The organism is Solitalea longa (genome assembly GCF_002920915.1).
GTDB classification, from domain to species: Bacteria; Bacteroidota; Bacteroidia; order Sphingobacteriales; family Sphingobacteriaceae; genus Solitalea; species Solitalea longa.
Genome location: NZ_PQVF01000003.1, coordinates 230,687 through 346,029, shown reverse-complemented (window position 1 = coordinate 346,029; position 115,343 = coordinate 230,687). Strand labels below are relative to the sequence as shown.

At 38.6% G+C, this 115,343-nt stretch carries 91 protein-coding genes and 1 tRNA gene (2 of these 92 running past the window's edge); 32 read left to right on the top strand and 60 right to left on the bottom strand.

Going from position 1 to position 115,343, the window contains the following annotated elements; all coding sequences use genetic code 11:
- Positions 1-1,404, bottom strand: the 5' portion of a protein-coding gene (locus tag C3K47_RS05700) for a thioredoxin domain-containing protein (protein ID WP_103788188.1). 621 nt of this gene lie to the left of the window's left edge; 1,404 of the gene's 2,025 nt are visible here — the first part of the coding sequence; it begins with the start codon at positions 1,402-1,404; its stop codon lies beyond the left edge, outside the window.
- A 201-nt stretch (positions 1,405-1,605) separates the two neighbouring features.
- Between C3K47_RS05700 and C3K47_RS05695 the strand changes: the two genes are divergently transcribed.
- The 4 genes from C3K47_RS05695 to C3K47_RS05680 all read left to right on the top strand — a co-directional run bounded on the left by C3K47_RS05695 (position 1,606) and on the right by C3K47_RS05680 (position 4,621).
- Positions 1,606-2,355 carry a LiaF transmembrane domain-containing protein gene (locus tag C3K47_RS05695; protein WP_103788148.1) on the top strand — a complete coding sequence of 250 codons (750 nt, stop codon included), beginning with the start codon at positions 1,606-1,608 and terminating at the stop codon, positions 2,353-2,355.
- A gap of 49 nt (positions 2,356-2,404) precedes the next feature.
- Positions 2,405-2,761, top strand: a complete 357-nt coding sequence (locus C3K47_RS05690; RefSeq protein ID WP_103788147.1) for a DUF4288 domain-containing protein — start codon at positions 2,405-2,407, stop codon at positions 2,759-2,761.
- Between the two features lie 83 nt (positions 2,762-2,844).
- Complete coding sequence (locus tag C3K47_RS05685) at positions 2,845-3,885, top strand: sensor histidine kinase (RefSeq protein ID WP_103788146.1); 1,041 nt, start codon at positions 2,845-2,847, stop codon at positions 3,883-3,885.
- A complete protein-coding gene (locus C3K47_RS05680) occupies positions 3,878-4,621 on the top strand; it encodes a LytR/AlgR family response regulator transcription factor (RefSeq protein WP_103788145.1) in 744 nt (247 codons plus the stop codon). Before C3K47_RS05685 ends, C3K47_RS05680 begins: the two co-directional genes overlap by 8 nt.
- On the opposite strand, the gene C3K47_RS05675 is transcribed toward C3K47_RS05680, so the two are convergent.
- Positions 4,618-5,166: an HdeD family acid-resistance protein gene (locus C3K47_RS05675; protein ID WP_103788144.1), complete on the bottom strand. Its 549-nt coding sequence runs from the start codon at positions 5,164-5,166 to the stop codon at positions 4,618-4,620. The two genes, C3K47_RS05680 and C3K47_RS05675, sit on opposite strands and share 4 nt — an antisense overlap.
- Positions 5,167-5,410: 244 nt before the next feature.
- Positions 5,411-6,523 (bottom strand): alanine dehydrogenase, encoded by a 1,113-nt coding sequence (gene ald, locus C3K47_RS05670; RefSeq protein ID WP_103788143.1) that lies wholly within the window; start codon positions 6,521-6,523, stop codon positions 5,411-5,413.
- A 309-nt stretch (positions 6,524-6,832) separates the two neighbouring features.
- Here ald and C3K47_RS05665 point away from each other — a divergent pair, with 309 nt between their 5' ends.
- Positions 6,833-7,606 carry a DUF2490 domain-containing protein gene (locus tag C3K47_RS05665; protein ID WP_103788142.1) on the top strand — a complete coding sequence of 258 codons (774 nt, stop codon included), beginning with the start codon at positions 6,833-6,835 and terminating at the stop codon, positions 7,604-7,606.
- Complete coding sequence (locus tag C3K47_RS05660; protein WP_103788141.1) at positions 7,590-8,639, top strand: metallophosphoesterase; 1,050 nt, start codon at positions 7,590-7,592, stop codon at positions 8,637-8,639. The genes C3K47_RS05665 and C3K47_RS05660 overlap by 17 nt, the downstream gene beginning before the upstream one ends.
- Here the strand turns inward: C3K47_RS05660 and C3K47_RS05655 are convergent.
- The 6 genes from C3K47_RS05655 to C3K47_RS05630 all read right to left on the bottom strand — a co-directional run bounded on the left by C3K47_RS05655 (position 8,631) and on the right by C3K47_RS05630 (position 15,166).
- Positions 8,631-9,509, bottom strand: a complete 879-nt coding sequence (locus C3K47_RS05655) for a diacylglycerol/lipid kinase family protein (RefSeq protein ID WP_103788140.1) — start codon at positions 9,507-9,509, stop codon at positions 8,631-8,633. The genes C3K47_RS05660 and C3K47_RS05655 overlap by 9 nt on opposite strands.
- 20 nt (positions 9,510-9,529) lie before the next feature.
- Complete coding sequence (locus C3K47_RS05650; RefSeq protein ID WP_103788139.1) at positions 9,530-10,414, bottom strand: aldo/keto reductase; 885 nt, start codon at positions 10,412-10,414, stop codon at positions 9,530-9,532.
- A 107-nt stretch (positions 10,415-10,521) separates the two neighbouring features.
- The gene (locus C3K47_RS05645) at positions 10,522-11,382 is read right to left on the bottom strand and encodes a glycoside hydrolase family 25 protein (RefSeq protein ID WP_103788138.1); all 861 of its coding nucleotides are present in this window, start codon (positions 11,380-11,382) and stop codon (positions 10,522-10,524) included.
- Between the two features lie 124 nt (positions 11,383-11,506).
- Complete coding sequence (locus C3K47_RS05640) at positions 11,507-12,661, bottom strand: glycoside hydrolase family 18 protein (RefSeq protein WP_103788187.1); 1,155 nt, start codon at positions 12,659-12,661, stop codon at positions 11,507-11,509.
- A 125-nt stretch (positions 12,662-12,786) separates the two neighbouring features.
- Positions 12,787-13,593: a glycoside hydrolase family 25 protein gene (locus tag C3K47_RS05635; RefSeq protein WP_103788137.1), complete on the bottom strand. Its 807-nt coding sequence runs from the start codon at positions 13,591-13,593 to the stop codon at positions 12,787-12,789.
- Positions 13,594-13,777: 184 nt separating this feature from the next.
- Positions 13,778-15,166, bottom strand: a complete 1,389-nt coding sequence (locus C3K47_RS05630) for a dipeptidase (protein WP_103788136.1) — start codon at positions 15,164-15,166, stop codon at positions 13,778-13,780.
- Positions 15,167-15,456: 290 nt separating this feature from the next.
- Between C3K47_RS05630 and C3K47_RS05625 the strand changes: the two genes are divergently transcribed.
- The 7 genes from C3K47_RS05625 to C3K47_RS05595 all read left to right on the top strand — a co-directional run bounded on the left by C3K47_RS05625 (position 15,457) and on the right by C3K47_RS05595 (position 23,443).
- Positions 15,457-16,050 carry an OmpA family protein gene (locus C3K47_RS05625; protein WP_103788135.1) on the top strand — a complete coding sequence of 198 codons (594 nt, stop codon included), beginning with the start codon at positions 15,457-15,459 and terminating at the stop codon, positions 16,048-16,050.
- Positions 16,051-16,188: 138 nt separating this feature from the next.
- Positions 16,189-18,459, top strand: a complete 2,271-nt coding sequence (locus C3K47_RS05620; RefSeq protein WP_103788134.1) for an ATP-dependent helicase — start codon at positions 16,189-16,191, stop codon at positions 18,457-18,459.
- A gap of 52 nt (positions 18,460-18,511) precedes the next feature.
- Entirely contained in the window at positions 18,512-19,333 is an 822-nt protein-coding gene (locus C3K47_RS05615) for a DUF4290 domain-containing protein (protein WP_103788133.1), read from the top strand.
- 50 nt (positions 19,334-19,383) lie between these two features.
- Positions 19,384-20,700: a UDP-N-acetylglucosamine 1-carboxyvinyltransferase gene (gene murA, locus C3K47_RS05610; protein ID WP_103788132.1), complete on the top strand. Its 1,317-nt coding sequence runs from the start codon at positions 19,384-19,386 to the stop codon at positions 20,698-20,700.
- Between the two features lie 7 nt (positions 20,701-20,707).
- Complete coding sequence (locus C3K47_RS05605) at positions 20,708-21,355, top strand: LysE family translocator (protein WP_103788131.1); 648 nt, start codon at positions 20,708-20,710, stop codon at positions 21,353-21,355.
- Positions 21,356-21,379: 24 nt separating this feature from the next.
- The gene (locus tag C3K47_RS05600; protein ID WP_103788130.1) at positions 21,380-21,892 is read left to right on the top strand and encodes an NADPH-dependent FMN reductase; all 513 of its coding nucleotides are present in this window, start codon (positions 21,380-21,382) and stop codon (positions 21,890-21,892) included.
- Positions 21,893-22,258: 366 nt separating this feature from the next.
- Positions 22,259-23,443 (top strand): C1 family peptidase, encoded by a 1,185-nt coding sequence (locus C3K47_RS05595; RefSeq protein WP_103788129.1) that lies wholly within the window; start codon positions 22,259-22,261, stop codon positions 23,441-23,443.
- 158 nt (positions 23,444-23,601) lie between these two features.
- Here C3K47_RS05595 and C3K47_RS05590 read toward each other — a convergent pair whose 3' ends face one another.
- Both C3K47_RS05590 and C3K47_RS19400 read right to left on the bottom strand, forming a co-directional pair.
- A complete protein-coding gene (locus tag C3K47_RS05590; protein WP_133159335.1) occupies positions 23,602-24,219 on the bottom strand; it encodes a hypothetical protein in 618 nt (205 codons plus the stop codon).
- Positions 24,220-24,428: 209 nt separating this feature from the next.
- On the bottom strand, positions 24,429-24,656 hold the full coding sequence (locus C3K47_RS19400; protein WP_133159334.1) for a hypothetical protein: 228 nt from the start codon (positions 24,654-24,656) through the stop codon (positions 24,429-24,431).
- 323 nt (positions 24,657-24,979) lie between these two features.
- Here C3K47_RS19400 and pta point away from each other — a divergent pair, with 323 nt between their 5' ends.
- Together pta and C3K47_RS05580 are read left to right on the top strand one after the other, a co-directional pair.
- The gene (gene pta / locus C3K47_RS05585; protein ID WP_103788127.1) at positions 24,980-27,073 is read left to right on the top strand and encodes a phosphate acetyltransferase; all 2,094 of its coding nucleotides are present in this window, start codon (positions 24,980-24,982) and stop codon (positions 27,071-27,073) included.
- Between the two features lie 57 nt (positions 27,074-27,130).
- Positions 27,131-28,327, top strand: coding sequence for an acetate/propionate family kinase (locus C3K47_RS05580; protein WP_103788126.1), 1,197 nt, complete (start codon positions 27,131-27,133; stop codon positions 28,325-28,327).
- A gap of 43 nt (positions 28,328-28,370) precedes the next feature.
- On the opposite strand, the gene C3K47_RS05575 is transcribed toward C3K47_RS05580, so the two are convergent.
- Positions 28,371-29,726 carry a pyridoxal-phosphate dependent enzyme gene (locus C3K47_RS05575; RefSeq protein WP_103788125.1) on the bottom strand — a complete coding sequence of 452 codons (1,356 nt, stop codon included), beginning with the start codon at positions 29,724-29,726 and terminating at the stop codon, positions 28,371-28,373.
- Positions 29,727-30,049: 323 nt separating this feature from the next.
- Here C3K47_RS05575 and C3K47_RS05570 point away from each other — a divergent pair, with 323 nt between their 5' ends.
- Positions 30,050-31,864, top strand: coding sequence for a glycosyltransferase (locus C3K47_RS05570; protein ID WP_103788124.1), 1,815 nt, complete (start codon positions 30,050-30,052; stop codon positions 31,862-31,864).
- Between the two features lie 71 nt (positions 31,865-31,935).
- On the opposite strand, the gene C3K47_RS05565 is transcribed toward C3K47_RS05570, so the two are convergent.
- The 8 genes from C3K47_RS05565 to C3K47_RS05530 all read right to left on the bottom strand — a co-directional run bounded on the left by C3K47_RS05565 (position 31,936) and on the right by C3K47_RS05530 (position 43,996).
- Complete coding sequence (locus tag C3K47_RS05565; RefSeq protein WP_103788123.1) at positions 31,936-33,912, bottom strand: OmpA family protein; 1,977 nt, start codon at positions 33,910-33,912, stop codon at positions 31,936-31,938.
- A 186-nt stretch (positions 33,913-34,098) separates the two neighbouring features.
- Positions 34,099-36,117, bottom strand: coding sequence for a PorP/SprF family type IX secretion system membrane protein (locus C3K47_RS05560; protein WP_103788122.1), 2,019 nt, complete (start codon positions 36,115-36,117; stop codon positions 34,099-34,101).
- Between the two features lie 15 nt (positions 36,118-36,132).
- A complete protein-coding gene (locus tag C3K47_RS05555) occupies positions 36,133-38,709 on the bottom strand; it encodes a T9SS type B sorting domain-containing protein (RefSeq protein ID WP_165784640.1) in 2,577 nt (858 codons plus the stop codon).
- Between the two features lie 383 nt (positions 38,710-39,092).
- Positions 39,093-40,334 carry an ATP-dependent Clp protease ATP-binding subunit ClpX gene (gene clpX, locus C3K47_RS05550; RefSeq protein WP_103788120.1) on the bottom strand — a complete coding sequence of 414 codons (1,242 nt, stop codon included), beginning with the start codon at positions 40,332-40,334 and terminating at the stop codon, positions 39,093-39,095.
- A gap of 96 nt (positions 40,335-40,430) precedes the next feature.
- Positions 40,431-41,138 (bottom strand): ATP-dependent Clp endopeptidase proteolytic subunit ClpP, encoded by a 708-nt coding sequence (gene clpP, locus C3K47_RS05545; protein WP_103788119.1) that lies wholly within the window; start codon positions 41,136-41,138, stop codon positions 40,431-40,433.
- A gap of 284 nt (positions 41,139-41,422) precedes the next feature.
- Entirely contained in the window at positions 41,423-42,769 is a 1,347-nt protein-coding gene (gene tig, locus C3K47_RS05540; RefSeq protein WP_103788118.1) for a trigger factor, read from the bottom strand.
- A gap of 281 nt (positions 42,770-43,050) precedes the next feature.
- A tRNA-Leu gene (locus C3K47_RS05535) sits at positions 43,051-43,132 on the bottom strand.
- 60 nt (positions 43,133-43,192) lie between these two features.
- Positions 43,193-43,996: an ABC transporter substrate-binding protein gene (locus C3K47_RS05530; RefSeq protein WP_103788117.1), complete on the bottom strand. Its 804-nt coding sequence runs from the start codon at positions 43,994-43,996 to the stop codon at positions 43,193-43,195.
- A gap of 70 nt (positions 43,997-44,066) precedes the next feature.
- Between C3K47_RS05530 and C3K47_RS05525 the strand changes: the two genes are divergently transcribed.
- Positions 44,067-45,425, top strand: coding sequence for a DUF2029 domain-containing protein (locus C3K47_RS05525; protein WP_103788116.1), 1,359 nt, complete (start codon positions 44,067-44,069; stop codon positions 45,423-45,425).
- Positions 45,426-45,491: 66 nt separating this feature from the next.
- Here the strand turns inward: C3K47_RS05525 and C3K47_RS05520 are convergent, their stop codons facing one another.
- From C3K47_RS05520 to C3K47_RS19715, 3 genes are all read right to left on the bottom strand, one after another.
- Positions 45,492-46,613 carry a TlpA disulfide reductase family protein gene (locus tag C3K47_RS05520; RefSeq protein WP_103788115.1) on the bottom strand — a complete coding sequence of 374 codons (1,122 nt, stop codon included), beginning with the start codon at positions 46,611-46,613 and terminating at the stop codon, positions 45,492-45,494.
- Positions 46,614-46,642: 29 nt separating this feature from the next.
- Complete coding sequence (locus C3K47_RS05515) at positions 46,643-47,749, bottom strand: TlpA disulfide reductase family protein (protein ID WP_103788114.1); 1,107 nt, start codon at positions 47,747-47,749, stop codon at positions 46,643-46,645.
- A gap of 147 nt (positions 47,750-47,896) precedes the next feature.
- Positions 47,897-48,394, bottom strand: coding sequence for a hypothetical protein (locus C3K47_RS19715; RefSeq protein WP_103788113.1), 498 nt, complete (start codon positions 48,392-48,394; stop codon positions 47,897-47,899).
- 354 nt (positions 48,395-48,748) lie between these two features.
- Between C3K47_RS19715 and C3K47_RS05505 the strand changes: the two genes are divergently transcribed.
- Both C3K47_RS05505 and C3K47_RS05500 read left to right on the top strand, forming a co-directional pair.
- Complete coding sequence (locus C3K47_RS05505; protein ID WP_103788112.1) at positions 48,749-49,972, top strand: metallophosphoesterase family protein; 1,224 nt, start codon at positions 48,749-48,751, stop codon at positions 49,970-49,972.
- Positions 49,969-53,049 (top strand): AAA family ATPase, encoded by a 3,081-nt coding sequence (locus C3K47_RS05500; protein ID WP_103788111.1) that lies wholly within the window; start codon positions 49,969-49,971, stop codon positions 53,047-53,049. The genes C3K47_RS05505 and C3K47_RS05500 overlap by 4 nt, the downstream gene beginning before the upstream one ends.
- Before the next feature lie 912 nt (positions 53,050-53,961).
- Here C3K47_RS05500 and C3K47_RS05495 read toward each other — a convergent pair.
- The 7 genes from C3K47_RS05495 to C3K47_RS05465 form a co-directional block, all read right to left on the bottom strand.
- Positions 53,962-54,897, bottom strand: coding sequence for an NAD(P)H-binding protein (locus C3K47_RS05495; RefSeq protein ID WP_103788110.1), 936 nt, complete (start codon positions 54,895-54,897; stop codon positions 53,962-53,964).
- A gap of 135 nt (positions 54,898-55,032) precedes the next feature.
- Positions 55,033-55,545 carry a methyltransferase family protein gene (locus C3K47_RS05490; RefSeq protein ID WP_103788109.1) on the bottom strand — a complete coding sequence of 171 codons (513 nt, stop codon included), beginning with the start codon at positions 55,543-55,545 and terminating at the stop codon, positions 55,033-55,035.
- A gap of 96 nt (positions 55,546-55,641) precedes the next feature.
- Positions 55,642-56,841, bottom strand: a complete 1,200-nt coding sequence (locus tag C3K47_RS05485; RefSeq protein ID WP_103788108.1) for a DcaP family trimeric outer membrane transporter — start codon at positions 56,839-56,841, stop codon at positions 55,642-55,644.
- 471 nt (positions 56,842-57,312) lie between these two features.
- Positions 57,313-58,458 carry a hypothetical protein gene (locus C3K47_RS05480; RefSeq protein WP_133159333.1) on the bottom strand — a complete coding sequence of 382 codons (1,146 nt, stop codon included), beginning with the start codon at positions 58,456-58,458 and terminating at the stop codon, positions 57,313-57,315.
- Between the two features lie 173 nt (positions 58,459-58,631).
- Positions 58,632-59,018, bottom strand: coding sequence for a hypothetical protein (locus tag C3K47_RS05475; RefSeq protein WP_103788106.1), 387 nt, complete (start codon positions 59,016-59,018; stop codon positions 58,632-58,634).
- Positions 59,019-59,161: 143 nt separating this feature from the next.
- Positions 59,162-59,875, bottom strand: coding sequence for a hypothetical protein (locus C3K47_RS05470; protein ID WP_103788105.1), 714 nt, complete (start codon positions 59,873-59,875; stop codon positions 59,162-59,164).
- Between the two features lie 177 nt (positions 59,876-60,052).
- Positions 60,053-60,460, bottom strand: a complete 408-nt coding sequence (locus tag C3K47_RS05465) for a DUF6678 family protein (protein WP_103788104.1) — start codon at positions 60,458-60,460, stop codon at positions 60,053-60,055.
- A 266-nt stretch (positions 60,461-60,726) separates the two neighbouring features.
- Here C3K47_RS05465 and C3K47_RS05460 point away from each other — a divergent pair, with 266 nt between their 5' ends.
- A complete protein-coding gene (locus C3K47_RS05460) occupies positions 60,727-61,467 on the top strand; it encodes a hypothetical protein (protein ID WP_103788103.1) in 741 nt (246 codons plus the stop codon).
- A complete protein-coding gene (locus C3K47_RS05455; RefSeq protein ID WP_165784638.1) occupies positions 61,454-62,347 on the top strand; it encodes a c-type cytochrome in 894 nt (297 codons plus the stop codon). The genes C3K47_RS05460 and C3K47_RS05455 overlap by 14 nt, the downstream gene beginning before the upstream one ends.
- Positions 62,348-62,352: 5 nt before the next feature.
- Here C3K47_RS05455 and C3K47_RS05450 read toward each other — a convergent pair whose 3' ends face one another.
- The 11 genes from C3K47_RS05450 to C3K47_RS05395 all read right to left on the bottom strand — a co-directional run bounded on the left by C3K47_RS05450 (position 62,353) and on the right by C3K47_RS05395 (position 73,380).
- On the bottom strand, positions 62,353-63,375 hold the full coding sequence (locus C3K47_RS05450) for an AraC family transcriptional regulator (protein ID WP_103788101.1): 1,023 nt from the start codon (positions 63,373-63,375) through the stop codon (positions 62,353-62,355).
- 634 nt (positions 63,376-64,009) lie between these two features.
- On the bottom strand, positions 64,010-64,831 hold the full coding sequence (locus C3K47_RS05440) for a hypothetical protein (RefSeq protein WP_103788099.1): 822 nt from the start codon (positions 64,829-64,831) through the stop codon (positions 64,010-64,012).
- Positions 64,828-65,298, bottom strand: coding sequence for a hypothetical protein (locus C3K47_RS05435; protein ID WP_103788098.1), 471 nt, complete (start codon positions 65,296-65,298; stop codon positions 64,828-64,830). Before C3K47_RS05435 ends, C3K47_RS05440 begins: the two co-directional genes overlap by 4 nt.
- 355 nt (positions 65,299-65,653) lie before the next feature.
- Positions 65,654-66,232: a hypothetical protein gene (locus C3K47_RS05430; RefSeq protein WP_133159332.1), complete on the bottom strand. Its 579-nt coding sequence runs from the start codon at positions 66,230-66,232 to the stop codon at positions 65,654-65,656.
- A gap of 214 nt (positions 66,233-66,446) precedes the next feature.
- Complete coding sequence (locus C3K47_RS05425; protein ID WP_103788096.1) at positions 66,447-66,938, bottom strand: hypothetical protein; 492 nt, start codon at positions 66,936-66,938, stop codon at positions 66,447-66,449.
- Positions 66,939-67,147: 209 nt separating this feature from the next.
- Positions 67,148-69,259 (bottom strand): right-handed parallel beta-helix repeat-containing protein, encoded by a 2,112-nt coding sequence (locus C3K47_RS05420; RefSeq protein WP_103788095.1) that lies wholly within the window; start codon positions 69,257-69,259, stop codon positions 67,148-67,150.
- A gap of 417 nt (positions 69,260-69,676) precedes the next feature.
- Positions 69,677-70,201: a hypothetical protein gene (locus C3K47_RS05415; protein ID WP_103788094.1), complete on the bottom strand. Its 525-nt coding sequence runs from the start codon at positions 70,199-70,201 to the stop codon at positions 69,677-69,679.
- A 167-nt stretch (positions 70,202-70,368) separates the two neighbouring features.
- Complete coding sequence (locus tag C3K47_RS05410; RefSeq protein ID WP_103788093.1) at positions 70,369-71,094, bottom strand: hypothetical protein; 726 nt, start codon at positions 71,092-71,094, stop codon at positions 70,369-70,371.
- A gap of 130 nt (positions 71,095-71,224) precedes the next feature.
- Entirely contained in the window at positions 71,225-71,644 is a 420-nt protein-coding gene (locus C3K47_RS05405; protein WP_103788092.1) for a hypothetical protein, read from the bottom strand.
- A 273-nt stretch (positions 71,645-71,917) separates the two neighbouring features.
- Positions 71,918-72,556, bottom strand: coding sequence for a 1-acyl-sn-glycerol-3-phosphate acyltransferase (locus C3K47_RS05400; RefSeq protein ID WP_103788091.1), 639 nt, complete (start codon positions 72,554-72,556; stop codon positions 71,918-71,920).
- Complete coding sequence (locus C3K47_RS05395) at positions 72,556-73,380, bottom strand: alpha/beta fold hydrolase (protein ID WP_133159331.1); 825 nt, start codon at positions 73,378-73,380, stop codon at positions 72,556-72,558. Before C3K47_RS05395 ends, C3K47_RS05400 begins: the two co-directional genes overlap by 1 nt.
- Before the next feature lie 149 nt (positions 73,381-73,529).
- On the opposite strand from C3K47_RS05395, the gene C3K47_RS05390 reads away from it, so the two are divergent.
- Positions 73,530-73,979, top strand: coding sequence for a 3-oxoacyl-ACP synthase (locus tag C3K47_RS05390; RefSeq protein WP_103788089.1), 450 nt, complete (start codon positions 73,530-73,532; stop codon positions 73,977-73,979).
- Between the two features lie 2 nt (positions 73,980-73,981).
- Here C3K47_RS05390 and C3K47_RS05385 read toward each other — a convergent pair whose 3' ends face one another.
- Positions 73,982-74,677 (bottom strand): potassium channel family protein, encoded by a 696-nt coding sequence (locus C3K47_RS05385; RefSeq protein ID WP_103788088.1) that lies wholly within the window; start codon positions 74,675-74,677, stop codon positions 73,982-73,984.
- Positions 74,678-74,797: 120 nt separating this feature from the next.
- Here C3K47_RS05385 and C3K47_RS05380 point away from each other — a divergent pair, with 120 nt between their 5' ends.
- Positions 74,798-75,766 (top strand): endonuclease/exonuclease/phosphatase family protein, encoded by a 969-nt coding sequence (locus C3K47_RS05380; protein WP_103788087.1) that lies wholly within the window; start codon positions 74,798-74,800, stop codon positions 75,764-75,766.
- 49 nt (positions 75,767-75,815) lie between these two features.
- Here C3K47_RS05380 and C3K47_RS05375 read toward each other — a convergent pair whose 3' ends face one another.
- Complete coding sequence (locus C3K47_RS05375; protein ID WP_103788086.1) at positions 75,816-78,752, bottom strand: M16 family metallopeptidase; 2,937 nt, start codon at positions 78,750-78,752, stop codon at positions 75,816-75,818.
- A 659-nt stretch (positions 78,753-79,411) separates the two neighbouring features.
- Between C3K47_RS05375 and C3K47_RS05370 the strand changes: the two genes are divergently transcribed.
- The gene (locus C3K47_RS05370; protein WP_103788085.1) at positions 79,412-80,449 is read left to right on the top strand and encodes a LacI family DNA-binding transcriptional regulator; all 1,038 of its coding nucleotides are present in this window, start codon (positions 79,412-79,414) and stop codon (positions 80,447-80,449) included.
- A gap of 298 nt (positions 80,450-80,747) precedes the next feature.
- On the opposite strand, the gene C3K47_RS05365 is transcribed toward C3K47_RS05370, so the two are convergent.
- Together C3K47_RS05365 and dinB are read right to left on the bottom strand one after the other, a co-directional pair.
- Positions 80,748-83,687: a DNA polymerase III subunit alpha gene (locus C3K47_RS05365; RefSeq protein ID WP_103788084.1), complete on the bottom strand. Its 2,940-nt coding sequence runs from the start codon at positions 83,685-83,687 to the stop codon at positions 80,748-80,750.
- Between the two features lie 11 nt (positions 83,688-83,698).
- Positions 83,699-84,877: a DNA polymerase IV gene (dinB, locus tag C3K47_RS05360; RefSeq protein ID WP_103788083.1), complete on the bottom strand. Its 1,179-nt coding sequence runs from the start codon at positions 84,875-84,877 to the stop codon at positions 83,699-83,701.
- 76 nt (positions 84,878-84,953) lie between these two features.
- On the opposite strand from dinB, the gene C3K47_RS05355 reads away from it, so the two are divergent.
- The 6 genes from C3K47_RS05355 (at position 84,954) to C3K47_RS05330 (ending at position 91,060) form a co-directional block, all read left to right on the top strand.
- Positions 84,954-85,226: a helix-turn-helix domain-containing protein gene (locus C3K47_RS05355; protein WP_103788082.1), complete on the top strand. Its 273-nt coding sequence runs from the start codon at positions 84,954-84,956 to the stop codon at positions 85,224-85,226.
- Positions 85,223-85,522 (top strand): hypothetical protein, encoded by a 300-nt coding sequence (locus C3K47_RS05350; protein ID WP_103788081.1) that lies wholly within the window; start codon positions 85,223-85,225, stop codon positions 85,520-85,522. The genes C3K47_RS05355 and C3K47_RS05350 overlap by 4 nt, the downstream gene beginning before the upstream one ends.
- A gap of 105 nt (positions 85,523-85,627) precedes the next feature.
- Positions 85,628-86,911, top strand: coding sequence for an L-lactate MFS transporter (locus tag C3K47_RS05345; protein WP_207765239.1), 1,284 nt, complete (start codon positions 85,628-85,630; stop codon positions 86,909-86,911).
- 247 nt (positions 86,912-87,158) lie between these two features.
- A complete protein-coding gene (pflB, locus tag C3K47_RS05340; RefSeq protein WP_103788079.1) occupies positions 87,159-89,396 on the top strand; it encodes a formate C-acetyltransferase in 2,238 nt (745 codons plus the stop codon).
- A 130-nt stretch (positions 89,397-89,526) separates the two neighbouring features.
- Positions 89,527-90,309: a pyruvate formate-lyase-activating protein gene (gene pflA, locus C3K47_RS05335; RefSeq protein WP_103788078.1), complete on the top strand. Its 783-nt coding sequence runs from the start codon at positions 89,527-89,529 to the stop codon at positions 90,307-90,309.
- Between the two features lie 145 nt (positions 90,310-90,454).
- Positions 90,455-91,060 (top strand): RNA polymerase sigma factor, encoded by a 606-nt coding sequence (locus C3K47_RS05330; RefSeq protein WP_103788077.1) that lies wholly within the window; start codon positions 90,455-90,457, stop codon positions 91,058-91,060.
- Between the two features lie 152 nt (positions 91,061-91,212).
- Here the strand turns inward: C3K47_RS05330 and C3K47_RS05325 are convergent, their stop codons facing one another.
- The 5 genes from C3K47_RS05325 to C3K47_RS05305 are packed head-to-tail and all read right to left on the bottom strand — an operon-like array spanning position 91,213 to position 99,744.
- The gene (locus tag C3K47_RS05325) at positions 91,213-92,544 is read right to left on the bottom strand and encodes a glycosyl hydrolase family 18 protein (RefSeq protein WP_103788076.1); all 1,332 of its coding nucleotides are present in this window, start codon (positions 92,542-92,544) and stop codon (positions 91,213-91,215) included.
- Positions 92,545-92,567: 23 nt separating this feature from the next.
- Entirely contained in the window at positions 92,568-93,557 is a 990-nt protein-coding gene (locus C3K47_RS05320) for a glycosyl hydrolase family 18 protein (RefSeq protein ID WP_103788075.1), read from the bottom strand.
- Positions 93,558-93,567: 10 nt separating this feature from the next.
- The gene (locus C3K47_RS05315) at positions 93,568-95,154 is read right to left on the bottom strand and encodes a SusD/RagB family nutrient-binding outer membrane lipoprotein (RefSeq protein ID WP_165784637.1); all 1,587 of its coding nucleotides are present in this window, start codon (positions 95,152-95,154) and stop codon (positions 93,568-93,570) included.
- A 29-nt stretch (positions 95,155-95,183) separates the two neighbouring features.
- On the bottom strand, positions 95,184-98,669 hold the full coding sequence (locus C3K47_RS05310; protein ID WP_103788073.1) for a SusC/RagA family TonB-linked outer membrane protein: 3,486 nt from the start codon (positions 98,667-98,669) through the stop codon (positions 95,184-95,186).
- A 22-nt stretch (positions 98,670-98,691) separates the two neighbouring features.
- Positions 98,692-99,744, bottom strand: coding sequence for a FecR family protein (locus C3K47_RS05305; protein WP_103788072.1), 1,053 nt, complete (start codon positions 99,742-99,744; stop codon positions 98,692-98,694).
- Positions 99,745-99,884: 140 nt separating this feature from the next.
- Here C3K47_RS05305 and C3K47_RS05300 point away from each other — a divergent pair, with 140 nt between their 5' ends.
- A complete protein-coding gene (locus C3K47_RS05300) occupies positions 99,885-100,100 on the top strand; it encodes a hypothetical protein (protein ID WP_103788071.1) in 216 nt (71 codons plus the stop codon).
- 63 nt (positions 100,101-100,163) lie between these two features.
- On the opposite strand, the gene C3K47_RS05295 is transcribed toward C3K47_RS05300, so the two are convergent.
- From C3K47_RS05295 to C3K47_RS05250, 10 genes are all read right to left on the bottom strand, one after another.
- A complete protein-coding gene (locus tag C3K47_RS05295) occupies positions 100,164-100,415 on the bottom strand; it encodes a hypothetical protein (RefSeq protein ID WP_103788070.1) in 252 nt (83 codons plus the stop codon).
- Between the two features lie 378 nt (positions 100,416-100,793).
- Positions 100,794-101,306, bottom strand: coding sequence for a hypothetical protein (locus C3K47_RS05290; protein WP_103788069.1), 513 nt, complete (start codon positions 101,304-101,306; stop codon positions 100,794-100,796).
- A 262-nt stretch (positions 101,307-101,568) separates the two neighbouring features.
- Complete coding sequence (locus tag C3K47_RS05285; RefSeq protein ID WP_103788068.1) at positions 101,569-102,897, bottom strand: MutS-related protein; 1,329 nt, start codon at positions 102,895-102,897, stop codon at positions 101,569-101,571.
- The gene (locus C3K47_RS05280; RefSeq protein ID WP_243392494.1) at positions 102,878-104,233 is read right to left on the bottom strand and encodes a MutS-related protein; all 1,356 of its coding nucleotides are present in this window, start codon (positions 104,231-104,233) and stop codon (positions 102,878-102,880) included. Before C3K47_RS05280 ends, C3K47_RS05285 begins: the two co-directional genes overlap by 20 nt.
- Positions 104,234-104,236: 3 nt before the next feature.
- Entirely contained in the window at positions 104,237-106,537 is a 2,301-nt protein-coding gene (locus tag C3K47_RS05275; RefSeq protein ID WP_103788067.1) for a Gldg family protein, read from the bottom strand.
- A gap of 2 nt (positions 106,538-106,539) precedes the next feature.
- Positions 106,540-107,472 (bottom strand): ABC transporter ATP-binding protein, encoded by a 933-nt coding sequence (locus tag C3K47_RS05270; RefSeq protein WP_103788066.1) that lies wholly within the window; start codon positions 107,470-107,472, stop codon positions 106,540-106,542.
- Positions 107,473-107,585: 113 nt separating this feature from the next.
- On the bottom strand, positions 107,586-108,977 hold the full coding sequence (locus C3K47_RS05265; protein ID WP_103788065.1) for a RagB/SusD family nutrient uptake outer membrane protein: 1,392 nt from the start codon (positions 108,975-108,977) through the stop codon (positions 107,586-107,588).
- A 20-nt stretch (positions 108,978-108,997) separates the two neighbouring features.
- On the bottom strand, positions 108,998-112,330 hold the full coding sequence (locus C3K47_RS05260; RefSeq protein WP_103788064.1) for a SusC/RagA family TonB-linked outer membrane protein: 3,333 nt from the start codon (positions 112,328-112,330) through the stop codon (positions 108,998-109,000).
- Between the two features lie 236 nt (positions 112,331-112,566).
- The gene (locus C3K47_RS05255) at positions 112,567-113,712 is read right to left on the bottom strand and encodes a FecR family protein (protein WP_103788063.1); all 1,146 of its coding nucleotides are present in this window, start codon (positions 113,710-113,712) and stop codon (positions 112,567-112,569) included.
- 79 nt (positions 113,713-113,791) lie between these two features.
- A complete protein-coding gene (locus tag C3K47_RS05250) occupies positions 113,792-114,382 on the bottom strand; it encodes an RNA polymerase sigma-70 factor (RefSeq protein WP_243392493.1) in 591 nt (196 codons plus the stop codon).
- 828 nt (positions 114,383-115,210) lie between these two features.
- On the opposite strand from C3K47_RS05250, the gene C3K47_RS05245 reads away from it, so the two are divergent.
- On the top strand, positions 115,211-115,343 hold the 5' portion of the coding sequence (locus C3K47_RS05245; protein WP_103788062.1) for an RNA polymerase sigma factor. 458 nt of this gene lie beyond the right edge of the window; the window shows 133 of its 591 coding nt (coding positions 1-133); its start codon is at positions 115,211-115,213; its stop codon lies off the right edge, out of view.

The window sequence follows — 115,343 nt, the reverse complement described above, 5'->3', positions numbered from 1 at the left end:
ATTGATGGTTGCTTTACCGTTCTTGTAATTGCGCTTAAGCGATCCATTAGAAGCTTTTAAGTTGCCCAAAATAAAGTGTGCATTTTCAATTGCTGCATGGAGGTATTCTGCATTATTAAAAACTCGATAAGCATCTACATAACCTTTTAACATCATCGCGTTCCAGGAAGTTAAAATTTTATCATCCAGTCCTGGACGAATTCTGGCCGCCCTCACTTTCATCAACTTTGCTTTGCAACGTTCTATAATTTCGAGCAGCTTTTCAACCGTAATACCTAAAGCTTCTGCCAGTACATCATCATCTTGTTTGCGATGCAGAATATTGGTTTCTTCCCAATTACCCTGTTCTGTTACGTTGTAATAAATACTGAAAAGCTCTTCATCATCACCTAAGAGGCCTTGTAATTCATCTTTCGTCCAGCAATAAAACTTACCTTCCACCCCTTCGCTATCGGCATCTAAAGCTGAATAAAACCCTCCTTCAGGCGATGTCAACTCACGCTTTACAAATTCAAGCGTTTCCTCTACTACCTTTTTATAGATCTCTGAATGGCTGTATTGGTAAGCTTCGGCATAAAGACTAACCAATTGGGCGTTATCATATAACATCTTTTCAAAATGTGGCACCAGCCAAACCGAATCGACTGAGTAGCGGGCAAAGCCTCCTCCCAACTGATCATAAATCCCTCCATAAGCCATTTTATCAAGCGTTATGCGAGTGATCACATTCGACGCTTGATCTTTCATTAAATGGGCATATCGGAGTAAAAATAAGAAGTTATTGGGTAAGGGAAACTTAGGCGCACGATTGTGTCCTCCGTCAGTAAAATCAAAATAACGGATCCAGGGATCAACAATGGCTTTTAACGATTCGTTTGTGTATTCTTTCTTCTCGTTAACAAAGCTTACCAAGTCTGATTGGTTAATCCCTTCGTGCAAACGACGGGCGTATTCTTCAGCTTCATCAGGTTTATTATGATAGAAGGCATTTAGGTCGTTCAGTAATTGTTTCCAATCATTTTTCTTGAAGTACGTCCCTCCATAAAACGGGCGCTGATCGGGTAAACAAAAACAATTCAATGGCCAGCCACCACCACCAGTCATAAGCTGAACCGCATTCATATAAATTTGATCTATGTCCGGACGCTCTTCCCTATCTACTTTTACACAAACAAAATGCTCGTTCATCAGGCTTGCCACCTCCTCATCCTCAAATGATTCATGCTCCATCACATGGCACCAATGGCAGGCTGAATACCCAACACTGACTAAAATAAGTTTATTCTCCTCCCTTGCCTTTTTCAATGCATCTTCACCCCAGGGATACCAATTCACCGGATTGTGGGCATGTTGTAAAAGATAAGGTGAAGTTTCGTTAATAAGTTGATTAGTGTGTTTATGCATGAGTTTCATCAGAGTTGAATGTTAAAGATACCAAAGCAAAAGAGATTTTAGGATTTTGAAGCTGGATTTTAAAAAGTTTAAATAATTCACCGACTAAAAGCTACCGTTCGCCGAGATATTAGGTCGGATAATCGGATTGTGGTTTTGAACTTTAGTGATCGCTATTACTTTTGGATCATAAACAGTCAAGAATTTAAAAACATGGAACAAGAATCAAGATATTCAGACGATAGAATAACAGACTTTAGAAAAAGAAGACATATGCGTTACGGCCAGCCTAACAATTTCTTAGGAGGGTTGGTGATTATCATTATTGGAGTGATTTATTTATTGCGCCAAATGGATTTGGGCGTGCCGGATTATCTTTTCAGCTGGCAGGCACTATTAATTGGCATGGGAGTGTTTGTAGGTGCAAAGCATAATTTCAGAGGAATTGGCTGGGCTGTGCTGATATTGATAGGTTCTTATTTTATGATGAACCAATATTATGCCTGGGATCTTTCACTGCGCAGATACTTTATTCCAGCAGGCATTATTTTCTTAGGAATAGTGATCATGTTACGTCCAAAGCACCGCCGACATTATGATTGTGTAAAAGAAGATGTTTCAGATGAGGATTCAATCGACATTACCAACGCATTTGGCGGAACCAAAAGAACCGTATTATCAAAAAACTTTAAAGGCGGCAGAGTAAACTCGGTTTTTGGAGGGGTTGACCTTAACCTTTCACAGGCTGATTTTGAAGGAACAGTTACTATCGATATCGACAATGTTTTCGGTGGAACCAAGCTGATCGTTCCGGCAAACTGGGAAGTAAAAATTGAAACCACCAGCATTTTTGGCGGAGTAGATGATAAGCGCCCGATTATGCCAAGTACCGATGGGCCTACTAAAAAATTGATATTGAAAGGATCAAATATCTTCGGTGGAATTGATATCAAAAGTTATTAAAATATAAGCCCCAGGCTCTTAAAAACAAAGATCTTAAACAAATACTCATATGGAATGGTTTATTGCAAAGCTGGTTTATCAGATCCAATCGGGAGAAGGTAACCATCGGCCACAGTTCGACGAACAGCTGAGGCTCATTCAAGCAGACGACTTTTCATCTGCGCTCTCTAAAGCAAAAGAAGTAGGAATCGACCAACAATCAACTTTCTTTAACATTAACAAAGAATTGGTAAGCTGGAAATTTGTTGACATTGTGGCTTTAGATAAAGTTAATTCGGTATCAGATAAATCAGAAGTTTACTCTGAAATTGTTGAAGCCGACAGCGCTAATGAATATCTAAGCGATTTAAAAATTAAAGCACGCAAAGTTCGCCGACAGTTAATTCAGGTGGAACATTATATATAGTTTTGAGTTTTTAAGTTCTAAGTTTTAGGTTGATGAATCGACTTACAGCTTAGAACTTAAAGCTTTTAACATAACACTCAACTATGGCTACATACCCTTTAAAGAATAAAGCTTTTTTATGTGCATTTATTATCCTGTGGATAATATGGGGAGTTATTCATACCGTTGTTCTTTATTATTCATTTGGATTCGACATTTATACAGCTGTAACCGATAGTCTGGTGTCTAACATATTTTTGGCTTGTTCATGCGCACTTATCAGCTATATCTTTATCTTTTATCGGCCCGAAGGAAACTACCTGTTTACCATTATTGAAATACTGGCTATCACCATTTTATGGTTGATAATAAGCAATGTTTCACTTTCCAATATTGTGCATTCAGCGGGTTATGCAGTATTTCTTAAGAAATCGTTATTGATCCGTTTTTTAATAGGCTGCCTGATCATTGGATGGGTGGCAGTACTAAGCCTGTTTTGGTACAGTAGCGAGGAGCAGGAAGAGCATATGCGCCTCCATGAATCAACTGAGAAACTTGCGCGTGAGGCAGAGCTGTTCAAACTACGTCAACAGTTACAACCACACTTTTTATTTAACAGCCTAAACTCCATTAGTGCATTAATAGTTGTACAACCGGAGGAGGCTCGAACCATGATCCAGCAATTGTCGGACTTTTTAAGGGGCACCTTAAAAAAAGAGGAAAACCAATGGGTTACTGCCGATGAAGAAATTCAGCATTTAAAGCTTTATTTAGATATTGAAAAAGTGCGCTTTAGTCACCGTCTTGAAACCTTAATTGAAATGGATGAAGCAACCAGAAACTTTAAACTTCCTCCAATGCTGTTGCAACCCATAGTTGAAAACGCCATTAAATTTGGCCTTTACGACACCACCGAGCAGGTTGCTATCAGTATACAGGTTTTAAAAAACGCAAACAATGAATTAACTATTCATGTAAAAAACCCTTTCGACAAACAGACCAATGTTCCACAGGGAACAGGTTTCGGCTTAAGTTCCATCAGCCGCCGACTGTATTTACTTTTTGCACGCAACGACCTTTTAGAAACATCAACAAACGGAAATATATTTAATACCACGCTTAGAATTCCACAGACCAATGATTAAAACAATACTTATAGATGATGAACCTTTGGCGAGAGCCATTGTTAAAGAATACTTAAAAGCCTATCCCGAAGTTGAGATCATACAAGAATGCGCAGATGGATTTGAAGGTGTTAAAGCCATCAGTACGCATAAACCCGATCTGGTTTTTTTAGATATACAAATGCCTAAAATCACTGGCTTTGAAATGCTTGAATTACTCGATTGCCCACCGTCTATCATTTTTACCACAGCTTTTGATGAATATGCCATTAAAGCTTTTGAGGCCAATGCCGTTGATTACCTGCTGAAACCTTTTTCTAAAGAGCGTTTCGACAAGGCCATGCAAAAATGGGTGGCTAACCGCAACATCGGGGAAGCTTCAACAGCAACTAAACAGGTTATTGAACATATTGCCGCAACACCGGCACAAAGCAATCGCGTTGTAGTAAAAGTGGAAGGAAAGATCAAGATTATTCCAACCTTGGACATCCATTATTTGGAAGCGGCTGATGATTATGTAAAGATTCAGACCTCCGAAGGTGGCTTTTTGAAGAACAAAACAATGAGTTTTTTTGAAAAAACACTCGATGAGCAACAGTTTATCAGGGTTCACCGCTCTTACCTGATCAACATGAATCAAATTGTCCGGATTGATATTTATGATAAGGAATCACATTTGGCAGTGCTTAAATCAGGCATTCAGGTACCGGTAAGTAAAAGCGGATATGCCAAGCTAAAAGAAGCCCTGAATATTTAATACCTCAGTCGGCTGCTGAATGAACGTATTCTGAATGCAGTAATGACCCACATAAAGCCTAAAGCAATTGATAAAGCTCCTATGAGCCAGATTAAGCTAATAGCACCTTGTAAAGGGTCGGCAATTAAAACGAAACCAAACAGCATGGTGACCACACCACTAAAAGCAATCCAGCCTTCGCCTTTTATCTCGTTTCGAACATGAATGGCGAAGGCAACCTTTATGATTCCCCCCATAATTGCCCAAAAACCAACTATAAAAACTATGGCTACATTGGCATCCAGCGGCGATTGCACAGCCACTACCCCAACGGCTAAACTTAAAATTCCGTCAATTACCAATAACCACTTGTCTTCTCTCCTTCCCCAGCTGGAAATAACCGTAAAAAGGGCAATAAAACCATCGACAATAAGGTATAATCCAAAAAAATAGAGAAGTGTAATAAGTGTGATGCCCGGCCAGATAAATGCGATAATTCCAAAGCCAATTGCCGCCATACCGCGCAATAAAATAACCCACCAGTTTCTTATAAGCGATTGTAACATGAGCGTATATTTAGACAGTTAAGATTATTTCAATTAATGAAACAATCCCTAACCTAACTTAAATATAATAATTTGATAGAAGAAGAATGCTATTTAGACTATATTCTTCTTCTAAACCTTGACAACATAAGTAAGGTTTTCAAGCCATTTTACTGCCTTAGGGAATAATTATAAAAAACAAGCGACCCCATCCCTGGGGTCGCTCAATCCACTATCTATGAAGAAAAATTTACAAAACTAAATACTACAAGTAGTTTTCTACTGGAGAGTAAGCCATGTTAAAGGCATCTGCAACAGGCTTGTAAACAATGTTACCATTGATCACGTTCAAACCTTTGCGCAACTCTTCATCTTTTTGGCAAGCCGTTAACCAACCTTGGTTAGCTAACTTCAACACGTAAGGTAAAGTAGCATTGGTTAAAGCCAATGTTGAAGTGTAAGGAACTGCACCCGGCATGTTGGCAACACAGTAATGAACAACACCATCAATTACGAAAGTTGGATTTTCGTGAGTGGTAGGTTTACAAGTTTCGATACAACCGCCTTGGTCAACAGCTACGTCAACTAAAACAGTACCTGGTTGCATATCTTTTAACATTGCACGGGTAATTAAGTGAGGAGCTTTAGCACCTGGAATTAATACCGCACCAACGATTAAGTTTGAAGACTTAATAGCTTGAGCAATGTTGTATGAGTTCGACATAACGGTTTTAACGTTAGCCGGAAGAATGTCTGATAAATAACGTAAGCGAGGTAAGCTGATATCCATAATGGTAACATCGGCACCTAAACCGGCAGCCATTTTAGCAGCTTCGGTTCCTACAATACCACCGCCTAATACCAATACTTTAGCTGGAGCCACACCTGCAACACCACCTAATAAAATACCACGGCCACCTAAAGGTTTTTCAAGGTAGTTGGCACCTTTTTGAATTGCCATACGACCTGCAACTTCACTCATTGGTACTAACAATGGTAATGAGCGGTCTTTTTTCTCAACAGTTTCATAAGCTAAACAAACCGCATTGCTTGCAACCATAGCTTTAGTTAATGGCTCGTGAGAAGCAAAGTGGAAGTATGTGAAAACTAATTGATTTGGCTTAATCAATTTATATTCTGATTCGATCGGTTCTTTAACTTTCACGATCATTTCGGCAATTGCATAAACTTCTTCAATTGTTGGAAGTATAGTTGCACCTGCTGATTTATATTCTTCGTCACTAAAACCGCTACCGTTTCCAGCCGTAGCCTGTACGTAAACAGTATGTCCGTTTTTAACCAACTCGGTAACACCACCTGGTGTAAGAGCAACACGATTCTCGTTGTTTTTGATTTCTTTAGGAAGTCCGACGATCATAACTTGGATTATATTTTGGTGCGACAAAAATGTCTATTTAAATCTTCATTTTTTAATAAAAAATGAAGAAACCATTATCATTTCGAGGTACTTAACCAGCCTGAAATGTTATTTTGAAATTTAGCGTTTACTAAAAATTTATGTCGGCTTAACATTGAAATTAACCACTAACGAGTAGCCCAAAAATGCCATTTCAAGGATCGTTTAATTTTTAAATTCTTTAGAAAAACTCGCATTTACTCTATATTTGGCCCCTGTTAATACCTCCCATCTATTAACTGTTCATCTCATTCCTTAAATTCTTTGCTTATGCGTCGTTGTTCAATTTTACTCATCGTTTTCATTCTTCAAATCGGTTGCGCCAGCGCTCAAACCCAAAAAGTGGTAAATCATAATGCCATGTCGTGGTTCTCTCTTAACAATGTTGTTAAATTTAGTGATAAGTGGGCCGCTGTTGCCGATTTCCACAACCGGCGACAAGATTTTATGGCCGAAACTAATTTTTGGTTCGTACGGTTTGGTGGGGGTTATTATATTAAGCCTAATATGCGGGTAGTTGCTGGTTATGCTCATTTATGGTTAACACCTGCCGAAGGTTTATCTAACTGGCAAGACGAAAACCGTTTTTATACCGAGTTTTTGTTAAACCAAAAACTAGGGACGGTGGGTTTAACTCAACGCCTGCGAGTTGAACAACGCTGGCAGGAAAAATTATCGAATGATGTAAAGGTGGGAATGAAGTTTACCAACCGTGTTCGCTACTTACTGAGCGCGACAATTCCGGTATTTAAAGGAGAAAAGGCGGCTAAACTTCCGGCCTTATGCCTATCGGATGAAATTTTGCTAAATTTTGGTAAAGAAGTGGTTTATAATTCGATGGATCAGAACCGTTTATTTATCGGCATAAAACAAAACATTACCAAATCACTCAATTTCGATTTCGGCTATATGAATGTATACCAGCAAAAATCATCGGGAAATGTGTATGATAGCAACAATACCATGCGCTTGTTCTTTTACTATACGCTTGATTTAAAACGAAAAGCAGTTGTACTGCCTCCACCACATGAAAGCGGAGACTAATCAGCCTTTTGAACTAATCTTAATCGGAGATACCGGCGAACTAAAAACCGACGGCAGGGACGTTGTTTTTAACTTATTGAAAAAACAGTTTCCCTCCTCTCCAAACAGTATGATCATTTTTTTGGGCGACCTGATTTACCCCAATGGTTTGCCTCCGGAGAATCATTCGTTCCGGAGACATGCAGAAAATGTGCTTAACTTTTACCATTCGTATCTGAGTGATTTTAAAGGAAAGAAAATCTTCATCTCCGGAAATCATGATTGGAACAAAGGTAAATCCAATGGTTACGAATATGTTTTGCGGCAGGAAGATTATTTAACCAAACTTTTTAACGATAAAACCATTTACCAGCCCAGTGGAGGTTGTCCCGGGCCAGCATTAATAAGCAGCACTGAACATATTGCCATTATTGCCATTAATACACAGTGGTGGCTTCAAGAAGGATTTAAACCAGCAGGCAAGCACTATAACTGTTCGGTAAGCAATGAACAGGAGTTCTTTGCTCAGCTCAATAAAATGCTTTTTACTCATCGCCATAAAAAAATTATTGTGGTGGGCCATACACCCATTTATAGCTATTCAATGCATGGTGGTCGATACAAATTCCGTCATCATCTTTTCCCTCTGACTGTTTACCGTAAAAACGCATGGCTTCCATTACCAATAATAGGCTCTTTGCTGCCACTTTATCGTCGGCTTTACGGGGCAAAAGAAGACATCACGCATCCAAGGTATCGGAGGTTAAGAGCCAAACTAAAGCTCATTTTCGAAAGATACCCGGGCCTAATTTATGCCTGTGGACACGAACATAATTTGCAGCATATAACTAAAAACGGCAACCATTTTATTGTAAGCGGATCAGGAAGCAAGGTAAAATATGTGGTTACAAGCGGGAAACACCTCAATTTTGGGGTGGATAAAAAAGGGTTCTTTAAATTAACTTTCTTTGAGGAAAAAGTTGTTTGTGAATGTTTCGCGTTTAGGTCAAAGTATTTACCTGGAGAGTGTATTTATAGCGTCGAATTAAACTGATGAAACCCTAAAAGTTACGGCTTGGGGCAATACCTTAATCACAATCCTTTTTACCTTACCCAATATTTCACCATCGGCCTGCAAAAGCGTTTTGCGAGAAGCCTTAATAATGGCCTCGGAAGTGCTGATAATTTCCACATAGGCCGAATTGGAAATTTTGCCAAAGAAAGCTTTCAGTGCCAGTATAAAAAATTGCCAAAAAGGAAATTGCTTAATGATACATAGCTCGAACTTTCCATCAGTTAAACTTCCAACCGGATTAATTACCGCTCCTGTACCGTACTTTGAGGCATTGGCAAAGATCATTGATACAGCAAACCGTTTAATTTTTTTTTCTGGCAACTGTATAATAAATCGGTTGATCCGAAGCTGAAAAAGTTCTCTGAACACATATTTTCCATACACCCATAACCCCCGGTTAGGGTCTTGTTCAAAGCGCTTTACCACCTTGGCATTTAAACCAACATCGGCCAAATGCACACAAACCTGTCCGTTAATATCTAATAAATCAATCTTCAGGTCAATCCCCGACTCAATTAGCGTTAAGGCCTTAAAAATATCTGTAGGAATATTTAACTCTTTAGCCATACCATTAGCCGAACCCACAGGAATTATTGCAATAGGAATGGAAGTATCTAAAACAGCATTCACAGCTGTAAGAACAGTACCGTCGCCTCCTGCTACTGCTAGTATTGCTGGCTGAAATTCTACGATCAGTTTTTTAACCTGTTCCAAATCTTCTGATCCGGAGGTCTTATAAATCAAATGAGAATAATGGTGGTTTTTAACGAATGATTCGATTGAATCCAGCAAGATTGTTTTATCAATTCCTCCTGAGAATGGGTTTACAATGAATAAAACTCTTTTCATAATCAGGAGGAATATAAAATTTAACTGTTAATGGCCGCTTGGTATAAGGCATACCAGTCTTCGTGCTCCATATCAATTTCAAAAGCTCTGGCAGCATTTGAAATGCGTTCTTTATGTAAAGCGCCTATAATGGGCAAAGCACCCAGTTTAATTAACCAGGCTACTGCTGTTTCTTCAACATTGGCGTTATATTTATGAGCCACTTCTTCTAATTTCTTACGCACCCGTAAAGCCTGCGCATCACTACCATTTAAAATACGTCCGCCTGCCAAAGGCGACCAGGCCAGTGGCTTGCTGTATTTCTGACGCATAAAATCGAAACGTCCGTCATCAATAGCGGTTGTATTAAGTAAGTTTAGTTCGATGTGGCTGGTAACAACCGGCACGCGCAAATACGATGAGATCAACTGATGCTGTGAAGCTGTTAGGTTGGCAACTCCAAAATGTTTGATTTTACCCGATTCTATTAGCTGCAAGATGGTTCCGGCTGTTTCCTCCAAAAACGAAATATGATCAAGGTGATCTAATAAGAAAATATCAATATAGTCGGTTTGAAGATTTTTCAAAGATTGCTCAACACATTGACGAATATGCCTGGCTGAAGAGTTGATATGATCGATTTGTGCACCATTGCTGCCTTTTTTAATAAGCCCGCATTTGGTAAACAATACAATTTCATCACGTTTAATCGATTTTTGTTTAACTACCTTCCCGAAAAGTTCTTCGCAAGCATTATTGCCATAAATATCGGCATGGTCAAAAGTGTTGATACCTAAACTCAAACAATGGTCAACAATTTCTTCCATTTGAGAAGAACTCACCATTCCTTCACTTCCCCATCTCCAAAAACCATAAATTGCTGCTGATACTTTCGGCCCCGAATCGCTTAGATAGACTTTTTTCATGTATGTTCTTAATTTAGCTGTGTTGTTGCGCTAAATATAGTCTATATTTTGAATAGGATGAAACTCCCCGCAGCGGTTTTAATGAGCACCAACCATTTATTTTGACGCTAATCTAACTCCAAACACAGGTCTTTCAAATCTTCCAGGTTTCCATTAAAAACATTGAAATCAACGCGTTGCCTGATGCCATTTACCTTACCAATATCGGAGTGCTGCCAAAAACTCCATTGTGTGTTGTCTTCAATCTTTAATTTCGACTGATAATAATGTGCTATCCAATACGGATAATCATCAAAATAGCCCTTCAAATAATCTTCGTAAAATTTATAGCCGGTGTAGATGATAGGTTTCTCTCCTACTTTCCTCTCCACTGTTTCGAGCCATTCTTTCAGGTTTTCCCTAAGTTCTTCGGGAGATAAACGGCCTGTTTCTTCAATATCAATTACTGGAGGAAGATCACCCGACTCATAGTTAACAGTTTGGAGAAATAAAGCGGCCTGCCATTTACCCGATTTACGCGGCTTAAAGTAATGATAAGCACCTCGCATCAATCCCGCATTTTTAGACTGTTTCCAGTTTCGCTGAAAGTAAGGATCAATATTGAACTGACCTTCGGTTGCCTTGATAAACACAAAGTTGATCTTTACCCCATCATCTTCCATCTTCTTCACCTTTTCCCAATCTATACGTGATTGGTATTTGGAAACATCAATGCCATGAACCTTAAACTTCTTGGGAATTTTAATGCCGTAAGATTCAATATGTACATAGCGAAAGTCCGACATGCCGTCGCTTACACTTTCCTTTATCGATAAAACTGTTTTTACAATCGGAGCATAAAAAACAACGAAACACATAAGCAGCAAAAATCCGCTTACTTTCCACCAGAAATAACGAATAGGGATACCTTGAGGTCGTTTTACTTTTTTTGAGGTTGATTTTGTTGCGCTGCTGTTACGTTTGGCCATACGGAGATTTCAGCGACAAAGATATAAGCAAAATTAATTTGACGAAACAGAAATGGCCTAATTAATTATAAAGGAAAAAAAGGTTGAACTAATTCAACCCTTTTTTCCTTTATAATTTGCTTAACTATTGCTGACGAAGTGGCTGCATTGGAATTGGGATCCCGTAGGTTTGAGCTCCTATTCCTACGCCATTTTCACAACTATTCGGTGGTGTTGTACAAACACGTCGAGTAGATGGACATTCTGCTGCCCAAAACATGTAACCAAGCATACCCGAAGTAGTTCCAGCTCCATTGGGAGCTACCGTTTGAACATAGTTTCCGGTGCTTTTAATTAATGAACTATTAAAATTAATACATTCAGGTGCCGCATTACGACTAGTAACAATATATAATCCACCCGTAAACTTACAAGGAGCTAAAGGAGGAATAACGGGATTAAAGTTTGATTTACCATTAATATGTTCCTGCCAATCTGTTTGAGCAGCAGAAGCATTAGAAGGTTGACGAGACGGCACCATTGCATTGGCATAATCCAATACAGGATTTGTAGTTTTTAGCCAATCGGTAGTGGCTTTTCTACAGATATCAATTAACCATCTATCTCCTGCTGCCAAATCAATTGTTAAACGTGCAGCATGATTATTACCACTGGCATCATATTGCAATACAGATCTATAGGACGTAATAAATGCCTGAAGACCAGTTAAATTAGGGTTAGAACTTTCTTCATAGTCTATTTCAATACCTACTCCCATCTGTTGAGCAACCGCTGCGGCATTTAAGCCTAATTGAGTTGCATTTGTAGACAATGCCTGGTTCCAATCATCCGTATACGTTATTCCTCCAATTGAAAGCATAACACGTATATTCTTACTTTTAAAGTAGTTAACAATATCCTGAGTCATCCCCTTGGGAATACCGTTTACCGTTTGGGCATCATTTGTCTTGTTGAGTAATTTTAAAGGATTGACAAAACTCAAAACAATAAGATTAACGGATGGTTGTCCGTCTCCTCTATCAATTAACCAATGATTTTTACTATCAAATTCAGGAATAGTACGTACAGTAGCCCATGAACAATATTCACTACCCGCATGCCAGGCTCCATAAATACTAATATTAGAAGAGGCAACTGCTTCAGTGCTTCGATCACTCGCAGTTGATTTTTGCTCAGTTGTTAGATTTTCAGTTGCACTATCACTCTTTTTTGAGCAGTACACTAAAGCTAATGCCGTTAATGCTAGCGACATTCCAAATAGAAGTTTCTTGTTTTTCATTTTTAAATATATTTGATTGATAATCATTAATTTATGAAAAACATGTTATTAAACAAACGACTATTTAAAAAAATAAATTAATAGTTATTTTGTGCGATTTGCTTTTACTAACTCTATTGTAGCAGTTATTTCACACAAAGCTTTTTAAGTTCATCCATTGAACCATTAAAAGTGTTAAAATCCACACGTCCCATAATTCCGCTAACTTTCCCTTTATCTGAATGTTGCCAAATGGCCCATTTTTCTTTGGTAAACAATAATTTAGGATGATGATAATTAGCGATCCAGCAGGGATAATCAGCAAACTTTGTCTTAATAAAATCTTGGTAGAAACGTAAACTGGTATAAATTACCGGTTTCACTCCTACTTCAGCTTCAATTTCATCGATCATGCTTTTTAAATTACGATGAAACAGCCCCAAAGACATCTTTCCTCTTTCTTCTACATCAATTACCGGTGGAAGATCGCCAGCAAGATGAGCAACCTTGTTTAAAAAGAACTTCGCCTGCTCTTTCCCTGATTTTTTGGGTTTAAAATAATGGTAAGCCCCTCTTAATAAACCGGCATTTTTACACTCATTCCAATTGGTTGAAAACATCGGATCGAGTGCATCTACACCTTCCGTTGCTTTTATATAAACGAAAGAAATGGCTACACCTTCTTCATCAACTGCTTTTAACTTTTTCCAATTTATTTTTTGCTGATAGCGCGATATATCAATGCCATGTACATTATACATAGTTGGTATATGAATCCCAAAAGCGTCTGTTTTACGGTATTGAACGAGCTTAATGATCCGGGGTGTGAGGTAAACGATTTTCTTGTTTGAATAGGGGTCAGATTTCTTTGGAATTAAAAAGAGAAGGATAAGGAGTCCCAGAAATATACGCACACGACCTCTTATCCATTGGACATTTAATCGAACTAACATATTGGAATCAGCGCTAGGGCTTGGTTTGGTTGATTAACGCTGATTAGTAATTTATACTTTCTGATATTAACTATAGTTTCACTTTAATAACCAGGTGAAAACATTTACAATTTTAACAACAATGGGAAACAGAAAAGGCAGCTTCCACAGCTGCCTTCCCCAAAAAAATAATAAAATTGAAATTCTATTTGCTCATTGCAGCAAAATGCTTGAAGAACAAAGGAATGGTTTCAATACCTTTATAGTAATTGAATAAGCCGTATTTCTCATTTGGCGAGTGCAATGCATCTGAATCTAAACCAAAGCCCATTAATACTGATTTCAAACCAAGCTCTTTTTCAAACAGGGCTACAATTGGAATACTTCCTCCGCCGCGGGTTGGAATTGGAGTTTTACCAAAGCTCTCTTCCATTGCTTTACTAGCCGCTTTAAACGGAACAGAATCAGTAGGTGTTACAACTGGTTCTCCACCATGATGAGCACTTACTTTTACCTTCACATATTTAGGCGCAATTTTCTCGAAATGAGCTGCGAATAAATTTGAAATCTCTTCAGAATTTTGGCCAGGTACTAAACGCATTGAAATTTTAGCGTTTGCCTTTGAAGGTAAAACAGTTTTAGCACCTTCGCCAATATAACCGCTCCAAATACCGTTAACCTCTAAGGTTGGACGAATTGAAGTACGCTCAATAGTTGAATAGCCTTTTTCACCCCAAACCTCATCAATATTCAAATCCTTCTTATAGGCAGCTTCGCTAAATGGTTGTTTAGCCATTTCAGCACGCTCGGCCTCGGTAAGTTCGATTACTTTATCATAAAAACCAGGAATAGTAACATGGTTGTTTTCATCATGTAATGAAGCGATCATTTTAGCTAAAATGGTAGCCGGATTAGCAACTGCTCCACCATAAACACCTGAGTGCAGATCACGATTAGGGCCAATTACTTCAACTTCCATGTACGCTAAACCACGTAAACCACACTCAATTGAAGGAACATCATTAGCGATCATTGAAGTATCAGAGATCAATACTACATCACCTTTTAAGCGTTCTTTATTTGCTTTTACGAAAGTGGCAAGATTGGATGAACCAACTTCTTCTTCGCCTTCAATCATAAACTTAACGTTACAAGGCAAGGAGTTGGTTTTCATCATCAGCTCAAACGCTTTCACATGCATGTACATCTGACCTTTATCATCACAAGCGCCACGTGCATAAATAGCACCTTCCGGATGCTCTTCTGTAATTTTCACCGTAGGCTCAAACGGAGGTGTGTGCCACAATTCAAGCGGATCAGCAGGCTGCACATCATAATGCCCGTAAACTACTACAGTTGGCAATGATGGGTCGATGATTTTCTCACCATAAACAATCGGATAGCCGGCTGTAGGACAAACTTCTACCTTGTCAGCACCAGCATCAATTAAACGATCTTTAATATAATCGGCAGTTTTTAATACAGATTCTTTAAACTGCGGATCAGCACTTACTGAAGGGAAGCGTAAAATATCAAACAATTCGTCGAGGAAACGTTGTTTGTTAGCTTCAATATAGTTCTTGATGGTTTCCATGAAATTAGAATTTGGAGACAAAGGAAGAAAGAAATAAATAAATATGGAATGACTAACCACATTTTTTTAGCTAGCGGAAAAGTATCTATAAAAAGCGGTTAAATGAGCAGCAATTATAGGCGGACCTACAATTCATTTTTTACATTAATGATTTCTCAAAATTAAATTTTAAGAAATATTAGTAATTAAAAATATGTTCTATTATCAATAACAAAATTTTTACTTAAATTCTTGTATTTCAGCTTAAATCATGTAGGTTTGTTACTGAAAGACCTATTAATTAATACTTTATGTCAAAAGGCTTACCAAAGCGTTATTATCAATTCAAATTGATCTTTTTTTACCTGTTGGGTATAATTGCTTTTTGTTTTACATCGTGCTCGGCAACTAAGGCATCTAAAAACAATGCATCAAAAGCCTATATAAAAAAATACATGGATAAAGAGGCTTTTGAAATTCAACGCACGGTAAAGGATTGTAAAGTTGAACGTATTGGTGACTCTATTAAAGTAACTTTTGTAAATGAAGTGTTCTTTGATGTTGATCAGTATACCATTAAAGATACCGCTGTTCCAACCGTAAATAAACTGGTAGGCATTATTAAGAAATATGCCAAAACCTATAATGTAGTTCAGGGACATACGGATAATAGCGGTGATGAAGCATATAATTTTTCTCTTTCGTTTAAACGTGCCGAAGAGGTGAAACATTACCTGGTAAACAATGGTATTGGGGCCGATCGTATAAATGCCTATGGCGTTGGCGACACACAACCTGTGGCTTCGAATACAACAGAAAATGGTCGCGCCAAAAACAGAAGAGTATTGGTTTGGATCACTTCCGATCATGCTCTTAAAGAAGAAGCCGTTGCCAAAACACAGTAGATCCGCGGGCAAATCCTGAGGACTGCGAACAGAAAATTAAGTACTGAACACCATTTGCTAATTACTGATTATACATTTCCTACCCCCTTGTTCAATAAGTTTATTTAACTTAGCAGGCTTTTAAATTCGGGAGTTAAATTGAGTTATTTAGATAAGCTAAACCCAACACAGCGAAGTGCGGTTGAATGTACAGAAGGTCCTTTAATGATTATTGCCGGTGCCGGTTCAGGCAAAACCCGCGTTATCACTTATCGTATTGCCCACCTGATAAACAAAAAGGTTGATCCATTCAATATTCTTGCGTTAACCTTTACTAATAAGGCCGCCCGTGAAATGCGTGAGCGTATTTCGGCTATTATTGGTCCTGATGCGCGCAATATCTGGATGGGAACTTTCCACTCTATTTTTGCACGTATTTTGCGCGTAGAAGCTGATAAATTGGGCTACCCAAGCAATTTCACCATTTACGACACCGATGATAGCAAAAGTCTACTTCGTGCCATTATCAAAGAACAACAGCTCGATGATAAACTCTACAATGTAAACTTCGTTTTAAACAGAATTTCATCTGCAAAAAATAACCTTATATCAGTTGCCGAATACAAAAAGAATGAAAGTATTCAGGCTGATGATTTTTCTTCGGGCAGGGGCAAGATGGCTGAACTCTATGAAATTTATGCGCAACGTTGCTACAAGGCAGGTGCAATGGATTTCGACGATCTTTTGTTCAAAACCAATATCCTATTAAAACAATACCCTGATGTACTCAACAAATACCAGCATAAGTTTAAATACATTATGGTGGATGAGTACCAGGATACCAACTTTTCACAATACATTATTGTAAAAAAACTGGCTGCTGTTAATCGTAATATTTGTGTAGTGGGTGATGATGCACAGAGTATCTATGCTTTCCGTGGAGCTAATATTGAGAACATTTTAAATTTTGAAAAGGATTATCCTGAGCTGAATATTTTTAAGCTTGAACAGAATTATCGTTCAACCCAAAACATTGTTAGTATTGCCAACAGCATCATCAAAAACAATAAAAATCAGCTCGAAAAGAATGTTTTCTCTGAAAATGAAACTGGAGAAAAGATCAAGGTAATACGTGCATTCAGCGATAATGAAGAAGGCAAAATCGTTGCTGAATCCATTATGCAGGAACGAACGCTGAAAGGGCTCAACTACCAGGATTTTGCCATTTTATATCGTACCAACGCTCAATCGCGTTCATTGGAGGAAGCCTTACGCAAACTAAACCTTCCGTATAAAATTTATGGCGGAATGTCGTTCTACCAGCGTAAAGAGATCAAAGATCTTATCGCCTATTTCAGAATGACAATTAATCCCAATGACGAAGAGGCATTGAAAAGAGTGATTAATTATCCGGTGCGTGGAATTGGAAAGACCAGTATGGATAAGATCATTGTTCTGGCAGATGAAAAGAATTTGCCTTTATGGGAGATCGTTTCAAATATTCATCTGTATGTAAGCGGACGTGGTGTGGAGAACATCATGAACTTTGCCACTATGATCCGCAGTTTCCAGGCTTTGGCTAAAGGCAAAAATGCTTACGAAGTTGCCGAGCATATTGCCAAACAATCGGGTATAATGCGTGAACTGCATTCAGATAAATCCATTGAAGGTTTAAGCCGATACGAAAACATCCAGGAATTGCTGAATGGTATCAAAGAATTTAGTGAGCGGGAGGATATCGAAGACCGAAGCATTAACCAGTTTTTAATGGACGTGGCATTGCTTACCGGCGACGAAAAAAAGGAAGAAGAAGACAAAAATACTGTTTCGTTAATGACGATCCACTCGTCGAAAGGTTTGGAGTTCCCGCACGTGTTTATCGTTGGCTTGGAAGAAAATCTTTTCCCATCACAAATGTCGTTGAATTCACGTGCTGATTTGGAGGAAGAACGTCGTTTGTTTTATGTTGCCACCACACGTGCCGAAAAGAAACTTACGCTTACCTATGCTACAAGCCGTTTTAAGTTTGGCACCTTGCAAAATTCGGAGCCTAGCCGTTTCCTGGATGAGGTAGATCCTAAATTCCTTGATCTCGACTTTAATCCGGCTAAACAACAAAAAGAAGCAAATCCTTATATCGACTTTGGAGACGAGCGAAAAGGCTTTACTGAATTTGCCGCCAAGCCTAAGATTGCGAGCAAACCAAAAACCACACAGTTACTGGCAAAAGCGCATGTGCCAACTGATGGTTTTGCTCCGAGCGACACTTCCGATCTGCAAGTTGGCATGGAAGTGGAGCATGAACGCTTTGGTTTTGGAAAAGTTATTAATCTGGAAGGGAAGAAACCGGATATAAAAGCAACTATATTCTTTAAGGAACTTGGACAAAAGCAGCTTTTGCTTAAATTTGCCAAGTTGAGGATAGTGTAAAAACAACAATCATTAACCTATATTTGAATTTCATCTGTTTAACCATACGATAATGTCTAAAGAAGAGCCAAAGCCATTCGACTATAACACCACCCGACCACGCTTGTTAATGGCAGAGTATGGGCGAAATGTTCAAAACATGATCAACCACGTTCTCACTTTAGAAGATAAAGAAGAACGAAACAGATATGCGCAGGCCGTAATTGAACTGATGGGACAATTAAACCCGCACTTGAGGGATGTTACCGACTTTAAGCATAAGTTATGGGATCATTTATTCATTATTTCTGATTTTGCTTTGGAAGTTGATTCACCGTTTCCGGTACCTTCAAAAGAATCGATTTATGCAAAACCACATCGTTTAAAATACCCTTCAAATCATATAAAATATAAACACTACGGCAAAACATTGGAATACATGCTTGAAAAAGCCCGTACTCTGCCGGATTGTGAGCGTAAAACACAATTTGTGAATTCGCTGGCTGCCTTTATGAAAATGTCGTACATAGGCTGGAACAAAGACACCGTTAGTGATGAAACAATTGTTAACGATTTAAATGAGCTTTCAAATAGTGAACTAGACGGTGATGCAGCAGCACAGGCATTAGGAAAAATTGATTTCCGAGCTATTGCCCGCCAAACCAGCAACCGTGATACCCGTGAAGCCCGTGAAAAAATGTCGGGTAGAGGCGATAATAAAGACCACAGAGAGCAAAGGGATTATAAACGCAGTAGCTCTAATTATGGAAAAGACCGGGACAACAGAGGTGACAGAGATAGCAGAGGAGGCGACCGGGATAACAGAGGAGGACGAGACAGAGGAGGAGATAATCGCGGTTATCAAAAACCTTACAATAAACGTCCGGACAGATAACAATAACCGTTTTAATATTAACAATTAAAAACCGATACACAACAAAATAGATGAGTGCTTTTGAAATTATTGGAGGTAAAAAATTAAAGGGAGAAATTACTCCTCAAGGTGCTAAAAACGAGGCCCTGCAAATTGTTTCCGCAGTTTTATTAACTGAAGAAAAAATAACCATCTCCAATATTCCAGATATTGTTGACGTAAATAAACTGATTGACCTTTTAAAGGATTTGGGCGTAACTATTGAGCGCCTTTCAAAAGACACTTATACATTTGAAGCTAAAAACATCGACCTTGAATACTTAAATTCTGATAAGTTTAAGAAAAAAGGCGGTGCTTTGCGTGGCTCAGTAATGATTGTAGGCCCTCTTTTAGCTCGCTTTGGTAAGGCTTATATTCCAAAGCCAGGAGGCGATAAAATTGGTCGCCGTCGTTTAGACACTCATTTTTTAGGTTTCGAAAAACTGGGTGCAAAGTTTCATTATAATTCAGTTGATAACTTCTTTAGTGTTGATGCCAGCGAATTAAAAGGCACCTACATGCTTTTGGATGAGGCTTCGGTAACAGGAACTGCCAATGTAGTAATGGCTGCCGTACTAGCTAAAGGCACAACAACTATTTACAACGCTGCCTGCGAGCCTTATTTGCAACAGCTTTGTAAAATGCTTAACCGCATGGGTGCTAAAATCTCGGGAATCGGCTCCAATTTGCTTATCATTGAAGGGGTTGAAAAATTGGGTGGTACAGAACACCGCATGCTTCCTGATATGATTGAAATTGGTAGTTTCATCGGTTTAGCAGCAATGACACAATCGGAAATTACCATTAAAAATGTTGCCTACGACGAACTCGGTGTTATCCCTGAAGTATTCAAACGTTTAGGTATTAAGCTGGAACGACGTGGTGATGATATTTATATTCCTTCGCAAGAAAGTTATGAGATCGACACCTTCATTGACGGTTCGATTCTTACAATTGCTGATGCTCCCTGGCCAGGGTTCACTCCTGACCTGCTAAGCATCGTTTTAGTAGTGGCAACGCAAGCTAAAGGCAGTGTGTTGATCCATCAGAAAATGTTTGAAAGCCGCTTATTCTTCGTTGACAAGCTGATTGACATGGGCGCTCAGATCATTCTTTGCGACCCACACAGAGCTAACGTAATTGGTTTAGGACGTCGTAATCAGCTAAGAGGCATATCAATGACCTCTCCTGATATTCGCGCGGGAGTGTCATTGCTGATCGCTGCTCTTTCAGCAGAAGGTAAGAGTACCATTTATAACATTGACCAAATTGACCGCGGCTACCAGGATATTGAAGAACGCCTGAGAGCTATTGGTGCAGATATTAAACGAGTTGCCGTAAACGAATAAAACCTTAATGGAGCAACTCTATATATTTATTATTGCTTTTGTAGCAAGTTTTATCGGCTCCTTGCAATTGGGGCCGGTAAATCTTACTGTTATACAAACTTCTGTAAATAAGGACTTCCGCGCAGCTTTCTGGGTTTCAATTGGAGGTTGTTTACCTGAAATTTTATACGCAGCTATTGCTGTTGCCGGAACCAGCCTTATCGATCCTAAAAGTTCATTCTTTTTCTATGCCGGTTTTTTTATGGTACCACTACTTTTAGGACTGGGCATCTTTAAAATCATCAAATATAAAGAACCGGAAAACACTAAACCCCAGGAATATCCCTCTACCCTATTCGGTGATTTCATGAAAGGATTTACCTTGTCTATTGTAAATCCATTGTTGTTGCCATTTTGGAGTACTGTATTAATCTATAATACAAGTATCAATGTTTTCTCGCTCGACAATAAAATGGACAAATGCTTATTCGTTATTGGAGCTGCAGTTGGTGCCTTAGGCTTGTTATTGCTTTTCGCAGGTATTGCCCACTGGAAAAAGGAACGGATCAATAAAATGGTAAATGGCAATATCAATAAAGCCATTGGATGGGTATTTGTTATTTTGGGTTTAGTACAACTTGTGGTAGTGGGACTCCGATACAAGCATATGATTTAAACCCTGTTCTTTTATTGCTACTCTATGAGAATCTTAGCCATCCCCGGAAGCTTAAGGGCTAATTCATCATCAAATCAGGTATTACATCAAATTGCATCATTCCTACCTTCCTCTATTGAATTTATTATTTATGAAGGACTAAAGAATATTCCTGCTTTTGATGATAGTGAAATAGTACCGGAAAGCGTTTTACATTTTAAAAATTTGATTAAAGAAGCTGATGCCGTTTTAATTTGTACCCCAGAATATGCCTTTGGTATTCCGGGAGCACTAAAAAATGCCATTGACTGGACCGTTTCCTCCGGAGAATTGGTTGAAAAGCCTGTTGCATTGATCACTGCATCTTCTCAGGGTGAAAAAGGACATGCAGCTATGTTAAATGTATTAAACGCTTTATCTACTCAAACCCCGCCTGAAACAACCTTACTGATCTCTTTTATCCGTGCAAAACTCAATAATAAAGGGGAATTGAAAGATCAGGCTTTATTAATCGAGATTAAAGAGGTTTTGAATTCACTGATTGCCTTGTGTAAATAGCTTAGCACCAAATAAAACACTTAACTATCAATTTTTCAACAACTTACACACACCTATCCTTTCTTCTGTAAAAACCATTAGTTTCGCTTATCTAAATTTTACACCAATGCTTTATTTTGCTCTCCTTGTTATCGAATTTGTAATCATTTCGATTTTCTTATACAATATTACCCGTAATAAAGAGGAATCAGAAAGCCTTCCCTCCAATAACACCATCGAACTATAACAACAATACTACAAGTTCAAACTCCTCATTATTAAACTCTTCTTTGTAACTGAAATAATTCAGTTACAAATCGGTATTGCTATTTGCGCGCTTAAGTGAATTACTATCTTTGGCATCGCTTGAAAATATCAATCAACTTTATGAACGTTAAGAATTTATTAGCCATTCCTTTTATTGCCCTTGCAATAGGTGCCAATGCCCAGGATAATCTCGTGAACAGCTTAAAAAGCAATCAGAGCAACAATAGCAAAAATGCTTTCAACTTTACTACCGTTGTAAGTGCAGAGGCAACTTCGGTAAAAGATCAGGGAAGTTCAGGTACTTGCTGGAGCTATTCAACTAACTCTTTCCTTGAGTCGGAAATGATTCGTTTAGGTAAAAAACCTGTAGACTTAGCCGAAATTTTTACTGCGCGTAATGCTTATATTGAAAAAGGTGTAAACTATGTACGTATGCATGGAGCTATCAGTTTAGGCGATGGTGGTGCTTGCCATGATGTGGTGAACATGTATGCTAAATACGGTGCACTACCACAGGAAGTTTATACAGGCTTAAACTATGGAACTAAAAAGAATAAGTTCTCGGAAATGGCTGGCTTGACCGAAGCTATTTTGCAAGCGGTAGTAAAAAACCCTAATGGTGAATTAACTACAAACTGGAAAAAAGCCTATACCGCTGTAATCGATTCGTATTTAGGTACAGTACCTGAAACATTTACATTCGAAGGTAAATCTTATACTCCTCAAACTTTCGCTAAAGAAAGAGTGGGAATTAATGCAAAAGATTATGTTGAAATATCATCATTCAACACCAATCCATATTACGAGAAAATGACCTTAATGGTGCCTGATAACTGGTCATTGGATCAGGTTTACAACGTTCAGATGGATGATATTACCAGCATTATTGATAATGCCGTAAAAAAAGGATTTACTGTTGCCTGGGCAACTGATGTAAGTGAAAAAAGCTTTAGCTGGAAAAACGGTGTTGCTTATGTTCCTGAAAAGAAATATGAAGAAATGACTGCGGAAGAAAAAGCAACCATGTTTGATGGCCCTAAATCAGAAATGACCATTACACAGGAAATCCGTCAGCAGGCATTTGATAACTATACTACAACCGATGATCATGGCATGCAAATTACCGGTATTGCCAAAGATCAAAACGGTAAAGAATACTATATCGTTAAAAATTCGTGGGGAGAAAGCAATGACTATAAAGGTTATTTGTATGTATCCAAAAACTTTGTAAAATATAAAACCACTGCGTTTTTATTGCACAAAGATGGTATCCCTGCTGATATGAAAAAGAAATTAGGATTGTAAGCAGATACTGTTACAACTACAGTAAAAACAAAGAGAGCCTGGCAATTGCCGGGCTTTTGTTTTATAGTTTCTCAGACTTCTACCTTATTGATGCACATCGAATCGGCTATTGCTTTCTATTCAAGCCACTAAGTTCTTCGTTTTTGTAGATCCTAAAGCTATTTTTCATCTACTTTTGGTGAAATCACAGATCTACGTCCAAGCCAATCGTAACCATCTTCACTTGTAAGCCTTACAATTAATTTAGGATTTGAGTCTTTTATCTTGTCAATCTCCTCTTTTGTAAATTGATTATTGTTAATTAAAATCTTTAAGTTTTTTAAGTCCTTAATATTATTAATTACTTCCTCTCTATTCTCATATAGATTATTGCTAAGTAGTAATGTTTCAATTGCAGTTTCCTTAAGAAATTTTAAATTTTCTATCTTAAAATTGGCTAATTCGAGTTGCCTAATGCTTTTATTTTGGGGGAGCCAATTAGGAATAGTATTAAATTCAACTTCCTTTTTTACCTCTGTATTTAGTATTTCAAATTCTTTTAATGAAATCGACTCTAAATTAATTATGACCTCTTGAAATTCCTGGGGAAAATCAGACAATTTCGCATCTGGTGGAGCAAATAATAAAACTGGTCGACCAAATTTAGCAATTAAGAATCCTGCCTCATCCGCAAATAATAATTCCTCTCCATTTTCCTTAATCAAGTCAGTGTTAACTGTTTTGTAAACAAGCACAGTTCTTGGAATATAATTATCAGTGTTCTTTTTGTTTGACATATTAATTGTTTTATAATTTCCTCTTGAACATGACATTAAACAAATAATTATAAAGCAAAAAATAAAAAGATTGTGTTTTTTCATAAAATAATAGATGATCAATGATTGGGATTTAAACTCGTTATCCTAAGTCTTAGCGCAGTATGTTCACTATAGACAGTCCACCTTTATTCTCTTAGTGCTGTAATTTAAATAGTTATCTCAAAAATCTACTTCTTTTTCAGTGCAATTTTGAGAGAGAAAATCAACCAAGAGCTAACAATTGCCAAAGTCGTTACTAGCATAATCAGACTGCTTAATTGCCATAACTGATGATTAACCACTTCTTTACGAAAGTCGATATCTAAACGATACTTCATACTAAACATCAACAAACAGCCTAAACCTGAGACAAAAGATAATTTAGCAATAGTTGTTACTTTTCTTGAAAGCGTCATAACCCACCAGTTTTCAATCTATTACGGCCTTTATTCGTAAAAGTTACAAGCTTTTGTCGGGGTTTTGTAAAGTTTTATATATCCTGATTTTCACTTGACTCGTCCTGAAGTTTAAATAGACAGTAAACCAATGAAAGGACAAGACAGTTTATGGATCCCGAAGTCAATTACTATAAGAAAATAGGTAAAAACAAAGCCCGGCATTAGCTGGGCTTTTGTTTTTATCAACATGACCAATGTCATTGGGTGTACATCTATATTTCCCGATTTTTCGCTATCTTTTCATGACCGAACTCTTTTTAACATCAATAATATAAATCTGTATGACAAATGCAATATACATTGCTACTTCTGAGCCGTATACCGGCAAATCAGTAGTAGCTCTAGGGTTAATGAATATGCTATTAAGTAAAGCCAAAAAAATAGCTTTTTTCAAACCTATAGTGGACGATGACCCTCAAAAGGGTAAAAAAGATGCCACTATTGAAAGCATTCTTAAATACTTCGATCTTAACCAGACTTATAATGACACCTATGCTTTTACCAGAAGTGAGATCTTTCACATGATCAACTTCAACAAGGAAGCAGAAATCATCGATTCGATTATTCGAAAATACAAAGTACTAGAAGAAAGCTATGATTTTGTATTAGTTGAAGGTTCGGATTTTATTGGAGAAGGAACTGCTTTTGAATTCGATTTAAACGTTTCAATAGCAAAAAATTTGGGAGTGCCGGTGGTAATTGTTCACTCGGGACAGAATCGAACACCTCAGGAAATTGCAGCAGCCATTCGAACAGCTCGAAATAACTTCGACGATAAAGAAGTGCAGGTGTTGGCTGTAGTCGCTAATAAAATAAACTCTGCTCACGCATTCGAATTAACCACCTTATTAAAAGAAAACCTGCCCGCACGTATTATCCGATCAGTTATCCCTGAATTGAAGGAATTAAGCAATCCAACCATGCAGGAGATAAATGAAACCTTAAAAGCAAAGATACTTTTTGGCGAAAACAAACTTACCAATCAGGTTGACAATGCGATTGTAGGTGCGATGATGCTGCAAAACTTCCTCACCCGCCTAACTGAAAATACTTTGGTGGTAACACCCGGCGATCGGTCAGATCTCGTTATTGGTGCATTACAGGCTAATATTTCGAAAAATTATCCAGCTGTTTCGGGCTTGATTTTAACTGGAGGACTTTTACCAGGTGAACCCGTATTAAACCTAATTGAGGGTCTTGATTCAAAGGTTCCGATTTTAGCAACCGAAAGAGGCACTTTTGAAACCACTAACAAAATTGGAGCAATCCGATCAAGGATTTATGCGGATAATACAGCCAAAATTGAACTGGCCATAAATACGTTCGAAAGGTATATGGATACCCAGGAACTTGACCAGCGCATTGTAACCTTTGAAGCCGAAGGAATTACGCCAAGAATGTTCCAATATCAATTGGTAAAAAGAGCTAAAACAGTTAAAAAACACATTGTATTACCTGAAGGTAATGATGATCGTATTTTAATTGCTGCTACCCGATTGATCAATCAAGAAGTGGTTGACTTAACAATCATTGGAGATAAGTCTGAAGTTCAAGCCGCCTTTAAACGTTTGGGCCTGAGTGTGGATATCAACAAATTCAATGTTACCAAACCGTCAGACTCACCTCATTTCCAGGATTTTGTTCAAACCTTTTATGAGTTGAGAAAAGATAAGGGCGTTAATTTAGACATGGCTAAGGATATGATGAATGATGTATCGTATTTCGGCACCATGATGGTATTTAAAGGACTGGCAGATGGAATGGTTTCGGGGGCTGTGCATACCACCCAGCATACTATCCGACCAGCCCTACAGTTTGTTAAAACTAAACCGGGTGTTTCGGTAGTTTCATCGGTATTTTTCATGTGCTTGCCTGATCGCGTTTCTGTATTTGGCGACTGTGCAGTTAATCCCAATCCTACAGCTGAGCAATTGGCTGAAATTGCTATTTCTTCTGCTGAAAGCAGTCTAATGTTTGGTATTGAACCTAAAATAGCTATGCTTTCTTATTCTTCGGGTACTTCAGGACAAGGTGAGGACGTAGAAAAAGTGCGTAAAGCAACTGAGATCGCCAAAGCTAAACGTCCTGATTTAAAGATCGAAGGACCGATTCAGTACGATGCTGCCGTTGACCCAACAGTAGGTAAGCAAAAAATGCCTGATTCTAAAGTTGCCGGCCAGGCAACCGTATTGATATTCCCTGATTTAAATACCGGAAATAACACTTATAAAGCCGTACAACGCGAAACGGGAGCCCTGGCGATTGGCCCAATGCTTCAGGGCTTAAATAAACCGGTAAATGACTTGAGCCGTGGATGTACTGTGGATGATATTTTTAACACTGTAGTAATTACAGCTATTCAGGCACAGGTATAAAGAGAAAAGGATTTAAGAAAGAATGTAATCTTCAATCAACAATCAGTAATCAAAAAAATGAAAGTATTTGTTATAAACTCCGGAAGTAGTTCCATAAAATATCAGTTGTTTGAAATGCCTTCTGCAAAAACTATTTGCAGCGGGCTGGTTGAGCGTATTGGTTTGGAGGAATCCATTATTACGCATAAAGTTTTTACCGACGGTAAAGACGAAGTAATTAAAAAGAATCTCGAGATAAATGATCATGCTGAAGGGCTGAGAGAGGTCAACGCCTTACTTTCCGATGCCAAAATAGGTGTGATAAAGGATACGGACGAAATTGAGGTGGTAGGACACCGTGTGGTACACGGCGGCGAACAATTTGCCGTTACTACCGTAATTTCACATGCAGTGAAAGAGCAGATCAAAAAGCTGTTTCCGCTGGCTCCCCTGCACAACCCGGCCAATTACCTGGGAATCGATGTTGCCGAAAATATCTTCACAAAAGCAAAGCAGGTTGCAGTGTTTGATACAGCTTTCCATCAAACGATGCCTGAGGTAGCTTTTCGTTACGCTATTCCTTCTGACTTTTATTACACCCACGGAATACGTGCTTACGGCTTTCATGGAACAAGCCATAAATACGTTTCTGAACAAGCTGCTGAATATTTAAATAATAAGTCATCAAAAATCATTACTATCCATTTGGGTAATGGCTGCAGTATGGCTGCTATTGAAAATGGCAAATGCGTAGACACCAGCATGGGACTGGGGCCAATGAATGGTTTGATTATGGGAACACGATGCGGGGATATTGATCAATCGGTAATTTTCCACCTTGTAACTCAACTTGGTTATGACCTCGATCAGGTGAACAATGTACTCAACAAAAAGAGTGGCATGGTTGGACTAACCGGATTTAGCGACATGCGCGATATTACAGCCGAATTGGACAAAGGCAGTAAAAATGCAAAACTGGCCTATGAGTTATATGCCTATCGCATACGAAAATACATTGGTATGTATACAGCTGTGCTTAACGGTTTGGATGCAATTGTATTTACCGCCGGTGTTGGTGAAAATGATGCCTTAACCAGAAGACTTGCTACTCAGCATCTGGAATATTTAGGTATTTCATTAGATGAAGAAAAAAATAAGCAGAGAGAAAAAGGCATCCATGAAATTAACAAAGCCGATTCGAGAGTTAAGATCCTGGTAGTTCCTACCAACGAAGAACTGGAGATAGCACGGCAATGTTATAAACTTTTAAACTAACAAAAGTAAAAGGTCCGAAGTTTAGCTTCGGACCTTTTACTTTTTAGATATGAGTTATAATATCTTGCTGAGTTATTATATGATAAGAACCATCCTCTAACTTAACTAAAACAGCTTTATTACCGTGGTTGAGGAATTTAGTTACCTTTTTGATCGAATCATCGCCACTAACCTCGGGCAAGGCCGGTAGCATTACATCTTCAATCAATTTATTTGAGGTTAAATTATCACCGATCATCAATCTGAATAAATGACCTTCATCCAGCATACCGGCAAATTCCCCATCACGTTTAACCGGTATTTGAGAAATACCATATTTTTTCATTTTTTCAATGGCATTTGAAACCGGCTCTCCCGAACCAATAGTAACAAGCGCAGCAGGATGATCTTTTACCAGATCTTTTGCGGTAATAAATTCTTCCTGCAAAAATCCTCTTTCACGCATCCAATCGTCATTAAACATTTTCCCTAAATAACGGGTTCCATGATCATGGAAGATAACCACAACCACATCATCTTTCGTTAATTTATCTTTTAATTGTTTTAGACCTGCAATTGCCGCCCCTGCAGAGTTTCCAACGAAAATCCCTTCTTTTTTAACAATTTCACGGGTCATTAAGGCCGCATCTTTATCTGTTACTTTTTCAAACAGATCAATAATGCTCATATCCACATTCTCTGGCAAAAAGTCTTCACCAATACCCTCGGTTATATATGGATAGATCTCGTTTTTATCGAAAATACCGGTTTCTTTATACTTCTTAAATACCGATCCATAGGTATCGATACCCCAGATTTTAATATTCGGATTTTTCTCCTTTAAATACTTCCCGGTTCCGCAAATGGTTCCCCCTGTTCCAACACCTACTACCAAATGTGTTATTTTACCTTCTGTTTGCTCCCAAATTTCAGGACCGGTTTGTTCATAATGCGCTTTTGAATTAGAAAGATTATCATACTGATTGGCTTTCCATGAGTTTGGAGTTTCATTTACTAATCGTGATGAAACTGAATAATATGAACGAGGATCTTCAGGATCAACATTAGTAGGACAAACGATTACCTCTGCTCCAAAAGCTTTCAAGGCATCAACCTTTTCTTTTGATTGTTTATCAGTAGTTGTAAAAATGCATTTGTATCCTTTAATAATAGCGGCAATGGCTAAACCCATCCCTGTATTACCAGATGTACCTTCAATAATTGTATAACCTGGTTTAAGCTTTCCTTCCTTTTCGGCATCCTCAATCATTTTTAAGGCCATACGGTCTTTAATTGAATTTCCCGGATTAAAAGTTTCGACCTTGGCTAAAACCGTCGCCGGAATCTCAGCAACCAACTTATTTAATTTAACCATTGGGGTATTTCCTATGGTTTCCAAAATATTATTGTAATACTTCATGCATCGTTGTTTAATCCTCTAAATTCATAAAATTGATTTGAGAATCAAACTAAAACTTGTATTTATAATACTAAGCCCAAAAGAAGTCGGATTTAAAAAACTTAATTAAAATCTAAGGAAAAGGTTAAGCAAGGGCTATTTAATACAACCCAAAGGCATTACTTACTACTGAAATTTAAAGATTGATTTTGATATACAGCTATTATGTTCTATTTTTCATATGCCTAAGAATAAAACTGCATTTAAGTAAATTGACATAAAATTTCTTTGCATTATATATAGCGGTTTAAACTATTTCTTTAACTACATCAGTCCATTAGAAAATGCAGCTACACAAAAAACTTTTAGTTGAAATTGCCTGGGAAGTGTGTAATCAGGTGGGGGGAATTTATACGGTTATCCGATCAAAAGCACCGGCTATGGTGGAGATGTGGGGTAATAATTATTGTTTAATTGGCCCTATGTTTCCGGGCCGTATGCCGGCCGAGTTTGAACCTACCGATAAATTTGATGATGCTTTTGGCCGTGCAGTACTCAAAATGCAAAAAGCCGGTTTTGATATTCATTACGGAACCTGGCTGGTTTCAGGAAAGCCAAAGGTTATTCTTATCAATTTTGCATCAGTGTATACCCGTCTGCATGAGGTGAAATATTTTTTATGGGAACACCATAAAATAGACACTGCCACTTATGATGAGCTCGTGGATCAAACACTGGCTTTTGGAGAAACGGTAATTACCTTCCTTGATTTTTTATCGCAGCCTGGTACAACCACCAAAAAAATCTATGCTCATTTTCATGAGTGGATGGTTGCCTCTGCCCTGCCACAGATCAAGAAAAAGAAACTACCGATAAAAACGGTGTTTACTACACATGCAACACAGTTAGGACGTTACCTTGCCACCACTACTCCCCGCTTTTATGATATATTACCAGGAGTGGACTGGCACCGCGAAGCTGTTCGTTTCAATTGCTTATCGAAAGTTCTGTTGGAACGTAATGCTGCCCATTCTGCTGATGTATTTACTACTGTAAGTGAAATTACAGGTTATGAATGTGAAATTCTGGTTGGCAGAAAACCGGATGTTATTACCCCTAATGGAATTAATATTGAGCGATTTGTGGCTTTACACGAATTTCAGAATCTCCATCTTGAGTATAAACAAAAGATCAATCAGTTTATCATGGGGCATTTCTTTCATAGTTATTCCTTTGATCTTGACAATACCCTTTATTTCTTTACTTCAGGCCGATTTGAATATGTAAATAAAGGCTTTGACCTGACAATTGACGCAATTGACAGATTGAATAAGAAAATGCAAAAAGCGGGAGTGGATGTTACTGTGGTTGTATTTATAATTACCAAGCAGGAATTCTATTCCATAAACTCAAAAGTATTGCATTCAAGAGCATTGATGGAAGAGGTCAGAGATACGTGTACGGCTATCCGAAAGCAAATTGGCGATAAGCTCTTCGTTGCATCGGCCTATAATCCGGAGCAAAAAATGCCTTCTTTAAACGACTTTGTTGATGATTATTGGAAATTAAGACTGAGAAGAACCTTGCTTACCTGGAAGAATGATGAATTACCATATATTGTTACGCATGATTTGGTAGACAATAATAATGATCAGATCGTTAATCATCTACGCAGAATAAAACTGGTAAATGCCAAAAATGACAAAGTTAAAATAGTTTATCATCCAGATTTTATATCGCCAACAAATCCGCTATTTGGTTTAGAATATCATCAGTTTATCCGTGGCTGTCATTTAGGTGTATTTCCAAGTTATTACGAACCTTGGGGGTATACTCCACTTGAATGTATAGCCAGTGGCATTCCTACTGTTACCAGCGATCTTTCGGGGTTTGGTGATTATGTACTCAGTAATTTACCAAGCGAAGAATCGCATGGAATTTATATTGTTAGAAGAAGACATAATGATTACAACAAATCTGCTGAATCATTGGCCAATCTGTTGTTTTCTTTTGTGCAGCTTAACCGTCGTGAGCGGATTTCACAACGTAACATGGTTGAAAGCTCTTCGGAGAATTTCGACTGGAAATACCTCGCAAAATATTACAAAGACGCCTATTTATTGCTGATGGACGAGGATACTCCTCAACCTTCAAACTAAAAATCCCATAATAAAAAAAGATCCGGTTTTCACCGGATCTTTTTTTATTATCTAAATTGATTAATTACTCTCTATTTGCTGGCCGACATATCAGTTTTTAAACGAGTTACTTTAAACTCTGTACGGCGATTTAAAGCATGCTCAGCTTCAGAACAATCTGAAGTGTTATCACACATTACTAGTGGTTTAGTTTTTCCATAACCTTTTGCGATAATGCGCGCTGCAGGAACACCTTTAGCCACTACGTAATCAACAACTGTTTGAGCACGTTTTTGTGATAAAGCAAGGTTTGCTGTTGCATCACCTCTTGAATCGGTATGTGAACCTAACTCAATAATGATCTCAGGATTTTCTTTCATCACACCTACAAGATTATCCAAATCAGCTTGAGACTCTGCTGTAATAGTTGACTTATTGAAATCGTAGTAAATGTTGTTCAAACGAATTGCACGATCCAATACAATAGGATCGAATTTCAAGTCTGATTGCAACATGTCCGGACGAAGTTTGTCTCCAGTATTGAAGATTTGTTTTGAAGCAAAATAGTTATTTTTCTTCATGATGATCTCGTACTGACGATTAGGTTTCAAAGGAACTTCGTAATCACCTTTTTCGTTCGACTTATACGTATTAGAAACTTTGCTAGCCTGGTCAATTACAGTAATGGTAACATTTGTAATTGGTAAACCTGTTTCGTTGTTGATCGTACGACCTTTGTAATAGTATTCTTTCTGGAACTGAGGCATTACACAGGTAAACTGGTAAATGTCATCCGCACCTTTTGAATCGAAACGGTCAGATGAGAAGAAACCTTCTAATTTGATCTTATCAGCATTTTCCGGAACGCCAGAGATTTTAGTTACAATTAAACTGAAATCATCCTGTGGCGAGTTAATTGGATAATCTAAGCGGATAATATTTTTCCACTCCTCTTTTTCGCGGGTTGCACGATAAATATCCAAACCACCCATACCAATACGACCATTTGATGAGAAGAACATTACGTTATCGTTCATCAAAGTAGGGAAACGCTCATCACCTTTACTGTTAAGGTGTGGTCCAGCATTTTTAAATGGTCCCCACTCACCGTCAGCTCCCATATCGCAATAATAAATATCAGTACCACCGTAACCACCTTGCATATCAGATACAAAGTATAAACGAGTACCGTCATTTGTTACTGCCGGATCACCAACAGAGTATTTAAGGATTGAGTTATGTTTAAAAGCTCTGGCTTCTTTCCATGCTTCCGACATAAAGATCTCTAAACGTAAAACTGGTTTTGTACCGGTTTCAGGGGTATTTACAAAGCGGGTACGAGTAAAGAATACTGTGTTTTGACGCTCGTTAAATGCAGCACCTGCAGTATGGTATTCACCATTAAAGAAGTCGGAGAATAACGTTGGAGTTCCCCAAGAGTTTTTCTCCGGATCACTTTCAACATAAAAAATCTTCAGGAAGGGACGACCAGTCCAACCGTATAGCTTTTTAGAGTTTTTGTCAATGGTTTTTTGCTCCCAAGGACGGTCAGAACTGAATACGAAACCATTACGATATTTAACCAAACCCCAATCAGAGTAAGGAGTACTTAAAATATCTAATGATTTAACAGTTGCCTGTGTTTGAGGGTTATTCATTTGGTACAATGCACTGTCACAAGAAGCTTGTAAAAACTGTGACTCGTACAATTTACCACTTGAGTAACGACCAAATAAGTAGAATGATTGCTTAGCATCGGTATACTTACCGTTTCTCACTAACGCCTCACCATAGGTAAGGTAGTTATCCGGATTTTTGTTATCCGCTGCTATCAATTTTGCTGCCCATGCTTCCCAATCTTTGTAGCGATTCATGCGCTTGTTACACTCAACAATTTTTTGGAGGATTGGTACTGTTTTGGTTTGTTCAAAAGCTTTTTTGTAAAGCTCTAAAGCTGTAGAATAGCTTAATTGTTCAAACTCTTGATCAGCCTTCTCCACCTGTGCGTAGGTTACCTCTGCGCTGCAGATAAAACCTACTAATGTTAACATTCCTAAAAAACGTTTCATATGACCCTAAGTTTATTTAATTGCCAAAATATGTATATAATTCTTTTTTACAAATCTTTTGATTAGATAAAAATTATATAATATAACTATAAGGAATTCAAAAATGTTGGCTGTCAAGATTTTAATAAAAGTTATCCCCTTTTTTTTGTTAATAACATGTTAATAAAAATCTTGACCTGCTAACACCTAGAAATACCTTGGTGAGGCCATTGCCCCTTTCATTCGTTTTAATTTCTTAATTCGTTTTTCTTCTTCTTTTTCAGCTTTACGTCTTTCCTCACGTTCGAATGGAGTTTCATTCGCCTTCATTTGCTCTTCTTTCTCTTTCGCCAGGCGTTCTTTCTCTTTTTCGGCATCACGTTCACGTTGCTCTGCTAGTTTTCTTTCTTTTTCAGCCTCACGAACTTTACGTTCCGTTTCACGTTTTTCATCAGCTTCACGTTTCTTCTGTTCAGCTATTGCACGCTCTTCCTGTTTAACTCTATCTTTTTCTTCCTGTTCACGTTTTTTCTGCACTTCCGCCTCTGACATGGCTTTAGCTTTAGCTTCATCCTTCGCTTTTTGCTCTTCAGCAGCCTTTTGTTCTTCAGCCTGTTTAGCTTCAGCTTCACGTTTTTTCTTCGCTTCAGTTTCTGCCTGTGCCTTAGCTTTCGCTTCATCATTTGCTTTCTGAGTTTCGGCAGCCTTCTGTTCTTCAGCTTGCTTAGCTTCCGTTTCGCGTTTTTTCTTCGCTTCAGTTTCTGCTTGTGCCTTAGCTTTCGCTTCATCATTTGCTTTCTGAGTTTCAGCAGCCTTCTGTTCTTCCGCTTGCTTAGCTTCCGCTTCACGTTTTTTCTTCGCTTCGGCTTCGGCTTGTGCTTTAGCTTTCGCTTCATCTTTCGCTTTTTGAGCTTCAGCAGCTTTCATCTCTTCAGCTTGTTTAGCTTCTGCCTCACGTTTCCTCTTCGCCTCTGCTTCGGCCTGTGCTTTAGCAGCTTTTTGCTCTTCGGCCTGTTTCGCTTCCGCCTCGCGTTTTTGTTTCTCCTCGGCCTCTGCTTTAATTTTGGCTTCTTTCGCTGCTTTTTCCTGCAAGCTATTATCAACAGCTTTAGGCTCTTCTTTTTTAGGTTCTGGCTTCGGTTTTTCCGGTGCCGGAGCTTTAGGTTGTTCTTTTACCGGTTCTTTCGGTTTTTCTTTTTGTTTTGCTTCCCGTTCAGCCTTATCCGCACGTTCGGTAATCCCTCTTACATTACCCGCACTAGGCGATCTTGGAGGGAAAAGATCCTCAACATCTAAACTGTAGCTCAAAGAAATTTCGTGTGAACTGGCATTAAGGTCTTTTACCGCACTCAATGACATATCATAGGCATATCCTAATCTGAACTTCTCGCTAAGGAATAGCTCAGTCATTAAAACAGCAGCATTAGTATTATATACAGGTTGATTAGGTAGTTTATTGATGAATCTGAAACTATTACGGAAAGATCCTCCTACCCAAACTTTGTCATACAATAAGAAAAAGGTATTGATATCGATGGTTGAATATCCCTTAACATCTTGCTTGATTAAAAATGATGGCTTCATCACCACATAATCACTCAGCGGTAAGGCAGCACCTGCAGTTAAATATACCTGCGTCGATTTTTTAGGTGCCAATGTACTTGCATCGGGTTCGTACTTAAGATAAGGTGATAATAAATTGTTTGCCGAAAGCCCTGCATAAAACCGATCCGAATTAAAAAACAATCCGAATTTGATTTCTGGATGGATGGTACTTGAATTATTGTCAGAATACAATGGATCACTCGGGTCATCCACAATACTGTTGGATCCTTTAAAGGCATAACGATAAAAGCCAACGCCTAAGCCAAAAGCTAATCGCGATTCTTCATCATCGAGCTGTAATCTGTAAGAATAAATACCATAAGCCGATAGCTCGTCAGAATATCCTATTTTGTCACTTGCTACCTGAAAACCTAAACCCATTGCATTATCATACATGGGCGCATCCACCGAAAGTGTCATGGTTCGGGGAGATCCCTGAAAACCCGTCCACTGCGTACGGTAAAAGGTATTAATGTTCAGGTTTTGCTTATAGCCCGCATACGCCGGATTGATATATAATCCATTGAACATATACTGGCTGAATTGCGCATCCTGCTGTGCCATAGCTGGCAGAGCAAATAGCAAACATAAGGAAAACAGCAGTTGTATTTTTTTAATCATTTTACCTCTTTTATCTTAACCACTGATTCTGCTTCTCATTAATGTCATAAATCCCTTATACACCTTCAACTTATTTCCAACGGTAATTTTTAATACATAGAAATAAGTGCCTTCCGGCAGCCCTTCTCCACTCCAATCGTTTTGATATCCTTTGATCGTAAAAACGCGGTTACCCCAACGGTCCATAATCGTTAACTCATTGGCCGGGAAACTTGCAATGTTCGGAACTTTGAATACATCATTTTTACCATCCCCATTCGGTGTAATCATATTTGGAACCGATGCTTCATCAATTCCGAATGTTACTTCTTTAATAATTGCTTTGGATAAGTTATTAGACAGATCAATATCCACCACTGAAGCTTGTATATATGCGGTATTTTTGATATTTCGATTTTTTAACGGAGTAGCGTTGATCCTTAATTTCATTTCCTTTTGATCGGGCAATTCATCAATTTCCCAGGTAATTATTTTTTTAACCGGATCATAATCAATTATACCATCATCAGATTTAGCTGAAATATAAACAAGGTCATCACTTAAAGTATCGGTAACCAACACATTGCTGGCATCCTGAGGACCATTGTTAGTGATCTTAATATTAAACTGAACAGCTCCTTCCACATCATCACTAATACCTCCAGTTTTTTCAATAACCAAATCAGCAGTAGTAATAATAGCTACGAGGTATTTTTCACTGGTAATCGTACAGGCTCCTGAAGTAACCGTTCTGCGGTAATAAACCGGAGCAGTTTGCGATGGAGGCTGATAGTTTATTTGATTATTAACTCCCGTTGCGGCAACCCAGTTATTTTGGCCTCCCTCACTCTTCTCCCAGAAATATTTATAAGTTCCATCACCTCCGCTTGGCTGTGAACCAGCTATAACGCTTGGCACCCCTCCCGATTGAATAGATTGTGCTGGACTTATTATTTCATTATTATCAAGTGCTATGGGAGTTACAATAAAAGGAACCACATTACTGGTGTCTCTTAATGAACCGGCAATGGCAATACGACGGAAATAAGTCTTTTGGGTTAAGTTCGATGGATCATAATTTATTGATACCGCATCAGTAATATTACCCCAGGTACTATTATTAAAGCTTTGCTGCCATTGATATGAGATCACGTTATTTGCGGTTGTACCTGTAATAACACTTGGGTCAACGGATGCCAAACCACAAAACACTGTAGTTGGCGGAGCAGTAATTTTATTGTTTGAGATAGGTAATGATGGAAGGACCGTTACCTTTATCGAATTACTTATTGTTGATGGACATACCCCTGAACCTATTTTTCGGCGGAAGTAAGTTGTTTTTGTTAATGGTTGAGGCTGATAGTTTTTACCAGATACGGTTCCTATTGCTGGCGACCAGCTAGAATTATCATCACTTTGCTCCCATTGGTAATCATAAACCCGTCCTGTTGGCAATGGATCACTGCCGGCAATCAATTCAGGAGTTACTCCGGCCTTAACATCCGAAATTGCATAAATCGTATTGTTTGTTATACCGTCAGGGTTTACTATAATAAATACAGTATTACTATAATCAGTTTTGGTATCTGCAATTACTTTACGTCTAAACCTAACCGTTTGAGTTAGGGAAGGCGGGTCATAATTTTGAGTCTTCGCTCCCGGAATATCACTATAAGTAGCACCACCATCAACGCTTCGCTCCCATTGATAAGTAAGCGTAGCTCCAATTGTAACTGTTGCCGCTGCACCAGTGATCGGCTGAGGGTCAAAACTTGCAATACCACATTTTTCATTATCTAATGGTTGGATAATGGTATTGTTTGAAATTTGAACCTGAACAATTGAAATCTTAACGGTATTGCTTCTGAGTTCAGTACAAAGTCCCATTTTGACCGTTCGGCGAAAATAAGTGGTTACAGTTATAGCCTGAGGCTGGTAATCTTTTGCGTCAAAAGTTCCCGATACTACTTGCCAGTTTTCACCATCAGTAGATTGCTCCCACAAATATTCGTAGCTCATTCCATCACCTCCATTTGGAGTTGAACCTGCCAGCAGTTTTGGGGTGGCTCCTGAAACAAGATCCTGATCTTTTGTGATAGTGTTATTACCTACAGTTACAGGCGCAATTACAAAACGAATAATATTACTGATATCCTGATCAGATCCATTTAGTGCAATACGACGATACCAGGTGGTTTTTACTAAAGTTGGCGGATTATAATCGCGGGTGGCTATACCAATATCGGCCCAGGTAGCTCCTAAATCAATACTCTTTTGCCATTTATAAGTTGTTCCGGTAGGTAATGCGTCAGTACCCACAATTGCTGAAGGATCAAAAAATGTGGCAGGACAATTACCAGGATTAGTAGGCTGAATTATAAAGTTATTGGAGATCGCAGCAAACCCAAAAGTAGTTTGATCTAAAAACGAAAAATATAACTGATGGTTAATATCGGTTTTGTTCTTCACTGATAGAAGTGAAGGAAATGCAGCTGCCTGTTGGCCTAAAACAATAGTCAACAATAAACTCACTAATGCGGCTAGCCGGACTGTGATACAGCTTTTGAATTTCATTGGGTTGGGCTTGGGTTTTGGCATGTATACGAGTTCCATAAGCAAAAGTTGGTTAATGATGTATTTGCAATGGATAACTTTCAAAAAAAATGACAAAAAAGTCATTTTTTGAGCATTTAGAGCGGCAAAAAATAGATTGATTAACGTTTTAAATTTGCTTAATAAAAATGAAAATTTACCTGCAAATATAATAATAAGTAAATATATTAAATATCGATTAAATTTTATCATTTTAATTTTTATGACATAAAATTATTATCATAAATTATAACATAAAGTTATCAACAATTAACAAAAACTTAACCATTAAAAATAATTTTTAACTAATTCGTCTTAGGCAGATATTGGGGCAACTTTTCACAAATAAAAAAAGAGATTATTTCTAATCTCTTTTTTTATTTGTCTGTATCATTTTTTTTAGATCAGGCCGCTTTCAACTTCTTCATATTGGCTGATTTTTCAAACTTCTCTCTGGCATAGTCCAGGCTGATCACAAGTTCTTTTACATCATTAACTGAAGGCAATTCAAACATATGATCAATCATAATGGCTTCGCAGATAGAACGCAAACCACGGGCACCCAGCTTAAATTCCATTGCTTTATCCACAATATACTCTAACACATCATTTTCAAAAGAAAGCTTAATGCCTTCGTAAGAGAACAATTTGACATATTGTTTGATCAGTGAATTTTTAGGCTCAATTAAAATTGAAAGTAATGTATCACGATCTAAAGGATTCAAATAAGTAAGAACAGGTACCCGACCAATCAATTCTGGAATCAGGCCAAAGCTTTTTAAATCTTTTGGAGTTATGTATTGAAGCATATTGCTCTTATCTACTTTCTCCGTATTTTTTCTTGCTCCATAGCCAATTGCCTGTGTTTGTAAACGATTGGCGATTTTTTTATCAATACCATCAAATGCACCACCACATATGAACAAAATATTGCCGGTGTTAACAGCAATCATTTTTTGATCAGGATGTTTACGTCCACCCTGAGGCGGAACATTTACAACAGTACCTTCTAAGATTTTCAACAAAGCCTGCTGAACACCTTCACCGGAAACATCGCGAGTGATCGAAGGGTTATCACTTTTACGGGCAATTTTATCCACTTCATCGATATAAACGATGCCACGCTCGGCTGCGGCTACATCATAATCAGCAGCTTGGAGTAAACGCGTTAAAATACTTTCAACATCTTCCCCAACGTATCCGGCTTCCGTTAAAACAGTAGCATCACAAATACAAAAAGGCACATGCAAAGTTTTAGCAATGGTTTTGGCTAAAAGCGTTTTACCTGTACCTGTTTCACCAACCATAAGAATATTCGATTTTTCAATCTCTACCTCATCCTTATCAATCTTTTGATTCAACCTTTTATAATGGTTGTAAACAGCCACAGCAAGCACACGCTTAGCATCATCTTGTCCAATTACATATTGATCGAGATGCTTTTTGATTTCCACAGGTTTAACCAGGTTCAATTCAAGTTGTGCCTTTTTAGCCTTGTTCTGAACAGTCTCCTCATTCAATATCTGGTAACCTTGCTCAAGGCAGCGATCACAAATATGTCCGTCGATACCAGCGATCATTAAAGCAACATCTTGTTTAGAAGATCCGCAAAATGAACACCTTACATCTTTTTGATTCTTACTCATTATCTAACTTTAGATTTTAGAAGTACAATTTCAGAATAGTACAGATGAGTATAACTCATTTACTTGTACTTTGTACTTCTAAAATCGCACTTAAAATTATTTAGTCTCTCTGTTTGAGGTCAATACTTCGTCGATCATACCAAAGGCTTTCGCTTCATCGGCAATCATCCAGTAATCGCGGTCAGAGCATTCCCATACTTTTTCATACGGTTGATTACTATGACGTGCGATGATCTCATATAATTCCTTCTTCAATTTACCAATTTCACGAGCGGTGATTTCAATGTCTGAAGCTTGTCCTTCGGCACCACCCATTGGCTGGTGAATCATCACTCTTGAATGTGCCAAACCTGCACGTTTACCTGCAGCACCTGCGCACAATAATACAGCACCCATAGAGGCTGCCATTCCTGTACAAATAGTTGCTACATCAGGCTCTACAAACTGCATGGTATCATAAATACCTAAACCCGCGTAAACTGAGCCTCCCGGACTATTCAAATATAGTTGAATATCTCGTTTAGCGTCTACTGATTGAAGGAACAACAACTGAGCCTGTACGATGTTTGCTGTAACATCATAGATTGGATCACCTAAAAAAATGATACGATCCATCATTAAACGAGAAAACACATCCATTGAAGCAACATTCATAGGGCGTTCCTCGATAATATACGGAGTAATATTGGTTGGCAATTTTCTGCTCTCAACACGAGAGATAAAACCGTCAACTGCAAGGCTATTAATACGGTGATGTTTTACAGCGTATTTACGAAATTCGTTTCTGTCGATTCTGTCTTTCATGTATTTTAAATTAGATTTTTACTGTTTCAATATTTTCTGAACCTAAACAATTGAGCATCAGTACTCAATAGTTAACTTTTGTTTATTTGCTTATAAAACTAATATAATCAAATATCATACATAAAAAACCTTGTACCGGATTAGCTGATTTTAAAAATGTTCAGCAAGGCATCAAAATCATCTAATTATCTTTTAATCAACAAATTGCCACTAAAAAAGAAATCTGTCATGTGCATGACAGATTTCCAATATTTATGACAATATGACGTCAAAATTCATTTGAATTACTTCAACTCAAGGAATGACTTATAATCGATTACTTTTTCCTCGGTTGCAACAGTGCTTTTTAAGAACTCAAATACTTTGTTGCTACGAACCTCATTATACATTTGAGTAGCACGTTCACGATCTTGCAGGAAGTTGCTAGCATACTGGTTCAACTGAGTATCATCAATTGGGGTTGGACTGTACATTGCAAACTGAGCAGAAATGCGCTCTTTAGCTAATGCAACCACCTCTTCAGGTTTGATCTCAAGATTGTTCGATTGAACAAGTTTGTTTTCGATCAAAGTCCATTTAAGGTTCTTCTCAAATGAATCAAAATCTTTTTCCAATTCTTCATCGCTTAATTGCTCATTGGTAGCTTTTAACCAACGTTTTAAGAAATCTGAAGGAAGTTCGAATTTGATGTTAGCTAATGCGTACTCGTAAATATCATTTGAGAATTTACGATCAGCGTTCATTTCCATTTGTTTCTCAATCTCCTCAATAACATAAGCATTGAATGCTTCTGCAGTTGTTACGCTGCCATCAGGGAATACTTTTGCAAAGAATTCTTCGTTCAATTCAGCAGCTTCTAAACGGTTAACGTTTTTAACTGTAAACTGGAAGTTTCCTTTTAATGCTTCAGCTTCTTCTTCGCTGATATTTAAGAGATTGTGAATCTGATGAGCATTGTTTTTATAAGCTTTCTGAATATCGAAAGAAACAACATCATCTTTTTTCAAGCCAACCAATGATTTTTTGATTTTAGCATCTTCTACTAATTCAATACGTAATGAAGTAGTATGAGCAATTCCGCCTTCAAGTACTGAACCATCTTCAGCTAATTGAGCGAAATCACCGTATAAGCTATCTCCTTCTTCTGAAACCTCTGGGTTAGTCATTTTACCGTAAGCACGTTGTAAGCTTTCGGTACGACTTTTAATGGTTTCTGCGTCAGCAGTGATTTTGTATTTTTTGAACTTATCTTTTGAAGAGAATTCAGCTTTGAATTCAGGTGCTAAACCTAATTCATAACTAAATTCAAATGAATCTTCAAAATCCCAGTTGTAGTTTTTATCCTTGTCAACTTTAGGCAATGGTTGACCCAAAACCTCTAATTTATTGTCGGCAATATAATTGTTCAACGAATCCGAAAGCAGGTTGTTGATCTCATCAACCAGAATGCTTTTACCGTAAAGCTTCTTAATATGAGCTGCAGGCACCATACCCGGACGAAAACCTGGCATACGTACTTTTTTACCTTGCTCTTTAATTGCTTTTTCTACTTTAGCTTTATAGTCTTCAGGCTTAATGTTGATAGTTACTACTGAGCTTAAGTCGTTGATTTTTTCTTGGGTGATATTCATCTTAAAAAAGAATTATTTTTTGATCTACCAGATGAGTATTCATTAATACTCGTTTGTTTTTAAATTAAAAATCCTCCACATATACGGAGGATAGTATTCTGTGCGGAAGAAGGAAAACTGCTTCTTTACCTTCTCTCGCATCCGTCCGCATTTTGGAGGCGCAAAGCTAGTTTTTTTCTTTATTTTTTCCTAACTAATTTAAAAATAGCGACACTATTAAAATAGTCATAAACAAAAAGAGCAGTCTCGGAATTAACCTGAACTGCTCTTTTATTTTCCTGTGCGGAAGAAGGGACTCGAACCCCCACGCCTCGCGGCGCCAGATCCTAAGTCTGGTGCGGCTACCAATTACGCCACTTCCGCATTCCCCGTTGTTGTGTTTCGGGACTGCAAAAGTAGAAATCTTATTTTAATTTACAACACCTAACTAAAGATTTTTTTAAAATATTTTGAAGCATGCAGTAAACGGCTCCCATACCAGCTGAACATTTCCCCATCAACAATTAAAACATGGGTGTTGGGCATCTCAAGGCCTATTTCTGTAACATGCTTATCTTTAAATGGATACGGCTCCGATGACAGAAAGACGAACTGGGGAGCTGCACTTTTAAGGTCTTCCAACTTTATTTCAGCATACCGATCCAAGAACTGAAAACAATTTTTCATTCCCAATAGATTTATCATGTGATCAATGAACGTATTGCTGGCTGCCACCATATAAGGATCTTTCCAAATAAAATAAGCTATCGTTGGTGAACGCTCCTTTATCCTTTTAATTTCTTCCGATTGAAACAGCTCATCAAAAGATCCTCGAATATTTTCGGCAAGAGTTTTAGATTCCTTTTCCTTATCAACCAAAGCGCCAACTTGTACTATCATTTCACAGGCCTCGTCAAAGGTTGAGATGTCACTCATCCAAACCGGGAACTCCTTCATTAACATTTCAATTTGTTCCCGCTGATTTTCTTCCTTATTCCCAATGATCAGGTCTGGCTTTAAGGCTCTGATCTCTTCAATATTTAGTTTCTTTGTCCCTCCTACTTTTGGGGTATTTTTAAACCATTCTTCGGGATGAATACAAAACTTGGTGATACCCACAACTTTATTCCCAAGATCCAATTCAAATAAAAGCTCTGTTTGAGATGGAACCAATGAAACAATGCGTTGAGGCGGAAAATTAACTTCAATGGTTCTACCCATTTGATCGGTAAACTGTTTTTTCGCCATTGGCTTATTTTGATAACACTAATTTCGATTAGTACTGTAAAGAAACAAAGTATCTTTTAATTTTGCAGTGATGAAGAAAGTTATACCTTTCGCCATTAATCTGGCGCTCTTAATTACACTTGTATTTTTATCTTATTTCACCCAAAAGACCGAAAGCGCACAACTGCTGCTACTTTTCTTCTTTTCATTTGCTGCTTATATAGCCATCCTGAAGTTTTATAACGATGAAAAGTTCTATCGGTTAAACTTTTGGAGCAGCATTATACTTCGGTTGGCAGTTTTATTCGCCTTGCCATTTTTAACACAAGATTTCTATCGGTTTGTTTGGGATGGCCAATTATTACGCCTTGGTTTCGACCCTTTTGCCCACCGTCCCGAAAGTTATATGGTTGCGGGAGTACAAATTGAGGGCATTGACGCTTCCTTATATCAAAAACTTGCTTCCCAACAGCTTTATTCAATTTACCCCCCGTTCTGCCAGTCAATTTTTGGTATTGCCTGCAAAATATTCCCAACTGATATATACAAAGCAGTATTGGTGATGAAAGGCTTTGTATTCTTGTTTGAACTGGGTACAATTTGGATGTTGAGTTTACTTTTAAAACGATTCAATCTGCCCAAAAACAGAATTTTTATTTACGCATTAAACCCTTTATGCATTATTGAATTCTGTGGCAACTTACATTTCGATGCCGGAATGATATTCTTTACCCTGCTGGTAATTTATCTGTTAGTTATAAACCGAACATTGCTGGCCAGTGTATTTATGGCGATGGCATTTTGCATAAAATTATTGCCGGCCATTTTCATTCCGCTACTATTAAAACCATTTGGCTTTAGAAAAACTTTTGATATTGCTTTTTTAGGACTTGTAGTAGCAGCTATTTTTTCACTGCCCTTTGTTTACAAAGTTGAACAGATCATTCACATTTTCGAAAGCCTTGAGTTTTTCTACAATCAGTTAGAATTTAACGCAAGTTTCTACTACCTGATCAAGTACTTCATTTTTAAATTTGCTGGCATTCATCATTTGCTTTTAGTACAAAAAGCAATCATTGGGATGTTCCTGCTTGTATTACTGTACTTAACATTTTTCACATCGAAACAAGTCATTAAGCTTCCGGTAAGAATGATGTGGGCATTATTTGCATTTCTATTACTTTCTCCGGCCGTTTTTCCATGGTACACAATAGCTTTACTTGCATTAGGCCTGTTTTCAAATTATCGTTTTCCGGTTATTTGGACAATGTTAGTTCCGCTTAGTTATCTTAACTACCAAACCGTACTTTCTTCCGAAAACACATGGATCATTGTATTGGAATATGTTTTAGTATTAGGCTTTGTAGTATTTGAATTAATTAGCAAACGTAACCTGATCGACGGCAATATCTCATCAATTGAGAAAACAGTCGAATTGACAACAAGATAAATAAAAAAGAAACCCGTCGAACCAATGGCCCGACGGGTAAGATTTTAAGATCAATATTTATATTGATTACAGTGAACCTAACAGTTCTTCAAGTTTTTTGGCCAATTCTTCACCTCTAAGATTTTTGCCAACGATTTTACCGTTAGCATCTAGTAAAAATGTAGCCGGAACAGCCTGTACTCCGTACATAGCTGCATATTCCGATTGCCAGTACTTCAAATCCGAAACATGATTCCAAGTCAAATGATCAGCAGCAATTGCTTGTTTCCATTTTTCACCATCGCGATCTAAAGAAACACTAAGAATGTTAAAGCCTTTAGCATGGTATTTTTCATACATCTTAACCACATTAGGGTTTTCGGCACGACAAGGACCACACCATGAAGCCCAGAAGTCAAGCAATGTATATTTACCTTTACTCAACACATCTTTTAAAGCCAAATCAGTTCCTTCGGGAGTTTTAGCGGTAAACATAGCGCCTTGCTGCCCAACAGCTGTTTTGCTTAACACATCAATACGCTTTTTCATCAGCTGACCCGCAGCCGACTCTTTAACGGCAGCAGAAAACTTATCGTAAATTTTACTGTAAGCAAGCAGGTTATCATCTCCTATTGTTTGAAATAACAAGAAAGGAGTAACAAATGATTGAGTGTGGCTTGCTGCAAAAGCATCGCTAGCTTTGTTTTTCTCCGTATCAATGGCCTCGAACTTCGTATTGATCTCTTCCATTTTCGCTTTGTCACCGGCTTTACGAGCTTCTACATAATCACTGTTCAATGTATTTAGCTGAGCAAAGTAAGGCGCCATTTGCTGATTATATGCATTAAAGTCATCTTGCGTTTTAGAACCACTCACTTTAACTTCTTTGATCTTCGCAACATCGCCTTCAATGGTAATATTGGTATTTTCCATAAATACCTGACTATTGCCTTTTACCCCTTGAACAGAAAATAAACAAAACTCTCCGTTTACTACTTTGCCTTTCATTGTAAATGCTCCGGCAGTAGCTACCGCAGAAGCGGTGGTATCCATTTTACGGTTTTCAAGAGTTACTTTAACCAAGTAAACTTTTTTACCATCTTCTAAACCGGTTAGTTTACCATTGATGGTAAATCCTCCGGATTGAGCAAATGCCCCAACACTGCCCATGAACAGTGAAGCCACTGTTAATACTTGAAATTTCTTCATTTAGTTTATTGATTAGATTAAATTATTACTTAGTTTTTGGCCATCAACTCAGCCACTTTTTTCTCCAATTCTTCTCCTCTTAAGTTTTTGGCAACAATAGCACCATTTTGATCTATCAAAATAGAATAAGGAATGGATTCAACATTATATTCCTTGGCCATTGGAGAACTCCAGAATTTCAGATCTGAAATATGATTCCAGTTTAGTTTATCATCAGCAATTGCCTTTTTCCATGCCTCAGCCTCTTTATCTAAAGAAACGCTTAAAATATTAAAACCTTTTGCATGATATTTCTCGTATACTTTTACCACGTTAGGATTTTCCTGACGACATGGCTGACACCAAGAAGCCCAGAAATCGATCATGGTCACTTTCCCTTTTACCTGGCTAAGCGACAATTCTTTACCCTCAGGAGTTAAGGCTTTTAATTCAGGTGCCTTTTTACCAATGGCCAATGCATCTTGTTTATCTAGTTTAAACTTAATGTATTTAGCCGTTGGAGTAGCTTTTACTTCATTGGTAAAATTATCATAGATAGGTTTAAACACCGTTGGATCATATTCCTGGTTAGTGTTTACCAACAATACCGGTCCAACCGCAGATGAAGGATTGTTTTTGGCGTAGGTTCTGATATCATTTTGCATTTGATTTTGAATAGCCATGTATTCAATTTGCAAAGCCTGCATTTGATGTTCATCAGGTTGCTGACCCATTGCCATTGCTTTTTGCTGAATTTCTTGCAGTTTATCCGTGCTCTTCTTCAAAATCGCCTCCGCTTTTTTAAACTCTTCATGCGACTTTGAGCCAGTCACATCCAGTTTAAACAAGCTATCCATATTACCTTTAATAGTAATATCAGCGTTTTCAACCATTATTTCAGATGCGCTTTGTGCACCTTCAACCACTAAAGCACAAAAATCCGGAGCAGCTAAACTACCTGTTAATGTAAACTTGCCATCTTTACTAACGGCCTTTGAAAGGGTATCAAACTTTTGAGCTTCGAAATTTTTCGCGATCAGGTATACGTTTTTATTATCAGGTAAACCTTTTATATCACCGCTGATTTTATACTCGCCACCTTTATTGCAAGCCGCAAAAGCTAATGCAGCTGCTGTTATAATTATAAACTTGTTCATTCCTTTTAATTTGAAACGCTAAAAATAGAATATTAAGTGTGAATAAGACAACCCCTGAAACTGTAAAACATTTATGACGATAAACAAAAAAACGCCTCGGTTCAGCCGAGGCGTTTTTCATCAAGTTATCTTAAGCTTATCCGATAATTATCTACCAAAAGTAAAACGGACAGATAAGGCAAAATTATCTGCATAAAATCCTTCGCCATAATGATGACCATTATGATCGTCATATCCTGTAAAGTTGATTTCTGGTTTCCAGTCAACACCAACATTAATAGGTGCTCCTGCAAATGTGTATTCCAATCCTAAAATACCATCTAAACCGAATTTAACTGCATGATCATCGTAATCATTGTGATGATAACGAAACGAACCTATGTGCGCTCCCCCACCTACAAACCAATCTAACCCAGGCTCGCTAAATGCATTTCCTTGCACTTCGTACAAACCTGTAATATCAAAACTATGATGATCAAAAGCTAAGATACCTTCAAGAGCAGCTTTAGATTTTATGAAATGTTTTAAAGTAATACCGCTTTCAGTACCAATTCTGGCACCTAATGCAGTAGTGTAACTTTGTGCTTTAACGGTAGTTGCCGCAAATAAAAGAACAATGACTGTTAACGAAAGTAATTTTTTCATTCCTGGTTTTGTTTAATTTTTAAGGCAGCAAAAGTGCCAATTATATGCCATATATGCTTAGTGAATTGGTAACAATTTTATCTAAAAGTGAAAAAATAGAATTATTAAGCAAGAAACCGCAATAACCTTTTATCTATCAACTATCTAAGTTATTACACTTTAAGCATATTTAACTTTATTACAATTCGGCTTTAATAAAACAACTAAAAAAAGAGTTGAACAAACAGTGGCAGAAGTACCAATACTGTGGAAATAGATACACAAAAAGCAACCCCGTTTAAGAATGTGGAAAGCTTAGTTTGTTTTGCTAAAAATTAAGTAGGAAACTCGCATTTTGAATTGAATCATTTACGCATGAAAATTCTTCATACCGCCGATTGGCATCTTGGAAAGCGACTGGAACGTTTTTCACGCATAGACGAACAGCGTGAAGTATTGGAGGAAATATGTCAAATAGCCAATGAACAACATGTTGATGCAGTTTTAATTGCAGGCGATCTGTTTGATACGTTCAACCCTCCTACCGAGGCCGTTGAGTTACTTTATAAAACCTTAAAACGCTTAAGCAATAATGGAAGCCGGCCAGTTATTGCAATTGCCGGCAACCATGATTCGCCTGAGCGCATTGATGCACCTGATGCTATTGCACGCGAGTGCGGAATTTTCTTTGCCGGTTACCCTGATACCGATTTGAAAAGTATTAAGCTTGATACAGGCCTTGAAATACTTAGAAGCGAAGCTGGCTTTGTGGAGCTTAAGCTTCCATCCTATTCCTATCCATTACGAATTTTATTGACGCCTTATGCCAACGAGGTTCGACTAAAAACGATGCTTTCGGCCGAAAACAATGAGGACGAATTACGCAATTTGCTTCAAAAAAGATGGCAGGACCTGGCCAACAACTATTGCGATAAGGAAGGTGTAAATGTATTGATGGCCCACTTATTCTTTATGAAAAAAGGTGAAACCCCTCCTGAAGAACCGGAAGATGAAAAGCCCATTTTACATATTGGAGGAGCGCAGGCTATCTATTCAGAAAACATCCCCTCACAGATTCAATACACAGCACTAGGGCATTTGCATCGCTATCAAACGATCGACACCCAACCTTGCCCGGTGGTGTACAGCAGCAGTCCGTTGAGTTATAGTTTCAGTGAAGCCGGACAAATTAAACAAGTTGCTATTGTAGACTTAACTCCGGGGCTACCGGCTGCAATTGAAAAAATTGCCTTAACCAAAGGAAAAGCGCTGATCAGGAAACGGTTTGAACAAGTGGACGAGGCTGTAAAATGGCTGGCTGATAACCCAAACTACCTGGTTGAGCTGACCATAGTAAGTGATGAATACCTTAAATCTGAAGACCGTAAACGACTGGAACAGGCTCACAATGGTATAGTAACGCTGATTCCCGAGATTAAATCAACGGAAAATCAAAACGAAAACACAGGTCGGTCCATTGATCTTTCGCAAGATATGGAGACGTTGTTTATTCAATACTTTAAACATCGTAAAGGCCAGGAACCGAATGATGAACTGTTAAATTTATTCAGAGAGCTAAAAGCGGAGGGCAACGAATGATTCCAGTAAAACTGACAATAAAAGGACTTTATTCTTACCAGGATGAACAGGAACAAACCATTGATTTTGCCAGGTTAACTGAAGGTCATTTATTCGGGATTTTTGGCGGTGTGGGTTCAGGAAAATCTTCTATTCTGGATGCTATTACATTTGCTATTTACGGTTCGGTGGAACGTTTAGGGCAAAGTGGCGACAATCGCTACTTCAATATGATGAACCTTAAATCAGGTTCCCTGCTTATTGATTTCGAGTTTTATAACCATGCCGGTAATCACTATCGTACTGTAGTTAGCGGCAAGCGTGGTAAAAAGCATGAAGATGTAAAAGCCTACACTCGCATAGTTTATGAATTGATCAATAATGAATGGATCGCCCAGGATATTTCGAACGGTGATGAACTAATTGGACTTAGTTACGATAATTTCAGAAGAACGATCATTATCCCTCAAGGAAAATTCCAGGAGTTTCTGGAACTCTCCACCACCGACAGAACCCGGATGCTGAAGGATATTTTCTCATTGGAAAAGTTTGAGTTTTCGGATAAAATTAATCGCTTAGCTGCTCAAAACAACAATGAAAAAGCAGGCTTAGAAGGTGAAATGAAGCAATTTGAGGGTTTAGATACAGTAAACCTTGAATTGATGAAGAATGAGATCCAATTGTTAAAGACCGAACTTGAACTGGCTAAAAAAGATCTAGAGCAGAAAGAAGCTGGTCAAAAGGAACTCAGCGACCTAAAAAATCTTCTGAATGAACTCGAACTTTCTAAACAACAACTGTCGCTTCACCAACAACAGGAACAGGTGGTTAAAGAACTGCAGCAACAATTGGAACTTTACCGGTATGCAGTTGAGAAATTTAAATCGGTTTTAGACAGAAAAAAAGAAAAACAGTCAGACTTAACACAAAAGCAAGGCAGAACAACCATTTTAAAAGCCGATCTAAGTTCAATTGAAAAGCATTTGGAAGACAAAAGCAAAGAACAAGCTGCTCTTCTTCCTGATTTTGAAAAAATTGGAACGTTTAAAGAACTGTCCCTGGATTACAAAACCGCTATTGACATTCTGTCGATTCGCAAGCAATTGATAGAGGTAAATGACGCGCTTAAAAAAGGTGAAGCATATGTTCAACAACAACAGGAAATTCAGGTAAACCATAAAGCTCATGCTGAAAAGTTAAAAGCAGAAATTACTCAAAAAAGAAAAGAGGCTCCTGATTGGGCCTTGATCAACAAACTGGGAACCTGGTTTAATCAAAAGGCAGTGTTTCAAAAAGAGGCTAGTAATGTTAAAACGGAACTGGAGCATAATCTTGCAGAACAGAAACAACATATCAGTTCGATCAATTCTTGTATTGCTGAGTTAATTCAACACGAATTTCAATTAACCAGCGATCCTTTAAAAGTGGTTTCGGGAATTGAAGAGCTTGTTCAAACTTATATTAAACAAGAAAATGAGCTCTTGCGTCTCCAGCAAGAGATCATGGTAAAATCGAAACTTGGAGAATTTGCTCAGCAACTGCATGAAGGGGTTGCTTGTCCTTTATGTGGTAGTTTAGAACACCCTTCCATTTTAAGTACCGAAGATGTTCAGGAGCATGGCAACAAGATAACCCAGCAATTAGCCTCATTAAAAACGCTTAAGGAAGCCTGTTGGAAGAGCCAAACTTCATTAGCTAAATGGGAAACTGTTCATGAAAAAAACAGCTCCACTATTACCAAGCTACAACAACGCCTTAATGAAGCTGAACAAGCATTAAAGCAATGGAACCAAGGTTTTTCTTTTGAAGGTTTTTCTATTAATGATGAAGAAAAAGTGCGTTCATTGGCTATTTCGGCAGAAAGCATCAATCAACTACTTCGCGATCTGGAAGTTCAGAAAGAGAAAGCCGATGAAGAAGTAAGCAAGGCGGATCAATATCTTTTACGAGCCAAGGAAAAAATAACGGATTATCAAAATAAATTAAGCGCATTACAGGCCAGAAACGCGGAAAAAGAGCTCCTGTTAAAGCATTTAAAAGCTGACCAGCTGACTCAATCAGAAGTTGAACTGAAAAACTTTTCCGATAAATATGAATTGAAAGCCAGAACCGTTGAAACGGAAATGGAAAAGCTGAAACAGGAATTGCAGCAACTGGAACAGCAAAAAGCAAGTATTTCGGGACAGCTGAAGGCATTAACGCAGGAATTGGAAATGGCTCAATCGCAACTTAAAGCAATAGATGTTGAGCTTAACCAGGCCATTGAATCATCGAGCTTTAGCAGTTTAACAGATGTGGAATCTGTTTTAAACAATCCACTTAATGTGGCGGCCATTCAAACTCAGATAAATGAATACAATGAAAGGCGCGCTTCGCTGTTAAGCATTATTCAACGGTTGGAAGATCAAAGCAAAAACAAAGCTTTTGACGCTGCTGTGTATGAAAGCCTGCTCAATGAAATACAATCGCTTAAGGTGCTGTATCAAAATAAAAACGACCATTTGGTACGTTTATCAGCACTTCTTGTTCAGCATGAAAACGATTTAAAGAAAAAAGAAGCATTGCAGCTAAGACTGAACTTATTGCAAAAAAGAGCCGAAAACTTAAGCACTCTTTCAGGTTTATTCAGGGGTAGCGGTTTTGTTAATTATGTTTCATCCATTTATATGCAGCAGTTATGCAAAGCGGCAAATGACCGTTTTCATAAGCTCACGCGACAGCAACTGCAACTTGAGGTTGATGAACAAAACAATTTCCATGTTCGCGACTTGCTCAATGATGGCCGCATGCGATTGGTAAAAACTCTTTCGGGGGGACAAAAATTCCAGGCTTCTCTTTGCTTAGCGCTTGCATTGGCCGAAAGTGTGCAGCATTTCAACAAATCGGAACAAAGCTTCTTCTTCCTTGATGAAGGATTTGGTTCACTCGATAAAGATTCATTGCAGGTAGTTTTTGAAGCATTGAAATCATTAAGAAAAGAGAACCGCATAGTTGGCTTGATCTCGCACGTTGAAGAATTGCAGCAGGAAATTGACACCCATGTGCGTATTGTAAACGATCCTGAAAAAGGAAGCCGCATTTTTGCAAGCTGGGAATGAAGGTAGTTGGCAGTTGACAGTTGACAGTCCTCAGTCGGCAGTTGGCAGTTAGCAGTTAGCAGTACTCAGTCGACAGTCAGCAGTCGGTAGTCAGCCTGAGCGCAGTCGAAGGCAGTAGGCAGTCAGCAGTGGGCAGTCTTTCGTTTGCAGTCGACAGTAAGCAATTCACAGTTTGTTGCCAGACTGAGGCAGTCGAAGCGCATTAGACGCATACTAGACGCATAGTCGACGCGCAGTTGGCATTCGGTGATTTGCAGTCGCTATTTTGCAGTTTGCTGTTGCCTGTAAGCAGTGGTGGTCGATTGTCCCCCTGAGCGGAGTCAAAGCCTATTGCAACAGGCCTTCGACTTCGCTCAGGCTGACAGAAAAGTAGAAGTCAGAAGTTAAAAGTTAGAAGTACAAAGTGCCGCTGGCTTTTGTCACTCTGAGCGCAGTCGAAGGCAGTAAGCAGTCAGCAGCCGGTAGTCAGCCTGAGCGCAGTCGAAGGCAGTTTGCAGTCGGCAGTAAGCAATTCACAGTTTGTTGTCGGACTGAGGCAGTCGAAGCGCATTAGACGTATACTAGACGCATACTAGACGTATACTAGACGTATACTAGACGTATACTAGGCGTATAGTCGACGCGCAGTTGGCATTCGGTGATTTGCAGTCGCTATTTTGCAGTTTGCTGTTGCCTGTAAGCAGTGGTGGTCGATAGTCCCCATGAGCGGAGTCGCAGCCTATTGCAACAGGCCTTCGACTTCGCTCAGGCTGACAGAAAAGTAGAAGTCAGAAGTACAAGATTAAAAAATGCATAGTACATTCCAAAGTCAGAAGTTAAAAGTTAGAAGTACAAAGTGCCTCTGGCTTGTGTCAGCCTGAGCAGGGTCGAAGGGTGTTTCGACTACGCTCAACATGACACAAGTTTGTTATTTTAAACGGCAGCCGTTTCAGCCGCTCTTACCACCGCTTTAACAGCTTCTTCTGGTGTTGCTGGTTTATAGTTAAAGTACTTTTCAAACTTGGAGCTATTGAACACATAGGGCCTGTCGTATTGATACTGCATTTCTTTAAACTCTTTCATTTTCGGCATAAAAAACCCTAAGATTCCTAACATCCAGCCCGGCATTACTGAAACTTTAGCTTTTACATTTAATTCTTTGGCAAACAATTCTACCCATTGAGTTCCGGTTAGCTGGTTGGAAGAGGTTGGTAAATGCCATGCCTGGTTAAATGCAGTAAGGGTATTGCCAAGCATTTCGGTGCCTTTAGCGGCATCAGCAACTGCAGTAAAGGAATGCACGATGTTACTATTCGCGAACCAATAGGCCGACTTGCCACTTTTTAAATTTTTATAAACCATTTCATAAGGAACACTGTTTTTTGTGCCCATAAAATCGGCGGAACGGGCAATTAAGGCGTTGAGTCTTCCGGCTTTCACTTCATCAAGCAACATGCCTGCGATCTGGGCCCTCACCTCCCCTTTTTTACTGGTTGGACGAACAGGTGTTTCTTCAGTCATATCATAAAGAAACTCCCTGTCATACATATATATGTTGTCAAAAAACACCAGCCTTGAATTATGCTTTTCACAGGCCTTAATAACATTTGACATTAACGCCGGCCATTTTTCACGCCAAACGTCAACTTTATACTCCAAGCCAACAACGAGGTAAACAATTGATGATCCTTCGATTGCCTTATCAACCTGTTGTGCATCGGTAAGATCGGCAGGAAATAACTGATCGGTATCGTTCACTTTTTGGGGATTCCGGCTAACTAATCGAATTTGATTGGTATAGCTTTTTAATTCCCTGGCCAATTCAGTTCCAATTGCTCCTCCGGCTCCGAGTATTGTTTGTAATGTCATAGTAATGTGTGCTAGTGTTTTTTGTTGATATAAAATTAGGCAGGGAAAAAGCAAAACAGAACCCTGAAAAGGCAGACGAACCCATTCAGTCGGTAAATAGAATGAAACTATCGGTGAACGGAAATTTAAGTGCTATTAGCTATTGTTTTGAGGTGTTTTATAAGGAGTTAAGCGGGGCAACCATCTTGGAACATTTGATTTGTACCGACGGTATTCCTCCCCGAAACGTTTATAAAGATCAGATTCTTCTTTTAAAATGAAATAAACCGTATTGATCATAAAGAATAGCACCGCCCAGTAGCCAATGGATAAGGAATGAGTGATAAGCGATTCTCCGATAAGAATAAAAAACACACCTGTGATCATTGGATTGCGGCAATAACGGTAAGGCCCCGCGACAATCAGTTTTTGGGTGGGTTGCCAGGGAGCCAGCGTTCCTTTACCCAAATGTTTAAATAGAAAAACCGTGTAAACAAAAATGCCTAATCCAAGCAGAAGGATAATTCCTCCTGCAAGATCAATGTAAATATTATTGGTTAAAAAGAGTTTTGAGGGGCTGTAGATCAGCCATGGGACTATTACCGTCATAGTGAATGGCAAGATCAACACATCGCGTAGGTGAGCAAATAAACCTGGAGAATGACTCATTGCATCTCTTTTTCTCTAAAGATACGCTAGGATTTGCTGTCTGGCCCCGAAATAGGCTTACACAATACGTAAATAAATAAAAGGACCCGACACCGTTCACATTTTACTTTTATTAAACTCATGCATAAATGAATACCTAAAGCTAATTTGAATTTTAGAAGCGGAGGTTTTCCAGCCATCGTTAAAATTTTCACGTTGGATCCACTGGAATTCGATGCCTGCGGTAAGATTAGGTATAGGGTAATACAATAAATTGGTGCTGGCATAGCGGCCTATGTGAAAGGCATCCTCTTTTTGCCCATCGGTATTGTCGATAGTTATAGCAGAAAAACCAATAATACTACTGAACCTTTCATTCCATTGGTGATTGAGGTATGCAGAGTAACTAAACAGCGGCAAAGCAACTCCTTTAAAAGGGGCATTAACATTATCAAAATCATTTTTAACACCCACATCCTCGGGAGCATCATTCATATAATTCTCGATACCTTGCCCAATGATTACCCCTCCAAGAAACATACTTTTCTGCCCTAATTTAAGATTGGTAGTTAGGTTAAGTCCCCATCCTATAGCAGAACCACTGAAATCATAGGGTTGAGCACCCTGATCCTCCCAGGCCATTCTACGAACCAAGCCTGCTAACTCTGCATAGCCCCAGTTGCGAGTCATGCGAAATTCGGCAGACAGGTCAGGCAACTGAAATTTTGGCTTCACATCCTGGAGTTCAATCCTATCGCGGTAAATCCCCTGGTCGGCACTTCCTCCCGGCCGCTCAAAAGCAATAGCAAATCTGTTTGCACCGTTAAGAGGAGTAAAACGTAATTGGATATTTCTGAAAAATGACAAACCTGAAGGCCCCCAGTATTCAATTGCATTAGGATATAAGCCTAAATCGCAAAACAAACTCCAGTCCTGGCCAAATTCCAACTTACCAATCTCCACATAAGCATATGATAAGTGAAATGCCGTTCTGCCTACATCTTTTCCCACCCCAATTAAGTCAAATGCGAAACGGCTCCTAAGTTTACCCAAGGGAGTTGGCATATACGTTCTAAAATCCAAGCTCGACTGGCGAACACCAAAAAAAACATTGCCGTCGGTACCATATTGATTTTTAAATGCAGGCAATTGTGTAGGGCGCATAACATCGAACCAATCAGGATTGACCTGGTTAAAGTTATATCCCATGTCAGCCATTATCTGTCCTCCAATCACAAATACAGGTTTCTCTTCCTCCTGAGCAAACAGGTTGAGATAAATAAGATTTATAAGAAGAACAAGGCAATACTTTCTCATAACCTTAACCCTCTGTTTTTTAACACTTTAAAAGTTAGTGTTTTTTTACTTAGGGCACAACAAGGCGATCAATGATTGATAGGTATTATGATGATTTTGCCAAAAAGTTTGAATAAAACCGTACAAGTAAAAATGCCTAAGCCAAAAGGTTTTACTCAAAGAGTATTGGGTTGATGAATAATGATTCAGCATTGGTGTAATTGGCCGGTCGGAGACCTCTGTTTTATTTACGGTCTGAAGTGACGCTTCGCTGAACACTTCAGACAACAAAGGGATAGGTATTATGGATTTTATACTTAAGAGAAAAGAATAAGGGGGATGGTTAATCGTTCGCCGATTGGCTGTGATGGCCTGGTTCAAAAAAGTACATTAAAAGCTGGCTAATGCATCTTGCCGGTCAGAGACCTCTGTTTTATTTTAACCTTTAAGTGACCGCTGCGCGAACACTTAAAGGAACACGGGCAGGCTTTTTTAGTCATCATCTTCCTTTAATTCAGTACAAATTAATCTATATGCGGAATAATATTCAATCTCGTTATATATATTCGATTCCATATGCTTCAGCTCATTAATAACTATTTGATTATCTGCACATTTTATTCTTAAACAACCTCCAAAATGATTAAAGTCCATTGGATTTCTTTTTGTTGCTATTTTTCCAAGTTCATAATGATACGTTACAGGTCTTTCTATATCTTCAAATGGAGTTCTTCCTGATGTATCAATAAATTCTATGTTATTTATGTCGAATATTGGTCTTTCAGTTTCAGATACTTCAAATACTTTTTTAGGCTCAAAAAGTGTAATTGCATATTCTTTTTTTTCATTAAGAGAACTTTTTAAATCACAGTAAAATTTATCAATTAAGTTTTGATATCTTCTATGTTCATCTTTTCGAGCGTAAATATTTAGTAAAGATTCTTTATCATATATGAAATCATATTTAAAAATTGATTCATAAAAAACAGACATAATATTAAGGATTTCCTTAAAGCTTTTTGTGCCAATTAACACTTCTAAATTCTCTATTTTCTTTACAAAACTTAATAGAATACTTTTTAGTTTATTCAGGATTTTATCAAAATATTTGTCCAAAAAAAATTTATGTCTTAAGATGATATCAGACACAGCAAATTCCATCGATTCAAATTTGTAATTATTGTCTTTATGATATCTTAAATAAACAATCTTATCACTTCCTCCATTATAACCAAATAAGCAAGAAGAAATGAATTCTCCTTTAATTTTTCTAATTGGATGACCAACTAATTCATTTCTTATTTCACGGTTTATCGAATAGTTAGAATCTTTTTTTAAAACTCCTTTATCTATTCCACATTTAAAGATTATCAACAGCTCTTCTATAAAGTCTTGTTGGACATAAATACTCTGTAAAAGGCTTATTTGGTTAGAGAACTTGTCTGAATATGATTTGGATTCTCTATTGTTAAATATTATGTCAAAAGTGTCTTGAAAGTATCCTAATATATCGCCTAAATAATTTGTTCTTACTTCTGGTGTAAAATTAATTTTGTGCTTGCAAAAAGCATATTCCAAAATGAAATGATTCCAAATGTCTTCTATTTGGTCGAGTTTATATTTTACGTCTTCTTCCATTTTTTTAAGCTTGCACATAACGGTTTAGGGCTTTGCGTTCGGTCGGATTTCAGAGCACAAAGTTTCAATTTATTACTAAAATTCATTAGAAGCACAAAACTCCATGTTTGCACGTCAGCCCACCTGATGCAAAACCCGTGTTACCTGCTGTGCGCCTCACCCAGTTGAGTTGTCTAACAGTTTAATGTCGGATTTTTTGAATTAGGAATCGGTGTCTTGTTATTTATATACCAGTCAATAATTCTGTCCCTTAGCCTATCGTAAAGATCGTCCTCCGTATAAGGTTGGTCCTCGATTGAAATTGAGTCAAGGTCTTGATTTATTTGCTTTATTGTGGCTTTGTCGAATAACTTTTCGTCATTGAGATATTTTCTAATGAATGAAATAAATATTACATGACAGTCTTCATTAAAATTTATATTTCCGTTTCGTTGAGCCTCGTCTGCGAGTTTTTCTATTGCTCGTAAAAGTTCGCCTTGAACCGTTTCCGCCTGTCCAGATTTTGGAACATAGGTTTTCCAGATAAATTTGCCTGCTTCAAGATATTCTTCGGTCGTCATTTTTTTATGTCCGTTGTCGCAACTAAAAATTAGAAGCGGAATTATTAAATAAGCGAATAATTTCATTTGTCAAGTCGTCTTAGTGGAATTTGCAAGTTGCACATCGCCCGGACTTGCGTTCAAACGAGTATTAGCTGCTGTAATTATTTCATTGTTTGCTCTATCCATTCTGTTTTTCCATCGTTAAACTCACAGATTGTGAATTTATTTTTTGATGTCTTTTTTACTAATTTTTCAAATTGAATAGTTGTTGGATCTTGTGTTTGAATGTCAAATGTTGATGTGCCTATTTCATTCCAAGAGTTATTTTTTAAACTATAAATCCTTAATGATTTGTATCTGCTAACACAAGTTGAATAAAAAATACCAATTTCTTTAATGCCGTCTTCATCAATGTCGTCCACAACAAATAAGTTGTCAGGTTGGCAACAGTATGAATCAGTAAAAAGTCTTGGCAAGGATTTATCAAAAAAACAATACGACTCTCCTTCGTCACAATAATTAAATGGTGGAATTACGAAAACACTATCAATTATCTTGTTTCCATTAATGTCTACAAGACCTTTAATGCCTTCAAATTCGCTTTTAAGCAGGGTATCTGGGTAAACAATAATACCACATGTGTCGGGTTGATATCTAATTACATAGTTCTTGATTAGGTCTCTTTTCCCATGTAAAAGAGTGTCGGCAAAAAAAACCAGGTTTTTTTCCAGCTCTATTTTCAAACTGTCGGTTTTAATCGTCAGCTCATTTGATTTTAAGGAGTCTGATTTATCCTCTCTTTTATTATTAGCCCCTTCATTACACGAGCACAGGAATGTTGTTAATAAAACTAATAGCGAAATATATTTGTTCATAGTTTGATTTCTTGGTATTATAGCAGCTAACGTTTTGGCGCTTGCCGAAAGCGCGGTGAAAATACCTGCGTCTTTATCAGCCGTGATGTAAAAATATTAATTAAGTTTTCAGTTCAAAATTGCTCCTCCACCGCGTTTGCGGCAAGCGGCTGTTACAAGCAGTTTTTATTTTGTAATTTATTTGTACCCAAAAACCATCAGCTTTTCTGGAGTATATTCGATTTCCAATTGTCCAATTTGCTCCAGCAGATTTTTAATTTTCAATAAATCTTGTGTTTGTCTTTCGGTTATTTGATACGGAAATTCAATCCACTCAATTGCTTTAAAAGTTGACGGTCCTCCAACCATAATATCATTAATGCCTTTGCTGTAAAATGTTTCGTCAAACTTTTCAAGAGCCGGAATTTTTATTTCTCTCAATATATTGTCCAGCACATCTTTGACAAGGCACTTGTTAATTAAGTCACAGTTTTCAGACAACTTTTTGAACAATTTTGACCACTTAGCATTGTTCATGAATCTAGTTGAAAAATCTGCTATTCTAAGGTCTAGTTTCTGTTGATATTTTTCGGGATCGAGCGTCATTTAAAATTGCTTGTAACTTGTTTTTACATACACCCCGAGTGCATGTATATTTCATATGTCTTTATGTTTGTTTATTTAAATGGTAAACCGTTATAGGTTCTCAGTGCTCTAAAATAGCTATTTCAGTTTTCTATCCAAATCGTCCCTGCTTATTTAGTTATTCATGAGTTGTTCCACCTTCCGGCTTGGCGCAAAATATCAGCTTTTTGTCGTCATCTGTTAACCGATTAAAATGCCGCTTCCTCCATTTTTGTTAAAAAAATAATATGAAAAACTTTTTTGAATATCGCTTTGCAATTGGCGCAATTAGCATTGTAGCCGGGTTGCTTTCACTAGGCTGCCTGCTAGTTGGGGTGTTGGCAGTAAATTATCATTTTGAAGCATTCTCCGATCCTTCCCTCACCATTAAGTATGCAACTAATATGCAACTGGTAAAATGGTTCAATTTGCTAGATATGCTGGGTTATTACCTTTTGCTGCTACCCTTGATCTTCTATTTCCATCAGCAATACAGGTATAGAACACCATGGTCACCGCTCATCACTTTTTCGGGTTGCGCCTATGTACTTACAGGCGCAATTGGCGCAGCTATTCTTGCCGCGGTTTGGCCTAGTTTATTAACTGATCATGCATCGGCTAACCCTGAAAACAAAATGATGATCACTCAGCTGTTCAAAGCTATTACAACCATGGTTACTGTGGGTATGTGGAACATTTTGGAAGTTCTATTTGCAGCTGTATGGTGGATGGGTTTAGGCAAACTGATCTACAGCGAAAACAAGAGCCTGGGAGTACTAACGTTTATTGCTGGATTAAGTACTTTATCGGATGCATTGGGTAATATGTTTAACCTAACTCTGCTATCCGATGCAGGCCTGAACCTTTACCTGATACTTGGAATTATATGGCCAATCATCATTGGGATATTCCTTCTAAAAAAATCGATGAAACAACCTTCTGATACTCTTCACCCTACTTTACCATATGCTACCCATGAAACTGCTTAAGAAATTATTGAAGTGGTCAAAGATCACTATTATCTCCCTATTGCTGGTGCTCGCAATCGCCTATCTTGTTATCTATAATTTGAGTCAACAACGGATTCAAAAGACATATTCGTACACTGATGCAGCGATCAGTATTCCCAGCGATTCTTTATCGATAGCAAAAGGAGAACATCTATATAAAATCAGAAGCTGCCAGGATTGTCATGGCGAAAAGGGCGAAGGTAGCCTGTTTATGGATGATAAAATGCTCATACAACTTACAGCACCTAACTTAACGAAAGGCAATGGCGAAATTGCAGCTTTTAAAACGACCGACTGGCTGCGTGTGCTTAGGCATGGTGTAGACAAAAACGGCAGGTCATTATTTATGATGCCATCTCATGAGATCAACACCCTCACCAATGAAGACCTGGCCAACCTGATCGCTTATTGCAAGCAACTGGCTCCTGTTGCCAATCTGCAAGAAAAACTTCATTCGATAGGCCCCATAGGACGGCTGTTAATGGTCATCAACCAGGTTACCGTACTACCTGCAGAAAAGATCGATCACCGTGCCATCCATACAGAAAAGCTGAAAGAAAAAACGGGCGTAGCTTATGGGCAATATTTGTCTTCTGGCTGCCAAGGCTGTCACCGGCCCGACATGAAAGGAGGAGGCCCTTTGGCGCCTGGTTTTCCGCCAGTACCCAATATTACCGGCGATGGAAATGTAGGAAACTGGAACGAGCAGTCATTCATCGCCACCATTAGAAATGGAAAAACACCTGAGGGAAAAGAATTGAATAATAATTATATGCCCTGGAAATCAATTGGCCATTTTACTGACGAAGAGCTTAAATCTATTTTCATGTACCTGCAGCAAATTCGGGAAAAGCATTAATGCCATTAAATTAATGCTTTTCGATAAGCGTTAGGTGATGTGCCAGTCCATTCGCGAAAGGCCCTTTGAAAGGTACTTGGTTCAGTATAACCCAGCTTATAGGAAATTTGAGCAATTGTAAGTTTTTCGCTGCGCAACAAGCTACAGGCCAGCTCATGCTTAATGTTATCGCTCAATACCCTGAAGCTGGTGTTTTCTATTTTTAGTTTACGCTGCAATGTTCGGGGTGTTAAGCGCAGATGTGCTGCTATTTCTTCCAACTGCGGAAACGTATAATTAAAATGCTTAAGAATGCTTTGTCTCACCTCAGCACTAAAATCAGCCACACTCCTCTCTTTATCCATCTCTTTTTCCAACAATGCTTTGAACACCTCATTCAGCTCTTTATTATAGCCAATAACAGTTGTTTTCATATCTGCCATGGAAAACACCATGCAATTGCATGTTTCATTGAAGGTGGGCCGACACTTGAATAGCTGCTCATGCAAACTTGTATCACTGACCCTTGAATATCGGTACATCACCTTTTTCAACGAAAACAGCTTGCCTGTTAAGAGATACAACACATGCAGCGTTCCGGCATAGGCCATATCCACACTATGTCTTGCAGTTTCGGGCGAGATATCGTTCCATACCTGCAAGGGCTCACAATAATAATACAGATCCTGGTCCTTCACTTCAATATAGAAATTGTACAAGCGGGTAAAAGCCGCCGTGAATTGCTGCAGGCTTTCAAGCGCCGTTAAAACATCTTTACTGGTCTGCATTAAATGACCCGTAATGCCCAGTACCACTGAAGTTGTTTTTTTGCCAATTTCCAGCCCCATGTTCCTTTTCCCTGAAATGGTCAATGCCGCTTCCATAATTGCACAGTTTTGTTCCAGGGACAGCCTGTAGCCGGCATCTTCCAGTTCTTGGGGAGTAATTCCACCGGCCCAGCAAATGCTTTCGATCTGCGCAGTGCTAGCTTCGGTTCCTAAAACAATATTTCTGATAATGGGCATACTTACCCAAAAGTCTGTGGACATATAAAAAACAGTTGAATTGGAAACAATTTCCTTGTTGCATTAACAAGAGACCAGATTCCTAAGATAATGACTGAGTAGGCAAATAACAACAAAGGTCAACTTTTAACGTTTTCGGCTTTCCGAAGGGGCGATGAAAAGGTCTCATAGTGATTGTTGTTGAATTAGATTAATATTGATCGACTTGATCGAACGAAATTCAAACTAAAGCTCAATAATCCAATCAATAGGCAGTGGAATGAGATCTAACTCGATAATTTCTGTCTGAACTTCGATGTGAATTAATGGATTATTGCCGAATGAAAGCTTAATGCCAAGATTATGGTTTATTCTCTTAATGATTGATTCTATCGTCTCTGAGCTTTTATCTAAAAGATTCTTTATTACAATGTCACTTTCATTTTGACTAAAACAACTAATGTAAAATTTGGGAGTGTTGTTATGATATATAATCCATTCTCCATAAGCACTGTCTGGAAGTTCTATTATTTTTCGAAATCCACAAAAAGTTAAGTAGGTGACTTGTCTATATTTCATTCAAATTGCAAAGTTTCAATTTATTACTAAAGTTCATTAGAAGCACTCAACTCCAAGTATATGCACATGTTAGCAACCACTTTATAATTTCAAACCGTATTTAATTGTTATTTAATACTTTAAAGAATTTCATATTATACTCAATCGTTTCTCCAACTTTCAAATCCTTTCCATTTAGAACGATATTATCGTAATTACAATCTTTGCAATCGATAACTCTGCATACTAAATTATATCCACCATTGCGCTTATTTTTATCAGTGATTACTCCTCTGATAATGCAATTAAAAACCTCACCATCTACACCATTTGAATATAAATGCAAAGTTGTTCTGTCAGTACCATCATCTCTCCAAGACCCAGAATACGGAATCCTAATAGTATCACCTAAAGCAAGTCTATTAAACGTTCCTTTGATTTGTTTACTTTTTGATTTATAAACTTTACTAATGCTATCAAGGACGGGTTTACTTGGTTTATCTGCTTTAAAAACTCTTTCGTAACAAATAGTGTTAGTTGCAAAGAGTCCTTCTTTTACAGCATCTGAATGTAAGCCGGGTAATTCATCAAAACTTTTCTTACGAATTTTATCTATTTTTTTAAAGGACATAAAATCGTAAGTTCCCCTATAAAGCATTACAACCTCAATTGTATCACAATCTTTCCTCAATTTAATTTCAGTCCATTCCATACCTATATAACCAAACAGCAATCTGTCAATTTCTTGTGGAATGTTAATTTTAAAACGACCATCTATATCTGTTTTCCCAAGGAGTACAGTATCAGAGTTTTTAATTTCTAACCTTGGTAATGGTCCTAAATTTTCAGAAATCACTCGTCCAATTATAGTTCGGGATTGCCCTTTAAGGCTTAGAGTAGTTGAAAAGAAGAAAACAATAATAAAATATATGCTTACCCTCATAGTTCTGTTTTTTTAGTGTTGCACCTAATGTTAAAACTTACCACTGGAAGCTTCACTTCTATTCCAAGGATAATCAATGGAAAAAGTAGCGAAACATATAGTTTAGTTCCATTTCCTTCTTCTCTCAATTTTAAAAGTCTTAAAACAAAGGCCCCGAGTGTACCAAGTAATAAAAATGGAGCAACAATTATCACAAGACAAATCATTCCTTCAAATCCGGTCACAAAACTTAACACGAAAAAAGTAAATGTTATTATCCAAGGTAAAAGCAAATAAGACTTATATGCTTTTAGTTGTTCTTTGGTTGAAAACAGAACTGGAATTGCACCTAAAATTATAGGCAACATGAAAATATATGCTATTGAAACATTTTCGTGGTAATGTGTCACCAATAGCATTGACAGAAATGCATAAGCAACTCCTGCTGTTAGTCCGATTAGTAATGTTTTAAGTCTTGAATTTTTCATTCTGTTTTGTCATTTGGTAGCAGTCTTGCAAAATTACCTCTAATGGTTTCGGGGTTGACAAATTCGCGGTAAAAACACCTGCGTCAATTTCTCCGCTGTGTTGTATTTTGTTAATTAGGTTTTCAGTTCAAAATTGCAAGTCCACAGCATTTGCCAGGAAGCAACTATTAGGTGGCTTATTCATCAGTTGGAACGTTTATGCAGTTGCGGGAATAGAAGGGTTTAAAATGGAGCGTAGCGGAATGTTAAACCCGACCTGCCGCAAATTGTCCCACATGACCGAACTACATTTGAAACACAAACTACAATTTAACACCGTACCCCGCAATTGCATAAACATTTTGTTAGCGCGCGTTTATTTTCTCTTCCTTGGTAACTTGGTCGGATTTACAATTCCTCTTATTCGAAGCCAATTGTAGTTTCTTCCAACCTGTCCAGATTTCATGAATTCTTTTATTGACCAAAGTGTCCAATATCTGAACTCATTATCGTTCCACAACGCTTTTATGTACTTTTTGTCCTCTTTGTCAACCCATTTGTCAAGGCCATTTTTTACGTTGTATATAAATCTGCAATAGGGGTCAAGTTTGTAATGTCCAACTTCGACACCATGTCCGTGAGGGACAGAGGGCCTCGGGTCAGCATCGAGCTCGTGAAACACCCAATTGCAATGCTTTCCTTTGGTTGTCGTCTTGTAGAGATAGAGTAGATTATTTTTTGAGTCTTTAGTCATCTCCCTTTTTCCAATTTGTCCGTCAATTAGATTCCCAACCTCATTGTCACCTTCGTTCTCCTGTCCTTTGTAAAATTCTTCAACGATATAATTTGGAATGAAATCACCTATAACATTTTTGTCAACGTCAAGTAGGTCGTAAAGTGAAATTTGGCGGAATTGATAAGTCTCAATGTCAATGAGTCCGTAGTCAAATGACAAGTCACAAGAAAATATAAAGTCGTCTATTGCTCTACTCGTCATAATAAATGCGCGCTAACGTTTTGGGCTTGCCGAAGGCGCGGTGAAAATACCTGCGTCTAAGTCAGCCGTGGCGTAAATTTATTAATTAAGTTTTCAGTTCAAAATTGCACGTCCACCGCGTTTGCGGCAAGCGGATGTTATAGGGCGTTTTTTGTTACCACCATCCAAACCGTCAATTTTGAATAAAACTTTCATAAAACCAATAAATTAAACAACCAATTGCTGCTAATCTTATGATAACACTCAATGGTGAGTGCTTTATTTGGCCCTTTTCAAGTGTCAATTGTAAAACCTGTTGGTTTGTCCACTCAGGATTTAGTTGCATACCGAATTGATAGTTTTTACCCTCTTTGGTCTGGATCTTTAATACTTGCCCTCCCCCTAATAACGAGTTTATTTTTAGAAGCTGTATTGATATAATGTTATCAAGCAAAATTGTCCATTTACCACAAACTATTTTTTTATTTGTCAACATTATTACTGCACGTTGTGAGATCATCCAGTCAAGTCCATGTTGAATGTCCTGGTTGGAAGTTGTCATAATACCTTTACAGGCATCTGCTGCGAAAACTTTTTCAGTCGGATTGTCTAGTTGATATTTTCGTCTTACTCGTCTTGTTCCATAAATTAGGTCAACAAGTCCTTTCAATAGTTGATTTATCATTGTCGTTGTATCGTCCTTTAAAATGCCCTATAACGAGTCGCTATACGCAACTCCTTGTTTGTTTTTAATTATAGTTGCGTATATATTTCATATAGACGTCGCTATTTTTAGTGACCGAATATAATAAATGAATTGATTAAAAATCAAGTTAATCCCTAACCCAGGCCGGTGGTGTATGAAAATTTCGGTTTTAAACAAAGTCCCTCCCCTTACTCCAACATTGTTTCTCGCACCGATTTGTCGAACTCCCGGATAATATTCTCCGGCAGAACAGCTAGTTTCTTCCATTGCTTATCACCTGTAACGCCTGCCTTGTTATAATCAAACGGTATAAACCCTATTTGTTGAATGACAGAAGGGTTGTGAATAGTAAAATCATATTTCTCAGGGTCTTTAAAGCCAGGATTTTGGAATAGGCTGTTTTTGTCCTTGCCGCTGGTTTGTTGCCATTGTTTAAAGGATAAGGTATCATTGGTTTTATTGCCATACTTTACAGAGGAAATCATAAACAGGCTTTTTTTGTTGTTGCTATTCCAATAACAATTACTGTCAATGTTTATAATTCCCTGTTGCCAGCGACCTTCAAGAAACCGTTCCCCATCAGCCAACAATATATTATGCTTGAATTCAAAACTCTGATGGTCTTCGGCCCTTGTAAACTGCGCCAGGAACTTTTTACTGAAGGCAATGATATTATTATTGATAATGTTATTTTTTCCGAAATGCTGGTGAAAGCCACCGGTTTTGGTATGATACACCAGGTTATTTTCCATACGAATACTTGAAGAGCCTTCATCAGTATATAATCCCCAGCCACCATAACCATAAGAATACACATCATGGACGACATTGTGGCTTATTTCCGTGCCGGGAGAAACACCAAGCGTATATATTCCCGCCATATCGCTAAGAATTGCCCAACCTATATGATGAACATGATTATACAGCACTTTATTGTTAATTGAAGGACTGAACGCATAACCCCAAACCCATCCAACGGATATGCCAGTATATCCAAAGTCAGCAATGTCGTTGTGGACAATATTGTTATTGGCAGAATGTGTAATATGCACACCCACGGCATGCGGATAGTTTTTCCCTCCCGAATGAATAATACAGTTTTCAATATTGATGTTTGAAGTAAGTGTTAATGTATCCTTTGGAAGTTCCATAGGCCCAATACGAACGCCACCTGCACCCAAATCATTGACATAACACTTACTCATGGTACAATACTTTGTATTTTTTTTGAACCAAATGGCGTATTGCCCGGTATGCATAATGCTGCAATTTTCGAAGCGAATATTTTCCGCATCATTTAGCACAATAGCCGCATCAACTGCCGCAGCAGCCTGACCATATTTAGAGGCTGTGAATGGTTTATTCGCATAACAAAATGAAATACCCTGAAAAAAAACATTGTTTACCACGTTTTCACTATCACCTTCAATAAGTAATAATTTTTCCACCACGGGTACTATGGCTTCTACTTTCTTTTTGCCGGTATCCTCAGGAATATAATTCACCCTATTGTTTTCATCGATTACCCATTCATTTTTTAAGTCCAGTGCATTGGCAACGTTTTCCAAAAAGAAAAGCGATGTTTCATCAATCTTGTTATAGGGTGGCAGGCCCTGACCGGTGGAGTAAAAGCCAGAGCTGGTAGTACTCAATGAATCAATGTTACGGCTCGTAACGATCCACTTATGATATACGTTGAATCGTACATTCTTTAATTTCTCAGGAGAAAGTTTTTTTAGTTCGGTATAGGTTTCTGCTGGAATTTCATAGTATTGAACAGAAGTAGTTTCGTGCCAGGGTAAATCTGATGTCTTTTTTTCAGAAGTCTTTTTAAATTTCAAGAAACCAATATTAGGCCTCCTTGCCCGAACAGCCCTTTTGCCATCGATATAAAGATCCTGCAACATTCCTTCTTTCCCTTTTAAAAGAGAAGAAAGATCAGCCGACAGGATTCCATCTCCCGTCATTGTAATCCTTTTCCCTCCGCTAATAATGGGCCGGGCATTGATTTCGGCCTTAAAGATGATTTTTAAATCTTTTGAACCTCCGTTTTCTGGCGTGATACGAATGGGTTCGCTTAATTCATAAGTGCCATTTTTTAATATGATAGAGATACTTCCTTTTTGATTCTCCTTTTTCAGTTGTGGCAACATGGAAATCACTTGTTGAAGAGAAGCCGGCGATTGTTTGGTTCCGTTTCCCTTTCCTTTTGGAATCACATATAGCGTAATATCTGCTGCGTTCGCAAAATGAATAAAAGCATTAAAAAAAGTGATGACTAACAGCAATCGTTTGTTCATGTGGTTTTATGTATCAGTATAGTTGTTTGATTATTGTGGGTTGCTTTTGAGTGTGTGATCTGGATAGGATAAATAAACCAACTATTATCGTGCAGAGCAATGGACTATCTAACGGTTATTAGAATGATTGCAAGAGTTGGAAAGCTAATGAACATCATTACTGAACTACCAAAATCCCATGGTCCAGGCTATCAACCAATAATCGGTACTATTTACGAGTAAGAAGAATATGATCGAAATTAAGAGTATTGATTTTTACGCATTTTCGGTTGTTAAAATTTGTACACATAAGGTTTGGTTATTTGCAGTGGCTGGCTTTTGAAAACGTCATTGTCAACGTGACCAAACATAATTTAAAAACTAAACTACCAATTTACACCGACCCTCGCCATTGCAAACAGCTATTGTTGGCGGCCGTTAATTATTCTCCGCTTGGTTTTTTATTGCTCTCAATATCTCTTTCCTAATCCAAGAACTAAATGGTTGAATGATTGTCCAGTATATTTTAAACTTCTTTTTTGTCTTAGTTGTCGGGCAAAATATCCTTGTCTCCGTATTTAATCTGGTTTTAAGATCATTACTTTCCGTCAGTTCAAAATTCCAGGTTGCTTTTGCAAACGTTGAATCGTCAAAGTTTATGAATTCCTCTGGTTTAAATTTTTTCAGTCGACCCGTTGGAGTCCAAAATTGTCCTATGAGTCCTAATATTATTTCCTTATTGGGTATTGTCTCCAGTTTTACAAAATTAATTTTCTCAAGTCCTTTTAACGTTAAACTCTCTGGAACAGGGATCCCCCTTAACTTAAAGAGCCAATAAATTATTCTGGATTTCTCAAAATTCAATGTCTCTACTACAAGATATACCTTGTCAATTGGAGCATTGATTTCAATGAATTCCGATTTAGAAAAGTCAGATTGTCTTAAATATTTGTCCTGCAACATTGTCGACCCGATTTGTTTCAATGAATGGCCGCCGGCGACGCTTAGTGTTTATATTATGCCCGATTAGAATCACTTCCGTGTCGAGTCGAACTCATGTAATTAAAAAGCAGAAAACTTCGAGAACCACATCACAAGGGCATAATTTAAACACACTGTTACACACAGTATTATTTCGCAACCTCTTTAAAGATTCCATAATCCGAAAATGAATTCGACCTGACCTTACTTTTAGGCGTTAAATAATAAGTAATATTCGATTTAATTTCATATGCAGCTCTGTCAACAACCAAATCTTGGATAATTATTTTATTTATATCATTGGTTTCGTTCTGCATGATAGTAACATCTGTTTTCCTGAACTGCAAACTATCCACATGTTGTCCATTCCTGCTTTCAACATCATCCAAATTGTAAAAAAACAAGCTATCCCGTGTTTCTTTAAAATTTTCAAAATGGTACCGCTCTATTCCTCCTCCTCTTTCAGCAAATCCTTTATATTGGTAGACGATATTTATTACATGGATACCTTGTCTCTCACTAGCCTCTTTCTTTAAGGGAATAAAATTTGAAATTGCTTTTTTATAGACCTCACCGCAGCTATTATCGCAAATGTGGCTCACTCCTTCGATAACTGTCTTATTTGGAATTCCCATCAAATAATAGAAAGGTAAGTTCTCTTTTGGGTCTACTTTAAATGTTTCACTTGAATCAAGGATAACATACCCAGCACAGTGAGAATCTCTTCCTCCCCATGCGTCGTACTTATATAGCAACTTGGAAGTTCCTTCGATTTTCTGGATGTACTGTTCCCCAACATCCCATTTCCCTAACCCACATCCATATGATGTAAAAAGTAGTCCAATTAAGATAGATAAGTTTGAAAAGCTTTTCATGGATTAACCAATTCGGTCATTAACTATTGCGTGTAACGCTTATTTATACGCCGTGGCGCTGAGCAAAAATAAAAAAAATGTCTTCCTTAGCAGCGCCATGGATTATACATTTTGTTGTGGCTCGTGCCGTTCACCTGTTAGTTTTAAGGTACTCAACGATTTTGTCGTCAAGATTCTTTTTAATCCAGAGGCCGTAGTCAGTCCGTTCGTCTTTTATGTCAGTCTTGTAGTCAGTTCCATTCTCAGCCCAAATGTTCTTGCTTGCCCATTCACTCCAGGGATCACGGATGTTTAAAATATCTTTGTTTAATTTCAAGTCGTAAAGAGCAAATTGATAGTCACTCCGTGAAAAAATTAAGAACCTATTGTCAATTAGTTTAATCTTAGGATTTGTTGCGTAAGTCATTGACTCCTCGAAATTATTAATCAATTCTCTGTCAAGAATCCAGTCATAGTCGGTTTTGCTAATTTGTCTATCAGGGCCAATCGCTTTTTCAATTTTTAGAATGTGAAATTCAACGTTGCTGACTCCCGTGTTCTCTTTGTACAAGCAAATAATTGATTGTCTGTCCGGTGATTCAATATGTTGAATATACGTCAGTGTGTCGTTGTCACAAGAGTAAAAGAGGAGTAACAGTAGAAGTACTTTGGTAAGTAAAATTAGTCTATTCATTCGTAGTCTGTCTGTCGATACGGCATGAGCCACAACGAGTCGCTATACGCAACTCATTGTTTGTTTTTAATTATAGTTGCGTATATATTTCATATAGACGTCGCTATTTTTAATGACCGAATATAATAAATGAATTGATTAAAAATCAAGTTACTCCGTAACCCAGGCCGGTGGTTTATGAAAATTTCGGTTTTGTTTTTTACAGTCGTTGTAAAAAATATTGTAGCTATCCTGCATTGCCGATTGGGTATTCTCCCCCATGTATTCTTGTAAATAAATGCGAGCCTTGGGCTTCAGACTATCTAAATAATCAATAAGGAAAACAGCGAAAATAACCTGAACCGGCTTCTTTGTTTTATTAAGCACATGTATCAATCCATTTTCGAAATGAATCCGGTTCAAATGCATAGAGTACAATTCGCCCTGCGGGAAGATCACTACAGCGTTTTTGGGGTCATCCAATAATTTAGCGGCATATTCTAGCGATTCGATTACATTCCGGGATTTGCGGTTAACCGAGAAGCCTCCAACATACTTTAATAAGGCGAACACTTTCAATTGCTCTTCAAGTATCATTACCTTAAATCTTTTCTTTAATACTTGTCGGCAGAAGTTGTGCATAATTGCTCCGTCGAGGAAACTTACATGGTTCATCAACACCAGCGTGCCTTTATCTTCGCTTGCTGTTGGTTCATTTAGGTATTTTACGGAAGCAAAGTGTCGCAACAAGAATTTCTCAACACCTATAAAGAACCATTGTATAATTTTTACCGGGGTATCTTTAATCATTAATATACTGCTAAATGATTCGCTATTACATTATTTAATCGTGGATTCACTAAATCATGCCCATCATCTTCGATATGGAGCACACTGTTTTCGAGCAAAGCAGAAAACTCTTTTCCAATTGATGGCGGAAATAACACATCCTTACGACCAAAATAGAGATAGCACTTTATGTTATTTGCATTGATCAATTGAGCCAGCTTTTCCTTGTCGAAAACCATTTTTGAGTTAAAGGTTATCGTGTTGTAGCTCACCATACGGCTTTCGGTAGTACCAAATTCGCGGTCAAGTATTGAGCACAGGGAATCATCAATATAATTAAGCTTATTTAATAGCCTTAAGGAGAAGTTTACGACTTTGGGACTATTTACCAGTTTCCAGAGAAAGTTATTAGCCGGTTTAAATGAGGCTCCGATCCTTAATAGTTTATTAGGTTTTATTCCATCAGGAGCTATAAAAAAGACCTCTTCAACCATTTCGGGTAGCTCCTGCAATAGCGCCAGCGCCAGGCACGAACCAATACTGTAGGATAATAAACTGATCTTAGCACTTTTACTTACCTGATCAATAAACGGTTTTAACTGCGCGGCAAACTCCGTTGGGGTCATTCCTTTACGAATTACATCTAATGCATTATTCTTTAGAGAAGTGTGTCCGTGAAAAAACAAATCGAAACTATAGATTTTATAGCGCGCTCCTAAAGAAGGTTCCAAGTGCCGGAATTGAGTGCCCCGCATTCCAAAACCATGAAAGGCAAGCATAATATTCGGACCCGAACCGTATTCTTCATAGTGAAATTTCACCTGATCAGTTTCAAAAAATGGCATGCGGCGTTTAAATATATTATCATCAATAGATGAAGCGCGCAAATTTATTATTTAATAAGCCTTAAACTAAAAAACATTAAAAATTTGGAACGAAAACAAAAAATTAGCACCCTATTGAGCCATAAAAAATCTGTTTCTTTGCAAGTTCAATGGAAATTAAACGGAAACTTTACCAGGCCTGCCAGGCTTATATTGATCTAAGGATCGCTACAATTGACAAAGCAATTGTAGCGGCCCGTGATGCTTCAACCGATGATACCAAGAGCAGTGCCGGCGACAAGTATGAAACCACCCGGGAAATGATGCAGCAGGAAATTGACCGGAATACGGTTCAGTTAAATGAAGCTTTAAAATTGAAACAGGCGCTGGCGCTGATAAAACCAGACACTCTATCGGAGATTGTTCAACCGGGAAGTTTGGTAATAACCAATAATGGCTCGTTTTACCTTTCGATCAGTGCAGGAAGTCTTAATATTGAAGGCGTCAGTTATTTTGCTGTTTCCCAGGCCTCGCCAATTGGCAGCAAATTGATGAGGTTAAAAAAAGGCGCTTCATTTCAGTTTAACGATAAAAATTACCTGATCAACGAAGTATACTAAACCTACTTTCCCTTTCGTGCTTCTATCTCCATAGAAACCAGCCTTGCAATTAATACAGCCGGATAAAGCTGGCCTATTAAACCTTCGAGCATTGCCAATGAACGGGCAAAGGGATGCAATGGAGTAATATCGCCGTAACCGGTAGTGGTTAAGGTAACAAAACTAAAGTAGGTGAAATGCCCGGCGATATCTTCTACCCATAAATGCTCCGTTGAAAAATGCAGTAAAAAAGCATTAGGAATGTATGAATAAACAATTCGGAAGCTAAAGGAAAACAAAATGGCAATGATCAGATAGGCCGAAATGGCTCCTTCAATTCTGTTTACACTGATCTTGCCTTCACCCAATACCCTCTTCAAAATCACAATTAAAAGGCCCGTAAAATACACCATCGACAAAAGCAGATCGAGGCGGGTTAAATCCTGATCATAATTCAGCGTATTTAACCATTTAATAACGAATGAAAACACTCCAATAATAACCGCCGGATACCTAACCGCCCGGCGTTCAGACACGGCAAACACGCCTGAAATAAGCAAAACAGTAAGGAAAAGTTCCAATAGCGTATCGGCATAAGGCACCCCAATGCTTTTTAATGGTGAGAGTAAAAAGATAACGATGCAAAGGAGAACGAGCACTACTGAAAAACTTCGGTCGTGCGACCAGAAGTCAACCATCCTAAAAAAAAATTTCCTCATAAAAGTATTTGCACAAAAATAGAATTTGAATTAGAAAAAGGTTACTCAAACTATTAACAGCCGTTTAACGATCTATTAATGAACAAATAATTAAATTTAAAGAACAAAAATTCTACGCTTATGAAAACCCGCATTGCCACCTTTAATGTCGAAAATCTGTTTAACCGTTATGCCTTTCTCGACCAGCCATGGGATGAACGCAATTACGAAAACTTTATCCAGGCTGTAGGCTTGGTTTCTATTGCCGGACGCGATGGCAGTTTGGTTGCTTATTCCACAACCAACATCCAACGAAATAATACCGCACAAGCAATTCTTGATATTGAGCCGGATATTTTGGCGGTTCAGGAAATTGAAAACATTGAAACCCTGCGCATTTTTAATAATGAATTTTTAGATGATTATTTCGATCGGATCATTGTTATTGAGGGTAATGACCCGCGAGGTATTGATTTGGGTTTGATGATCAAAAACAATTTTCCTTGTGAAGTTTTAAATATCAGAACGCATGTAGACGATGGAGTGACCAAGCGCCAAACAGTGGTTAACTTTGGTTATAAAGTTAGAGGCAGCGTATTTTCGAGAGATTGCCTGGAAGTGGATATTAAGGTGGGTAATTCGCAATTATGCTTGCTGGTAAACCACCTGAAGGCACAGGATCAAACTCCTAACTCTAAAGAACGCAGAAAAAAACAGGCCGAAAAAGTGGCAGAATATGTTACACGTATTGTAGCTGATGGGAAATCGCCAATTGTGCTGGGTGACTTAAATACCGACATTTTGCGCAATCATAACGATGATTCGCTGCAAAGCTTAAATGATCATCCTAACTTAACAGAACCTTTTTTAGCTGAAGCAATACCCCTGGATTGGTGTTCGCATTATTATACTTCCGGAAAGAAGATCAGCAAACTCGATTATATTTTTGTTCATAAAGATCTCGAGACGGCCATTGTTGATAAAGGTATCTGGCGCAAAGGGCTGACCCTAAAATGCAAGCAATATACCGGCGACCGTTATCCAACCATCGGCCTTGAACATACCGAAGCCAGCGACCATTGCCCGGTGTGGGTTGAACTGGATCTATAAAACAAAGGCCCGATTGATTATCGGGCCTTTGATCTATTATTGAGAAAACTTAGTAACCAAATATTTCTTCCAATGTAAGCGTTTTAACTTCTCCAACTTTCTTCAAGTCGTCGAGGTTAACTCTCTTATCCGAAGCAACTACACAATAGGTATACGCTTTATTCGCCAATTCTTCCTGGTGGAACTTTGTAATATCGCTCAAAGCAATTTTACCCAATTCTTCGTATTTCTTTTTACGAGGATCTTCTGTTATACCCATTTTCAAAGCAGAAAGATAACTGAATATTACACCATCCTGGGTAATGCGCTCTGTCTCAATTGCTTTTTTCTCGCTTAATTTAGCGGCTTCAAAGTTTTGACTTACCTGAGGCAATGTTGTTAAAAGTTCATTCATTCCTTTTAACGCTTCATTCATTTTATCAGCCTGGCAACCAACATAGGCTTTAATGGTATAAGGGTCTTCTTTTTTAGCAGGTATACCATAAACAGCGTACGTTGAATAAGCTAAAGCTTTCGATTCACGAATGGTTTGGAATACAATAGAACCCATACCACCACCGAAATAGCTATTGAACAAATCAACGGTTGGTTGTTTTTGAATATTAAACTTAGAAGTGCTTCTCAACCATTGTACTTCCGACTGAACCATTTCATAGTTAGCAAACAATACCTGGTTGGCAGTTTGGCTAGTTCTGTTAAAGCTAACAGCGGCAGTATTAGTTTTAAATGAGGATGGAAGTTTATGAAGAGCTGTAAGCTCAGCAGTAAACTTAGGTAATGCTTGAGGACCGTAATAAATTACAGTATGCTTATAGTTCATCACATCATGTAACAGATCAACCAATTGCTGAGCAGTTATATTTGCAATTTCCTGATCGCTTAAAGTGTAGTTGAACGGATTTTTTGACCCAAATAATGCGTAGCTATTTAAGCCCTTCATTATCGCATCTTTACTAAGCTTAGCATCACCACGCGATTTCATGATACGGCCTTTTAATGCCGCCAATGCTGCATCATTTGCTTTACAGTTTACTAGAATGTGTTCAAATAACGAAACGGCCTTATCAAAGTTCTCCTGCAAGCCTGAAATACTAACAGTACTCTCTTCGGTACCGGCTGACATTCCAAAGCTACAAGCAATTTTATAGTACTCCTTACTAATTTGCTCTGCTGTATATTTATCAGTTCCTAAAAACGATAGGTAAGAGAATGCTAATGGTAACAATTTATTATTCCAGCTGCCCATATCAAATTTATAGTACAAGCGGAATAATTGATTATCGGCGTTTTGCGTATACAATACATCAGCCTTACCAATTTTGCTCTTTTTAACATCTTTGCTAAAATCTACCCACTGAGGCTGAATAGGAGCTTCAGTCATACTGTTGATCTTAGCCACAAACTCCGACTCTTTACCTGCATTGGTCTCCACCGGTGTAATTGGTGGTTTTTCGACTTTAAGCGTATTTTTATCTTCGCCTTTGCGTTTGTAAAGAACTACATAATTCTCAACAAAAAACTTTTTAGCAAACTCAACTACTTCCTGTTTGGTAATTTTAGACTGATCACTTAACCATGAAACGCTTTTATCCCATCCATCACCTTTATTTTGAATGTAGGTCGACATTAAAGCTGCAGCACGGTTATCGTTACCTTCAAGACCTTGCAATTCGGCTAATTTAGCATTTGCAATAGTTGCCTGAATTAAAGACTCATCAAAATCTCCGTTTTTAAGCAACGCAATTTGCGACAGCAACAGATCTTTAACCTCCTCAAGTGATTGACCTTGTTTTGGCGAACCAGTTAAAACAAAAATTCCATAATCTTTATACTGCACCATCCCTGCTCCGGCACTTTGCATTTTCTGCTGCTTATTTAAGTTCAGGTCCATTAATCCGGCTTTGCCATTGTTTAAAACATTTGCAATAAGATCAAGGATTAAAGCATCATGAGAACCTTCGGCAGGTGTACGGTAGCAAACGCGCATATTCTCTGCGCTAGGACCATAGATATCCTTTACAATTGGTGCTGAAATAGGAGCTTCCGGAGCCGCTGTATAATTTTCAACCGGTTTGTTTTGCATGTAAGCAAAATGCTCATCAATTTTTTTAACCACTTCATCAGGGTTAAAGTCACCGCTCATAATAATAGCCATGTTATTTGGAACATAGTATTGATTATAAAATTTGCGGATAGCTTTTAGAGATGGATTTTTTAAGTGTTCAATGGTACCAATGGTTGATTGCTGGCCGTAGTTATGCGTTGGAAATACATAATATTGCATGGCCTCATACATTTTTCTTCCATCGTTATCCAAGCCACGATTTTTCTCTTCGTAAACAGCTTCTAACTCTGTATGGAAAATACGGAATACAGGATAACGGAATCGTTCTGCCTGTACCGTTAAAAATTTATCTAAAGCATTAGAAGGGATTTGCTCTTCATAAACAGTCTCTTCAACCGCAGTATGTGCGTTTGTGCCCTGCGCGCCCATTGCCGACATTAATTTGTCGTATTCGTTTGCAATGGAAAACTTAGAGGCCTCACCCGAAACCTTGTCAATTTGCTTATAGATCTCTTTACGTTTTTCTACATCAGTTGTAGAATTATAGGTTTCGTAAAGATTTTCAATACTATCGATCAATGGTTTCTCTTTTGCCCAGTTTAAGGTTCCGTACTTGTCGGTGCCTTTAAATAATAAATGCTCAAGATAATGTGCTAAACCGGTATGATCTTTCGGATCCGAATTACTACCAGCTCTTACAGCAATTTTGGTGGTTATACTTGGTTCCTTGTGATTGACGCTCAACATTACACTTAATCCATTTTTTAAGGTGTAAAAACGCGTTTGCATCGGATCATTGGTTACATATTTATAGGAGTAACCCGCTGAAGAAGCCTGTTTCCATTCATACTTGCTTTGTGAGTAGGCAAATTGAAACGAAAAGGCAAGTGCCGCCATTAGCAGCAATGCTCTAAATTTCATAACGTCTGATTGGTTATATATAAGTTAAATCGAGCCAAAAATATACTTAGTAATCTATAATTAGAATATTATTTTGGTTACAAAGGAATAATTATTCAGAGTATTGAAAAAAGAACTAAAAAGAAAATACAGGTAGCAATTAGCATCTTTTGACCATCAATCATCAACAGAAATTTCGATTTTTGTGATTTTTTGCTTAAAATAGTGCCTTAAAATAAAAAAACCCGCGACGTCTTCGCAGGTTTTAATTTAATAAGATATATAACAGCCAGTTATACATTCTTTTGGTAGAACCGAAAAACAGCCAGTAAATCTTGTTCTACCTTTAGACACTAGGTGGAGGGGATCCGGCTAGTGTTTTTTTATGTGTTTTTATTAAACTTCTATTTCAAAAATCACCTTCTTTTCTTTCGTACAAATCCATGCTATTTCAGAAGATGAACGTCGTTATAAACTTTATTATTATGCCAACGTTGGCGTAAAATTAATCTTAAATTTTTGAAAACAAAATTTTTCTATACTTTTATTGCGTAATCAATATCCTTTGGGCTTCTAACCCTTTTAAAAAACTAAGTTTAACGGGCTTCTAAGTGTATTTTTTACGCATTTCAACTCTCTGTAATTTTTTAATTATTTTTTTAAGTTTTAAGTAATTTCATTTGAAAAAGGTCACTATTCACGACATTGCCAGAGAGCTGAATGTCACTTTTTCTACTGTTGCCCGGGCATTAAATGATCATCCGGCCATTAGTGTAGCAACCAAAGAAGCCGTTAGAGAAGTGGCCCGGAAATTAAATTATCAGCAAAACAAAGTTGCCTCCTCCCTTCGTTCGGGTCGCTCGAACGTTATAGGTATTATGGTTCCCAATTTGGCCGCCAACTTCTTTAACTCAACAATTTTAGGAATTGAAAAGGTGATGAATGAAAATGGCTATAGCATTCTGCTTTATCAGTCGGGTGAATCATTTTCTCATGAAAACAAGGGAATTGAAACCTTTATGCAATCAAGAGTTGAAGGTATTTTTGCGTCAGTGGCCATGGAAACCTCTGATTTCACTCATTACCAAGACATAAAAAGAAACGATATCCCATTACTCCTGTTTGACAGGGCCGTTGATGAGTTAAGCGTCCCAACGGTTCGTATCGACGATTATCGGGGAGGGTTTATAGCGGCAGAGCATTTAATTAAGCAGGGATGCAAAAGAATTGTTCATATTTCGGCCAATTTAGATGTAAAAAGCTTTCAAGAGCGCTTGCAGGGCTACAAGGATGCCCTCAACTATTATAAAATTCCCTTGGATGAGGACCTTATTTTTTACGGTAAACCTTCGATAAAACTTGGTCGGCGTTGTATTGAGCAGCTATATGACAATAAAGTAGATTTTGACGGTGTTTTTGCTTTTGAAGATTACACTGCTTTGGGTGTTATGCAACAGCTAAAAGTGCATGATATTAAGGTGCCTGAAAAGGTTAAAGTAATAGGTTTTGCCAACGAAGCATTTGGCGCCTACATTTCTCCTTCGTTAAGCACAATTGACCAACAGAGTGTACGTATGGGCGAAGAAGTTGCACGTTTGTTTTTAAAACTTCACAAAGACCATAACTTTTATGCTCACCCGCCCGAAACAATAGTCCTTGAACCAATTTTATTAGAACGAGAATCAACAGGTTTACCCATACAGGCAGCTGTTAGTTAGTCAATAGTTCGTAGTCCATAGTCGATAGTTAATAGACCATGGACTATCGTTTATAGAGAACTAGCAGCTCGTTAAAAAGTTTGCATTTCCTTCACTCAAACTCCTAATCCCCACCCAGTAATTTCACAGTCGATAGTCCATAGTCGATAGACGATAGTTGCGTACTGCTGACTGCCTTCGACTTCGCTCAGGCTGACTACCGAGTACCGACTACCGACTACCGACATTTTGGGAAATGCTGACTGCCGACTGATGACTGAAAACTATGGACCATCGACTAGGGACTATAAACTAAGAACTAATACCTCGGATCTTTAACCGTTGGCAGTTTAGCAAACTTTTCTACTTCCAGGCTCGGAAAACCGAACTCTTCAACTACTTTTCCTAAGATCAGGTAGCAGCCACCACCTTTAAATGGCATTTCAGGAGTACTGCCGGGAAAATGCGTGGTATCAAAAAAATCGCCTTTAACATCAAAGAAGGTCCCGAAATACATCATTTCCTTTTTCACCGTTTTCACAGGTTTATAGGCTACAAAATTGCCAAGCATCTTCACCTTCTTCCCTACATGATTGATAAGATCCCTGGTAAAAACATGTCCGCGATAATTGGTTTGCAACAAGTCGAAATGATCCATCGTAACCGGAAAGCCCAGCAGTTCCATCTCGTCAAAGGCGTCTTCCAGCATCGAATGTTCAAGCACAGGTAACTGATAATTTTTAGCTGGCGGATTAAAAAGACGAGGCTCATCTTTATGCGCTTTTTGATGGCCCAGGTAGTTATAAACCTCCCAAAGTAATTCTTTTTTAGTCTTCCGTGTAAACCGGAGTGCATTTAAACGAATGAGCAGTAAGATCTGTTCAAGCGTAATTTGAGTGCGGGTTATAAAATCTTCAAGGTTTAAATAAGGGCCATGCTTTTCGCGCTCCTGTGGAATCAGTTCGGCATATTTACTTTCCAGGTTGCTGATATGAATAAAACCCAGGTATACATCGGCACCTTTAATACAGGTAAACCGTTCGCTTTCATTCACACAAGGATTTAAGATCACACAGCCTGCCTTTTTAGCTTCATGTACATAAACCCATGTGCGGTAAAATCCACCGAAATTATTAATAACGGCCACCATAAACTCCTTTGGATAATAGGTCTTCAAATACAAGCTCTGAAAACTTTCTACCGCATAAGAAGCCGAATGGGCTTTAGAGAAACTATAGCCGGCAAATGATTCAACCTGCCGCCAAACTTCCTGAGTAACATCATCAGGGCGATCAAGTTCCTTGCTTCCTTCAAAAAAGCGTTGAACGATCCGTTCAAACTCGGCTTTTGACCGGTATTTGCCACTCATGGCGCGGCGCAACACATCGGCATCAGCCAGATCGAGCCCTGCATAATGGTGACAAACCTTCAACACATCTTCCTGGTAAACCATCACGCCAAAGGTTTCTTCCAATTGTTCTTTCATAACCGGATGCAGGTATTCAATTTTATCGGGTTGATGATAACGTTGAATATACTGGCGCATCATTCCCGATTTGGCCACTCCCGGCCGGATAATGGAACTTGCTGCTACCAGGGTTAAGTAGTCATCGCAATGCAGCTTTTTCAATAAGCCGCGCATAGCCGGACTCTCCACATAAAAACAACCTATTGAATCGCCGCTTTTAAGCTGTTGCTTCACCCGTGCATCATTCTTTAGTTTGGGTACATTATGAATATCGATGCTTACTCCCCTGTTCTGCTGAATAATATCAACCGCTTCTTTTATATGCCCAATACCGCGCTGGCTGAGTATATCATATTTTTCAAAGTTGATGGTTTCGGCGGCATACATATCCCACTGAACGGTTGGTAAACCTTTAGGAGGCAGATCAAGTGCCGTATAATAGGTCAACGATTTTTCGGCGATCAATACCCCTCCAGCATGAATGGAGCGTTGGTTGGGCATATTCATCATTGATTCCGACAAACGTTTTATTTTTCGGGTAAGCTCATTCCGATCCCAAACCTTATGCGGAAAATCGGCAAACTCATCGATCTCTTCTTTAGGCAAACCATAAACCTTACTTAACTCACGAATAGCGGCACTTCGCTGAAAAGTAGAAACCGTTCCAAGCAATGCCGTATGGTCTTTTCCATATTTATTAAACAGGTATTCATGCACGGCATCACGCTGATCCCAGGAATAATCAATGTCAAAATCGGGAGGTACTGAGCGCTTGGGATTTAAAAATCGCTCAAAGTACAGATCGAGATCCAGCGGATCAACGTCGGTAATTTGCATGCAGTAGGCCACTATGCTATTGGCCCCCGAACCTCTGCCTACGTGATAAAAACCTTTGTTCCTGGTATAGCTGATCATATCATGCGTAATCAGAAAATACGCTGCAAAACCCTGGCTGTTGATAATGGCCAGTTCCTTTTCAATGCGTTTTTTCGCATCCGGACTATTATTTCCGTAGCGGTAAATCATGCCATCATAAGCATATTTCCGCAGTAACTCCTGATCCTGCCAGGCATTTTCGGTAAACAGTTTTTTATTTTTTGATTCTTTAAAGTTGAAGTTCAGCTCACACGAATCAATTAATCGTTGCGTATTCTCTAAAATAAAAAGATACGATCTGAACTGTTGTTGCAGCTCTTCATTGGGCACCATAAATTCGTTTTCAAGAGCCACGTCCTCCTTTTGAAGCTTACTGAACAAGGTATTAAAATCAATTGCCCGCAAATGCGCATGCAAAAAACGGCCTTGTTTATTTTCAAATGTAACCGGATGCAATACCAACAATTTATTACGTAACCGCTCCAGAGGTTTACCAAACAGTTTATTTAACTCTGTTGCCCGAATACCTATGTATTCATTCTCTTTTAATAAACATTCATCTCGGCTACCCAAAGGATAAATGATATAAGCATTAAGAAAATCTGCAGGCTGATCGGGCAATTCGTTTTTTGAAAGATTATACGTTGTTAAAAATTCATTGAGCTCTCTAAAACCTTCATTATTTTTTGCAATGCCGATATACAACAACTTTCCATCACGTCTGAACTCTATCCCCACGAGCGGTTTTATACCTGCTTTTTCGCATTTTTCTACAAACTCCCAGCTACCGGTTGAATTATTAATATCGGTAAGAGTCAGGCATTCGATCTTATTAAGTTTTGCCAGCTCCACCAAACGCTCAATATCAAAGGTGCCATAACGCAAACTATACCAACTGTGACAATTCAAATACATTTCCTTTTCTCCTAAAACATAATATGCTCCCTTTCCTCATGAGATCGTGGGGAGGCCGCACCGGCTATGGTAATAGCTTTTTCACCAAAGCGCCTTCTGATCTTATCCATTGCCTGGTAAAGATTATAATGCTCAATCGACTCACTGAACAGGTCAATTTGTTCAAAACCTGAAACCAGGTGAGAGAACCTCACTCCTATCAAGCGCACCAGCATACGGCGCGAATAAAGTTTATCAAACAATTGGCGGGTAATCTCTACCAACGGTTTATCTAATGCCGTATAAGTAATTCGCATTTGCTTGGTTTCGGTATCGAAGTTGGAATAACGCAGTTTTACCGTTACGCAAGAGGTTAAACGCCGGTCGCGCCGGAGTTGAAAAGTAAGCTCCATTACCATGGCTTGCAGTAGTTGATAGAGGTAAGCCACGTCGGTAGTATCTTTATCAAAGGTGGTTTCGGTGCTAACCGATTTACGCTCTACATACGGAATAACCGGTGTTTCATCAATACCATTGGCCTTTTGCCAAATAGAAACACCGTTTTCGCCCAATAAACGATACAGTTGCTCAGGCGAAATTTGCGTTAAGGTTTGAATTCGTTCCACGCCCATGCTGCGCAATTGCCGATAGGTTTTATCGCCAACACCGGGTATCTTTTTAATGGAAAGCGGGTTTAGGAACGACTGCACCAGAGGAGGCTCCACGTATTTTTCGCCATTGGGTTTAGCTTCGCCGGTAGCCACCTTGGCAACAGTTTTATTTACAGAAAGACCAAAAGATATAGGCAAACCGGTGTTTTTCATAATCACTTGCCTGAGCTCGTGCGCCCAAAGGTGGCAGCCGAAAAACTTATCCATACCGGTAATATCGAGATAGTGTTCATCAATTGAAGCTTTTTCAACTACGGGAGCCCGTTCGGTAATAATATCGGTTACCATGGTTGAGTAGCGCGAATACTCCTCCATATCACCCCGAACAATAATAGCATCGGGACAAAGGATGCGGGCCATGCGCATAGGCATTGCCGAACTTACTCCAAACTTGCGTGCTTCATAGCTGCAGGACGCCACCACTCCCCTATCAGATGTACCACCAATCAGTACCGGTTTGCCGATCAGCTTACTGTTCTTCAACTGTTCTACCGATACAAAAAACGAATCGAGATCTAAATGCACAATATTCCTGCTCATAAAAAAACACTTGCTTTTGATAAATTTTTTATCAAGATTTGCTAAATAAATTAGCAATAAAATTTAAGAAAACCAAATGCTTTATGTAGGTTCAAACATTAAATGGCTGAGAAAGAGGGCCCAAAAAAGCCAGGCCGAATTAGCTGAACAATTAAATATTTCGCGAGCCGTTATTAATAGCTACGAGCACAACATAGCCAAACCTCCATTGGAGCTGTTATTGGTTATGGCAGATTATTTTGAATTAAGCACCGACACGTTATTGCGAACCAATTTGGCTGCTTACCATGAGCTGCCGTTCAGAGAGTTATTGGAAGCTGAAAAAATTAAAAAGAGAATTACACCATGAGTGTTGAGGCAATTGATTATTTAACACCGAAACTATTAAACCGACTTAAACAGGCTGGTTATACAAGCATTTGTGAGTATCCGATTTATATTCCGTGGTTTCATCAACCTGATAATACAATTGAGGCTGCCTATTTATTGTATCCGTTGGAAGCAGAAGCCAGTAAACAATTTTTTATTATACATACCAGTTGGTACAGCAGCAAAGGCAAAACCTATCCAATCAGCAGTAATGAGCTTGAGCAACTGGCCACAGAAACAGGGGCAGGAATTTCTTATCAAGTTCTTATGTTTTGAGAAAAGTTTGCAATAAGTAGCCATAATATTCAGCATTGTATGATTTGAATCATTTTTCAAACAGTAACAGAGAAATAACTTGGTGCTGGTTTTAGAAATGAAATTATGACAAAAGTTAAAAACAGATGGTTAATTGCTGCATCTGCAGTAGGAATGCATATTTCTATCGGTTCGGTTTACGCCTGGAGCGTTTACACAAAACCCCTTATGGCACAATTTGGCTGGGAGCAAAAGGAAGTATCCTTTGCATTTGGCATTGCTATTTTCTTTTTGGGTATTTCGGCTGCCTTTTTAGGTCATTATATTGAAAAGCATGGCCCACGTAAATCGGGGTTGCTGGCCGCCATTTTCTTCGGCCTGGGTATTGCCGGTTCTGGTCTGGCTGTAATGCTCGGCAATCTTTATTTGCTTTATATTACTTATGGTGTAATTGGTGGTATTGGATTAGGCATAGGTTATATCACTCCTGTTCCTTCGCTCTTAAAATGGTTTCCCGACCGCAGAGGTTTAGCCAGTGGTTTGGCCATTATGGGTTTCGGCTTTGCGGCCCTTATCAGTGCTCCCTTGATCAGGTACTTGATCGATCACATCGGTATTGCCAATACTTTCTTCATAATGGGTGCAGCCTATTTTACATTGATCTTTGCTTCCTCACGATACCTGGCCCCACCTCCTCCGGGATGGTCTCCCAAAGGATATGACGCATCTGCAGTGTCGAACAAAAAAGAAGTCAAAACAGACCTTTCTTATCTTACGGCTAATGAAGCCATTAAAACCCGCCGTTTCTGGTATATGTGGCTGATGTTCTTCATCAATATAACCGGCGGTATTGCCATTATTTCCGTAGCTGCGCCAATGGCTCAGGAATCGGTTGGACTTACAGCCATAGCTGCTGCTTCAATGGTAGGTGTAATAGGATTGTTCAATGGTGGCGGTCGCATCGGATGGGCTTCATTTTCTGATATTATTGGACGGCCTAATATGTTCAGCGTGTTTTTCATTATAGAGATGGCGGCATACTTCTTCCTACCTTCCATTACGAATGCCTTCATGTTCCAAGTGGTTGTATTTCTAATCATGACTTGCTACGGCGGAGGTTTTGCTACCGTTCCGGCATTTATTGGTGATATGTTTGGAACTAAGCAATTAGGAGCTATTCAAGGTTATATGCTAACAGCATGGGCAGCTGCCGGTATTGCCGGTCCTCAGCTTCTTGGTTTACTAAAAAGCGAAGGCAGCCAGGGTTACACTACTCCTCTCCATTTCTTTGCAGGTTTATTTGTAGTGGCCTTCGTACTTTCTCTTTTAATTCGATTTGAAATTAAGCGATTACGCACTCAAGCTACAGTTGAAACTGAAAAAGAACTGTTAGCGGAAGAAGGTCACTAAGATTTTAAAATAATTCTTCTTTTAATGAAGGCAAAAGCACATTCCGGTCTTTTGCCTTTTTTTATAAAAACAAATCCAACAAAGTGTAAAAACTACACAATAAAAACACACTGAATTTCAATTTAATAAGTCATTAAAATGTAAACAAACCCTCTTTTTTTAACCTTAATTTAAAAAAAATGACTTTCGTCAATTTTGCTCAATTCTAGAGGGGGTACCTTTGTACCATCAAACAAATAAAACAATCATGGAAACAGATTTGAATGTATTGTCTTTCGAACCAGGTGTTTGGAACTCGTCAATCAATGTATATGATTTTGTCGTAAAAAATATAAAGCCTTACACAGGCGACGCCTCTTTCCTAAAAGGTCCTTCCCCAAAAACCGAAAGACTATGGGATGAAGCAAAAAAAGCTTTATTAGCAGAACGTGAAAGCAATGGATGTTTGGCAATTGACACCGAAACTATTGCTACTATTACCGCTTTCCGTCCGGGTTATATTAAACAAGAAGATGAAGTAATTGTAGGTTTACAAACCGATCAGTTATTAAAAAGGGCCATGAAACCCTTTGGTGGTATTAAATTAGTTGAATCAGCAGTTAAGGAACGTGGCTTAAAGGTTTCTGACAAGGTGGTTGAAATTTTCAATTACGCACGTGACCATAATTCAAGTGTATTCAACGCTTATGATGCAGAGATTCGCGGCTTCCGCTCAAAACACGTATTAACAGGCCTTCCAGATAACTATGCTCGTGGTCGTATAATTGGCGATTACCGTCGCGTAGCTCTATATGGTACCGAGCGTTTAATAGCCGGCAAAAAAGCTGATTACAATGCTGTTGGTGGCGCAATGACCGAACATAAAGTGCGTTTGCGTGAAGAGATCAACCAACAAATTATTGCCTTAAAAGACATGACAGCAATGGCAGCCGAATATGGCTTCGACATTGCTCGTCCGGCACAAAATGCAGTAGAGGCCGTTCAATGGTTATATTTCGCATACCTTGCAGCAGTAAAACAACAAGATGGCGCGGCCATGTCGTTGGGTAATGCAGCTTCATTCCTTGATATTTATATTGAAAAGGATATTGAGGCGGGCTTAATTACTGAAGAGGAAGCACAGGAAATGGTTGACCAGTTTGTGATGAAACTTCGTTTAATTCGTCACTTACGTCCGGGAGCTTATGACGAGATATTTGGCGGTGACCCAACATGGGTAACTGAAGCTATTGGCGGTATATTGCATGATGGCCGTACCAAGGTTACTAAAACCTCATTCCGTTTCTTACAGACACTATATAACCTGGGTCCATCTCCTGAGCCTAACTTAACAGTGCTATGGTCTGATGCTCTTCCTGAAGGGTTTAAAAACTTCTGTGCCCAGGTATCTATCGATACTTCATCAATTCAATATGAGAACGATAATTTAATGCGTTCAAACAGAGGATCTGATGATTATGGTATTGCCTGTTGTGTTTCTTACCAGGAAATCGGTAAAACAATCCAGCATTTTGGAGCGAGAGCCAATCTTCCTAAAGCATTACTTATCGCTTTAAATGAAGGTAAAGAAGAAAAAGAAGGCACTTCACTGATCAAAGGAATTCCGGCATTGCCTGAAGGAAATTTAGATTACGATCAAGTGTTGGATGTTTTCAAACGCACCTTAAGTGAATTGGCCCGTGTATATGCCAAATCAATGTTTATCATTCATTACATGCATGATAAATATTACTACGAAAATGCCCAAATGGCCCTAATAGATACCGATCCAAGTATTGATATTGCATACGGTGCTGCAGGTATTTCGATCATCGCTGATTCACTGTCGGCAATTAAATATGCCAAAGTAACACCGGTACGTAATGAAAATGGCTTAACCGTTGACTTTACTATTGAAGGCGAGTTCCCTAAATATGGTAATGATGATGATCGTGTAGATACCATTGCCAAAGAAGTGACCAGTTACTTCATTAGCGAATTGCGTAAGCATGAAACATATAAAAATTCAACGCCAACCCTTTCGTTGCTAACCATTACTTCAAATGTAATGTACGGTACTAATACAGGTGCAACACCTGACGGAAGAAAAGCAGGTGAATCATTTGCTCCTGGCGCCAACCCTATGCACGGACGTGATTGCAGCGGCGCAATTGCTTCATTGAATTCGGTAGCGAAATTAGATTATGAAAGTGCTCAGGATGGTATTTCAAATACCTTCTCAATGATACCCAAATCATTAGGAAATGATCGCGAAGAACAGGTGGAAAACCTTATTTCGATCTTCGATGGGTACTTTGGTCAAAATGCTCACCACTTGAATGTGAACGTACTGAACAGAGAAACGTTAATGGATGCATATGAACATCCGGAGAACTATCCACAGTTAACCATTCGGGTATCAGGATATGCAGTAAATTTCGTGAGATTATCAAAAGCTCACCAGCTGGAAGTAATTGCACGTACTTTCCACGAAAGTCTTAACTAATTTATGTATATATGAATCAAAGCCGGGAAGGGATACCTTTCTGGCTTTTTTTATGGTGCCTAACGCCAGTTTCTTATAAATTTACAATCACGAATTGAGTACCTTTCTTTTTTAAACAAGACAAGAACGCATGTATTTTCCTTTACAAGATATAGAGGCCGCAAAACTGAATGTGAATGATCCCGATCATCTGCGGATACAAACACTGGAGACATTAGGTACCCATGACGGTCCGGGTTTGCGGATGGTGGTATTTGTACAGGGCTGCCAGTTTCGATGCGTGTATTGCCAAAATCCGGAAACATTAGATGTAAAAGGAGGCACATTGGTGACCATTGATGAACTGGTGACTAGAGCTAACCGGCAGAAGGCTTTTTTTGGAAAAAAGGGCGGTGTTACGGTTTCGGGTGGAGAACCCCTATTACAACGCAGCAAACTGACCACATTTTTCAAGAAGCTGCATAACGAAGGCATCAATACCTGCTTAGATACTAATGGCCGCTTAAACAATGATGAAGTACATGAACTACTTGAGCATACCGACCTGCTGTTGCTGGATGTAAAACATATTAATGACGATTGGCATCACAAACTCACCGGCGTTACCAACAAAAACACATTAGAACTGGCTGCTTACCGCGAGTCGACCGGTAAGCCAATGTGGCTACGCTATGTATTGGTTCCCGGCTGGACCGACCAGGAGGAATACCTGGAAGAATGGGCACTTTATTTTAAAGATTATAAAACTATGCAACGAGTGGAAATTTTACCGTTCCATCAGTTGGGAGAACATAAATGGGAAGCTATCGGAATGGATTATGTACTTAAGGACCTTAAATCACCTTCTGAAGAAATTATAAAAAAAGCTTTCGACATCTTTAGTAAGCATCTGGATAATGTAATCATAAAATAAAATCTATTGATTTGAGTAAATCACTTGCTTCAACTGCATTATTTTAACCCCACCTATACAATATTTTCCAACTATTAATTTTCTCTTTACTTAAAATTAATTTTTATTTATACTTTAATACCCTGAATGTAACATTGCTTAGTTAATGAGTTCCAAACAAACAAGAATTAAGAAAAATTGGAGTTTGCTTGTTGAAGGAGAAAAACAAGGTCTTTATGAATGCTTTGACATTTTTCATGATGACCTGTATCGTTTTGGCTTGTCGTTGTATAAAGATCATGAACTGATCAAGGAAAGTATCCAAAATTTATTTATTGAACTGTGGCAAATGCGCGATAAGCTTTCAGAGGTTACGCATGTTCAGCAATATATTTTCACCATTTACAAACGCATTATTTACAAATCTTATAAAGACAAATTCAGGCAAAACTGCGACCCATCGGTTTCACTTGAAAACCTTGATGAACGCTTACTGATCCAAAACTCCTACGAAACCATATTAGTTAACAACCAAACCGACGAATACAAGAAAAAGAAGCTTTTACAGGCTTTAGAAAAACTTTCTCCCCGCCAAAAGCAAATCATTCAGCTTCGTTATTTCGAAGGTGTTTCTTTTCAGGAAATTGCTCAAATCACCTCCCTTTCTGAGCGAACAGTTTACAATACGCTTCACAATGCCATTAAAACCTTAAGAGAGTCATTAGTATCAACCTTAATGATCTTATTCCGAATTCAATTACCATTAAAATAGATGCTTCCGCTTACACTTTAAATACGAATGCCGGATCACGTAAACGCTACTCTCTATAAAGCAAGGCTTACGCTACCGGCATTATTATTTCCAACCATTTTAATTGACGCACTTGCAGAGCCAGTCAATTAGCAGTGGCTTACTAAAACTATCTATTTCAATGTTTTATGAATGGTTGCCATCAACGATTTTTCTCCGGCAACATCATAATCTCCACCCCAGAAATAAGCCCCTTTAAAACCATTGTTTTTTATAAACTCGGTCTTTTTATCAATTAACGGACCTCCGTTGTAGTAGATACCAAAAGCAATATTGGCAAACTCTTTTTCATACGCTGCAGGATCTTGCCTTAATATCTCTTTAAATGTAGTATAACCATATGAACCCCAGCTTTCGTTATTGCCGTTTGCATCAATAGCATTGTATTGTAATCCGAAGCCCGGAATACCCACTACAATTTTGCTTGCAGGCAGGTGGAAATTCTTCCAGATATTGGCACAAGAAACCATGTAATCATAGCTCGATGCCTGACCTCGTGGAGCACCCGGCCCAACCGTTAAGCCATCTTCGAAAGCATGTACGTTTACCCAATCAGCAGCTGACAGATCAGGATAACTCCAATGCTGCCAACCTGCGGCAACCGTTACTGTAACAATTGCAGTTGCAGGAAGCTCGGCACGCAAGGCGGTTAATAACTTAGCCGCAGCTGCAAGGTTTCCATCCACATCCACCCCATTTATATCCGTCATCATAATATCAACGCCATCCATACGCTTATTGGTCACATAATTTTTGATCGCTGTTACCAGTGCCGCTCTTTTGGCTGCATCTGTAATTACCGAACCAAAATCATTGCTTCCATATAAGGCCCAGCCATCAATACCTGATAAACGTCCGCTCACACCCAACAATACCGGAACGCCGTTAATGTGGGCACGGGCAACAATTTCGTCGGCTGTTTGGTTCACCTCTCCGTTAGATACATCTAAAGTACCTTCAGGCAGCACCCTCGCACATTTGAATGCCAGATGGGTTACCAAATCCCAGTTTACATCTGCCGCCTTTCCGTTTTCTGATAAGTAAGACATGGCCACATTTGTATAAGTCTTAAAGGTATAATTGGTTGGATTTACCAATACCTTCGAGGTTCTGCTGGTAGTATCGCCATTGGGAGTAGTTACCCGCAATACAATGGTATATTCACCCCCTTCAGTGGGTTTAAAAGTATATGCGGTGTCAGTGGAAACCTGTACATCATTTACCAGCCAGCTAACACTCATGCCACCAGACGGAGAATAGGTAATTCCATTATATACCGCAGACTCTCCTTCGGAAATAATACGCGATGGTGTTCTGAACACGCCCTTATTATCAAAAATTCGAGGATAAATAGGTTCATCGTCAACACCCTTGTATTCCTTTTCGCAGCTGCTTACCACCGCAAACAACAGCACCGGAATCAAAAAATATAATAGTCTTTTCATTTCAAGTAAATTTTATTGATTACTTAATTAGTATGCTCGTTAACCACGTCATTTATGGCTTTCAGCAATGATTTCGAATCATTCGTATCCTGCAATAGCTGCCAGATCATAACTCCTCCCAATTGCTTTTCATAAGCAAGGGCAACCTTGCTTTTTATAGTTGGAATGCCGTTATAATACACCGTGCCTTTATTCGGAATATCCACCTGATCTGTTTTCTCAGAAACAGGGAAAGCTGTAACAATTTCCTTATAGGTCATATAGTCGGGTAAATCTGTTCCGAAGCAATAACCATAAAAAGGCAGTCCGAGGCTTATTTTTTCGGCAGGGACCTTACGTGTTACATTCCAAAGCTGAATGTCATCCACCGCCAGTGAATAGGGTGAATGTTGTCCGGGGTTGGCTTTATTCCATGGGCCGGTTTTATCATACGACATCACATTAATGAAATCGAATTGAGCCAGCGCATTATCAGAGATACTGTAATGATTCCATGATGCTACTGCAGCAGTAAGTAATTTTTGGTTGTTTTTTACAGGAACGGCCAAAGCAGTAATAAACGCTTCATAATTGGCATCGATAAAATCACCCTCCAGATCCACATCTATTCCATCAAAACCGTGCTTTTGCATCAGACCAACCAGGTTGGCGACAAATGAAGTACGTTTATCTTGCTTCACCAACTCTTTCAAGTGCGCCGGAGGGTCACCTCCACCGAATGAAAACAGCACTTTAACATTGCTGGCATGTGCCTTGGCAATTACTTTATCCAAATCGGCGCTAGCGGTTAAATTTCCATTCGCATCGGGATTAATGAATGCAATATTCAAATGGGTGATCTTGTTAAAATCAACAGAAGCCGATTCTTGCGAAAGAGTTCCTGTATTGAACAAATAGCCGACAATCCTGAATTTACTTTCAGATTTAGATGGAACATTGGCTTCCGATTTTTTACAACCAGCCAGCACAATCAGCATTCCTAACAAACCGATGATTAACTTACTTGCTTTCATGTCAACATCATTATTGCTTATCCCACCAAACGTTTTTCAGCCAGCTATCAGCTCCACCTAAAGCCTGAACAGCCTTATTGTAATTAGCTGCGTTTTGCTCCTGCTCCGTTAGCGGATATTCAAATCGACGTGGAATAGAAGTTTCTTCCGAATCAGGATTATGAGCAGGTGTTAAAGCCGGAAAGCCTGAACGGCGCCAGTTAGCATATGCCTCAGGACCATTCATCAACAGAGCGATCCATAATTGCGTATTGATTGCCTGTAGCTCTCTGCCCGGCACAAATCCATTACCCTGAATAAAAGTATTGATCTCAGATGCCGGAATAACCGGACCGCCCGGATACAAACTCAATTGACTCATTGCTGCTGCAATACCTTTTTTATAATGCGACTCGGCATCGCCACCCCAGTTAACACCAAAGCGGAAAGCGGCATCGGCCAGTAAAAGCTCTACTTCGGCATAGGTTAAATGAAGAAAAGGTGCATTATTGCGGATCATGCAATTATCGAGCTGTGCCTTTTGTTCATTATTGGTAAGCGTTACTGTTCCTTTGCCCGGCACTTCAATATCAAATCCGCTCATCCAATCATCCCATATATAACTTCCTTTAGCAACCCCTTGGTACCCAATTTTAGCAACCACCTGTTCAGTTACATCGGTCCTCTCAAAAGGCTTATAAGGCATGTCGAGATAATATTTAACCAGGTATTTTAATCGAGGATCATTGGTATCTCTTAGTTGCTGAATAAACGTATTACAAACACGGGGAACTACTTCCGACTGGTTGAAGGCCACCGAAACGCCATTCCCACGGTAATCGGAATAATCGTTCTGCACATTTTCGTGCTTAAGCATACAGATATCCCCATTACTGGTAAACACACCGGCATTAAAGGCAGCTTCAGCTTCTGTTTTAGCTTTCGTTGGATTCACTTTTACCAGGCGCATGGCCAGGCGCAAATGCAGCGAATTGGCAAACTTTTTCCATGCCGCTATATTTCCATTGTAAAACAGATCGCCCGAAACCGGATCTTTTGAAGCATCTAACTGCGCAGAAGCTTCGCTTAGTTCTTTAAAGAAATCATCATAGATCTGTTCCTGCGGCGTGTATTCAGGTCGTACAATACCTTCGGTATACGCTTTTCCCGCCTGGAAATAAGGAATATCTCCGTATAAATCGGTCATACGGGCAAACTCATATACTTTCATAATGCGACAAACCGCATTCAGATTGCTTTGCTGAGGATTACCTTTCGTCCGTTCAACCGCATCGATAATGTTTAAGACATCATTACCGTAAGTAAAATCCCAAAGTGAAGTTAAATAAGGCTTACTTTTGATATACATCTGACCATATCGGTTTAGCCAAATCCCTCCTACTTGCTGAACAATCGGCATGGTCATTACACCGGCCAGCTTTTCGTTCACCTCTAAATCTCCCGAGAAACGAATCTGCACCAATGTCAGCTGTTTTGATGCATCCAGGTTGGCTGACTTTGTAGGATCGGTATTTAAATCTCCAAAATCATTACAGGAAGTTGACAACAACGATAATGTTGCTATCAGAAACAGTTTTCCTTTATATAATCGTTTCATTTTATTGTTATTAAGATAAAATGCCATGGTTAAAATCTCAGATTAAGGTTAATACCCCAGCTGCGGCGTGATGGCAGCGAACCATACTCAAAACCTTGTCCGTTTCCATTATTATAATTTGAATCCGGATCAACATTCGGAACGTCTTTATAAATAATGAACGGATTACGGCTTACCAGTGCAACTGATAACGCTTTAACTTTCCATTTCGATAATAGTGCAGGAGGAAGCGAATAGCTTAGCGAGAGCTCGCGCATTTTCACATAAGTAGCATCATAGATATATGGACGAGCAACACCGTTACCGTCGGTATAGATCTGCCCCCAGTACACTGAAGGATCAACCGCCTGACTGTTTTGAGTATAGATCGGGTTTCCTTGCTGGTCGGTTCCTGTTTGGACCACCCCTTGAGGAACGTAACCTTTTACATTACCCATCGCTTTCCACTCATCCGGAGTTTTACCTGCCGACATACGTCTTTCTTCTGATTCGATCCATTCTGCCCGACCTTCAATAGTTGAAGAAAGGCTTCCGCGAATGGCTGCAAAAAGGTTGGTCATAGAAAACAGGTCAGCACCTTGTTTAATATCAACAATAGCATTTAGAGCGAAATTTTTATAGGCAAACGTATTCGATAAACCACCGGTCCAGCTAAAAGTTCCCTTACCCACCAGTTCGCGGTTGTTGCTGGTTAGTGGAGTTAAGGTAACCGGATCAAGAATAACATTACCTGAAGGATCTTTCTGGTAATCAAAAGCCAGAATTGAACCGTAAGGAGCACCAGGCATGGCCACTACCGAAACACCCATCCAACGGGCATCCGAGAGCGTTAAGAACGGAACACCCTCTGCCAGCGACTCCACGTTGTTTACGTTTCGTGCGAAGTTAAAACCGATGTCCCAAGTGAAATTCTTAGACACAACAGGTTTACCGGTTAATAATAGTTCCACCCCTTTGTTTGAAATCACCCCTGCATTGATGATCTGGTAAGTGAATCCTGAAGAAATTGGAGCCGGAACCCTGTTGATCTGATCTCTTGATTCAGAGTTATAATAAGTTAAATCAACCCCTAACCTGTTTTTCAAAAACTTCAACTCAGTTCCTAATTCAAATGAACGAGTACGTGTAGGTTTCAAATTCTTGTTAGGTAAAACACTCGATGAAATTCCGCCTGCCGAATTACCGTTAGCGGTTATAGGATTTAATGAATAATATAAATCGAGCTGATATGGGTCGGTATCATTACCTACCTCAGCAGCCGAAGCTCTTACTTTACCAAACGAGATGATATTATTATTAAGCTTAAAGGCATCAGTAAATACAAAGCTGGCGCCTACCGATGGGTAGTAATACGTGTTATTTTCTTCGGGCAAGGTTGAAGAAGCATCTCTTCGCACTGTTGCATCGAGGTATAAGAAGTTTTTATAAGCGGTACTGGCTACAAGGTAGAACGAATTGGTATTTTTCTCATACGGAATCTCTACCGGAAAGTCTTCTGCAAAACTGTTTCCGCTTACCACATCAGTCATCGTCATGTTGTTATAAACGGTGGAGGTACCAAAGCTGTTAACACGCGACAAACTGGCACCTAAACGTACTGCCAGGTTAAAATCCTTGCTAAGCTGTTGCTGATACGACAATAACATATCGGCTTCAGTGGTAGAATAACGCTGGTCTCTTTTATCAAGGCGACCGGTTAGGGCACCGGGAGTTGTTTTCGGGCTGAATTTGCTGTAATCAAGGAAAGTAATATCGGTAGAAGCTCTTCCCTGCAGGCTCAGCCATTTTGTAAAAGTATAATTGGCCTGTAAAGCACCTAAGATGCGGTCTTTTTTCGTGGTGTTTTCCATCTCATTAATTACCCAGTACGGGTTAATGCGATACTGTCCGCCACCCCAATCAACATAATTTCCAAGTTCATCTTTGTATCCGGTTGAAAACTGCGCCTGATCCACGTTGTTAGCCAATCCCACAAAGCTGTTTCCGATGTTACTCGGATCATCGGCCATTGCCGGACGATTGGTCACCTTTTCATTCATGTAAAAGGCACGTGCTTCGAGGTTAAGCTTAGAACCGAACTGTGAATTACCGTTAAAGGTGAATGAGTTACGTTTCATATCGCTTCCCGGAACGATATCATTATTGGTAAGATTAGAGGCAGAGAATCGGAACGATGATTTTTCAGTAGAGTTCGTTAAGGAAATGGTATTAGTAAATGTGGAGCCGGTTCTGAAAAATCCGCTGATATTATCTTTTACCAAGGCATATGGGCGAACAACACCATCAAAAGAAGGAGCTGATAAGCCGGCATCGAGCCTTGGACCAAAATTAGCAAACAAAGTTGTACGGGCCTGACTGGCATCCTGAGGGATGTTCTGGTTAGAACCTTGTCCGTATAAATATTGGTAGCCGTCAAAACTTGTCAATTGATTTTCAAAGGTTGAAGAGCTGTTAAACTCAACACCCAATTCTTTGTTGGCACTACCTTTTTTGGTGGTAATTAAAATTACCCCATTGGCGGCCCTGCTACCGTATAATGCCGAAGCTGAAGGACCTTTGAGCACACTGATTTTCTCGATATCATCTGGGTTAATGGCCGAAATGGCATCACCCATATCAACACCACCCGAAAATTTATCGCTGCCCACCTGGCCATAGTTGGAGTTATCGATCGGCATACCATCAACCACGTATAATGGCTGGTTGTTTCCGGTAATTGAGGTATTACCCCTGATCGTTACCCTTGAAGAACCTGCAGGACCACCGGCGGTGCTGTTCACCACCAGCCCAGGAACACGTCCGGCCAGCGAATTGATCACATTGGTTTCGCGGGCTTTTTTAAGCTCATTACCCTGCACTTCAGAATAAGAATAACCTAAAGCTTTCTGCTCGCGCTTAATACCCAAAGCCGTTACTACCGTTTCATCCAGTTTTTTAACATCATCGAGTAAAACAATGGTAATGTTGTTTTGAGCGGAATTGGCAGTAATATTCTGGGTAATAAAGCCAATAAACCTCACAACAATCACATCTCCATTTTCAGCTGAAAGGCTAAACCGGCCTAATTCATCAGTTGAAGTACCTTTTTTAGAAGTTGAATTGTAGATCGGAACACCTGCCAATGGAACTTGTTTATTATCAACCACCTGCCCTCGCAGGGTAAATGGCTCCCGTTTATCTTTAACGGCTTGCACCATTACAATTTCACCTTTAATAAGGCATTTGGCATAGATCTTTTCAGAAACAATGGATAATACATCTTCGATCTTTTCGTTCGAAACTTCCAGATCAATTTTTCTGTTCAGATCGATATCCAGCGGATTGTAGGAAAAACGAAGATGGGTCTCGTTTTCAATCTGCTGAAATACCTGCTGCACCGGCATTGCTTTCAATTTAAAAGAATACAGCGCTTCTTTTGACTGGGCAAATCCGGGTAAGGACAAAAGAAAAACGACCAATAAGAACAATCGCTTTTTAAGCCCATAGAACCGATAATACAGTAAAGCTTTTTGCATAGTATATAAGTTAGGTTAGTTTTTATTTTTCAAATTTTAGGTTGACTTGATTCTTAGAGATGGTATAGGTGAAATGATTGGAAAAACCGATGGCATCCAACACCTGCTCAAGTGACTCATTTTTAAATTCACCGGTAAACGCCACTTTATTTTCAGGTGTATTCTCAACCACCAAGTCAACATGATAGATATCGTTCAGCCTTGCCTTGATCTCATCCAGGTTCGCTTTAGAAAATACCAGTTTGCGTTGTAACCAGTTGTTAACCCTTTCGGAGTCAAACCTCGATTTAACCAATTCGAAACCCTTGTCAAAAGACACCTGCTCGCCTGGTTGCAGTTGAGTGCGTTGCACCTTATCGGCTTTAGCATATGATTCCACTTTTACCTTACCGGTTTGAAGCATTATTAGGCATTGGTGGGTAGACGCATAATTTTTTATTTTGAACGAAGTTCCAAGAGCAGTGGTAGTGGTTTTATTGGCAATAACTACAAATGGTTTGCTTTTATCGTGGCTTACTTCAAAAAACGCTTCTCCATTTAGCCATAAAACACGGTCTTCCTGGTTATAGTTATCGGCAATTTTCAGTGTTGATAACCCATTTAGCACAACCGTACTTCCATCGGCCAAAACAATAGATTTACGTTCGTTTGAATTGGTTTGTGCAATCGTTTTAAAATTGCTGAAGTCCTGCTGAACCGACAACAGGTAAGGCGAACGATCCCTGGTTTGAAGAATAGCAAAAATTCCGATCAACAATAAAATGGTCGCTGCTACCGAAAACCAGGTAAAGCTTCGCATTTTTGTCCGAGCGATGACCTTTACCGACTCGGCCACGTCTTCCATTGACTCAATACGGATCTTAAGCTGGTTCAGGGCCCGTTGCTTTTCCGGCTTATTGGCAACTGAAAGCATTGCATAAAACTTTTTTGCTTCTGTTATTTTATCAGCAATCTCCGGCACTTCCTTTTCTATGGAAGTCCATAACTCAATATCAGCTTCCACTGTACCCGCACAGTAGTTGATAAAGCTTTCATCTGTTAAAAGATCTTCCACGGTATATTTCGAATGATCCATAGTTACGTCCTAATGGTGTTTAACTATTAGTGTAAAGTGTCATTCATTTTTACCAATCATTTTTAAAATATTTTTTTAAGTAGAAATATTGCCGTTCAACTGGGTTAGAATTTCAATTTAATTATGATAGTTTTGCCGGCATGGATGAATACCAGATTCCTTTTACAGGGAATAAAATTTACAAAGCCAAGTCGACTCAAATGAACCTTTACCGTATTACACGCGACAATCAATTAATAGGATTTATCCGCTGGGAAAATGGAGGTTGGATGCTGGAAGAAAACGCGAAGGAAGAATTAACGGCTGAAAACGTTCAACTTATAGGCGAAAAGATCGACAGGCTTAAAAGGAGATAATCGTTCTGATAGGAGTTGGTCATTTCTCTTTTAATATTAGGGGTTATTTGATTTATACTTTTATTATACCTCCAAGTGCGTTAACATTCTGATGGCTACGGCTACAGTTTGATAGCATTCGTGGCGCGATAGTGACTTATTTTTATTATTGGCTTCCCTGAGCAACTCCCCTGCTTCCTCGGACACCAAGGCGGCTTGATGAATTATATCATTAGGAAATTGAGGATGCTTTTGTTTTGCCCATTTATAGTGATTAAGTACATTATTTAGCACTGTAGCAATTTCTTTAGGTACTTCAATTGTTATGGTCTCCATTTTATATAGATAAATTAATTAGTTTTCATGTTCTATTAATACCTGGTTCGACTAAAAGTTCTTTATTGCAATTGAGAAGCAGCCGGCTCCAAAGAAATGCACAGTAACTGTAGCCTATACTATTCGGGGCAATTTGTTAAAAGTTTTAAATTATGCTGTTTTTGCTTTTAGCTTTCTATCTATTACCGAAAAAGCCTGAACGCGGATTTTAAATACCAAAGGATGTACCGATTTTTCACCAAACCTATCAAATCGAATTGATTACCAAATAATTAACAACCTTTACAAACTCCATTGATTTCAATAAAAAGAGCCTAAACAATTGCTTAGGCTCCTTTTCTTTTTATAACAATATTGAACTGCTAAAAGCAGCACTATTTACATATACTTCATCGCTTCGTACCCTAAAAGTCGGCGCCATAAAGCAATTTGACCAATACAATACGATTCTCGATGGGTCATGAACGTGATCAGGTCATAATAAGGCATACTCATTTCGGGCATTTCAAACAGGCTGTCAAGCTTCTCAGTGCTTATATTCTCAAGCAACGATTTTAAAACAGGGCTTATCGCATCCCAATCATTTTTATAGTCGGCTAATGCTGGATATGCAGTATTTTCTTGAATACCCTTGTGATCCTTAAACAGTTCATAAGAAGCTGTTTTCCTTATCTTCTCAACTGAAGCAGGATCAAATAACTTAGCCAATTCATATCGTTCATTCACCAAACTTCCGGCTAACCAGGCAACATGATTGGCCTTGGTGCCCAATCGATTTTGAGCATCCTCTTCAGAAATATCCACAAGAACACTGTGATAAAACTTTGTATGCATATCATGTAAGGTGATGAGCGCATACATTCTGCTGTCCTTTACTGTTAAAGTTTCCATGGTTGATTTTTTACAGGTGGTTATCAAATGATACCTTAAAAATACGTCTATTAAACTTTATAAAAAGGTGCAAATTGGACAACAAAGCGGCGGATTACGACATCTGGGGTTTCATGAATTATCAATGGCAAATGCCCATCATTAAAAAATGACAGGCATTTTGCATACACCAAAATTGATTAACCCCAATTGAGGATCCTCCACTTTCTTAAGTGCATATACTTTGAAATCGATTTTAATGGTTAGTATTTTTGATCCAGGATCATTTCGATCCATCAATAATCTCTAAAATCCGCTCATTCTCTATAATCATCATTCCCTGCCTGTCATTAGTGATTCCATCTTTCAATTGATAAGTATACCTTGGAACCAATCCATCCATCACCGTTGGTTGATACTTAAATTGGATATTTTCACAACGTTCCTTCAATGCTTCCCCCACTTCAATAATATGCGTAGAAATCACAAACAAGCAATTCGTATAAGCTGCAAAAGCTTCTGAAACAGCCAAAGTTGCATCATAAGCATCCTTTACATTGGTACCTTTAAATAACTCATCAAAAAGCACCAATAAATTCTTGCGCTCGCTCACCTTTTGCGCTACTTCCTTTACCCTCAAAACCTCGGCATAGAAGTGGCTATACCCCATATTCAGGTTATCGGGCACATTAATAGAAGAGTAAATACCCTCCATCACCGAAAACTCAAAACTATCTGCAGCAAGTGGCATCCCTAAATGTGCAAGGTATATACTGGCACCTATCGTTTTCATCCAGGTTGATTTACCCGCCATATTTGCTCCTGTTAAAAAGAGCACATTCTCTTGCTGATTCAGTGAAATTGAATTGGCAATAGCTTTTTCAAGTACAGGGTGCTTTAATCCACTTGCTTTTAACAGACATTTAGTAGCAGGTAACGCCTTTGCATAGCCCATCCCTCGGGATCGTGCAACGTCAGACACTGCAATGTACATATCCAGCTCGTACAGCACTTCAAAAAGCAGTCTCATCTCTTTACACAAAGCGCTACGTAACAGGTAATTGTATCGTGCAATCTTTAAAACAGAAAGTTCTTCAATTCTTTTTTCCGTTAATAAGTTGATAATACGCTGATCTTTAAAAATCAACTTCGTTTTGTCCAGTTTATCTTGAAAAGGATGGTCCCCACTCTGCTTAAGTTGTCCGAAGAAAGTTGCAGCATCTTGCAGCAAGTCGACCATAGACTGTAAACCTTTAAGCAAAACACCATATTCTGCTGATTGGAGCACCATATTTCCTACCTTTTTCTGCAGGATACCTATTACTGATAAAATAAAATTACCTTCCTCACCTTCATTCAAATAACTTTCAGCTGCCTCTACATTTTCACGTTGAAAAGGAAAAACCAAGTGCTGCTGATGGAAATAGTTAAAAACAGAACTACGGTCATTGATTTGATCAGCATCTGACAGTGGTGTTTGGAATAAAGCCTCTAATAGCTTCTCTCCCCCTGATGTTTTGGTTTTATTGAACAGGCTATAAATCGAATTGGATTTATATTTCCCCAACAGATTCAGATCTTCTAAACTCTGTTTATCGGTTAAAAAACTCATAATTTAGCGTTTGGGGTTTATTCTTGTTCAATAGTTCCACGATCCCTTCATTGTTCACGATGATCATTCCATGCCGATCTTCTGTAATACCAGATTCTAGTCTGTAAGTGTAAACAGGTCGGCTCCCCTCCATTTTAGTTGGAAGATATACAAATTTGATATTGCTGCATTTTGCTTTCAAGGTTTCTCCGGCTTCCATAATATGGGTAGATACCACAAACATGCAGTTCCTTTTGCCAGCAAAAGCGGCTGTGATGGCCACTGTAGCCTCATAAGCATCTTTTACATTCGTTCCACGGAACAGCTCATCAATGATAATGAACAAGCTTTTGTTCTGGCCCAACTCCTGGGATATTTTTTTGATCCGTAATACCTCAGCATAGAAATGACTGATCCCCTTATTTAAGTTGTCTGGCAAATTGATACTGGTATAGATCCCATCTCTGACAGAAAATGACATCTTTTGAGCGGCTATAGGAAAGCCCATATGCGCGAGATACATAGCGATACCTAATGATTTCATCAAGGTAGACTTCCCCGCCATATTAGCGCCTGTTAAGAAGATGATATTTCCTTGTGGATCAATCTTCAGAGAATTGGCAATAGCACCTTTCACATGGGGATGGTAGACTCCTTCTAATACCACCTCTTGCTGATCGGCTGGCAAGGCTACGGGATAGCATAGGCCACGCTCTTTCGCCAATTTTGCAATGGATAAATAAGCATCTAATTGATAAATAGCATGGAGGCAAGTCCTTATACTACTTTGTTTACGAAAGCGCAACAACACATCATAAGCTGCAAGCGTTTCGTAAGGCAAACCCTTACCTTTCTTTTCTTTTAATAATCCCTCAAAATCAGCATCCAAAAGTAATTTCCTCATGGGGTCGACCTCCACATCAACCTGCCTGGAACTTTTATTTCCTAAAAAGATTTCCAGCGCTCCCAAAAGCTCCTGAATAGCCTTAACACCAGCATTAATATTTTTCAGATGTGGATCTTCAGCAATCAATCCTTTCAGTTTATCTGCAACCGAAGATACTTTTGGCTGCAACTTTGACCGCTCATCCGTATTTTCCAAATACTGTTCAATGACATCAAAAAGCTCGGTTTTAAAAGGAAACATAAGTCCGGAATCAGTATAATATTGCAATACAGCAACCCGATGATTAATCTTATCCACATCAGCCATCGGGTAGCGAAACATCTCTTGCATACAGGCTGATCCACCTCTGGTTTGCGTTTTATCAAACAAACTGAAGATAGATTCAGATCCCGGCTTCCCAAAAATGTTTAGGTCATTCAGGGTCTGTTGATCGGTTGTAAAATGCATCATTATTTATTTACGATTACGGCGAATCAACAGAATCGTTCCCGTCAAAAGAAGCAATCCTGGAATAACACCTAGTGAAGACCATTTAACTGCCGACACCCCATCACCAGTCATATTCAACTTATTATCAACCGGATCAGCCCAGCTCACTTCAATCGGAAACTTGCCATAACTAAACCAGCCTAAAAATCCTTGATAGAAATCAGCATTTCCAGTTCTTGGGAACCTTCTTCCTAATTCTATATTGCTCAGAAAATCAGCATCACCAGTAACTAAAATACGCTGTTCTTTTCCGTTTACCATTCTGGTCAAAGCCAAAGCTGTGGGAAAAGAATCCTTCACATCACCGGCCTGCGGATTATAAACCACATCTGCAGAATCAATCACCAATTTACCTTTCATGTTCCAACTTTCTGCTCCATCGGTACTCAGCAACGTTTGTATTTTAAAATCACCATTATCAGTGAAGTTTAAACCTGCTACACCTTTTGTACTAATTGCATCTTTCTCTTTATGCAGATTACCTATTCTTCTGCCAAAGTCAGCACCCAGAGAAGTCACATAAGATTTCACCTGATCTGCTGCGAAATCTTTATCGTCCTGCGCTAAAGTACCATCCATTATTTGCACACCTAAGCGCTTAAGGATAGGGTTTAATACTGATTGTTTTCCAGGTTCACCTGCTAATAGCAGATTACCGCCCTGCTCGATATATTGTTCAATTTTCTGAAGGACTTCTGGGGCAAACTCGCTACGAGGATCAGCAATCACCAATGCGGTTAATCCTTCCGGAATTGCCTCATCTTTTAAAGTCAGACTTTCTATATCAAAACCTTGGTTGATCAATGAAGCTCTTACATTAAGTTCACTAGTCGCCACCTTATAATGCCTATCGCCCAACTTATCGATACTACGCTCTTCTTCACCTTGTAAAAAGGCAATTCTAGGGGCTGGAACCATTAAGCGCTTTAATGCCGCAGCTGTTTCTACCTCCGTTGGCCAAAATACCATATCATTGAAGGTCCGAAGGAAAGTCGTCTTGCCTTTATATTTCACTTGCATTACCAAACGGTTCATCTCTCCAGATAGATCAACCATTTTCCTGATTTCCGCTGGTGTTTTAAACCTACCCAAATCAACCTTAAACACATTCGCTTGCTTTTGGGCGATTTGAGCTAATGTCATACCCGGATTCATAGTATATAAAGGTTCATATTGAACACTATCATAGTAATAAACATAATTCAGCTTGATGTTTGGATGAAACCTCATGTAGCGTTCCCATCGTGCTTTATCCTGATTCCTATTTCTTGGTGCCCCGGCAGAATAAGTATTATCTAACAAATTGATATAGGTAGTCACCTCCAAAGGTTCGTCACCAAGTTCATTTAGCGTTTGTTGTGCACTTTCGCTAATGGTATTCATTTTTGTATGCGTGGTATCCCAATAGCCGATATAACCCGGTATAGAAGTCATATAACCAATGGCTAAAACAATAGCTACCACAAAACTGTAGTTGGCAATGGATTTCGTCCAGGAAATAGATTTCCGATCTCCCAGAAGCTTAAGCCATGCAAAAGATAAAAACATGCCTGTGATCAATACGTAATACAAAACATCACGCGTGGTAATCAATCCTAAAATCATCTTTTCAGTACGACCAGATATCGACAAGTAAGCAGTTAAATCTCTGATAAAATCATAATCTTGCCATAGGGTACCAATAAATTTCATAAAGGCAAAAACTGCGAAAGTTGCAATAGCGGCAACAACCTGATAGCTGCTTAAGCAAGACATAAAAAGTCCAATTGCGGCGTAAGCACTCAACAATAGAAAAATCCCGAAAAGACCACTGAATATCATCCCTGCATCTATCCCTTCGATATGAACACACGCATAGGCTACAACAATGCTCAGCATCAGGATCATACAAAGATTAAAAATCAACATCGCCACATATTTACCTAGTACAATGCTCGAAAGCTTTACAGGTGAAGAATAAAGCAACTTGATGGCTCCGGAATTCATTTCCCGGCTGATCAGTCCCATGGTGATTAGAGGAATATACAGATATAGATTGCTCAATGCACCAGAGATGAAAATACCACCCATTTGCGGGTGGGTAAAGAAATTAAAAGTAAGGTTATTTAAATGTGCACCGAGATCTTGAGAAGTTACATAGGACTCCAATTTTCCAGTGTACACCATAGCAGTCTGAATGAGAAACAGGATCAGCAAAAACCAGGCAATAGGTGAATAAAATAAGGCACTAAGCTCTACACGGGCTATTCTTAATATTGTTTTCATTTCTAATTTGCTTTGGTATAATTGGATAATTGGGCAAAAATTTCATCTAATGAACCTTTGTCCGTATATATTTCTCGAAGACACCAATCCTGCTGTACACTCGTTTTAATGATTCTGTTGGTGATATCCGGATCCCCATCGAAATAGATTTTCATGCTACGCTCTGTCAGAAATTCCACATTTGTGACGCCTTCAATTTTCATGAATTCTTCCTGACTAGGTGGACGGTCCATTTCTGCGCGTACACTGTGTGGAGCGATGTAGTTATTAAATGCATCCATGGTATCTGCAAAAACTACTTTCCCTTGTTCAATCATACGGATATCCTTGCAAAGCACTTGTACTTCTGAAAGGATATGTGTAGAGAAAATAACAGCACGCTCTTCAGCAATCTCTTTGATTAAGGCCCGTACTTCAATAATTTGGTTTGGATCCAGCCCATTAGTTGGTTCATCAAGTACAACCAATTTAGGTGTATGAATAATGGCCTGTGCAATACCTACACGCTGTTGGTACCCACCCGAAAGATTCTTGATCAGGCGATTACTGAAATGAGCTACACCACAACGTTCTTTCGCTACTTCAACTGCAGACTTAATCTTCGATTTTTCAATTTGCCTTAGGTAAGCACAATGAATCAGGTATTCATCAACTGTTAGATCTTTATATAAAGGAGCTTGCTGAGGTAAAAAGCCTATTTCCCTTTTTGCGGCTTCAGGATCTTTTTTCAGATCAATGCCATTGATGATGACGTTACCTTCAGTTTGATTCAAAACGCCACACATGATATTCATAGTGGTAGACTTACCTGCTCCATTAGAACCCAGTAGCCCTAAGATCCCGGTTTTATTGATCTCAAAACTGATATCGCGGATCGCCCAAGAACTATTGTATCTATGTGAGAGGCCCTCCACAGAAATAATTGCGGTACTCATTCTTGTTTATTAATTAGGTTTGATTTTCTCCATTAGTCTTCGAGTGTCTTTAACAAAAAAACACTCGAAGACTTTAGGAGAGATTAAGAATATCTAAATTTTCTTTTAGGATTTTACTTCAGGAAAGGGTTTTTCGACGCCTCATCAGCAGGGATCGGAAAATAACGATCTGTAGGTTGCCATTGCTTTTCTGGGAAAGTCGCAAAATAAGCAGCGGCTCTACCCGTACGATTTAAGTCAAACCAACGGTGGCCCAATTCAAAACATAACTCCTTTTGACGCTCATTCATCACCAAATCCAATACTTGTGCTTGAGTATAGGTTATGCCGTTGCCTTTCAATGGGTCTACCTTTGCACGCAGTCGAATAAAGTCGATATTATCATTTGCTTCAGTTAGTTTCCCTTGATGAGCAAGCGCTTCTGCCAAAATCAGATATTGCTCACCTAATCTCAATAAGGTAAGGTGTTCTTTCTTCGGGGTGGTAAACGATCCATATACTTTATATTTATATAAATATTTATAAATTGTACCGTCTCTTGCAGGGTATGTATCAATCCAATTTTTACGTTCATCCTTTGGATCTGAGGTCAATACGCTCACCAGTTTTGGATTAATATAATAATCCGGCACATCATCATTATTCGACTCTAGGAATAAAACTCCTTCATAACAACTTACAGATTGACCAGTTTGGTAAGCCAATTGGAAAATAGCTTCTTTATTATTATTAGTAGTACTATTATTTAAAAACGCACTATTTACACTAGGTACTAAATTATATTGCGCAGTATGGCCTATTACTTCACTTGAATACTGCTCTGCCTCTTTCCAATGTTCTAAGTATAAATGTACACGGGCAAGTAAAGCTTTTGCAGCCCATTTATTGGCACGTATGCGTTCTGGAGAATTATAATCATCAGTTAAGGTAGCCTCAGCAAATTCTAAATCACTAATGATCGAGGCATACACATCCTCTACTTTACTTTTTGGCAGAGTTGCATTGGTTCTATAGTCTGAAGTAAGTGCCAATGGTACTTCTCCATAAATATTAACCAAATAAAAATAATGTAATGCCCTAAAAAACTTAACCTCAGCAATCAGGCGTTGCTTCACATCACTTGTTAGCTTATCGGCTTGTCCCAATTTCTCAATAAGTAGGTTACAATGATAAATGGTTTGATAAGGACCTGACCACATCAGACTCACATAAGAAAGATCTGCCCGCATATCGTTGTTCACAAAGGGCGTCAAAGTAGTAAGATTCGTTGGTAAAATTTCACCAGCAAGCATACCGGTTGTAAGCGTGGTAATCCCATTAAAATAATTTATACCACTCCCCATCGATTTTGAATACATGCCTACTGTTGCTGCTTCAGCTGTTTCTTTAGTACTAAATATATAATCTGAAGTCACTTTATCGGCTGGAATGTCAATTTCCAAAAATTTGCTGCAGCTAGACAAAGTAATGCTGCTTAAAGCAAGTATATATAATAATTTCTTCATATAAATCTATTTTACTCTAATTAAAATGTTAATTGAAGACCTGTAGATACCGTTCTAAGCGGCGGCGTTGACAGATAATTTTGTGTTTGAGGATCCCCAATTTCGTATGGTGAAATGGTTAATAAGTTTTGACCTGATACATACACTCTACAATTAGAGATCTTCAATTTATTTATTAACGATTTTGGTAAACTATAAGAAAGAGACACGTTATTTAAGCTGAGGTACGAAGCATCAGAATAAATACCATTTGACTTATTATAAGTAACCATATCAGCTGTAAGGCCGGTAGACAATTTAGCAAGATCTGCGATGTCACCTGGTTGTTCCCATATCTTTTCACTAACAACTGGCCTATTAGTAGGGTTGCTCGAACTGTTATACCAATAGTAGCGTTTATAATTCTGCCCGGTTGTTTTACGGAACAAGATGAAGAAATCTAAATTGAAGCCTTTATATCGGAAACTATTCTGCATACCTCCATAATATTTTGGATCAGTACTTCCAAAAACCTGATAATCCGATTCATTATATGACCCATCGTTGTTTTTATCTTCAAAAATATAAGATCCGGTTTCAGGGCTAACACCTAAAGATTTAACAGCATAAATTACATTTAGCGGTTGTCCAACTACATATTTTGAAAAATAGGATGAACTTGCCAAACCAGGGAATGAAGCCAGTTTATTTTTCGGAATAGTGATATTAATATCTGTACTCCATGAGAAATCACCTTTTTCTATGTTACGAGTGTTAAGCGTGAATTCAAAGCCTGAATTGATCACTTTAGCTGGTAAATTGGCTAATACGTAAGTAAACCCTGTTGTTTGAGGTAATTGATATGACACCAATTGATCAGAACTACTATTTCTGTAGTAAACAGAAGAAAACATGATCCTATCTTTTAGGAAAGATAAATCCAGTCCGTATTCACTCTTGAAGGTCGATTCCCAATGGTAGTCAGGATTGAACAGTTTTGATGGATAAAGAAATGATGACCCCCAATTGATATTTGTGAAAGACTGAATACCCCATGTATCCAAATAATTATAATCAGAAATTTTATCATTACCTGTTGAACCAAAACTTGTTCTTAGCTTACCGAAACTTAGCCATGATTTGGTATCTTCCATGAATTTCTCATTGGTAAAAATCCATCCCGCTCCTATCGCTCCAAAATTTGCGAATTGCTTGCCTGGTCCAAATCGACTTGATCCATCCCTACGTCCAGTTAAATTCACCAGGTAAGTATCGTTGTAGTTGTAATTCAATCTTCCAAATAATGCAGAATAACGATACTCTGAATTACCTTCTGAAGGTTTTCCAAAAAATGGCGCATTGTTAATAGAAGACATATAGGCGTCGCTAGTAAACCCGTTTCCATTCATGCGGTTATATTTACTTTCAGTGTTTTGTAAAGTTCCACCAATTAAACCGTTAAAACGTCCACCAAATATTTCCTTAGTGTATTCCAGTTGAGGTTCCACTGTCCAACTCTTGTTAGCTGTGGTACCTATATTAATTGCTCTATTGTTTAATCCTCCTGGCTTAAATGCAGTAGAATAAGCAACCTGTCTTTGATTATTTGTATTGATGTTATAACCTGCATTAGCCGATATTTTGAAATTATCGTTTATTTTATAGATCGGCTGCACATTTGCATACATGACTTGCCCGTTGGAGGTTGTCCTGTTGTTATAAGCACCTAAAGGATTGTTAAAGCTATAGCCCCCTTCAGCCCATGAAAGTGTGCCGTCATCATTATAAAGTTTTAAATTAGGAGGTAAATTAATAAGCTCAGAAAGATCCACACTGGTCAGGTTACTTGATGTTTGAGCATAGTTTGCTGAGAAATTAACAAGGAACTTTTCATTTAAACTTGATTGCGAAACATTGAAACCTACGTTAAAACGTTTATCGCGGGTGTCATTAGAAAGTACGGTATTGCTCCAGTTGTTTCCGGCACTTAGCGCGAACTTTGTTAATTTCGAACCTCCGTTCAATGATAATTGTGTATTGTAACTTTCCGCTACACCACCAGTTAACTCTTTAGCATAATTGTAATAACGACTGGGATCCCATTTTCTAAGATCAAAAGCATTAGCATCTGTCATCGTGATCTTATCATTTTCAAATGCTTTTGTGCGGGCAGCTATATATTGCTCTGTATTCATCATCTGCACTGGATTAGCTACCGATGAAACACCATAATTTGTATTTAGGGTAACAGACAATTTGCCTTCAGTTCCTTTTTTTGTGGTAATTAATATAACGCCATTGGCACCACGAGATCCGTAAATTGCAGTCGCATCAGCATCTTTTAACACTTCAATACTAGCTATATCCTGAGGATTAATTCCATTAAAAGGACTGATACCAGCTTGTACAGCGCTTAAAAGCTGGGTAGATCCGGCATAAGCAATATTGTTATACAAACTCGAATTTCCAGCACCATAAGGAACCCCGTCAATTACAAACAAAGGTTCATCACTGGTTATGCTTTTATCTATAGCAGTTCTTCCTCTAATTTGAATATTAATAGCCCCACCTGGCAAACCGTTAGTTTGCGTTACCAACATACCTGAAACCCTTCCTTGAAGAGCTGCTAAAGGATTTGAAACTGGCTGTCTCTCAATTTCAGTAGCACTGACCTTAACAATGTTTCCTGTGTTTAAACGCTTCGAAGTTGTACCATAACCCTGAACAATTATTTCGTCTAAGCTATTAATAGCAGGCCTTAAAGCAAATACGGCTGGATTTGGGATTTGGGAAACTTTGGTCTCATAACTCTGGTACCCTATAAAAGTGATCACCAATATACCGTCTTCTGGTACACCCTGTAATACAAACTCTCCATCACTATTGGTCATCCCTTCCAATTTTGTGCCTTTTATTTTCACAGTTGCTCCTGGTAAAGGCATACCCCCTTCATTCACCACCTTACCAGAAACTGAGATGTTGGACAAAATTTGCATCACTTTGTCCATAAAGGAAGGCGCTTTTTGTTTAATGATCACCGTCTTACTATCTATTGTATAAGTAAGAGGTTGTTCACTGAAGATCAAATCTAATACAGTTTCTATATTTCCATCTTTAACGCTAACGGTTACTGGTTTCGCTGTACTAAGCACTTTATCATTGTACACAAAATCATAGCCCGTTTGTTGCCTCAAGCTTTTAATGATCGCTTTTAAAGGAGTATTCGATCTGGATAAACTGATTTTTTGTGCGAAGCCAGCTGCGCTGACCTGCATCAGGGATGCTATTAATAGTACGGTGGTTAGTCGCATAATTAGCAATAGTTTACGGCGTAGCCTATTAGGCTTACCAAGTCGTGTTAGAATATCGTACATTTGTTGTCTTGTTTGGTGCAGTATGCCTCTACTTTCCACGGAACAGGCAACTGCGGTTTACACAGTTTATAATTTTATTATGTCTGTTGCCAGACTACAACCAGATCTTTCCAAGTTCTGGTTGTCTTTTTTATATTCTAACTTTTCTTTCGTAACATTTTTTCCATAGCTTTTAATTTAAATTAGGTTTAAGGTTGATAATTCATAGTTGTTATTCAATAAGGAAAATGAGTAGCTTATTTACTGACATAAATTTTTCTACCCTCAATTTTGAAATGTACGCCTCCGGATGACTCAAGAATGCGCAATACACCCGACACCTGATCAAACCTTGATACCGTGCCACTATAAAGGTCTTCCGGTATTGGTCCGTTATAGATGACCTCGACATCATACCACCTTGCCACCATTCGCATTATCTCGGTAATCTGCTGACTATCAAAAACAAACTTGTTATATTTCCAGGCTACGGCCAGTTCAGCATCAACAGCCTGAACATTTAATTTTCCGTTTTGAGAAACGGCCTGTTCTCCAGGGCTCAAAATTTCACTGATATTATCCGAAGTCAACTTAATACTTCCTTCCAATAAAGTGGTTTTGCGAACCGGTTCATCTGCATAAGCATTCATATTGAAATGGGTTCCCAATACTTCCACTTCCTGATTGCCAGACGATACGACAAATGGATGTGCTTTATCTTTGGCAACTTCAAAGTAACCTTCACCGGTAAGTGTAACCGTTCGTTTACCATTTTGAAGCAGGTTAGTTGCATAGGTTAAACTTGAACCAGCATTTAACCAAACGGCCGTTCCATCAGGCAAACGCACCTGATAGGTTTCACCGTTGGCAGTATTTATCGTGTTTATTTTATTTTCATCAGGAGTATTTTTGATTTCATATACCAATTGGCCATCTGCAGCTTTTGTAATGATCACGCCCGCTTCATTTGCCAACTCACCATTAATTGCTTCCGACAATCTGATCTTTTTCCCGTTTGATAAAGTCAACGTAGCTCCTTGCTTACCTGGAGCAACGTCATTTTTAGCATAATTGGGATTCTTCATTCCCTCTGGCTGAGGAGATGTTCTAAAAAACCAAATACCAATTGCTATGATTGCTACAGCAGCAGCAGATGCCACCGTAATACGAGACCAAAGATTTACAACCTTTGCACTTTTAGGTTTGCCAGACACCTCTGCAATATGAGCCAGAATAAATTCCCTGCTAGCTTCTTTCCTAATCCACATATCATCAGGGGTTACCTCATCAGAAGAACTGGCAGCTTTAGTAAGGTACCATCTTTCCAACAGGTTAAGCTCCTGCTGGGTACAGGTTCCTGCTTCGTATTTGATTAATAATGTTATAATTTCTTGTTCTGTCATGTCACACTATTTCGGCATTTAAGAGTATGACAATTGAAAACACAACAATGACTACAACACCATCAAATATTTTTTATAATTAATGAAAACAATTTAAAATGATCACCGAAACAGCATATTGCAATTCTTTATTCTTGCGAAGTCTAAGCAATGCCCGCTGAATTTGTGTGCTAACGGTATGTTCAGATATACCAAGTTTTTCAGCAATCTCTTTGTGCGAAAGATGAGCTTTTCGACTAAGGTTAAAAACTTCCTTCATTTTATGAGGCATGAAGTCAATTTCACGCTCTATTATTGCAGCCAATTCCTTCAAATGAATATGCTCATCTGCTACATCTATCATTTCATCAGCAAATGCTGCAATCTCAATCAGATAATTGTCTTTTAATTTATTTCGTTTAATAGCATTAAATACCCGGTTACGCACAGCAGTATATAAGAAACCCGAAAGGGAAGTATTGATATCCAGATCTTCTGATTTTTCAAAAAGCCAAATAAAAAGATCCTGAACAAGATCCTGTGCAGCATCTTCATCTCTAAGCATTCTGTTTGCATGAAGATATAGTGGAGTCCAATAACGATCGTAAATTTCATTAAATGCCTGCTGATCTGCCTTTTTTAATAAAGAAAATAGTTCCTGATCAGTAAATGTGTTATAAGCAACCATCATGTCATTCCTTAATAAATTATCACCCCTTTTGTCGGTAGTTATAAACGCTACAGCTATTTCTAATTTTCTGCAATCTTATATATTTATTCTGAAACTTTCATACATACACTCATAACTAAAATCGATTTAAATGGCAAAAGCCCGTCATTAAAAACGACAGGCATTTTGCACAGACCAAAATTGATTATATGAGAAGTTTAATCGTTGGTTTTTATGCAGCTAAGATTCAAAAGAGTCATTATGGCCCGCCGTTTTGATTTCCCGCACGCAAAAGCAAATAGTTTCGTACAATGCCAAAATAAAGTTTCCTCTCAACAGCGAATGAGAAGGGTTAGACACACGAACTATCTAGTATTAAGTCGTATCATACTCGACGCATACTAGACGCATACTAGACGTATACTAGACGTATACTAGACGCATACTAGACGTATACTCGACGCATATACCTTATTGACCCGTCCTTGACCCGTCCTGAAATAACTATACAGATTAGTGAATAAATCCTGGATTAACTATACACTGGATGTTGTTAATCCTAATTAACCTATACAGGCTGTTTTTCGAAGTTACTTTTTTTAGTGTTAGGTCTCCATCGTTTTTTTAATGTTTGCTGATGTAAGTGTGCTTGCCCCATCATTAAAATTGACAAGCATTTTGCGCACACCAAAAAATAATGATATGAGAAGTTTAATAGCTGGTTTTAACAATGAACGGTTATTAACATAAAACATATCTCATTAAGCGGAAAATTCCACATCAAACAGTCATTCCAAATTATTCGGGAAATATATTTATCATTGTGTTCAAACAGGCGCAAACGATTAGATGACAATAAATTCCCCTGAAGACCAAAAGCAATTACAGGCTAGAATAGCTATTGGGGATCAGCAAGCATTTACCTTATTTTATAATGCCTATTACCCGGTAATCTATGGATTTGCTCGCCATTTGCTTCGTT

Bases quoted from the DNA above. Each gene is read 5' to 3' on its own strand.
- C3K47_RS05295 (WP_103788070.1), bottom strand. From the start codon at position 100,415: ATGGAGACCATAACAATTGAAGTACCTAAAGAAATTGCTACAGTGCTA.
- C3K47_RS05350 (WP_103788081.1), top strand. From the start codon at position 85,223: ATGAGTGTTGAGGCAATTGATTATTTAACACCGAAACTATTAAACCGA.
- C3K47_RS05300 (WP_103788071.1), top strand. From the start codon at position 99,885: ATGGATGAATACCAGATTCCTTTTACAGGGAATAAAATTTACAAAGCC.
- C3K47_RS05660 (WP_103788141.1), top strand. From the start codon at position 7,590: ATGAAAGCGGAGACTAATCAGCCTTTTGAACTAATCTTAATCGGAGAT.
- pta (WP_103788127.1), top strand. From the start codon at position 24,980: ATGACAAATGCAATATACATTGCTACTTCTGAGCCGTATACCGGCAAA.
- dinB (WP_103788083.1), bottom strand. From the start codon at position 84,877: ATGAGCAGGAATATTGTGCATTTAGATCTCGATTCGTTTTTTGTATCG.
- C3K47_RS05570 (WP_103788124.1), top strand. From the start codon at position 30,050: ATGCAGCTACACAAAAAACTTTTAGTTGAAATTGCCTGGGAAGTGTGT.
- C3K47_RS05680 (WP_103788145.1), top strand. From the start codon at position 3,878: ATGATTAAAACAATACTTATAGATGATGAACCTTTGGCGAGAGCCATT.
- C3K47_RS05315 (WP_165784637.1), bottom strand. From the start codon at position 95,154: ATGAAACGATTATATAAAGGAAAACTGTTTCTGATAGCAACATTATCG.
- C3K47_RS05605 (WP_103788131.1), top strand. From the start codon at position 20,708: ATGGAGCAACTCTATATATTTATTATTGCTTTTGTAGCAAGTTTTATC.
- C3K47_RS05450 (WP_103788101.1), bottom strand. From the start codon at position 63,375: ATGTCCACAGACTTTTGGGTAAGTATGCCCATTATCAGAAATATTGTT.
- C3K47_RS05365 (WP_103788084.1), bottom strand. From the start codon at position 83,687: ATGTATTTGAATTGTCACAGTTGGTATAGTTTGCGTTATGGCACCTTT.
- C3K47_RS05330 (WP_103788077.1), top strand. From the start codon at position 90,455: ATGAGTTCCAAACAAACAAGAATTAAGAAAAATTGGAGTTTGCTTGTT.
- C3K47_RS05565 (WP_103788123.1), bottom strand. From the start codon at position 33,912: ATGAAACGTTTTTTAGGAATGTTAACATTAGTAGGTTTTATCTGCAGC.
- C3K47_RS05435 (WP_103788098.1), bottom strand. From the start codon at position 65,298: ATGAAAAATTCAAGACTTAAAACATTACTAATCGGACTAACAGCAGGA.
- C3K47_RS05500 (WP_103788111.1), top strand. From the start codon at position 49,969: ATGATTCCAGTAAAACTGACAATAAAAGGACTTTATTCTTACCAGGAT.
- C3K47_RS05375 (WP_103788086.1), bottom strand. From the start codon at position 78,752: ATGAAATTTAGAGCATTGCTGCTAATGGCGGCACTTGCCTTTTCGTTT.
- pflA (WP_103788078.1), top strand. From the start codon at position 89,527: ATGTATTTTCCTTTACAAGATATAGAGGCCGCAAAACTGAATGTGAAT.
- C3K47_RS05520 (WP_103788115.1), bottom strand. From the start codon at position 46,613: ATGAAGAAATTTCAAGTATTAACAGTGGCTTCACTGTTCATGGGCAGT.
- C3K47_RS05440 (WP_103788099.1), bottom strand. From the start codon at position 64,831: ATGAGGGTAAGCATATATTTTATTATTGTTTTCTTCTTTTCAACTACT.
- C3K47_RS05485 (WP_103788108.1), bottom strand. From the start codon at position 56,841: ATGAGAAAGTATTGCCTTGTTCTTCTTATAAATCTTATTTATCTCAAC.
- C3K47_RS05415 (WP_103788094.1), bottom strand. From the start codon at position 70,201: ATGTTGCAGGACAAATATTTAAGACAATCTGACTTTTCTAAATCGGAA.
- C3K47_RS05290 (WP_103788069.1), bottom strand. From the start codon at position 101,306: ATGGAAACTTTAACAGTAAAGGACAGCAGAATGTATGCGCTCATCACC.
- C3K47_RS05255 (WP_103788063.1), bottom strand. From the start codon at position 113,712: ATGACAGAACAAGAAATTATAACATTATTAATCAAATACGAAGCAGGA.
- C3K47_RS05400 (WP_103788091.1), bottom strand. From the start codon at position 72,556: ATGATTAAAGATACCCCGGTAAAAATTATACAATGGTTCTTTATAGGT.
- C3K47_RS05280 (WP_243392494.1), bottom strand. From the start codon at position 104,233: ATGATGCATTTTACAACCGATCAACAGACCCTGAATGACCTAAACATT.
- C3K47_RS05455 (WP_165784638.1), top strand. From the start codon at position 61,454: ATGAAACTGCTTAAGAAATTATTGAAGTGGTCAAAGATCACTATTATC.
- C3K47_RS05495 (WP_103788110.1), bottom strand. From the start codon at position 54,897: ATGACATTACAAACAATACTCGGAGCCGGAGGAGCAATTGGAACTGAA.
- C3K47_RS05490 (WP_103788109.1), bottom strand. From the start codon at position 55,545: ATGAGTCATTCTCCAGGTTTATTTGCTCACCTACGCGATGTGTTGATC.
- C3K47_RS05685 (WP_103788146.1), top strand. From the start codon at position 2,845: ATGGCTACATACCCTTTAAAGAATAAAGCTTTTTTATGTGCATTTATT.
- C3K47_RS05555 (WP_165784640.1), bottom strand. From the start codon at position 38,709: ATGGAACTCGTATACATGCCAAAACCCAAGCCCAACCCAATGAAATTC.
- C3K47_RS05530 (WP_103788117.1), bottom strand. From the start codon at position 43,996: ATGGCGAAAAAACAGTTTACCGATCAAATGGGTAGAACCATTGAAGTT.
- C3K47_RS05260 (WP_103788064.1), bottom strand. From the start codon at position 112,330: ATGTACGATATTCTAACACGACTTGGTAAGCCTAATAGGCTACGCCGT.
- C3K47_RS05560 (WP_103788122.1), bottom strand. From the start codon at position 36,117: ATGATTAAAAAAATACAACTGCTGTTTTCCTTATGTTTGCTATTTGCT.
- C3K47_RS05345 (WP_207765239.1), top strand. From the start codon at position 85,628: ATGACAAAAGTTAAAAACAGATGGTTAATTGCTGCATCTGCAGTAGGA.
- C3K47_RS19715 (WP_103788113.1), bottom strand. From the start codon at position 48,394: ATGAAAAAATTACTTTCGTTAACAGTCATTGTTCTTTTATTTGCGGCA.
- C3K47_RS05590 (WP_133159335.1), bottom strand. From the start codon at position 24,219: ATGTCAAACAAAAAGAACACTGATAATTATATTCCAAGAACTGTGCTT.
- C3K47_RS05310 (WP_103788073.1), bottom strand. From the start codon at position 98,669: ATGCAAAAAGCTTTACTGTATTATCGGTTCTATGGGCTTAAAAAGCGA.
- C3K47_RS05690 (WP_103788147.1), top strand. From the start codon at position 2,405: ATGGAATGGTTTATTGCAAAGCTGGTTTATCAGATCCAATCGGGAGAA.
- C3K47_RS05470 (WP_103788105.1), bottom strand. From the start codon at position 59,875: ATGAACAAATATATTTCGCTATTAGTTTTATTAACAACATTCCTGTGC.
- tig (WP_103788118.1), bottom strand. From the start codon at position 42,769: ATGAATATCACCCAAGAAAAAATCAACGACTTAAGCTCAGTAGTAACT.
- C3K47_RS05645 (WP_103788138.1), bottom strand. From the start codon at position 11,382: ATGGCCAAACGTAACAGCAGCGCAACAAAATCAACCTCAAAAAAAGTA.
- C3K47_RS05675 (WP_103788144.1), bottom strand. From the start codon at position 5,166: ATGTTACAATCGCTTATAAGAAACTGGTGGGTTATTTTATTGCGCGGT.
- C3K47_RS05270 (WP_103788066.1), bottom strand. From the start codon at position 107,472: ATGAGTACCGCAATTATTTCTGTGGAGGGCCTCTCACATAGATACAAT.
- C3K47_RS05515 (WP_103788114.1), bottom strand. From the start codon at position 47,749: ATGAACAAGTTTATAATTATAACAGCAGCTGCATTAGCTTTTGCGGCT.
- C3K47_RS05600 (WP_103788130.1), top strand. From the start codon at position 21,380: ATGAGAATCTTAGCCATCCCCGGAAGCTTAAGGGCTAATTCATCATCA.
- C3K47_RS05250 (WP_243392493.1), bottom strand. From the start codon at position 114,382: ATGATGGTTGCTTATAACACATTTACTGATCAGGAACTATTTTCTTTA.
- C3K47_RS05635 (WP_103788137.1), bottom strand. From the start codon at position 13,593: ATGTTAGTTCGATTAAATGTCCAATGGATAAGAGGTCGTGTGCGTATA.
- C3K47_RS05640 (WP_103788187.1), bottom strand. From the start codon at position 12,661: ATGAAAAACAAGAAACTTCTATTTGGAATGTCGCTAGCATTAACGGCA.
- C3K47_RS05505 (WP_103788112.1), top strand. From the start codon at position 48,749: ATGAAAATTCTTCATACCGCCGATTGGCATCTTGGAAAGCGACTGGAA.
- C3K47_RS05465 (WP_103788104.1), bottom strand. From the start codon at position 60,460: ATGACGCTCGATCCCGAAAAATATCAACAGAAACTAGACCTTAGAATA.
- murA (WP_103788132.1), top strand. From the start codon at position 19,384: ATGAGTGCTTTTGAAATTATTGGAGGTAAAAAATTAAAGGGAGAAATT.
- C3K47_RS05650 (WP_103788139.1), bottom strand. From the start codon at position 10,414: ATGAAAAAAGTCTATCTAAGCGATTCGGGGCCGAAAGTATCAGCAGCA.
- C3K47_RS05575 (WP_103788125.1), bottom strand. From the start codon at position 29,726: ATGAAGTATTACAATAATATTTTGGAAACCATAGGAAATACCCCAATG.
- C3K47_RS05630 (WP_103788136.1), bottom strand. From the start codon at position 15,166: ATGGAAACCATCAAGAACTATATTGAAGCTAACAAACAACGTTTCCTC.
- ald (WP_103788143.1), bottom strand. From the start codon at position 6,523: ATGATCGTCGGACTTCCTAAAGAAATCAAAAACAACGAGAATCGTGTT.
- C3K47_RS05655 (WP_103788140.1), bottom strand. From the start codon at position 9,509: ATGAAAAGAGTTTTATTCATTGTAAACCCATTCTCAGGAGGAATTGAT.
- C3K47_RS05390 (WP_103788089.1), top strand. From the start codon at position 73,530: ATGGAAATTAAACGGAAACTTTACCAGGCCTGCCAGGCTTATATTGAT.
- C3K47_RS05385 (WP_103788088.1), bottom strand. From the start codon at position 74,677: ATGAGGAAATTTTTTTTTAGGATGGTTGACTTCTGGTCGCACGACCGA.
- C3K47_RS05395 (WP_133159331.1), bottom strand. From the start codon at position 73,380: ATGCCATTTTTTGAAACTGATCAGGTGAAATTTCACTATGAAGAATAC.
- C3K47_RS05475 (WP_103788106.1), bottom strand. From the start codon at position 59,018: ATGACGACCGAAGAATATCTTGAAGCAGGCAAATTTATCTGGAAAACC.
- C3K47_RS05425 (WP_103788096.1), bottom strand. From the start codon at position 66,938: ATGATAAATCAACTATTGAAAGGACTTGTTGACCTAATTTATGGAACA.
- C3K47_RS05665 (WP_103788142.1), top strand. From the start codon at position 6,833: ATGCGTCGTTGTTCAATTTTACTCATCGTTTTCATTCTTCAAATCGGT.
- C3K47_RS05625 (WP_103788135.1), top strand. From the start codon at position 15,457: ATGTCAAAAGGCTTACCAAAGCGTTATTATCAATTCAAATTGATCTTT.
- C3K47_RS05460 (WP_103788103.1), top strand. From the start codon at position 60,727: ATGAAAAACTTTTTTGAATATCGCTTTGCAATTGGCGCAATTAGCATT.
- C3K47_RS05380 (WP_103788087.1), top strand. From the start codon at position 74,798: ATGAAAACCCGCATTGCCACCTTTAATGTCGAAAATCTGTTTAACCGT.
- C3K47_RS05615 (WP_103788133.1), top strand. From the start codon at position 18,512: ATGTCTAAAGAAGAGCCAAAGCCATTCGACTATAACACCACCCGACCA.
- C3K47_RS05695 (WP_103788148.1), top strand. From the start codon at position 1,606: ATGGAACAAGAATCAAGATATTCAGACGATAGAATAACAGACTTTAGA.
- C3K47_RS05420 (WP_103788095.1), bottom strand. From the start codon at position 69,259: ATGAACAAACGATTGCTGTTAGTCATCACTTTTTTTAATGCTTTTATT.
- C3K47_RS05580 (WP_103788126.1), top strand. From the start codon at position 27,131: ATGAAAGTATTTGTTATAAACTCCGGAAGTAGTTCCATAAAATATCAG.
- C3K47_RS05410 (WP_103788093.1), bottom strand. From the start codon at position 71,094: ATGAAAAGCTTTTCAAACTTATCTATCTTAATTGGACTACTTTTTACA.
- C3K47_RS05355 (WP_103788082.1), top strand. From the start codon at position 84,954: ATGCTTTATGTAGGTTCAAACATTAAATGGCTGAGAAAGAGGGCCCAA.
- clpP (WP_103788119.1), bottom strand. From the start codon at position 41,138: ATGAAAGACAGAATCGACAGAAACGAATTTCGTAAATACGCTGTAAAA.
- C3K47_RS05265 (WP_103788065.1), bottom strand. From the start codon at position 108,977: ATGAAGAAATTATTATATATACTTGCTTTAAGCAGCATTACTTTGTCT.
- C3K47_RS05305 (WP_103788072.1), bottom strand. From the start codon at position 99,744: ATGGATCATTCGAAATATACCGTGGAAGATCTTTTAACAGATGAAAGC.
- C3K47_RS05480 (WP_133159333.1), bottom strand. From the start codon at position 58,458: ATGGAAGAAGACGTAAAATATAAACTCGACCAAATAGAAGACATTTGG.
- C3K47_RS05595 (WP_103788129.1), top strand. From the start codon at position 22,259: ATGAACGTTAAGAATTTATTAGCCATTCCTTTTATTGCCCTTGCAATA.
- C3K47_RS05320 (WP_103788075.1), bottom strand. From the start codon at position 93,557: ATGAAAGCAAGTAAGTTAATCATCGGTTTGTTAGGAATGCTGATTGTG.
- C3K47_RS19400 (WP_133159334.1), bottom strand. From the start codon at position 24,656: ATGACGCTTTCAAGAAAAGTAACAACTATTGCTAAATTATCTTTTGTC.
- C3K47_RS05325 (WP_103788076.1), bottom strand. From the start codon at position 92,544: ATGAAAAGACTATTATATTTTTTGATTCCGGTGCTGTTGTTTGCGGTG.
- C3K47_RS05285 (WP_103788068.1), bottom strand. From the start codon at position 102,897: ATGAGTTTTTTAACCGATAAACAGAGTTTAGAAGATCTGAATCTGTTG.
- pflB (WP_103788079.1), top strand. From the start codon at position 87,159: ATGGAAACAGATTTGAATGTATTGTCTTTCGAACCAGGTGTTTGGAAC.
- C3K47_RS05275 (WP_103788067.1), bottom strand. From the start codon at position 106,537: ATGAAAACAATATTAAGAATAGCCCGTGTAGAGCTTAGTGCCTTATTT.
- clpX (WP_103788120.1), bottom strand. From the start codon at position 40,334: ATGAGTAAGAATCAAAAAGATGTAAGGTGTTCATTTTGCGGATCTTCT.
- C3K47_RS05525 (WP_103788116.1), top strand. From the start codon at position 44,067: ATGAAGAAAGTTATACCTTTCGCCATTAATCTGGCGCTCTTAATTACA.